A 92,009-nucleotide genomic window follows, 5' to 3' on the forward strand; every position below is an offset into this window, starting at 1 on the left:
TCAAGCTGCTTGCATCCGAACTGGCCCAGCCTGACGGCGTCAGGGCCCTGCCTGGCACAGTCCTTGACGAGCCCTTGGGTATAGCCTGCGGTGTGGGTGCCGTTCGGCTTGTCCGCTTGCAGAAGGCTGGCGGCAAGCCACTGTCAGTCGAGGATTTCCTGCGCGGAACACCACTGCCGCCGGGTACGGTGATCGCCTGATGCCGCGCTTTCGCTTGTGTGTCGAATATGACGGCACCCCCTATGTCGGCTGGCAGCGCCAGGACAACGGTGCGTCGGTCCAGAGCGCCCTCGAAAAGGCCATCCTCGCCCTCAGCGGCGAGACGGTGGTGATCCGCGGCGCCGGCCGCACCGATTCCGGCGTTCATGCCTTGGGTCAGGTGGTTCATGCCGATCTGTCGCGCGATTGGGTCCCGGACAAACTGCGCAACGCGTTAAACGCCCATTTGGGACTGGCGGGCGAGCGCGTCGCTGTCATTGAAGTCAGGGCTGTTCCGGATGACTTCGATGCCCGCTTCTCGGCCCTGCGCCGTCATTATCTCTACCGCATCATTTCGCGGCCCGCACGATTGGCTTTGGAAGCGCAGCGCGCCTGGTGGGTGCCCAAGCCACTGGATCATCTGGCCATGCACGAGGCGGCGCAGCAGTTGGTCGGCCATCACGACTTCACCACGTTCCGCTCGGTGCATTGTCAGGCCAAAAGCCCGATGCGCACGCTGGATCGTCTTGATGTCAGCCGCACGGGCGACCTGATCGAGATCCGGGCAACAGCCCAGAGTTTCCTGCACAATCAGATCCGTTCCTTTGCCGGCACGCTGAAGCTGGCAGGCGAAGGCAAGATGACGCCCGAGGATGTGCGCGCCGCCCTTGAATCCCGAAATCGTGCTGCATGCGGCCCCGTCGCCCCGCCCGAGGGCCTGTTTTTCATGAAAGTCGATTATCCGGGCGACGAGTGATGCAGGCCTTTGACAGCTGACATGTCACTCGTACAAAGGTTTCGCCATCAGCCGGGATAGACCCCGAGATAACGTTCCAGCATCTCGGCAATCAGCATGGATGGAACCAGCAACACCATGGTCACAGTGGCCACGGTCAGAATATGATCGCCGATGATCATCCACAGGATGCGGAACAGCACGGCGATCAAGGTCAGCATCAGCAGGAACCAGAGCAGCGCAATAAGCCCGCTGAGTGCCGGGATCAGCATCATCACCAGCACCAGCACGGCATAGGAATAGGACACTGGCAGGGAAAGCCAGTTGGCGGCCACCACGATCGATGCGAACTTCTCTCCGATCCCGATCATCCAGCAGAGAATGCCGACGAGGATGACGGGCAGGACCCAGTTCATCGCCTCGACCATCACCAGCCGGAAATAGAAGAGGCCACCGACGCCGACGCCCTCCGGCAAAGTGCCGACAAACAGCATCTGCCACCAGATGAACGACACCAGGATGGCGGGCAGTGCCCAAGCAATGGCCCAGAACGAACGCAGGGCGCCACGGTCCGAGAGATCGAGATAGGTGAAGCCGGCTGCATCCTTCCTGAACAGCAACCAGAGCCCCATCAGATAGAACTCGACCTCTTTAAGCGTCGGCATGAGCGAACCATTGTTCGATGAAGGTCTTGTAGATCACTGTCAGCGTCTCGAGATCGCTGACCGCCACGCGTTCGTCGACCATATGCATGGTCTGCCCGACAAGCCCGAATTCCACCACCGGGCAATAATCCTTGATGAAGCGGGCATCCGACGTGCCGCCTGTCGTCGACAGCGACGGCGTGCGACCGGTGACGGTTTCGATCGAGCTGGACAGCGAGGCGATCAGACTGTTGCTGCGCGTCAGGAAGACATGGCTCGGCCGCTCTGACCACGCCATTTCATAGGTCATGGGGCCACGGCCTGGCCGCAGGCTTTCGTCGGTTGCCGCCGCATCGAGCCGACGCAGGATCTCCGCCTGCACCGTCTCCGCGGTCCAGCGATCGTTGAAGCGGATATTGAACTTGAAGCTCGCCGAAGCCGGAATCACATTGGTTGCCGGATTGCCGACATCGATCGTGGTCACCTCAAGATTGGACGGCTGGAAATTGTCCGAGCCTTCGTCGAAGGCCGGGGTCATCAGGCTCTCGGCAAAGCGCAGGGCGCCGCGCACGGGATTGTCGGCGAGATGCGGATAGGCTGCATGGCCCTGCACGCCGCGCACAGTGACTGTGCCGGAAACCGAACCGCGTCGGCCGATCTTGATCATGTCGCCAAGCTGGTTCGGATTGGTCGGTTCGCCGACCAGGCAGGCATCCCAGCGCTCGCCGCGGCCGGCCGCCCATTGCAGCAGCTTGATCGTCCCGTTCACCGCAGGACCTTCCTCGTCACCGGTGATCAGCAGCGAGACGGAACCCTGTGGTGCGCCTTTTTCTTCGAGCAGGCGGGCATAGGCGGCGATGAAGCAGGCTATGCCACCCTTCATGTCGACAGCTCCACGGCCATAGAGCATGCCTTCGGCAATCTCGCCGGCAAACGGACCATGCGACCAGTCGGCGGCTTGGCCGACTGGCACGACGTCGCTATGGCCGGCAAACATCAGATGCGGTCCGCTTGCGCCGGTCCGGGCATAGAGATTTTCGATGTCGGGCGTGCCGGTATCAGAATGCATCATGCGATCCACATGAAAACCGAGCGGCCGCAGCAGTGTCTCGATGACGCCGAGCGCGCCACCCTCTGCAGGCGTGACAGACGGGCAGCGGATGAGGGCCTGCAGGACATCGACGGGATTTGTAGCGATCATGACGACCAATGAATAGTGATGGCGCATCGGCGCGGGAAGAGCATGGCCTAGACTTAGCCCATGCACGAAACGCTGTCATCCGCCGCAGCGACGCGTAAGTGTCGCGGGCCGCCTCACGGAAGACGCCGGGGTCTGGTGTCCCGGCGGGTTGGGGCGCTCAGTCGCGCAACAATTCGTTGATGCCGGTCTTGGAGCGTGTCTTGGCATCGACGCGCTTGACGATCACGGCGCAGTAGAGGTTCGGCGCGACTAAGCCATTGGGCATGACATTGCCGCTGCCCATCGAACCCGCGACCACGACAGAATAGGGTGGTACTTCGCCATAGGTCACTTCACCGGTGGCGCGGTCGACGATCTTGGTCGACTTGCCGATGAACACGCCCATGCCGAGCACGGAACCTTCGCGCACGATGCAGCCTTCGACCACTTCCGAGCGGGCGCCGATGAAACAATTGTCCTCGATGATCGTCGGGCCGGCCTGCATCGGCTCCAGCACGCCGCCGATGCCGACGCCGCCGGAGAGATGCACATGGCTGCCGATCTGGGCGCAGGAGCCGACGGTGGCCCAGGTGTCGACCATCGTGCCTTCGCCGACATAGGCGCCGAGGTTGACGAAGGACGGCATCAGGATGGCATTCGGCGCGATATAGGCCGAACGGCGCACAACCGCATTCGGCACGGCGCGGAAGCCGGCAGCGCGGAATTCGCTTTCGCCCCAGCCTTCGAACTTCGAAGGTACCTTGTCCCACCAGGTCGACGCACCCGGACCACCCTTGACCACGTCCATGTCGTTGAGGCGGAAGGACAGGAGCACGGCCTTCTTCAGCCACTGGTGAACCGTCCAGTTGCCGTCGTCGCCACGGGTGGCGACCCGCGCCTTGCCGCTGTCGAGCAGGTTCAGCGCCTCGTCCACGGCGTCACGGATCTCGCCTTTTGTACCGGTCGATACGGTGTCACGGTTGTCGAAAGCCGCGTCGATGACATGTTCGAGACTGGTGAGATCGAGTGCGCTCATCTGAATTCCTTAAACTTCCTTGGCTAATCTTGGCGATGGAAACGATCGGGATCGATCGGAAACTGGCGAATTGCTCTACCGCATTCAACGGCGGTTGGAAACAGCCAGGGACGCCCTACGTTTCTGCATGGAAGGATACGGAATGGCAAAGCTTAAAAATGGCCGGCATCGGCGCAATGACGGGGTCTGGGACCCGCTCAAGGACAGCAAGGCGGATCGCCGCAGCGCAGAGGTCGTACCTCGCACCCCGCAATCGGAATCTCCCTCATATCGGCTTGCCTATGCCGACAATGATTTCCTCTGCCGCGAGGAACTCCGGCCGATACGCCTGCAGTTGGAACTTCTGAAGACGGAGATGATCCTCACAGAGCGAAACATCAAGTCGACGGTCGTCATGTTCGGCGGCGCCCGGATCCCGGCGCCGGGACAAAGCGCCTGGGCTGCGCGCAATGCGCTGCAGAAGCAAAATCTCGAAGCAGCCTCCGTCTATTACGAGGAGGCGCGCAAATTCGCCCGTCTTTGCTCGGAATTTTCCGCCCGCAGCACCTATCAGGAATATGTGGTGGTGACTGGCGGAGGGCCGGGCGTCATGGAAGCCGGTAATCGCGGCGCATCCGAGGTCGGCGCTCCTTCCGTGGGTCTCAACATCGTGCTTCCACACGAGCAGGCTCCCAATCCCTATGTCACGCCGGAACTCAGCTTCAACTTCCACTATTTTGCCATTCGCAAGATGCATTTCCTCATGCGGGCCAAGGCGATTGCAATCTTCCCCGGTGGTTTCGGCACGCTGGACGAGTTTTTTGAGGCTGTAACGCTGATCCAGACGAAGCGCATGGCGCCGATCCCGCTGATCCTGTTTTCCAAGAGCTTCTGGCACGGCATGATCAATTTCGATGGGCTGGCGGAATTCGGCACCATTGCCCCGGAGGATCTGAACCTCCTGCAATTTGCCGAGACGGCGGAAGACGCCTGGCGCATCGTCGCCGATTTTTACGACCTGAACGAAGAAGCGGCCCCGTAAGGGGCCGCCGGCATTTTTATGTCTGTGTGGTTTAGCGCATCATCCACATCGGACGCTTGGGCATGTCGTCGACCGAAATGACGCCGTCCTTGTTGCGGTCCGCCCGCTCGAACATCTTGTCGATCATCGCCATGGCTTCCGCCTGATTGATCTGACCGTTCTCGTCGGTATCGGCAACGCGGATCATCCTGCCCGGACCGCGTTCGCCGTGGCCGCGGTGTCCGTCACGGTCGGCCATGTCACGTCCGCCGTGGCGTTTGCCATCATGATGCTTGCCGTGATGCGGCTTGCCATCAGGTCCGCGACTATCATCCTGGGCCTGTTCGTCTCCGGGTCCACCTGGCGGCGGCGGCGCGACTTCGTCGGCATCCTCTTCATCCGACGCGGCATTTGCCTTCAGATCGGCCTTGAATTGTTCGCGCATCGCGTCGCGGTGCTTGCGGAATTCGCCCGGAGTGATCGCGCCGTCCTTGTCGGCATCGATCGAGACAAACAGGGTTTCGCCCGCAGCCTTTGCCTCGTCCTTGGCAATCTTGCCGTCCTTGTTGGTGTCGAACTGCTGCAACATCCGGACGAACATCACTTCACGGCCGCCCGGAGGTCCGCGACGACCATCGCGATCCTGTGCAAGTACGGCGCTGGCCGAGGTTCCGATCAGCAATGAGCCTGCAACGGCTGCCAAAGTGAAGAACTTACTTGTCATCTTATGGTCCTTTCGGGGGCCTGTTTCAGTCAGGAAACCCTACCGGTGCCATGTTGCCCATCCTACTTAAACATCGGTAAGCTGGATGAAACTTTGGTAAGCTTTGACTTTCTTCAACCGGCAATCGGCAAAAGCCGCTCCAGGAAGCCGGCCAGATCGTCGGTGATGTAGTCGACGCTGTCGGGATCGATATGGTCGACCCGTTCCCAGGTCTCCAGGATGGCCGTGCCGAGATTGCGTGGCACCAGAAGCACAGTCTTCATGCCCAGTGCCTTCGGGACGAGAAGATTGCGCGGCAGATCCTCGAACATCGCTGCCTTTTCCGTGTCGATCCGGTTCAGGCTGGCAAACTTGTCATAGGTCGCACCCGCCGGCTTCGGCTGGTAGTCCGCCGCGACGATGTCGAAAATGTCGTCGAAATGGTCGAGAATGCCAAGCGCCCTGGCCGCGGCCTGCGCATGCGCCACTGTGCCGTTGGTGAAGATGAACTTGCGACCCGGCAATTGCTTGATCGCCTCACCGAGCGCAACATCCGGCAGCAGTGCCGAATAGTCGATCGCATGCGCCCGCTCCAGAAATGCGTTCGGATCCACATTGTGATGCAGCATCAGGCCAGCCAGTGTCGTGCCATGCTCCTGATAGTATCGCTTCTGCAGCAGCTTGGCCTCGGCCGGCTCCAGTTGCAGAAGTTCAGCGACAAATGCCGCCATGTTCCTGTCGATCTGCGCGAAGAGATCGACGTGGTGCGGATAGAGCGTGTTGTCGAGGTCGAAGACCCAGTCGCGAACATGGGCGAAATCAGCGGGCGAGGGGAGCTTTGCAGGTGTGTTCATGGGATCTATCTCTGCCATGCAACGGGCTGAAAGGGAACTGCCGTTGAAGCACTCGCTGCCAGCCCTTGGCGTACCGTGCAGGACTGTGTTAACGCCGCATCATGGAATTCTGGGCAATCATCACCTTCGGCAGCGCCTTCCTGCAGAACATGCGGTCGGCACTCCAGAAACATCTCAAGGGCAGGATGGGGACGACGGGCGCAACCTTCGTGCGCTTCGGCTTCGGCCTGCCATTTGCGTTTGTCTATCTCGGCCTGCTGCATTTTGCCTTCGGCCGTCCACTACCGGTGCCGGATGGCCATTTCGCCGTCTGGGCCATGCTCGGAGCCTTGGCCCAGATCGCCGCGACCTTTCTGCTCGTCCACCTGTTTTCGTTCCGCAATTTCGCGGTCGGCACTGCCTACTCGCGAACGGAGCCAGCCCAGGCCGCATTGATCGCGCTTATCCTGTTCGGTGAGACGGTCAGGCTTTCGGTGGTCGGCGCGATTGGCGTGTCGATCCTCGGCGTGATGTTGATCTCCGTCGCTCGGACCGAATTCACCCTGAAGTCGCTGGTCACCTCGCTCGGCAGCCGCACCGCGATCATCGGTCTGACCTCCGGCTTCTTTTTCGGCATGTCAGGCATTTCCTACCGTGCCGCATCGCTCTCGCTGGAACCCAGCCTGCCGGCTCCCGATTCAATCATGCAGGCGAGCTTCACGCTGGCGGTCGTCATCGTCATCCAGACACTGGCCATGCTGGTGTGGATGCTCTGGCGCGAGCCGCAGGAATTGTCGCGCATCCGCGCTGCCTGGAAAACCAGTGTTCTGGTCGGATTTGTCGGGGCAACCGCATCGTTCGGCTGGTTCATCGCCATGACCCTGCAGCAGGTCGCTGTCGTCAAGGCGGTCGCGCAGGTGGAAATGCTCTTCACCTTCGCGTCTTCGGTTCTCGTCTTCAAGGAGAAGATCAACCGTCTGGAGATCGCCGGCTGCATTCTGATCGTCGCCGGCGTTCTCCTGCTTCTGGTTGCCTGACGTTTAGGGAACGAGCAGCGTGCCGGCACCGGCTTCGGTGAACAGTTCGAGCAGCACGGAATGCGCCGTCTTGCCGTTCAGGATGACCACGCCCTGCACGCCGGCCTTGATAGCATCAATGCAGGTCTCGACCTTGGGGATCATGCCGCCGGAAATCGTGCCGTCCTTGATCAACTCATGTGCCTGGGCGACCGACAGTTCCTTGATCAGGTTGCCGTCCTTGTCGAGCACGCCCGGAACGTCGGTGAGGAACAGCAGGCGCGAAGCATTCAGCGCACCGGCGATCGCACCGGCAAAGGTGTCGGCATTGATGTTGTAGGTCGCGCCGTCACGACCCGGTGCCACCGGCGCGATGACCGGGATCATTTCCGAGCGCGCGAGCAGGTCGAGAAGTGTGCGGTCGACCTCGACCACCTCGCCGACAAAGCCAAGATCGAGAACCCGTTCGATGTTGCTGTCGGGATCGCGAACCTTTTTCTGCGCCTTTTCGGCAAACACCATGTTGCCGTCCTTGCCGCACAGGCCGATCGCCCATTCGCCGGTCTGGTTGATCAGCGCGACGATTTCCTTGTTGATCGAGCCGGCCAGAACCATTTCGACGATCTCGACGGTTTTCTGGTCCGTGACGCGAAGGCCGTTCTCGAAGCGTGATTCGATGCCCATCTTGGCAAGCATCGCGCCGATCTGCGGGCCGCCGCCATGCACGACGATCGGGTTGACGCCCGACTGCTTCAAAAGCGCGATATCGGCGGCAAATGCCTTGCCCAGTTCCGGATTGCCCATGGCATGGCCGCCGTATTTCACGACGATTGTCTTGTTTTCATATCGCTGCATGAAGGGAAGAGCCTGCACCAGCAGTCTTGCCTGGATTTCGCTTTCGGAAGCCGTCATCGGGAAAACCTCTTTTGGGATCGCGGCCTTTTAGCGCAAGTCCGGCCGGGATGGAATGATTGCCCTGCAATATAAGAGTGTGATGACACGCTTCTTTTTCCCGATGCATTGCCGAGCTCGGCCGCCACCCTATATGGCGCTTCGGCATTAAATGGGGAATTCATGGAACGCGAAGACATTGCCGATTTGCTGGGCCGTGTGTCGCTCCGCGACCGGGCTGCATTTTCCCTGATCTATCAACGCTGCTCGGCGAAACTTTTTGCGATCTGTATTCGTATCCTGAAAGACAGGAACGATGCAGAAGAGGCATTGCAGGACATCTTCGTGAAGATTTGGCAGAAGGCCGGCAGCTATGCCGGCAATGGCGATGGCGCAAACGCCTTTGCCTGGATTGCAGCGATTGCCAGGTATCATTGCATCGATCGGTTGCGCCAGCGAAAGCCTCCGACCGTAGAGCTGGATGTCGCCACCGAATTGCCGGATCTCGGGCCAGATCCCGAACACCACGCAATCTTGCGTTCGGAAGGTGCGCGCATTGACAGCTGTCTGGAAGCATTGGATCCTGACCGCGCGCAAGCTGTTCGCCAGGCCTATGTCGAGGGAATGTCCTATCAGGAGCTTGCCGAGCGCTTCGCCGTTCCGTTGAATACGATGCGCACCTGGCTGCGACGCAGTCTGTTGAAACTGAGAGAGTGCATGGATGGCAACGCCCGACCAGAGCAAGGGTGACCGATCACGCGACGAAGTGCTCGCGGGTGAATATGTCCTGGGCGTCCTGAACCTGTCAGAACGCCAGCAGGTCGAGGCGCGCCTGCGTCATGATTGGCAATTCGCTGCCATTGTCCGCCGGTGGGAGGCCAATCTTGCGCATTTCAACGTCGATTACGATGAAGAAGCACCGCCGGCAGCGATATTTGCGGAGATCGAAAGACGGATCTTCGGGCCTAGTCTGGTGCTTCCATCGAACGGACCATTGGCGGCGATATGGAATTCCTTGCCTCTCTGGCGAGGTGTGAGCGTTGCGGCAATTGGCATGCTCGCCCTTCTTCTCGGGTTGCAATGGGCAAGTGAGCTGCGTCCGAAGCCGGATCAGCAATTGACGGCCGAACTCGCCGGCAAGGACAGCGCCATCAGCCTCGTCGCCCAGTATGACGGGGCATCGGGACGTCTGGCCATTACGCCGGTCGCCAATGGCGGTGCCGAGGAAAGATCTCTAGAACTCTGGCTGGTGGAGGGCGAGCAGCCCCCCACATCGCTGGGTGTGCTGCCACAGACCGGCCAGGGCGAGATCCTGATCCCGGACGAGATGCGCGCCCGGTTGACGGGCGGTGTCACGCTTGCTGTCAGCGTCGAGCCCTTCGGCGGTTCGCCGACCGGCAAGGCGACAGGCCCGATCGTGGCTGCTGGCGAAATTCTTCGCTAGGATAAAAATGGCGAGCCAATTGAATGGCTTGCGCTTGGCAATGAGATTTTTTCAGGACCCCTGAAACTTAGATCTACTCCCCTCCGTCCTTTGTTGTGTTCCCCAAGAGGGAAACCAACGCCATCCGGTGGCAAAAGCTGCCCGGATCGAGAACACCAGGACAGAGGAAACCGAAATGTTCAAGACCACGCTTCGCCCGCTCGCTTTCACCGTTGCGCTGCTCGCCGGCACAGCTGCCGCCTATGCAGCCAACCCGATGGTTGGCGGTGCTGCCATGTTTGAAGACAAGAACATCGTCGAGAATGCCGTCAACTCCAAGGACCACACCACGCTCGTCGCTGCGGTCAAGGCCGCAGGCCTGGTCGAGACGCTCTCGGGCGCCGGCCCGTTCACCGTGTTTGCCCCGACCAACGACGCCTTCGCCAAGCTGCCGGCGGGCACGGTTGACACACTTCTGAAGCCGGAGAACAAGGCGCAACTGACAAAAGTCCTGACCTGCCACGTCGTGGCAGCGAGTGCGATGTCGGATGCCATCGGCAAGATGATTGCCGATGATGGCGGCACCCATGACGTCAAGACGGTTGGCGGCTGCGTGCTCAAGGCCAAGGCAACCGATGGCAAGATCACGCTGACCGATGAAAACGGTGGCGTCTCGACCGTGACCATCGCCGACGTCAAGCAGTCGAACGGCGTGATTCACGTCGTCGACGCGGTCATCCTGCCGAAGATGTAACAAAAAGGAGCCGTTACCGGCCCCTTCTTACCTTTTGCCGGGATCTTTGCGTCAGGATTTCCGGCCGACGGTCTCGGCGATTGCCGCGCGCAATTCGTCGAGACCGTTGCCTTTTTCCGATGAGGTCGACAGCACTTCCGGAAATGCGGCCGGATGTTTCTTGATTTTCTCGAGCGTCTCGGCAATCAGCCGCGGAACGCCGGCTTCCTTGATCTTGTCCGTCTTTGTCAGAACGATCTGATAGGATATCGCGGCCTTATCCAGCAGAGACAGAACCTCGTCGTCGTTCTTCTTGATGCCGTGGCGGGAATCGATCAGCACATAGACGCGTTTCAGCGTCGCGCGTCCGCGCAGGTAGTCGAAGACCAGCTTGGTCCAGGCATCCACCTGCTCCTTCGGCGCCTGTGCATAGCCATAGCCCGGCATGTCGACCAGCGCCATCGGCGGCATGTCGTCGGCAGCGCCGGAATAACCGTCCGGAACGAAATAGTTCAGCTCCTGCGTACGGCCCGGGGTATTGGACGTGCGTGCCAGTGCCTTCTGTCCCACCAGCGCGTTGATCAGCGATGACTTGCCGACATTCGAGCGGCCGGCAAAGGCCACTTCCAGCGGGCCTTCCGGAGGGAGGAATTTCATTGCCGGAACGCCACGGATGAAGATCCACGGGCGGCCGAACAGAGGCTGATCGGCCTTTTGATTGTTGTTTGTCATGGGATCGCCTTTCGTATGCCCTGTGAAATCCGGGTTTTGACCGGCAAAGTCAAGACGCAGAGGGCACGCGCGGCCCCGGTTCGCGGCGCATATGGCCGATTAGATAGGTGAACAGTGCCGCAAGCACGATGCTTCCGCCGATCATCGTCCTGGCCGAGGGCACTTCATCGTGCAGCAGAACCATCCACACCGGGGCAAGGATCATCTCTGCTGTGCCGAGAAGAGCGGCAAGAGCCGACGGGATCATCCGGGCGCCGGTCACATACATCGCCATGCCCAGGCCAAGGTTCAACGCGCCGAAGGCAAACAGCAGCGCCAGATCCGGCAGGCCCACGGCAAAGCCGCCGACCATGGGCGCGGCAATGGCCGAGGCGACGAAACAGCCCAGACAGGCTGCGGGCGTCATGCGAATTCCCGGATGACGCCGCGTCAGCACGGTCATGCACGCGAAGATCACCGGGATCAAGGCCGCTAGGCCAAGGCCGAGCAGAGAGCCGCCTTCGCCGATCGATGCCGAGACCATGATCGCCACGCCGACAAGCACGGCGCCGATCGCACCCCAGGTGATCGCGGTAATGGGTTCGCCGAGCAGCACCCGCGCGAGCAGGGCTGCAAACAGCGGAATGGCCGCCATGAACAGCACGACATTGGCAACCGGCGTCATGCTGACGGCCAGGACGAAGCAGGTCGACACAGCCGCAAAGCCGGTTGCGATCATCAGTCCCGGCCATCCCATTGCCCGGAAGAGCTTTGCGGTTCCCGAAGCCTTGTCGCGGATCAGCATGAAGCTCAGCAGGAACAGGCCGCCAAACAGGCATCGCCAGAAGACGATCGCCCAGCTGTCTGTCATGCCGATGAAGCGCTGGATCGCGCCGCCATAGCTCCAAGCGGTGGCGGAGCCCAGAACCAGGGCAATGCCGAGCCAGGGGCGGACGGCAGATAGAGACGAAGAGCTTGAGGCAGTCATCACGGGCTCACAGGGGGAGGTCACAAAAGAAAGCCCCGGTTGTTACCGGGGCTATCTTTCATCATTTGGTTTCGGCTGGCTTTCGCCGAAACACATTTCGGATGGTCTTGAACAACTCGATCTCGACGCCGTGGCGCTTCATGATGATCGACTGCTGCAGGACTGAAAGTGTGTTGTTCCAGGCCCAGTAGATCACCAGACCGGCCGGGAAGCTGCCAAGCATGAAGGTGAAGATCAGCGGCATCCAGTTGAACAGCATCGCCTGGGTCGGATCCGGAGGCGTCGGGTTCATGCGCATCTGTGCCCACATGGTCACGCCCATGATGATCGGCCAGATACCGAGATGCAGGAAGGTCGGCGCCTCGAAGGGCAGCAGGCCGAACAGGTTGACGAAACTCGTCGGGTCCGGCGCGGACAGATCCTGGATCCAGCCGAAGAACGGCGCATGGCGCATCTCGATGGTGACGTAGATGACCTTGTAGAGCGCGAAGAACACCGGGATCTGCAGCAGCACGGGCCAGCAGCCCGCGACCGGATTGATCTTTTCGGTCTTGTAGAGCTGCATCATCGCCTGCTGCAGCGCCATCTTGTCATCGGCATGCTTGACCTTCAGCTCTTCGAGCTTCGGTTGCACGCGCTTCATGTTGGCCATCGAAGCATACTGCTTGTTGGCCAGCGGGAAGAACAGGAGCTTGACGACGATGGTCGTCAGCAGGATGGCCACGCCGAAATTGCCGACATGACGGTAGAAGAAGTCCATCAGTTTGAACATCGGCTTGGTGATGAAGTAGAACCAGCCCCAGTCGATCATCAGGTTGAACTTGGGGATGTTGAGGTTCTGCTCGTAGCTCTCGATCACCGGAACCTGCTTGGCGCCGGCAAAGACCATCTGCTTGACCGTCGTGCTCTGGCCCGCCGGGACGCTGATCGCATCGCCCTTGTAGTCGGCCTGGAAGCGCGGCTGGCCATCGGTGAAGTGCGAGAAGCGCGATTCATAAGGGATGGACTGCGTCGGGATCAGCGAAGAGGCCCAGTACTTGTCGGTGATGCCGAGCCAGCCGCCGGTCGCCTTAGCATTGGTGACGGCTTCCTCTTCGATATCACTGTATTTGTGCTCCGAGAGGCTGCTTTCAGCACCCAGAACGCCAAGGAAGCCTTCATGCAGAACGAAGACCGAAGGTGTGGTCGGCTTGTTGTAGCGGGTCAGGCGGCCGTAGGGCGCCACGCTTGCTGCAGTCGTACCCGCATTGGCCACGGTGTCCTCGATCGTGAACATGTAATGTTCGTCAACCGAGATCGTCCGGGTGAAGGTCAGGCCGGCTTCGTTGGTATAGGTAAGCGTGACCGGCGTCGCCTGGGTCAGCTTCGCACCTTCAGGCGCGGTCCAGACAGTGGTCGGTCCAGGCGCGCTGCCGGCATTTTCGCCGGCGATGTAGCCGAGTTCGGCAAAATAGGCATCGGTCGTCTCAGCCGGGCTGAGCAGCGTGACGATCGGGCTGCTGTTGTCGACGGTCTCGTGATACTGCTTCAGGCGCAGGTCGTCGAGGCGGGCGCCGGTCAGGTTGATCGAGCCGATCAGGTCCTGCGTATCGATGGCAACGCGCGCAGATTTGGCGATTGCGGCTTCCCGGCTGGCTTCTGGCGATACAGCGGCAGCACCTGCGGGCAGGGCGCCATTGACCGAACCGGCGGCCGTTGTCGTTGCTGGTGATTGGGTCGCGGCCTGGCTTTGCTCAGCGGCGATACGCACTTCCTCGGCCTGGCGCTGGGCCTCGATCCGGGGGTTCATGTAGAAGAACTGCCAGGCAAGCACGATCACGACGGATAAGGCAATCGCGACAAAATAATTGCGGTTGTTTTGCATCATTCTTTCCTGGAACCGGCCTTCTGAGACCGTAGGTTAGTCGTCTGGCTGTTGGCTATGCGGTTGGTCAGTTGCGCTGCGAGCTGATCAAACGGCGCGTTCAGCACCTCGCGCCGGGCGACAATGACATAGTCGTGTCCCGGCTGCATTGCAAACGCTGCCTTCAGTCGCACGGCCTCTTTTAGCCGGCGGCGCATACGGTTGCGCTCGACTGCATTGCCATGTTTCTTGGTTACGGTGAAGCCGACGCGGGCTGGTGCGCTGTCTTTTCGGTCGAGAACCTCGAGAAGAATGAGGCGACCCTTGCGCTTTTCGCCGTTTCTGGCGGCGAGGAACTGGGGGCGGCTTTTCAGCCGCCCGACAGTGTTCTTCTGTTCTGTGTCTGTCATGAGCCCGTCATCTCGTCGGGCGCCTGGCCGTTAGGCCGACAGCTTGGCGCGACCGCGACCGCGGCGAGCGTTCAGAACTTTGCGGCCGCCAGTGGTGGCCATACGCGCACGGAAACCGTGGCGGCGCTTGCGAACAAGCTTGGAAGGCTGGTAAGTACGCTTCATTTATTTAATACCGCGGTGTGCGGCCCTTCTTGGATTTTGCATGTCTGCAAAAGCGTTGGTGCTATCGCACGGCTACCCGCCGCCGGGGCGGGTTTCCGAACGTGCGCGGCTTATAGTGTCGAAGGGCCTCAGAGTCAATCGGGCGTAAAGACAGGCACGCCGGCGGCCCAGACGCCATGAAGACCACATTTTATTGGGAGCCGCAGCGCCAAGCCTCCAGACAAAGGGTGCGCCACATGGGCCTTTTCGCAGCCAAGTCTTTCGCGCTGCACTAAAATGGCTTAAATCAGGACTGGAAACCCCGACGGCGCCAAGCTGGCGTGCGACAGGAGATGATACGGATGCTTGATCGGCAGGACAGCGAAACGCAGTCCGACCTTGGCGAGGTCTATCCCATGCCGCGCCGCATTCGAGGTCTGTCGGGCAAGCTGCTCTGGCTGACCATCGCCTTCGTCATGCTGGCGGAAATCCTGATCTTTGCCCCCTCCGTCGCCACCATGCGCCTGCGCTGGCTGCAGGACAGGCTGAACACGGCGGCTGCCGCCGGCGTCGTCATCGACGGCCTCCAGCCGCTTGAACTGCCGCGCCAGGTGCAGGACGATACCCTGATGACCACGGGCACCAAGGCGATCGTCCTGCGCAAGGACGGCACGTCGCGGCTGCTGGCCGTGACCGAGATGCCCAAGGAGGTCGACGCACAGTTCGATCTTGCCAACTACGGTGAGCTGCAATCCATCCGCGACGCCTTCTATACGCTTTTGTTCGGCGGCGACCGTTTGCTGCGTGTCTACGGTCCGGTCGGCGAAAGCGACATGGTCATCGAACTGGTGATGGAGGAAAAGGCGCTGCGCAAGGCGATGCTCGCCTATGCGCACAACATCCTGATCGTCTCGCTGTTCATTTCGGTGATCACTGCCATCCTGATGTATCTGGCCATCAATCGCATGATGATCGTGCCGATCCGCCGCCTGACCAGCAACATGCAGTCCTTTGCCGAAAATCCGGAAGATCCGACACGCATTTGGTTTGCCGGAGATGGCAATGACGAGATCGCGGTTGCCGGCCGTCACCTTGCCCGCATGCAGGGCCAGCTGCAAAAGACCCTGAAACAGCAAAAAAACCTCGCAGACCTAGGGCTCGCCGTATCGAAGATCAATCACGACATGCGCAATATCCTGGCCTCCGCCCAGCTGATGTCCGACCGACTCGTCGATGTCGAAGACCCGCTGGTCAAGAGTTTTGCACCGAAGCTGCTGCGCACCATCGATCGCGCCGTTGGTTACACCAACGAAGTTCTGTCCTATGGCCAGACCTCGGAGGCCGATCCGCGCCGGCGCCTCTTCCGCCTCGCCGACCTGTGTCAGGAAGTTCGTGATCTTCTCAACATCGGACCAGACAGTGGCATCGAGTTCATCGAAGCCATCGCACCCGATATCGAGGTCGATGCCGACAGCGAGCAACTGTTCCGCGTCATCCACAATATCTGCCGCAATGCATTCCAGGCGCTTGCAACCTATGTTCCGGAAGATCCGGACTATCCCCGCCGAATCACCGTCTCTGCCCAGCGCATGGGGGCCGTGGTGTCCATCACCGTTGACGACACGGGGCCGGGCATGCCGAGAAAGGCGCGCGAAAACCTCTTTGCCGCCTTTCGCGGCTCGGCGCGCTCCGGTGGCACGGGGCTCGGCCTTGCCATTGCCCGCGAGCTGGTCATTGCCCATGGCGGAACAATCGCACTTGTGGAAAAGCCTGGCCCCGGAACCCTGTTTCGCGTCGAGATCCCAGACAGGCCAGTGTCTCTGAATGACTGGCGGGCACGCGCCTGAGGGCTCCGGATTTCGTTCGTGACGGCAAAATGACTCTTTTTTTGCAAAGGCGCTTGCAATCCTCCGCGGTCCGCTTTAGAGGATCGCCAACGCCGACAAACACAGTCGGTTGGCAAGCACCCGTAGCTCAGCTGGATAGAGCACCAGACTACGAATCTGGGGGTCAGGAGTTCGAATCTCTTCGGGTGCGCCATTTTTCTTCTTAAAATCATAGTCTTGTAAAGTTGCCTCTTGCTGGAGGCGATTTTCGATACGGACAAGTAATGTCCCGGCTCGCGTTACTCGCCCATGCTGGAAAGCAGTTCGTCGAGCTGCTCCAACTGCTCCGGCAATGCTGCCGCCGAGCCCTCTAGGGCTTCTTCAAGCGCCTGCTTCGACGGGTAGATTTCCTGGAAACTCAACAGCGTCTTCCCGTCCTGATCCTTGAAGGTCACGGTCGTGACTGCGCCCTCTTCGTCCTCGTCGTTGGTCCAGACGATGCGCTCGTTCGGCACCACCTCGAGATACTTGCCGAAAAAGGCCATGGTATCCGAACCGCCGGCGGCGATTTCCAACCGATATTTGCCGCCGGTCCGGACATCCATGTCGCACGACACGAGCGAAATGCCGGTTACCGATTTAGGCATCCACCACCGCTGGAACAACTCGGGCTGGCTCCACGCCCTGTACACTGTGCTCGGCGGCGCATTGAATATCCGCACGGCAACGAGTTCGCGATCCCCTCTGCGCTCGACGGAGGTGCGGTTCTCTCCATCACCTCCACTGTCAACTTCCTGATTCATCACGACCCTCCCGTTTCATCTCACCGAAGTTTTCCTCCCGTGCTTCCTATCGGGCCTCGCAGAACTCGCAATGCGCCTCCGTGCGCCCGGCCTTCATCCTGAGCCTATCCGCGAGACTGATATCGACGCAACCTATCGTACAAGCTGTTCCGGCGCCAATCAGGTGATCGGCCCACGGCTAGCATATCGATACAGTGGTTTGATCGTTGTGGGCGGACGCATTCCAAAGTCCGCATTGCTCCATGCCGGCAGAGGCGGTATCTTTGGCAATGGTCGGCATCGATCGCGATAGGCGCGCTTGGCCAGCCCGTGGAAAGACCGACCGAGGACCAATGGCCCGCAAGAACAGAGACGAAGTGCCTTCATCGGATGTGGTACTAGAGCCGGTGTTTTGCCCGCTATGCGAGCGCGTGATCCCGGATGATCAGATGGACCACCACCATCTCGTGCCAAAGAGCAAGGGTGGCAAGAAAACCGTTGGTCTGCATCGCATATGCCACGACCAGATCCATGCAATTTTCACCGATGCCCAACTCGCAAAGAAGTTCAGCACGATCGAGGCCCTCCTTGAGGATCCTGCCGTGCAGAAATTCGTCGCCTGGGTAAAAAGCAAGCCACCGGGTTTTTCCGACTCGGCAAGGGAGCAGCGGCAAACCTTCGGTTCGGGCCGTGGGCGAAAGTAATCGCGCGGATCGTCAGCAATCGGCTGGCAAGCAGACCGCGCAGTCGTCTTGGTCAACCGCATCGCGTCAACGGTGACGTGCGTTAAATCTCATCCGACTTCTGGCTGCCGACCGCGGTGCAGGCAAGGCTATCGCGGATTTGATGCCGCAGCCAGTCATTCGCAGGGTCGCTGTCAGCGTGCTTTGCCCAGACCATTTTCACCGGCGGAAAGGTCAGATTAACGGGCAACGGGCTGACCTCAAGCCCGAGAAGCGCCGCATAGCGACCGGCAATCCGGCTCGGCACCGTGGCAATCACCGGTGCGACCTGTGCCGCCGAGAGCACCGACATATAGCCGGGTGCGGCCGTGATCACGTTCAAATCCACGCCGGCGATTTCCAAGGCATCCTTGATGCAGCCCTGCAATGTCTCGTTCTGGGAGATGGTCGCATGTTCGGCGGAAAGATAGTCCGAGAGTTCCACTGGGTTCGACAGAGCCACAAGCGCCGGATTGTAGCAGCATGCCATTTCCGGTTCGTACAGTGTCTCGAAGGACCGGCGGCTCGTCTTCGAATAGGTGCAGCCGACCGCGATGTCGATACTGCCATCCTCCAGCGAAGGCTCCATCGCCTCGTAAGGAAACACCCTGGCTAAAACCTTGAGGCCGGGTGCATCGCGTCGCAAGCGCATTGTCAGTTCGGGGATCAGCAACAGCTCGATTTCCGGCGACATGGCGATGCGGAACGTCCGCTCTTCAGTGGCGGGGTCAAAAGCCAGGCTACCGGTCAGTGCCATCTGCGCCTGGCGCAGGGCATGGCGCACCGGGATGGCCAAACTGCGCGCCCGCGCTGTCGGCTGCATCACCTGGCCGACCCGTATGAACAAATCGTCCTGAAGCAGGACCCGAAGCGTTGAAAGGGAATGGCTCATCGCAGGTTGCTGGATCTTCAGCCGTCGAGCCGCCCTGGTGACATTCCCCTCCGAGATCAGGGCGTCGAACGCAACGAGCAGGTTGAGGTCAAATGATCGCAAATTGAAATGATCGATAGTTGTCATGAGCCACATCGATTTGATTGCTGGTGTAGCGCTACATACGTGCTCTGCAGGTCAGTTCCAAGACCCTCTGATCAACACGCCGCACAACACTCAGGAGTTTACCATGCAGACCCGCCGTTCCCTTCTTATCAGCACAGCCGGTGCAGCCCTCGCCGCCGGTGCCATAACCACCTTGCCGGCCGTTGCCTTCGCCAAGGCGCCGATGGTCGGCAAGCAGGCCGCCAGCTTCTACCGTTTGAAACTCGGTGACTACGAGATCACCGCGGTCTCGGACGGCACGGTGAAACTGCCGATGTCGAAAATATACAGGCACATCACCGAAAAGGACGCAGAGACCTATCTCGCAGGTCATTTTCAGGCCGATTCCGAAGTTTCGGTCAACGCCTTTCTGGTCAACACCGGCGAGAGGCTCGTTCTGATCGACGCCGGCACGGGCGACCTTTTGGGGCCGGCGCTTGGCAAACTTGTCTCCAACATCGAGGCAGCGGGGTACAGGGCGGACCAGATCGACGATGTCATCCTCACGCACATCCATGCCGACCATTCCGGCGGCCTTGTTGCCAATGGCAAGCGCGTGTTCGAAAACGCGATCCTGCGCGTCAACCACCGCGAGGCCGAGTTCTGGCTGAAAGCCGATGCCACGGCCAAGGCCGATAAGGTCCTGGGTCCGCAGATCGCCCAGGCCGAGAAATGCGTTGGCCCCTATGTCGACGCGAAGAGGTTCGAAACCTTTGCAGATGATGCCGCGCCTTTGCCCGGCTTTGGTTCGGTTCTGAGGGCCGGCCACACCCCCGGCCACAGTGGTATCATTGTGGAAAGCCAGGGGGAGAAGATCGTGTTCTGGGGTGACATCGCCCATGGCGACGTGTTGCAATATGACCATCCGGAGGTCACGGTCGATTTCGATGTGGACCAGACGATGGCTGCAGCCTCACGTTCGGTTGCTTTCGCCGAGGCCGCCGATCAGAAATATCTGGTCGCGGGCGCCCATCACGCCTTCCCGGGCATCGGCCATGTCAGGCGCGATGAGACAAACTACGACTGGGTGCCGCTGGTCTACAGTGCCAATTACTGAGTTCGGACCAGGCCTCGTCTCCGCGACGGGGCCTGATATCGCTTGCTCCATTGCAAATGGCAGCAGCGCTTTGCCCGCCTGGCAATCAATGCCCAGCATCGTAGTAAGTCGCTCAATGTTCGGGCCGCATTGACCGACAAGCTTTAAATCAGTGATCGCGCCTGCTCCGCGGCATATGACATCCGCCAGTCTGGCATGATGCTCAGCGCCGTCACCGATTGCCCCAGCCGGATTTTGGTCGTCCTTGCCATCGGTCTTGGCTTGCCTTCACGGGTCAAAAATTGTCATGGTCTGATCACCCCATCTAATATATCAGTTCATGGAAACGTTGCAGTGCGAGATTCGCCGCGCCTCACGGCGTGAAAGGCTCGACGACTGCAACGCGTGACGGTTTGGGCTGCCAATATATTCGGCAGCGTGCGGCGGGCTTGGGTAATGCCGCTTCGATACGGGGAAATTACAGATGAGATGGAAGCGGACGATACAGCTGCTCGACGTTCACGCCGAGGGTGAGATCGGCAAGGTCGCGATCGGTGGCGTGCCGAAGATCCCGGGCGACACCGTGGCGGATCAGTTGGCTTGGCTGAACACCGACCCAAAGGGCGAGGAACTGCGCCGGATGCTGGTATTGGAGCCGCGTGGTGCGCCGATCGGCTCGGTCAATTTGCTCCTGCCTCCGAAAAATCCTGCCGCAGATGCCGCCTTTGTCATCCTGCAACCGGATCAGGCGCATGCAAGCTCCGGTTCGAATTCGATCTGCGTCACCACGGCATTGCTGGAGGCCGGCATTGTCGAGATGCAGGAGCCGGAAACCATCGTCATGCTGGAAACGGCGGCCGGCCTCGTCAAGGCGACCGCGACCTGTCGCGATGGCCGCTGCGAGCGCGTCAAGCTGACCATGGTGCCCTCCTTTGTCCACGAGCTCGACGTTGCGCTCGAGACCGAGCATTGGGGCCGGATTACCTTTGATCTGAGCTATGGCGGCATCTTCTACGCCCTGGTCGATGTCGGCCAGGTCGGCCTGACGATCGAAAAGGCCAATGCCCGCGCGCTGGTCGAGGCAGGCATGATCTTGAAGCAGGAAATCAATCGGCACATTCCTGTTGTGCATCCGGAGATCCCCGCCATTTCCGGCGTCGCCTATGTCATGTTCCGGGATGTCGACCCCGATGGTGCCGTGCGCACCTGCACGACCATGTGGCCGGGCCGGGTGGATCGTTCGCCCTGCGGCACCGGCAATTCGGCCAACCTGGCAACGCTGCATGCGCGTGGCCGGGTCAAGGTGGGTGATGTCATGCTGTCGCGCTCGATCATCGGCTCGGAGTTCGAGGTCGGCCTTGCAGGCGTCACAGAAGTTGCTGGGCGTCCGGCTGTCATTCCGACGATCAGCGGCCGCGGCTTCACCTTCGGCCTGCATCAGGTTGCGCTCGATCCGTTCGATCCCTTCGAGCATGGCTTTGCGCTGACCGACGTCTGGGGTCCATCATCCGGCTCGATCGGCTGAGGCAGCGATCCTGCAGGATGGGGCGATCACCATGGCATTGCGAAATTCGTTAAACTGCAATGCAAGTTGGTAGGCTAATCGTAAGGGTCTTGTTTTTCCCCATCTTGCTATCTGCCGACGCCACCGAATATGTAGGATCGATATGTGTAAATCTCAGATTGGCAAGTAATTTCTAAATGAAAGAACTCATTGCGATAGGATCAACCCTGCTGCCGTTTCCGGCAATGCCTTCCACACTTCGCGGAAGTGCGGTGTTTTCCGGTTTAACTCTTGAAGAGGACCGGGATTGGCTGTCCCGATGTCATACACGTGCTCTTTGTGCCGGTGAAAGCCTCGTCGACTTCGAAGATGCGTCGAAGGATGTCTTCATCGTCCAGACGGGCGAGGTTCGGGCGGTTCTTCGCTTTTCGGTGGGCAAGGAAGCGATCCTCGGCACTTTCAAGCGCGGCGATATTCTCGGTGAACTGGCGGCCATCGACGATCTGAGCCGTTCGGCGAGCCTGATGGCGGTCAGCGAAGCACTTGTCACCGTTATCCCCTATGCGGTGTTCCATGACATCTTGAGGCAACGCCCGGATGTTGCCCTGTCGCTGCTGCAGCTGTTGTCGAAGCGCGTTCGCGCGATGAACGAGCGCCTGTCGGAACTGTCGTTCCTCGACACCAAGCATCGCCTCTACAACACCCTGCTGCGGCTGTCGCGCCTTCGCTCTGATGGCGGGCGTGAGCGCATCATCTCGCCGCCGCTGGTCCATGCCGAGCTGGCCGAGCATATCGGTGCCAGCCGGGAAACCGTGTCGCGGGAAATGTCGCGCCTTGCGCGCGAACAGCTCGTCGAGCGCACCAGCCGTGCCATCGTGCTGAAGAACCCGGTCGAACTGTCGAAGCGCATCTCCCGTGCGCTTGAGGGCTAAAGCCCCGATCAGGGATAGATCACGCCCTTGCGCAGGATGACATTGGCATAGAGCCGCGGTTCGCCGGTCTGGACAATTGTATGGGCCGCCTTAACCCGATTGTAGAAGTCGGCGCCGATCAGCGGCGTGACGGCGATTTTGGGTTCGTGGCGGGCGCAGCAGGCGATGATTTCCTCATGCACCGGATCGATCTGCTCGGGCTTGCCGCCAACTGTCGATCGGAAAATGGCTTCCGGCACGAAATCGTCGATCGGCATGACGCTCAACACCGCATTCAGCACCGGGACGAGATGATGGCCGTCAAGCCGCACCAGCCGGCGCCCGTGTTCCAGCGCCGGATAGTTGCCGTCGACAATGGCAATCTCGTCGCCATGGCCCATCGCGCGCAACGTCGCCAGGAGTTCGGGACTCAGGAGCGGATCAATTCCCTTCAGCATTTTCTATTTCCTTGAACAACACGGTTTGGTCGATGAGGTAGCGGGCAAAGATCGGCAGGCTGGCGCCGCCGATGGCGCGCGCCTGGGCGCCGACCGCCCCTTCGATGATCTCCGGAATGACGACGCCCTGCAGGTCGAGGCGGTTGACCGCTTCGACGGTGGCCGTCACCAGGCGGCTGCGCACCCAGTCGGGAAAGCCTCCGTCGATGATCGCGGCAGAAAAATCGATGATTGACACGGCAGCGATGACCGCTTGCGCGAGGGCTGCGGCCGTATCCTGGATCCAGATCTCCAGCGGTTCGCCGAAATCAATCCATTCCTCGGCCGCATACCAGAGCGGCTGCGGATCGATCCCGCGCTCGCGCAGCAGGTTTTCCAGAACGAAGATCGAGGCAATGTCGAGCAACTGCCGCGTTTGTCCATGCTTGTCGCGCACAGGCAGGGGGCCGATCGCACCGGCGGTTCCGGTTCGCCCGACAAACAGCGAGGAATTGACCACGATGCCGCCGCCGATGAACGAGCCGATATAGAAATAGACGAAGTCCGGATGCTGGGAGCCGGCCCCGAACACCAGTTCCGCCCCGCAGGCACTGGTTGCGTCGTTGCGCAGATAGACCGGATGGCTCATCCGGCTCGCCACCTCGGCCTGCAGGTCGACCGTGCGCCAGATCTCCATCGCACCGTCCGGCGCGCCGACCTCTTCCGCCCAGTTCCAGAGCTCGAAGGGTGCCGCGATGCCAATGCCGGCAATGCGCGCCTGGTGCTCCTCGCTCATCTGCGCTTCCATCTCGGCAATGCCCTCGCAAATGAAGGGCAGAAGATGGTCGGGATGCGGATAGCGATAGGTCCGGTGCTTCTGCATGCGGATCTGCCCTACGAAATCCATCAGCACCAGGTCCGCGCTGCGTCGGCCGATTTTCACACCGAACGAAAACACCGCTTCCGGATTGAGATACATCGGGATGGAGGGTTGCCCCACGCGGCCACGCACCGGTTCGCCGCGCAGAAGCAGCTTGTCGCTTTCCAGCGAGCGCATAATCACCGACACGGTCTGGGCGGACAATCCGGTCATCCGGGCGATATCCGCCTTCGAGTAACCGCGGTTCTGCCGGACCAGCGAAAGCACCAGCCGCTCATTGTAGGCGCGCACGCGCACCTGGTTCGAGCCGCCGCCGGCACTCACCCTGGGCGTCTGTTCCACCAGCTGTGCTTGATCATTCTGTGACACTTGAGGCCGCTCCTCCCGACCGCTCCGTCGTAACGGAGCCTTAGCAGAATGTCACAGCGATTTAATAATTCAATTGGATTTATTTATTGACAGCGAAAATGTTCTGATGTTCTAAATAGTGGCGTGGAGGAGCGGTGCCGGGTGGCGCCGAACCGGGCTGATATTGATCGGCCCGGCCGACATGCGACGGCCAGAGGAACTGGCTGAACACTTTCGGGAGGAAATTATGAAGAAATCACTGCTTACCGCTGCCCTGTCGACCCTGGCTCTCGGCGTTGTCTTCGCCGCGCCGGTACAGGCCGCAGATGTATCGGCATGCCTGATCACCAAGACCGACACCAACCCCTTTTTCGTCAAGATGAAGGAAGGTGCGACGGCCAAGGCGGCCGAACTCGGCGTCACCTTGAAGGCCTATGCCGGCAAGGTCGATGGTGACTCGGAAAGCCAGGTCGCCGCCATCGAAACCTGCATCGCTGACGGCGCCAAGGGCATTCTGCTGACCGCCTCGGACACCAAGGGCATCGTCCCCGCCGTCCAGAAGGCACGCGACGCCGGCCTGCTCGTCATCGCCCTCGACACCCCGCTGGAGCCGATCGATTCAGCCGACATGACCTTCGCGACCGACAATCTTCTTGCCGGCGAACTGATCGGCAAATGGGCGGCAGCCACCCTCGGCGACGCTGCCAAGGACGCCCGCATTGCCTTCCTCAACCTGACCCCGTCGCAGCCGTCGGTTGACGTCCTGCGCAACCAGGGCTTCATGAAGGGCTTCGGCATTGATGTCGTTGACATCAACAAGATCGGCGACGAAACCGATCCGCGCATCGTCGGTCACGACGTCACCAACGGCAATGAAGAAGGCGGTCGTACCGCGATGGAAAACCTTCTCCAGAAGGATCCGACCATCAACGTCGTGCATACCATCAACGAACCGGCAGCCGCTGGTGCCTATGAGGCGCTGAAGGCGGTCGGCAAGGAAGGCGACGTCCTGATCGTCTCCGTTGACGGCGGTTGCCCGGGTGTAAAGAACGTCGCGGAAGGCGTTATCGGTGCCACATCGCAGCAGTATCCGCTGCTCATGGCATCGCTCGGCATCGAAGCGATCAAGAAGTTTGCCGATAGCGGCGAAAAGCCGGCTGCGACCGAAGGTAAGAACTTCTTCGACACCGGCGTGGCACTCGTCACCGACAAGCCGGCTGCCGGCGTCGAATCGATCGACACCAAGGCAGGCCTGGACAAGTGCTGGGGCTGATCCCCAGCCCGGTCTGACGACGAAGTTCTGGCGGGAGACATCCCGCCAGCCAAGGTGCGAAGCGCCCGGCCCCGGCGGCGGCCCAATCCAGGCGGCTGCCCAACCCAATCAGCGGTAGGCCGGGCGTGTCCTTCGTGTAGAAAGAATTCCATAACGGCAGGGAGGATAACCCATGCAGCCGGCCAATCCCGAAACGCGGACTGCGCAGGACTTCGAAAAGGTCCTGACCCAGAGTTCGACCCAGATCGCCTCGTTTGATCGCCATGAGCGAAGCGCTCTGGAGCATTTCCAGCACTTTCTACATTCGAGCCCTGCGGCAGTTGCCTTGATCGTTCTGGTCCTGTCACTTGCGGCCTTCGGCACCATTCTCGGCGGCAAGTTCTTCTCGGCCTTCACCCTGACGCTGATCCTGCAGCAGGTGGCGATTGTCGGCATCGTTGGGGCGGCCCAGACGCTGGTGATCCTGACAGCCGGCATCGATCTCTCTGTCGGCGCGATCATGGTCCTGTCTTCGGTGGTCATGGGCCAGTTCGCCTTCCGCTACGGTCTTCCGCCTTCGCTGGCCGTACTTTGCGGTTTTGCTGTCGGTGCGGCCTGCGGCTTCATCAACGGCGTGCTTGTGGCACGCATGAAACTGCCGCCCTTTATCGTCACGCTCGGCATGTGGCAGATCGTTCTGGCGACCAATTTCTTGTATTCCGCCAATGAAACGATCCGTGCCCAGGATATCGAGGCCAATGCGCCGATCCTGAAATTCTTCGGCGAGAACGTCCGTATGGGTGGCGCAGTTCTAACCTATGGCGTCATCGCCATGGTGCTGCTCGTCGCCCTGCTGTGGTATGTCCTCAACTACACAGCCTGGGGACGCCATGTCTACGCGGTCGGTGACGATCCGGAAGCCGCAGAACTTGCAGGCGTCAACGTGAAGCGCATGCTGGTTTCGGTCTACACCTTGTCCGGCCTGATCTGCGCGCTCGCAGGCTGGGCCCTGATCGGCCGCATCGGCTCGGTCTCGCCAACAGCCGGTCAGTTCGCCAACATCGAATCCATCACCGCCGTGGTGATCGGCGGCATCTCGTTGTTCGGCGGGCGTGGATCCATTCTTGGAATGCTGTTTGGCGCATTGATCGTCGGCGTCTTCCAGCTCGGTCTGCGCCTGATCGGCACCGACCCGCAATGGACCTATCTCCTGATCGGCGTCCTGATTATCTCCGCCGTTGCAATCGACCAATGGATCAGAAAGGTAGCAGGCTGATGACCCGGGAACCAATCCTCACCGCCCGCGGACTTGTGAAACGCTATGGTCGCGTTACCGCGCTCGACAATGCCGACTTCGATCTCTATCCGGGCGAAATCCTCGCCGTCATCGGAGACAACGGTGCCGGAAAGTCTTCGCTGATCAAGGCGATTTCCGGTGCGGTCATCCCCGACGATGGCGAGATCCGCCTCGATGGGACGCCGGTGCAGTTCCGGTCGCCGATCGAGGCCCGCAAGGCCGGCATCGAGACGGTCTACCAGAACCTTGCATTGTCGCCCGCACTCTCGATTGCCGACAACATGTTCCTCGGCCGCGAGATCCGCAAACCGGGCATCATGGGCTCGGTTTTCCGTTCGCTTGATCGCACTGCGATGGAAAAGATCGCCCGCGACAAGCTGTCGGAGCTTGGCCTGATGACGATCCAGAATATCAACCAGGCGGTGGAGACCCTCTCGGGTGGCCAGCGTCAGGGGGTTGCCGTCGCGCGTGCGGCCGCCTTCGGCTCAAAGGTTATCATCCTCGATGAGCCGACGGCCGCCTTGGGCGTCAAGGAGAGCCGCAAGGTTCTGGAACTGATCCTCGATGTGCGCTCGCGCGGCATGCCGATCGTTCTGATTTCGCACAACATGCCACATGTGTTCGAGGTGGCGGACCGCATCCATGTCCATCGTCTCGGCAAGCGCCTTTGCGTCATCAATCCGAAGGACTACACCATGTCGGATGCGGTCGCCTTCATGACCGGTGCCCGCGAGGCCCCGCAGGAGGACCTTGCCGCATGAGCGGGCAGCTCGAAGCCCTGGTTGCTGAAATCGAGAAACGGGCGCAATCCAGCGCCCGTTTCATCGTCGCCATTGCCGGTCCGCCCGGAGCCGGAAAGTCGACGCTTGCGGACCGCCTCTACGAAAGGCTGCTCGCCCACGGACAGGCCGCCACGGTCCTGCCGATGGACGGCTTTCACCTCGACAATGGTATCTTGCAGGATCGTGGCCTGCTGGCGCGGAAAGGCGCACCCGAGACCTTCGATGTGCGCGGCCTTGGCGATATCCTGCGTGCCGTGCGCGCCGGCGGCGAGGTTCTCGTTCCGGTCTTCGACCGCAGCCGGGAACTGGCCATTGCCGCTGCTCGCTGTATCTCGGCGGACGATCGCATCATTCTGGCCGAGGGCAACTATCTCCTGCTGGATGACAAGCCCTGGAGCCTGCTCGCACCGCTGTTTGATTTCACCGTCTTGGTGTCACCACCCGTTAACGAATTGGAGCGGCGGCTGGTCGAGCGCTGGCAAAGTTTCGGCATGACACCCGACGAAATCGCCGAAAAGGTCGGCGGAAACGATCTTCCCAATGGTCGGCTGGTGTTACAGCACAGCCGTCAGGCCGATATGAAAATTGATATTTTCTAGATATTACAAATGCTTGGGCGATTTACACCTGTGTAAATCCTTAAGTTCTAATTAAATCGCCGGTCGCTAAAATTGTATCTATTTGCTTCAGCGAATTTCAGCCTCCTCTTGATACAACTCCTCCTTGAAAGATTAACGCTGACACCCATGTCGTGGCGGTAAAAGCCAACGGGATGGCTCGCTTTGGATCGGTGTCGGAAAGGGGAGTGTGAAATGACAATTCTGATCGTTGAAGACAACCCGACCAATGCGATGATCCTCAAGCATCTGGCGAAGAAGGTCACCGACGAGGAAATCCGCGTCGAACCGGATGGCGCATCCGCACTGGCCCTCTGCCACAGCCATGCCTTTTCCATGCTGATCGTCGATCATATGCTGCCGGGCATCTCTGGTCTGCAATTCGTCAAGGCCGTTCGCCTGATGGATCGTTATGCCGATGTGCCCGTGATCATGGTGACGGCCGATACCGAGCCGCGCCTGCGCGAAAGCGCCGAGGCCAGTGGCGTGACGGACTTCCTGACCAAGCCTGTGGAAGCAGTGGCCTTCCGCCAGCTCCTTGCCGACCATCTTGGCGCCAATACAGAACTCTCGAAATCTGCGTGAGCCGAGTTCGGGCCTGAGGAAAGAGCCATGAAGCGCATTCTCATTGCATTGCTGGCGGCAGCCATGTCGGGTGTTTCCGCATTCGCGCTGGAAGCGCCCACCGGCCTGGTCATCTTGACCGTCAAAGGCGCTGTAACCAACACCAATGTCGGCGATACCGCCGCTTTTGATTTTGCCATGCTGGAAAAGCTCGAGAGCCGCCAGGCGGTGGTGGAAACCCCGTGGACGACAGGCAAGACGACCTTCGAAGGGCCGCTTCTGCGCGCCGTGCTCCAGGAAGCCGGTGCATCTGGCAAAACACTCACTGTGCGCGCCCTCAATGATTATTCTGCAGAGATTCCCATTGTCGACGCGGAAATCGCCACCATCCTGGCAATCCGTCAGGATGGGCAACGCATGTCGGTCCGCGAAAAAGGCCCAATGATGCTGGTCTATCCCTTTGACCTTGAGCCGGGCCTGTACAACGAAAAATACTTCTCGCGTTCGGTCTGGCAGATCAAGGAAATCGAGGTCGCCAAGTGATGAACCAGCGGGCAACAGTCAAGCAGGCAGCGGGTGAGGGCAGCGTTGCCCTGATCCTGCAGATCCTGTGCGCTGTGCTCCTCTTTGTCCTGATCCTGCTGTTTGTCGATATCGCCCGCCAATACCGGATCATGGAAGACGGCGTGCGCGAAAATGCCCTGTGGTCGGTCTATCAGCTGGACCGCGAGGTCAGCACACTCGAGGACAGCCTGGCAGATCTTCGCGTCCAGCCCGCGTCCGCAAAGCTCCATGATGAACTCGCCCTGCGCTATGACATCTTGTATTCGCGCGTGGATATCGTCGAGCAAGGCAAGTTCGGCAGCTATTTTGCCGACGATCAGCAGATCCGCGGCCTGATCGCAGACATGGCTGCTGTCGTCCGTGCCCAGCAGCCGTTGTTCGATCGCTATGCTGCCGGGCGCTTGCCCACCGCTGCAGAGCTTGATGAACTCGATACGGCTCTGGCCTCTCTGGCTCTGACGTCGCAAGATCTGTTGATCCACACCAATGCCCGCCTCAGCCATGAGCGTGCCGATAGCCGCGACCTGATCCTCGGCCTGGAGCGGACCTCGTTCGTGATGCTCGGCCTGCTGATGGCTTCCGTCGTTTTCCTCGTGGTCACGCTGAACCGTCAGTTGAGATCGGTTCGCGAAACCAGCCGTGAGCTGGAGGTCATGGCCAGCCAGTTGTCGGAGGCCTATGAGGCTGCCGATGCCGGAAACCGGGCGAAGTCGCAGTTCATGGCGACCATGGGCCATGAAATCCGCACCCCCCTCAATGCCATTCTCGGCATGTCGGAATTGCTGGAGCTTTCGGAGCTGCCCGAAGACACGCTCTATAGCGTCAAGACCATTCGCTCGTCCGGCGAAGCCCTGCTCGAAGTGATCAACGAGATCCTCGATTTCTCCAAGATCGAGCACGGTAAGCTTGAGCTTGAGCAGCGGGCATTCGATGTCTGCGGGCTCGCCGAAAGCACCGTCAGCATCATCCGCGGTCGTGCCGAAGATCACAAGAACACGGTCATCCTCGACCTGCCGGAATCGCTGAACACGCTGTTCGTCAGGACTGATCCGACCCGTTTGCGCCAGGTTCTGCTCAACCTCCTGTCCAATGCGGCGAAGTTCACCCATGACGGCACGGTCACGCTGCGCCTGCGCGAGTTCTATCGCGAAGGCAAACTGATGATCCGCTTCGAGGTCGAAGATACCGGTATCGGCATTGATGAAGCCGGCCTCGACAAGCTGTTCAAGCCTTTCTCGCAGGTCGATGCATCGATCAGCCGTCGTTATGGTGGCACCGGCCTTGGTCTGACCATCTGCAAGCAGATTGTCGAAAAGCTGGGCGGCGAGCTCGGCATGAGCAGCACTGTCGGCGTCGGCAGCATATTCTGGTTCGAACTGGCGGTCGTGCCTGTCAGCCGCGAAGACATCAAGAAACTGACGGCCACACGCGACAGCGAAGAGGATCTGCCACGGCTGAAAATTCTGCTGGTGGAAGACAATCGTGTCAATCAGATCGTCGCGACGCGCTTTCTGGCAAGGCTCGGCCAGGACGTGGAAATCGCCAATGACGGCACGGAAGCCGTGGTCCTTGCCCGCCAGCAGAAGTTCGATCTCGTGCTGATGGACATGCAGATGCCGGTGATGGACGGTATCGAGGCGACGCGCCGGATCATCGCCGAGCGCGGCCCGTCGGCCGAAACGCCGATCATCGCGATGACCGCCAATGCCTCGGATGACGACCGCCGTCGCTGCCTGGATGCCGGCATGTCCGGCTTCGAATCCAAACCGGTAACCCTGGAAAGGTTGCGCAAGATGATTGCCGACGCAACAAACCCTGTCGACGAAACGGTGCTTCCGGCCACGGCCGACATCAGTGAAGAGGCCCCGGGCCTTCCACAGCCGGACTTGAGCGACGTCATGCCGCTCCAGGTTCTGCCGGGTCTCGGGATCGAGGGCCTTGATGAGGCTCGCCATGCCGAACTTGTCGATGCGCTCGGCGAGGAGGTTTTCCAGGAACTGGTCGAATCGTTCTTCGACGACGCGACATCCCTGATGGTCGATCTCAACCAGGCTGTGCAGAAGCCGGACCCGGAAAAGATCGATCGTGTTCTGCACACGATCAAGGGCGCGGCGGTAAACGTCGGGCTGAACGAAATTGCGGTAAAGGCGAATGCACTGCGGGGGCATCCGCCATCGCCTGCACAAGTCGAATTGCTGGGCGAAGAAATCCTCGCCCTTAAATTTAAATTGGTAGCCTGAGAGGCACGGAGGCGTTCATGCGTATTTTGTTGGTAGACGACAACAGTACTAATCTGAAGCTTCTGACGAAGCTCGTCGGCAAGCTCGATAATTGCGAGGCTTTGACCTATTCCAGCCCCGATGCCGTCCTGTCGGCCCTTCCGGAACTGGATTTCGACATTGCGATCATCGATTACCAGATGCCGGTGTACAATGGCGTCGAGCTCTACACCGAGATCGTGCGCTTCGAAAAATATGCCCAGGTGCCGGTCATCTTCATCACCGGTGACAAGGACATGACCACGCGCATGGCGGCGCTCAATGCCGGTGCGATCGATTTTCTCACCAAGCCGGTCAATCCAGTCGAGTTCAACGCCCGTGTGCAGAACATCGTCAGCCTGGCTCGCGCCCGCCGCCAGCTTGCCGATCAGGCCGAATGGTTGCGTCGCGAGGTGGAGCGTGCCGTGGGAGAATTGCGCGAGCGCGAGCAGGAGATCATCCATCGCCTGACGCTGGCGGCCGGTTACAAGGATCCCGACACGGCCCGCCACACCCTGCGCGTTGCCGCCTATTCCGAGGCGATCGCTGTCGAGCTTGGTCTTCCGCCACAGGTCTGCCACGACATCCGCCTGGCGGCCCCGATGCATGACATCGGCAAGGTGGCAATGCCGGATACCGTGCTGCTGAAGCAGGGGCGGTTGACCGAGTCGGAATACCGCCAGATGCAGGCGCATGCCCAGATCGGCAGCGACATTCTCGGCCAGGCACATTCCTCGCTTCTGCAGCTGGCCTCGGAAATTGCCGCCAGCCACCATGAGCGCTGGGACGGCCAGGGTTATCCGAACCGGATCACGGGCGCGGCCATTCCGATCTCCGGCCGCATCGTCTGCATCGCCGACAATTTCGATGCGCTGACGACGGAGCGCCCCTATAAGCCGGCCTGGAGCTTCGAGCGCACTGCCGAGCATATTCTCGGCCGCGCCGGCACCCAGTTCGATCCGGATTGCGTTGCAGCCTTCGAGAGGGCATTGCCGCGCATCCAGGCCATCATGGAGCAGGACAGGCGCGAGCAGGCCGAGGAAGCCGAGCGCTTGGCAATCGCATCCGGCGACCACCGGGTGGCCTGAGAACCTTTGATCGTGTCTTCGAACGTGCTAAGGGCGGCAAGCTCTGCTAGCCCAAACTCGGCTGGCCCAAGTTCTGCAAGCCGGAGGCACGTTCATGCGCTCACTGACTATCCGCCGCCCTGACGATTGGCACCTGCATCTGCGCGACGGCGCCATGATGGAAGGCGTGATCGGCGATACCAGCCGTCATTTCGCCCGCGCCATCATCATGCCAAACCTCGTGCCGCCGGTGGTCACCACCGCGGATGCCCGCGCCTATCGCGAGCGCATCGTCAAGGCGATCCCGGCCGGCGACACGTTCGAACCGCTGATGACGCTCTATCTCACCGAAGGCACGAGCCCGGATGATCTGGAAGAGGGCAAAAACAGCGGGTTGATCACGGCGGTCAAGCTTTATCCCGCCGGTGCCACGACCAACTCCCATGGCGGCGTGCGCGATTTCGAAAAGGCGATGCCGGCGCTTGAGCGCATGGCGAAGATCGGCCTGCCGCTTTGCGTGCATGGTGAGGTGACCACACCCGAAGTCGACATCTTCGACCGCGAAAAGGTCTTCATCGACACTGTGCTGGATCCGCTGCGCAAGCGTCTGCCGGAACTCAAGGTGACGATGGAGCATGTGACGACCTCAGACGGCATCGACTACATCAAGTCGGCCGAGAGCAACCTGGCCGGTTCGATCACCACCCATCACCTGATCATCAATCGCAATGCCATCCTCGTCGGCGGCATCCGCCCGCACTATTACTGCCTTCCGGTCGCCAAGCGCGAGAGCCATCGTCTGGCCCTGCGCGCAGCCGCAACCTCCGGCGATCGCCGCTTCTTCCTCGGAACGGATTCCGCCCCGCATATCGACCCGCTGAAGGAATGCGGCTGCGGCTGCGCCGGCATCTATACCTCGGTCAACACGATGAGTTGCCTCGCCCATGTCTTCGAGCAGGACAATGCGCTCGACAGGCTGGAAGCCTTCGCCTCGCTCAACGGCCCCGCCTGGTATGGCCTGCCTGCCAATGACGAGACGATCACGCTGATGCGTCGCGACGAGCCGGTCGATTTCCCGGCAAAGATCGAAACCGGTGCCGGCACGGTGACTGTGTTCGACCCGATGTTCCCGCTGCATTGGGACGTCGCCTAGGCACAATCCACAGCCGCATCGCTTGTCAGCGGCGCGACGCCCGGCTAGTTTGCGGTCAGGCCGGATGCAGCCTGCCGCCCGCAGCGGAAACGCCATGGTGAATGCATCCCAACCTGTCTCATCCACCGGGTCCCGGTAGCCAGATGACGAAGGGGTCAGCAACGCGGGCGCTGATAGCTCCATTCGTCTCTTGCAGAGGATGAAACATGCGTGATTTTCGCGATGCCAAGACAATGGCCAAGTCGCTCCGACAACGTTTGACGGAACGCGGCCTGACAATCTCCCACAGTGAAGCGCTCGAACTCGTGGCCGAACAGTTTGGCTTCGAAAACTGGAATATTCTGGCGGCAAAACTGGCTGCGGACGTTGATCGTCCAACCCCTGTCGCTCCCCAATTTGCGCCGCCCATTCCGATATTCAGGATTTTCGATGTCGCAAAGGCCCGAGAATTCTATTGTGACTATCTTGGGATGACGGTCGATTGGGAGCATCGTTTCGGCGAAGACTTTCCGCTCTATCTTCAGGTGTCGCGGGAAAACCTTGTACTGCATCTGAGCGAGCATTCGGGCGATGCCAGTCCCGGTGCCCGTATCTTCGTCTGGGTGACGGATGTCGTGGTTATCCACAAGCAGATCACGGCGCGCGCCTATCGCTTTCTCAAGCCCGGTCTGAAAGACGCAGCTTGGGGTCGCGAACTGCACCTGACCGACCCGTTCAGCAACCGTATCACCCTGTGCCAAAAGGCCGAGGGTACCACGGACGGCCTGTAACGTTGCCTGTCTGCGTTAGAATGCCCCCGCCATCCCCCGGATGGCGGGGAATGACACATCAAAGGGTTACGAGTTGTGGCCACAGTCCGGTGATGCCGACAAGGATCAGATAGATCGCCACGACATAGTTGAGCAGTCGTGGCATGACCAGGATCAGGATGCCTGCGATCAAGGCGATAATCGGCTGGATGGCGAGTGTGGCGTTCATTATGTCTTCGTCTCCTGGTTTTGAAGGTCTCGAACATTCGCTCCGAGACAATGTCGGCGGCATTCTTGACCGCGACAAGCGCCCGCCGAATAGTGCGGGTGCCGCGCCAAAAAAAGCCTGCGGCGGATTAACCCGACCGAGGCCGAATTGTTCCATGGGCGGAACGCTCTCGACCGCTTTGTAGCACGTGAGGCAAGGCAACCATCTGGTTTCGCCGTCCTCTTCCTGCTATGGGCGCATGAACCGCATATCAAGGAGCGCCGGATGACCCAGACCACATTCACCGATCCTGCCGTCATGGCTGAACTCGTCGCGAAGATGCTTTGGGAAATCAAGGCGGTGCACTTCAATGCGGCCGAGCCCTACAAGCTTTCCTCCGGCATGAAGAGCCCCGTCTATATCGATTGCCGCAAGCTCCTGTCCTATCCCCGCGTCCGGTCCGCGGTGATGGATTTTGCCGCCGCCACCCTGATGCGCAATGCCGGTTTCGAGCAGTTCGACTGCATCGCGGGTGGCGAGACGGCCGGTATCCCGTTTGCGGCACTGCTTGCCGATCGCCTCGGCCTGCCGATGATCTATGTCCGCAAGGCCCCCAAGGGCCATGGCCGCAATGCCCAGATCGAAGGCCATATGCCGGAAAACTCGCGCGTGCTCGTCATCGAGGACCTGACGACCGCCGGCGGCAGCATGTTCAAGTTCATCGAGGCTGTGCGCGCGGCAGGCGGTATCGTCGACCACGGCATTGCGCTGTTCTTCTACGGCATCTTCCCGGAGGCAGAGCAGCGCTTCGAAGACGGCAAGGTCAAGCTCCACTACATCGCCACCTGGCGCAACGTTCTCTCCGTCGCCCGCGAGCAGAAGCTTTTCGACGAACAGACCCTGTCGGAAGTCGAGGCCTTCCTCGATGCGCCGCTCGACTGGTCGGGACGCAATGGTGGGGTTTCGTCGCTCGGCTGAGCAATTGCCCAAAGTCGCGCTGGAAAAACGGAACGCTTTCGTTTAAATCGATTGAAACATCTATCGGGAGGTCGAGATGATCCTGTGTTGCGGCGAAGCGCTGATCGACATGTTGCCACGCGAAACCACGCTCGGCGAGCGGGCCTTTTCGCCCTATGCCGGCGGCGCGATCTTCAACACGGCAATCGCGCTCGGCCGTCTCGGCATCGAGACGGGCTTCTTCACCGGCCTGTCCGATGACATGCTCGGCGACATCCTGCGCGAAACACTGAAATCCTCCGGCGTCGATTTCAGCTATTGCGCCACGCTGTCGCGTCCGTGCACGATCGCACTCGTCAAGCTCACAAACGGCCAGGCATCCTACGCCTTCTATGACGAAAACACCGCCGGGCGCATGATCACCGAGGCCGATCTGCCCACCCTCGACGAGACCTGTGAGGCCCTGCATTCCGGCGCGATCAGCCTGATCCCGGAACCCTGCGGCTCGACCTATGAGGCGCTGATGACGCGCGAGCACAAGACCCGCGTCATCTCGCTCGACCCCAACATCCGCCCCGGCTTCATCAAGGACAAGCAAGCCCACCAGGCCCGCATCGCCCGCATGGCGGACATGTCCGACATCCTGAAATTCTCAGACGAAGACCTGGACTGGTTCGATCTTCCGGGCACCCAGGACGAACGCGCCGCCTACTGGCTGACGCGCGGCGCCAAACTCGTGGTGCTGACCAGGGGCGCGGAAGGTGCCACCGGCTATACCGCCAACTTCAAGGTCTCGGTTCCGTCCAACAAGGTCGAGGTGGTCGACACCGTCGGTGCCGGCGACACGTTTGACGCCGGCATTCTGGCTTCGCTGAAGCGTCAGGGACTGCTGACCAAGGACAAGGTCGCGACGCTGTCGGAAGAGGCGGTGCGCCAGGCGCTGACGGTTGGAGCGAAGGCTGCCGCCGTGACGGTGTCGAGGGCAGGGGCCAACCCGCCGACGGCGGCGGAGATCGGGTTCTGAGGTAGATCCTTTACCGCTGTTCACCGAAAGGTTTGGATATCCGTAACTTGTCTGCAGCCTATTGTGGTGTCGATCCGACTGCGATGTATCGTGTGGCGATATAGAAGCAAGTGGATCTCCGCGTGTTTGGACATGAATTTTTGCCGTCCCCAGAGTGGGCGTTGGGCAGCAAATACTACGCAATCTGGTTGGGCATCTTCATTGCTGCTTGTGCGTCCTGGGGTGCGTGGAAACTTTCGAAAACCCCGCCCGACACAAGGCTTTATAAGTTCGCGGATTTTTATTTGTCCCGGCCAGGGTACCTTTCAAGAGAAGTACGCAAGAAGATTGGGTTAGGACTTATTCCAATAGCGGGTTTCTTGACAGGTTATGCCTTGATTACCGACCTGGTGCCCTTGTCGATCACAGTGGCGCTTGGCGCGAAGACCGAGCATTTCTACACGGTAGACCGCACCGGAGTGGAGGCGGGATGCCGATCTGCGGTCTATCTTCGGGATATGCCGTTCGCCAACGATCGCATATGCGGGCTACCTGATTGGTTTCGTATCTCGCTGAAACCCGGGAACGTCCTAGCGGTCAAGGGAGTTGGAACAGGTTTGGGTATCTTTGTTGATGTAGTTCGCGTGGTTGGCGATGGCGCCGCACAATCAGGCAATTGAAGCCGCCACGAACTCCACCTTGATCCGGTCTGGATCCTCGACGAAAAGCGCATAGTACTCTGTTCCGCCATTGGCAAAGGGATGGCGGTCCTCATAGAGAATAGTCACGCCATTGGCGCGGCAGAAGTCGTAGAGGGTATCGACCGTTTTCCGATCGGGCACGCGGAAGGCGAGATGGTTTAGACCGATACCGCTCCGGTGATAGTCCCGATGGGCATGCTTCGCTGCCACTTGCACGAAAGTAAGATAGGTCCCGCTCTCGTGATCGAGTGAAAAACCATCCTCCCAACGACCGACTTCCTCATAGCCAATCTGCGTGAGCAAGGAAGTCCAGAACGCGTGCGACCCGTCCAGGTTTGAAACGTAGATTTCGACATGATGAAGCATGCTAAGTCCTTTCGGTATAAGGACGATGCGGGGCGCTCACCCCATCTTCCGCTCCGCCAGCACCCCGACCAGCCCCGCCGTAGAGCTGTCGTGCCCGGTCGCCGCCACCTTGCCCTGCACCACCGGTAAAAGCCCTGTCGCCAGTTCCTTGCCGAGCTCTACGCCCCACTGGTCGAACGAGTTGATCCTGAACAGCACGCCTTCGACAAAGACGCGGTGTTCGTAGAGCGCGATCAGGCGGCCAAGCGCAAAGGGTGTCAGCTGGTCATAGACGAAGGTGATCGACGGACGATTGCCGGAGAAGACGCGGTGCGGGGCGAGGAAGTCGGCTTCTTCGTCGGGAACACCCTTGGCGGTCAACTGACCCTTGGCCTCTGCGAGCGTGCGGCCCTTCATCAGCGCTTCAGACTGCGCCAGGCAATTGGCGATCAGCAGCTCGTGCTGGTGGCGCAGCTTCGCCTCGAAGCCGTTGGCGGCGATCATGAACTCGGCCGGGATGACGCTCGTGCCCTGGTGGATCAGCTGGTAGAAGGCGTGCTGGCCATTGGTGCCGGGTTCCCCCCAGACGACCGGGCCGGAGGCGCCTGAAACCGGCTTGCCGTCGATGGTCACGCTCTTGCCGTTCGATTCCATGTCGAGCTGCTGCAGATAGGCCGGAAAGCGCGATAGCCGCTGGTCATAGGGCAGGATCGCGCGGGTCTGGTAGCCCAGCACGTTGCGATGAAACACGCCGATTGCGCCGAGCAGCATCGGCAGGTTTTCCCGGAACGGTGCGGTGCGGAAATGCTCGTCCATCGCATGGGCGCCGTCGAGGAAGCGGCCGAAATTCTCAGCCCCGATCGCGATCATCAACGGCAGGCCGATCGCCGACCAGATCGAATAGCGTCCGCCGACCCAGTCCCAGAAGCCGAAGACACGGGTCGGATCGATGCCGAAGGCGGCGACCTTGTCGAGCGCGGTCGACACGGCGCAGAAGTGGTGCCCGACCGATGCCTCGCCGAGCGCTTCGGCGATGAAGGCGCGCGCCGTCTGCGCATTGGTCATGGTCTCGATCGTCGTGAAGGTCTTGGAGGCGACGATGAACAGGGTGGTTTCCGCCGAAAGCTGCTTCAGCGTGTCGGCGACATGCGCGCCGTCGATATTGGAGACAAAATGCAGTTTGGGGCCGTCATGGAATGGCGAAAGCGCCAGCGTCGCCATCACCGGGCCGAGATCCGAACCGCCGATGCCGATATTGACCACATCCGTGATCGCCTTGCCGGTCGCGCCTTTGATGCTGCCCGAGCGAACACCCTCGGCAAACCGACCCATGGCCTCCAGCACCCCGTTGACGTCAGGCATGACATCCCGGCCGTCGACCAGCACCGGGCGGTTGGATCGGTTGCGCAGCGCCGTGTGCAGCACCGCGCGTCCTTCGGTGAAGTTGATCGCCTCGCCGGAGAACATAGCCTCGCGCTTGGCTGCCACGCCGCCATCCGTACACAGCTGCTCGAGCAGCGCCATGACCTCGTCATTCACCGCGCATTTGGAATAGTCCATCAGCAGGTCGCCGGCTGCGGCGCTGAAGCGGCTGAATCGTGTGCCGTCGGCGGCGAAGGCGGCCCTGAGGTCGTCGGCATGTGTGGCCGCGACAGTGCTGGTCAGCTGATCGATGATGGCTTGCATGGACGGGTCCCCGTTTCGAAAACGATGGCGGGACATTATGCGGAGCACACGGCGGGATCAAGTCGGTGAAGAGCCCGATCCCGCCGCATTTCAATCGATTTATTTTTGATCGCGCAATTCACGCCGGAGGATCTTGCCGACATTGGTCTTCGGCAGCTCGGTGCGGAATTCGATGAAGCGCGGCCGCTTGTAGTTGGTCAGGTTTGCGGCGCAATGGGCCTTCAGTTCGTCGATCGTCAGGGCCGGATCCTTCTTCACCACGAAGAGCTTCACCGCCTCGCCGGAATGTTCGTCCGGCACGCCGACGGCGGCGCATTCCAGCACGCCCGCATGCATGGCCGCCACTTCCTCGATCTCGTTCGGATAGACGTTGAAGCCGGAGACCAGGATCATGTCCTTCTTCCGGTCGACGATCTTCGAGTAGCCGCGTTCGTCCATGTAGCCCATGTCGCCGGAGCGAAAGAAGCCATCCTCGGTCATCACTTTGGCGGTCTCTTCCGGGCGCTGCCAGTAGCCGGCCATCACCTGTGGTCCGCGGATGCAGATCTCGCCGACCTCGCCGATCGGCAATGTCTGGCCCTCCTCGTCGCGGATCTCGATATCCGTCGAGGGCAGGGGCAGGCCGATCATGCCGGAAAATTCATTGCTGTCGAGCCGGTTGACCGTTGCCACCGGCGATGTCTCGGACAGGCCGTAACCCTCGGTAATCGGGCGCCCGGTCATCTGCAGCCATCGTTCGGCGACCGGCCGCTGCACCGCCATGCCGCCACCCAGAACCAGCATCAGGGATGAGAAGTCGAGGTTCTTGAAGTCGGGATTGTTCATCATCGCGTTGAACAGCGTGTTGAGCCCAGGAAACACATGCGCCTTGAACCCCTGCAATTCCTTGACGAAGCCTGGAATGTCGCGCGGATTGGCGATCAGGAGGTTGTGGCCGCCAAGTGCGACGCCCATCAGCGAATTCACTGTCAGCGCGAAGATATGATAAAGCGGCAGCGCGCAAACGAAATTGAGCACGTCCGGTCGGCCCTTGTCGGCAAAGGCCGCCTCCAGCCACAATGCGATCTGCTGCTTGTTTGCCAGAAGATTGGCATGGGTCAGCGTCGCGCCCTTGGAAACCCCTGTCGTGCCACCGGTATATTGCAGGAAGGCCACGTCGCTGGACACCACGTCCACCGGTTTTAATGTCTGGCGCGCGCCCTCAGCGAGCATAGACTTGAAGCCGATATGGCCGGGGATCGACCAGGCCGGCACGAGCTTCTTCACCTTGCGCACGACGAGATTGACGATATGGCCCTTCAGGCCAAGCATGTCGCCCATGGCGCAGACGATCACATGTTTGACATCGGTGCGCGCCAGCACCTGCTCGACCGTATGGGCGAAATTCTCCAGCACCAGGATCGCCTTGGCGCCGCTGTCCTTCAACTGGTGTTCCAGCTCGCGCGGTGTATAGAGCGGATTGACGTTCACCACGATCATGCCGGCGCGCAGGATGCCATAGACCATCACCGGGTTCTGCAGGATGTTCGGCGTCATCACGGCAACGCGGTCGCTCTTTTGAAGCCCCTTGGACTGCAGCCAGGCACCGACCTTGCGCGATTGTGCCTCGAGTTCGCGAAACGTCATGCCGCGACCCATGCTCGAAAATGCCAGCCGGTCGCTGTACTTGGCGCAGCTCGCCTCGAAAAGCGCGCCAAGCGAGGGATGGGCATGCGGGGCAATGTCGGCAGGCACCGACGACGGATAAGAGTCGAGCCAGATTTTCTCGGCGGCGCGACCGCTGTGGCGGCTCAAGGTTTCCGACATGTATTCCTCCCGAATGTCATTTTTGCCTGCGCGCCTGTCCCGGCACGAACTCCTCCTCAGGGCCCGTAAAGCTTATGCTTTCGCCGGATCAGTGCAAGCCCCGCGACCTTATATAACCTTGACGTAAACGTCAATAATTCACGTGTGCGTCGGTCGCCACCAGACAAAAACCGGAACCATAGAGGCTTGAAGCCGTTCTCTATCCATCGACAACAACAAAGGAGGCAACCCGATGTTGCATCAGAATCAGTCCACGCAAGGTCGCGACCCTTACGTCAAGGATACGCCGACGCTGATCGCCAGCGACAAGGTTGAAGGCACCGCAGTCTATGGCGCCGACGGCAAGCGCATCGGCTCGATCCAGCGCATTATCCTCGAGAAACGCGGCGGTCGCGTTGCCTATGCCGTGCTCAGCTTCGGCGGCTTCTGGGGTATCGGCGATGATTATTATCCGCTGCCGTGGGAAAAGCTACGTTACGACGAGGAGCTGGATGGCTACCGTCTGGACATGACCAAGGACCAGATCGAAGGCGCGCCGCGCTACCGTGACGATGACGGCGACTGGTACAAGAACAACGGTCGCTCAGTCTACGACTACTACGGCGTCCCACCATACTGGATGTAATCCACATTCGGAAACAGGCCCCGTTCGCGGGGCCTTTTTTCTGGCCGGTCATTGCTGGTTACGTGGGTGAGAATGAACGGCAGCGTAATCTCGCTGCAGCGGGAGAGACGTCAATCAACCCACCCGAGCCCGTACTAGAATTACGGCACTCGCGCTCGCGGCGTCCACTGACACAAAATTTAGCGCGCGGCCAGAACTTTTAAGTCAGCGGGTAGTTTTGGATGTAGCGATTCTGGAAAAATGGTGCCGCTTGCAGGACTCGAACCTGCGACCCCATCATTACGAATGATGTGCTCTACCACCTGAGCTAAAGCGGCACGCGGCGAAAGGGCAGGGCCCGTCCGCGTTTGGTGATGCGGCTGATACAGGCATTGCCCCATGATTTCAAGCCGGATTTCTGTCAGCTGGGCAAAAAAAGGGGACAAAAAAGGACAAAGGCAGAGGTGTAGTGCGTGTCGATGTTTGCATGCCCAGGGCTCACGTCAGCCGCCCTTGCGCCGGTTGGTTCTGCGGTCCGCCGAGATCGCAGCTGTCGCAGTCCTTCGATGTCGCAAGTGTATGAGCGCGTCGGCGCCGTGGCATGGATGTCCTCCCGCAACGGTCTGCGGGAGGCACGCCAGCAGTGTTTGTGTCAGCTGCAAATGGTCTTTTTTGCCCCTAGATATTCACGTTCCAGCCGATCGACGACCATGGCCACCGGCTCGATCGCCTTGACCGCGCCGATCCCCTGGCCACAGCCCCAGATATCCTTCCAGGCTTTGGCGCCCGTCGTCGCGTTGTCGAAATCCATTTTTGATGGATCGGCCTCCGGCAGGTTGTCCGGGTCCATGCCGGCCGCAGCAATGGACGATTTCAGATAGTTGCCGTGAATGCCGGTGAAATAATTGGAATAGACGATGTCATTGGCCTTGGCGTCGACGATTGCCTGTTTGTAGGCGTCGGAAGCGCGTGCCTCCGTGGTCGCAATGAAGGGCGAGCCGATATAGGCCATGTCCGCGCCCATCGCCTGAGCGGCAAGGACTGCTCCGCCATTGGCGATCGCGCCGGCCAGCAGCAGCGGCCCGTCGAACCATTCGCGGATTTCCTGGACAAGTGCAAACGGCGAAAGCGTACCGGCATGGCCGCCGGCCCCCGTCGCCACCGCGATCAGCCCGTCCGCACCCTTGCGGATGGCCGAATTGGCGTGCCGGTTGTTGATCACGTCATGAAGGACGATGCCGCCATAGCTGTGCACGGCGGCATTCACTTCCGGCACCGCGCCGAGCGAGGAAATAACGATCGGCACCTTGTATTTCACGCACATCATTAGATCATGCTCGAGCCGCTTGTTCGACGTGTGCACGATCTGGTTTACGGCAAACGGGGCTGCCTTGGCGTCGGGATTTCGCGCATCATGTGCCGCCAATTCCTCGGTGATCTCGGCCAGCCATTCGTCGAGTTGTGCCTCGGGGCGCGCATTCAGCGCCGGAAAGGCGCCGACAATGCCGGCCTTGCACTGGGCAAGCGTCAACTGGGGGTTTGATATGATGAACAGCGGCGAGGCGACGACGGGAAGCCTCAGGTTGTCTTTCAGGATCGACGGCAGTGCCATCACTTCACCTCCCATGAAGTTACGTTTACGAAAACGTCAATTGATTATCAGAAGCCCGGTGTCGAGGGAAGGCAGGATCGGTATGATCGTCGCCGCATCCGGCAGCCACGCCGTTTTGGGTCTTGAGGTGCGCCCGGATGCCGGCCGGATCACCGGGCGGGAGACCGGAAAGTCTCGCATCGGTCGCATTCCTGTGTTTATTGTTGCCCAGTTCGGCTTTCTGGGCTTGCAGATAAAAAAGTCAGCGGTTACCGAATCGTTACCAGTTTGACGATGTGCAGGGGCGACCCCAGAGGAGTATGGCGGCCAGTGAACGGATTGGAGACAGCCATCAGGAACGCGCTTGAGCGTTCGGATCGATCTAACGCCGAGACGCGCGCGCGCATCTACCAGTCTGCACGCCAGGCCCTGGAAAGCGGCTTGCGCAAGCAGAACATCAATGATGTCGAGACCGTCAACTACCAGCGGCGCAAGCTCGAAACACTGATCCATGAGGTCGAGCTTGAGGAGCGTGCACGCCTCGACATGGCCGTCTCGCCACCCGATGTGGCACCAAGCTCTACGCCGGCGCAGGCTGGCGATGCCGCACCAACTGTCTCGACGCATATGCATACACCGGCACCGGCTCCGACCCAGGCACGGACCCCGGTCTCAGCGCAGGGCTCCCGCGCGGAACCTGCATTTGCCACGTCTCCCGCCTCCGCCGGGAGTGCCGGCGCGACCGATCGTGATGTCGATCGTGATGTCGACCGTGATCCGGTCTTCGACGACGACGACCTCTATGCCTCGTCGCGCGACGAGCGTGAACAATCCTCGGATGCCGATGGACCCATGCCGGACATGCGGTCCGAAGCGCCGCTGCGCAAGCCGCGCCGGCGTCGCGGCTTTTTTTCACGCCTGTTTATTCTGGCCATTCTCCTGGCGGGCGCCGGAACGGCGGCCTGGTGGGTTTATTCCTCGGATCTGCTGCTCACCGATGCCGAGCGCGATACCAGCGTCCCCAATCCGCCACCGCGCGCCGAGGAAGAGGATTTCAACGGACCCGAAAGCGCGCCGCAGGCACCACAGGGGCCCCAGGCCCTCGACAGCCGCGGCGGGTTTTCCGATGACTGGATCGATGTGTTCGAGCCTCAGCAGATCGCGGCCATCCGTCCGCGTGCCAATGGCATGGTCGATGTCGTGACGGCGAGCGACGGAACGGCGGTTCGCCTTGGTTCGCGCAGCGGTGACGCCGATGGCGCGATCGAAATCACGGTGCCCGCCGACGTATTGCGCGAGCTGGCCGGTCGCACGTCGACGATCGCGTTAACCTTGCAATCGGCCGATGACAAGCCGGTGCAGATTTCTGTCGATTGCGATTTTTCCCGCCTTGGTGCTTGCCCCCGCCACCGCTTCACCATCAATCCGCAAAAGCTGGACGCCCTGTTCCGGGTCAGTTTCGACAGCGGGATGGCACCCGCCAGCGCTGGCCGCCTGGTCGTCAATGCCGATCTGTCGGGCGGCGGGCGCGGCGTCAACTTGTATTCGGTGCGTATCCTGCCCGGCCAGTGACCTGGCCAGGTCGCGGGATCTGACCGCTCAAACACCTGCAGGCCCGTGCGGTCATTTAAGGAAATCCGGCCCCTTGCCGATGATCTTCTTGTCCATCTTGCCGATCTTGTCCTCGTCCTTGCCCTCATAGTCGATCGACAGCAGCATGTGGCGTATGATGTTCAGGCGCGCGCGTCGCTTGTCGTTGGCATGCACGACCGTCCAGGGCGCGTGGTCTGAATGTGTCTCCTTCAGCATGCGGTCGCGCTTCGCCGTATAGTCGTCCCACTTGTTCAGGGCCGCGATATCCATCGGCGACAGTTTCCACACCTTTAGCGGATCGTGCCGGCGGTCATGGAAACGCTTCAGCTGCATTTCCCGGCCGATATCCAGCCAGAACTTGAAAAAGAATATGCCTTCCTGGACGATCAGCTTCTCGAACCGGGTCGCCTGCTTGAAGAAGTCCTCGTATTGCTCCGGTGTGCAAAAGCCCATGACCGGTTCAACGCCTGCACGGTTGTACCAGGAACGGTCGAACAGCACGGATTCCCCGGCTGTCGGGAAGTGATAGACATAGCGCTGGAAATACCACTGGCCGCGCTCCGTCTCGGTCGGCTTGGTCAGCGCCACAACCCGTGCAGAACGTGGGTTCATATAGGCCAGGGTCGAATGAATGGCGCCGCCCTTTCCCGCCGCATCGCGCCCTTCGAACAGCGCCATCACCCGCTTGCCGGTCTTCTGCATCCAGAACTGCACCTTGACGAGTTCGATCTGCAGCCGTTCCAGTTCCTTGTCGAAGGTCTGCTGATCCAGCTTCTTGTCATAGGGGAAGCTGCCGGATTGCAGGGCATTGTCATCGATCCACTTCGGCAGCTCAACCGCGTCGATGTCGAACACCCGCTCCGCGCCGCCGATTTTCAACGTGGTCGCGCGGCTCTCTGTCTGCTTGTCCATGGGGTTCCTCTCCGGCTTGCCTGCGTCAATCCGCAGTTGTTCGCTCATAGTGAGCGTATGGAGGCCATGATTTCAAGCCTTTGCTGATAGGCGACGGAGTCTCGGCCGCCGGGATAAATCGAAAGCGCCGATAGCGAGTCGCTGAAACTTCTGTCATGAATCATGGCTATCAGGGTTGTGACACATGATTGGCGAGGCCTTCTGCGCGTGACTGAAGACGATGATACCGGCGGCTGGCGCCGCGCGACGCGGCATGTTTTGTCCGGCTGGCCGTATATTGTCGCAGCACTTGCCGTTTCGCTTTCGGCCTATGGCGCCGGCGCAAAGCCCGGGTTCGCAGCGGCACTGTTCATCATGTTTTTCGCGCTCATCCTGCTGCGCCGTTCGCCGCCGGTCGAAGGCCGGATCGCGACCACGGGTTCGTCCGAGGTCGAGCCGCTGGCGTCCGATCCGTCTCCCCAGATCGCGGCCGTGATCGATGCTCTGGACTTGCCGATCTTTGTCATGGGACGTGAGGCCGACCTGCTGGCGCAGAACCGGGCGGCGGAAAAGGCCTTCGGTGCTTTGGCTGTGGGCGCGCATATTTCCGCCCGCTGGCGCTCGCCGGGCATTCTCGACATGGTCCGGGAAACCATCGCGACCGGTGAACCCAACCAGATCGAACATTCCGAGCGCTTGCCGTCCGAGCGCGTCTATGTTGTGCGCATCGCCCCCGTTTCGCTCCGGGATCCGCCGGCCCAACCTGTCACGGTCCAGACTGGCGCCACTCAGACTGGTGAAGCAATGGACATGGCAGGCTATGCCCGGTTCTTCCTGCTGTCCTTCAAGGATATTTCCGACCTTCGGCGTCTTGATCAGATGCGCAGCGACTTCGTCGCCAATGCCAGCCACGAACTGCGCACGCCGCTTGCCTCCCTGCGCGGCTTCATCGAGACGATGCAGGGGCCGGCCAAAGACGACCTCAAGGCGAAGGAACGTTTCCTCTCGATCATGCTCGACCAGGCCAATCGTATGAGCCGTCTCGTCGATGATCTGCTGTCTTTGTCGCGGCTCGAACTGAAGGCCCATCTTGCGCCCGATCGCATGGTCGATCTCGTGCCGGTGCTCGGCCATGTCCGGGATTCGCTGGCGCCGCTGGCAAGCGACTTGAATGTGGACATCCGGCTCCAGGTGCCCGACGGCAAAGTCGAGGTGCTGGGCGATCGGGACGAGCTGGTACAGGTGTTCGAAAACCTGATTGAGAATGCGTGCAAATATGGTCAGGACGGCCAGTTCATCGAAGTCACGGTTCGCCACGAAGCGGGAGGCTCCGCGGAAGTCAGTGTCCGGGACCATGGACCGGGCATCCCGGCAGAGCATGTTCCGCGACTGACCGAACGTTTCTACCGTGTCAGTGTCGAGGACAGTCGCTCGAAAAAGGGCACCGGCCTGGGTCTGGCTATCGTCAAGCATATCCTGACGCGCCACCGCGCCCGGCTGATCGTGAAGTCGGAATTGGGCAAGGGGACCGACTTTACCGTCCGCTTTTGACATAAATCATCGGACTTTCAGCGATGCTCTGAGAAATATCAAGCAATTTCAATTGCTTGATATGTCACAAATGTTTCATCGAACTGACATAAAAGCAGTGGGCAAGAGCCGCTAAGACCGTCTTGCCGATCCTCGGAGAACGACGGTACGGCCGCAAAGACACACAAGCCCACCCTTGGGAGATTATGATGAACACTCTGAAACTTTCCGTCGCGGCGCTGGTCGCCTCCGTTGCCTTCGCTGGCGCGGCTGCTGCTCGTGATCAGGTACAGGTTGCCGGCTCGTCGACTGTTCTGCCCTATGCAAAGATCGTTGCCGAAACCTTCGGCGAAACCTTCCCCAACTTCAAAACCCCGGTTGTTGAATCCGGCGGTTCTTCGGCTGGCCTCAAGGAATTCTGCAAGGGCGTAGGCCCTGAGACCATCGACATTGCCAATTCCTCGCGCAAGATCAAGGATTCGGAAGTCGAGGCCTGCAAGGCTGCCGGCGTCACCGAAATCCAGGAAGTTCAGTTCGGTTACGACGGTATCGTCTTCGCAACCGACGCCGGCAATGCCGACCTGAAGCTCGTTCCGGCCGACCTCTACCAGGCTCTCGCCGCAGAAATCGTCGTTGACGGCAAGCTCGTTGCCAACCCTTACAAGAAGTGGTCGGAAGTCAACAAGGACCTGCCGGACGTCGCTATCGCTGCCTACATCCCGGGCGAAAAGCACGGCACCCGCGAAGTCTTTGAAGAAAAGGTCATGGCACACGGCTGCAAGGACACCGGCGCCCAGGACATCATCAAGACCCTGGTTGACGAAAAGACCGCTCCGAAGAAGTGCATCGCAGTTCGCAAGGACGGCCTGGCTGTCGACATCGACGGCGACTACACCGAGACCCTCGCTCGTATCTCGGCCAACAAGGACGGCATCGGCGTATTCGGCCTCTCCTTCTACGAAAACAATGCTGACAAGCTGAAGGTTGCGACCGTCAATGGTATCGCTCCGTCGGTTGAAACCGTCGCCAGCGGCGAGTATCCGGTTTCCCGTCCGCTGTTCTTCTACGTCAAGAAGGCTCACATGGGCGTTATCCCGGGCCTGAAGGAATACGTGGAGTTCTTCGTGTCCGACCAGATGGTTGGCCCGGACAGCCCGCTGGCTGCCTACGGCCTCGTTCCGGCTCCAGACGCCGAGCGCGAAGAGACCCGCACCAAGTTTGCCGGTGGCATGTAATCAACACGTTTGGCGCGGCAGCAATGCCGCGCCAAATTTCTGTTGGAGAGGCGGAAGCCTCTGTAACCCTCGCTGGCCTTTTCCGCCACCGTGCGACAAATACCGCCAGCTGTGACTTTGTGCAGCGCAGTTCATTTTGCTTGACTGGCTGTTCATGCCGGTCATGTCGGGGGAAGTTCCGATGAGTACATCCATTCTTCTGCTGCTTGTTTTCGCCATTGGCGTCGTCGCCTATGTTCTGGCGTCTGCGCGAGCCAATGCGCTGGCAGGGGGCAAGCCATCCAATTTGCATTCCCGCTACGGGTATCACGGTGCTTTTGCTGCAATCTGCGCCATCTTGCCGGCCATCCTGCTGATGGCGGTTTGGTCGCTGGCAACGCCGGCCTTTGTTGAAAATCGCGTGCGTGCGTCCTTCCCCGAAGAGGTGAAGGCAATGCCGGATGCAACGATCAACCTCAACTACGGCATGGTCTCGGCAATTGCCCGCGGCATGAGCGGTCTTGATGCTGAAGAGCGCAGCCGCCTCGTCGCCATGCCAGGTGCCGATGCCCGTGCGCTGCTCGCCGATCGCGGCGTTCCGCTGGCCGATGATCCGCAGCCCTACATGGTCAAGGCCGCCGTCGAGGTACTCGATCTGTCCGCAACCAACCGGCTGATCCTGACGATCGCGGCACTTGTGATTTCTGTGGCTGGTGCCTTTTTCGGCCTGCGCTCCGTTGCGCCGCGCTTTCGCGCCCGCAACCGCGTCGAAAGCATCATCCTGGCCTCGCTCGTCATGGCCTCGTCGATCGCCATCCTGACCACGGTCGGCATCGTTCTGTCGATGCTGACGGAGGCGACCCACTTCTTCCGCATGGTTCCGGCCTGGGAGTTCTTCTTCGGCACGGTTTGGGATCCGCGCTTTGCCTCCGCCGGCACGTCGGATTCGTCCGGTCAGTTCGGCTTGATCCCGCTGCTGCTCGGCACGCTTTATATCGGCTTCGTCGCCATGCTTTTTGCCGTGCCGATTGGCCTGTTCTCGGCCATCTACATGGCCGAATATGCTTCGCCACGGTTGCGCTCGATCGCCAAGCCGCTGCTCGAGGTCCTGGCCGGTATTCCGACCATCGTCTACGGCTTCTTTGCCTTGACCTCGGTCGGTCCGTTCCTGCGAGACATTTCGGCCCAGATCAACGGCATCGCGACGGGCGATTTCGTCAATTTCATCCAGGCGCAGTCCGTGCTTACCGCCGGCTTCGTCATGGGCATCATGCTGATCCCCTATGTATCGTCTCTGTCGGACGACATCATCACGGCTGTGCCGCGCTCGCTGCGTGACGGCTCGCTCGGCCTTGGCGCCACGCGCTCCGAAACCGTCAAGCGCGTCATCCTGCCGGCAGCACTTCCGGGCATTGTCGGCGCGCTGCTGATGACTGCCTCGCGCGCCATCGGTGAAACCATGATCGTCGTGCTGGCCGCCGGTGTTGCCGCCCGCATGCAGCTCAACCCTTTCGAGCCGATGACCACCGTGACCGTCAAGATCGTCAACCAGCTGACCGGCGACCTTGAGTTTACCTCGCCGCAGACGCTCGTTGCCTTCGCGCTTGGCATCACTCTGTTTGCCATCACGCTTTGCCTCAACATCTATGCACTCTACATAGTGCGCAAATACCGGGAGCAGTACGAATGAGCCAGGTCGTTTCTGCCACAACGACGGCCCCAGCCGGTGCCGCCACGCGCCGCGACATCGGGGTCAAGCGCCGCTACGCCGCTGAACGACGCTTCCGTGCCTATGGCATTGCCGCGATCTCCTTCGGCCTGCTTTTCCTCTTTGTTTTGCTGAATTCCGTTGTGTCCAAGGGCTACACGGCCTTCCAGCAGACCATGATCACTGTTCCGATCGAGTTCAGCGAAAAGGTCATCGATCCGACCGGCAAGCGCGCTGAAAACCCGAATATCCTCGTGATGGCCAATTATCCGGTCCTCGCACGCGATGCGGTGGCCAAGGTCCTAGGCGTCGATGTCAAGAATCGTGCCGCGGCCCGTCAGGTCAGCGAACTGCTGTCAGACAGCATCCGCGTCCAGCTGCGCGATATCGTCCAGGCCAATCCTTCGGTGATCGGCAATACGGTGAATGTCACCCTCTTGGCACACGGCAATGTCGACAGCGCCTTCAAGGGCCAGATCGATCTGTCGGTTGCAGAGAGCAACCGCAAGATCTCCGACCAGCAACTGACCTGGATCAACACGCTGGCCGATAGTGGCGCCCTGTCGAAGCACTTCAACACGGGTATCTTCATCAACGGTGCTTCGAGCAGGCCGGAAGCTGCCGGCGTCGGTGTCGCCCTGATCGGCTCGGCCTACATGATGCTCATCGTGCTGGTTCTGTCGCTGCCGATCGGTGTCGCCGCCTCGATCTATCTCGAGGAGTTTGCCCCGAAGAACCGCTTCACGGACCTTATCGAGGTAAACATCAACAACCTCGCCGCGGTTCCGTCGATCGTCTACGGTCTGCTGGGTCTGGCCGTGTTCATCAATTTCGGCGGCTTCCCGCGCTCGGCCTCGATTGTCGGCGGCCTGGTGCTCACCCTGATGACTCTGCCGACGATCATCATCGCGACCCGTGCGGCGCTGAAAGCCGTGCCGCCATCGATCCGTGCGGCCGCGCTCGGGCTGGGGGCATCGAAGATGCAGACCGTGTTCCACCACGTCCTGCCGCTTGCCATGCCTGGCATCCTGACTGGCACGATCATCGGTCTGGCCCATGCGCTGGGCGAAACTGCCCCACTGCTGCTGATCGGCATGGTCGCCTTCGTCGCCGATTATCCGACCACGCCGATGGATCCGGCAACGGCACTTCCGGTGCAGATCTACATGTGGGCCAATGAAGCCGAGCGGGCTTTTGTCGAGCGGACATCGGGAGCTATCATGATCCTGTTGATGTTCCTTCTCGTCATGAATGTGGGTGCAATTCTGTTGCGACGTCGTTTCGAGCGGCGCTGGTAGAGGGAGTAGGGACATGAACATGATGTCGGAAGCAGCTGTTGAGAAAGCGCTGGAACAGAAGATGACTGAAGCGAACTACAAGATGATGGGCAAGGACGTGTCGGTTTACTACGGCGAGAAGCGCGCGCTTTTCGACGTGAACCTGAACGTCCGAGAAAACACGGTGACCGCGCTGATCGGCCCTTCGGGTTGCGGCAAGTCGACCTTCCTTCGCACGCTTAACCGCATGAACGATACGATCGACGGTTGCCGCGTTACGGGCAAGATCACACTCGACAGCACGGATATCTACGATCCGTCGATCGACGTTGTCGAACTGCGTGCGCGCGTCGGCATGGTATTCCAGAAGCCGAACCCGTTCCCGAAGTCGATCTATGAAAACGTCTCCTATGGTCCGCGCATTCACGGCCTCGCCAAGAACAAGGCCGATCTCGATGTCATCGTCGAACAGAGCCTTCAGAAAGCTGGTTTGTGGAATGAAGTGAAGGATCGCTTGCTTGAATCCGGCACGGGTCTGTCCGGTGGCCAGCAGCAGCGCCTGTGCATTGCCCGCGCGATCGCGGTCAGTCCGGAAGTGATCCTGATGGACGAGCCCTGTTCTGCGCTCGATCCGATCGCGACCGCAAAGATCGAGGAATTGATCCACGAACTGCGCACCAATTTCACCATCGTCATCGTCACCCACTCGATGCAGCAGGCCGCCCGCGTTTCCCAGCGCACGGCCATGTTCCATCTCGGCCTGCTGGTCGAGGAAAACGACACGGACAAGATGTTCACCAATCCGGATGACCAGCGCACCCAGGACTACATCATGGGTCGCTTCGGCTGAGGCGCCCCGCGCACGCTTCGTCTCAATCCAATTCAAGGAATGCGTTTATGGCTTCTTCCCACATCTACTCGGCCTTTGACGAGGAACTGAAATACCTGATGCGCCGCATCTCGGAAATGGGTGGTATGGCAGAACAGATGGTCGCTGAAAGCGTCCGCGCTCTGGTCAACACCGACGGCGCTCTGGCCCAGAAGGTCATCTCCGACGACGTCGTCATGGATGCGACCGAGCGCGAAATCGGCGACAAGGCGATAGTCATGATCGCGCGTCGCCAGCCGATGGCAGCCGATCTTCGCGAAATCATCGGCGCGTTGCGCATCGCCAGCGATCTGGAACGCGTCGGCGACCTCGGCAAGAGCAATTGCAAGCGCGTCATGGCGGTCCAGAGCTCGGGCATCCCGCGCAAGCTCGCCCGTGGCATCGAGCATCTGTCGGATCTTGCACTTGCCCAGCTCAAGGAAGTGCTCGACGTCTACACCACCCGTTCGGCGGAAAAGGCGAAATCCATTCGCGATCGCGATGAAGAGATCGACTCCATGTACACCTCGCTGTTCCGCGAGCTGCTGACCTACATGATGGAGGATCCGCGCAACATCACCAGCTGCACGCATCTGCTCTTCTGCGCCAAGAACATCGAGCGCATCGGCGACCACGCGACCAATATCGCCGAAACGATCTACTACATGACGACCGGTGCCCAGCCCGAGGGCGAGCGTCCAAAGGAAGACCTCACGTCCTCCGTCGGCGCGATCAATGAGTAAGCCGTCACTAACGGGGTTTTGCCTTTCATGTTGCCGAAAATAGCTGTCGTAGAGGATGAGGAGGCGCTCAGCGTCCTCCTCCGCTACAATCTCGAGGCCGAAGGCTACGAGGTCGAGACGATCCTGCGTGGGGATGAAGCCGAGCTTCGCCTGCAGGAGCGTGTGCCGGATCTGTTGATCCTGGACTGGATGCTGCCGGGCGTTTCCGGCATCGAGCTCTGCCGTCGCCTGCGGGTGCGCCCGGAAACCGAGCGTCTGCCGATCATCATGCTGACGGCCAGGGGTGAAGAAAGCGAACGCGTTCGAGGGCTCGCTACCGGCGCTGACGATTATGTCGTCAAGCCGTTTTCGACGCCCGAACTGATGGCGCGCGTTAAGGCCATGCTGCGCCGTGCCAAGCCCGAGGTTCTGTCCAGTGTGCTGCGCTGCGGCGATATCGAGCTGGATCGCGAGACCCATCGGGTCCATCGCAAGAGCCGCGAAGTGCGTCTCGGCCCGACGGAATTCCGGTTGCTGGAATTCCTGATGGCCTCGCCCAGCCGCGTCTTTTCCCGCTCGCAATTGCTGGACGGCGTCTGGGGCCATGACATCTATGTCGACGAACGCACGGTCGATGTGCATGTCGGTCGCCTGCGCAAGGCACTGAACTTCTCCAACATGCAGGATGTCATCCGCACCGTCCGCGGCGCGGGTTATTCAATGGAAGTCTGAGCATTTCGCCACCGGTATCCAGGCAATAAAAAACGGGCTCGAAAGCCCGTTTTTTTATGTCTGGTCTTTGGGTTCGGCGCTCCGCCGTCAGCCGTTTGCCCTCAGCGGGCTGCCCTGCGACGTTCGCTTACCGGCTGGTAGGCCATCTTGGCATGATAGCCGCAATACGGCGACGCATCGTTGATTTCGCAACCGCAGAAGTGGAAGTCATCCTTCATCGGGTCGCCGATCGGCCACTTGCATGTGCGCTCGGTCAGTTCGGTCAATGCCAGGCGACGCGAAATGGGGACCACGACATTCGACGGACGCGAAACTTCGGCTTCCTCGAAGATATCGACTTCGATCTCTTCCTTCAGCATGTTGCCGCCGGCCGCGCGGGTCACGGTACGGGTGGTTGTCGCGGTACGGCCCTGGAACGTGGTCGGGCGCTGTGTAGCCGGTGCCGGGCGCTTGGCCGGGCGGGCTGCCGAGGTGCTGCCGCCTGCCTTGGCGCGGCCCGGCAGGTTCAGCCGGTGTACCTTGCCGATGACGGCATTGCGGCTGACGCCGCCCAATTGCGCTGCGATCTGGCTCGCGCTCAGGCCTTCGGCCCAGAGGCGCTTTAGTCTCTCGACGCGTTCATCAGTCCAATTCATGCCGTATTTCTCCGCCGCTCGCGTGTATGATGGCAGAATCCCTCACCGTTGCTTCGAACGAATTCGAAACAAAAACCGCCTCGTTACTGTCGGTGACTATTTCCGCCGCATTGCTCAATTTATTGAATGTTAACCTACTGGTCGGGTGACTCTGTGACAAGAGTCGCGGGAATCATCTCGAATCGATTTCGCGGTTTTCCCCAACTTGCTTCCCGAGTGAGTCAAGTCTGCAACACTCCCAAACCGCGTCTGCGGCATGACGTCCGGTGCTCGCCGCAATCACTTGCAGACCCTCATTTTCCTGTAAGTTTCGTTGACATTGCAGGGTTAAATGGGGATAGTGCGTCCGCCGCCGCAAGGCGGCATTTTTAATTTTTGACCTGCCCACAGGCGTCTCCGCTGCCGCTGGACGCCGCCAATCAAGGATGACCAACGCCATGGCCGAAGCGACGCCGCTTTATCAGACCTACAATCGAGCGCCTCTGCGTTTCGAGCGAGGCGAGGGCGTCTGGCTCATCACCGAGGGCGGCGATCGCTATCTCGATTTCGCCGCCGGCGTCGCCGTTAATTCGCTGGGGCACGCCCATCCGCATCTGGTCGAGGCGCTGAAGGCGCAGGCGGACAAGCTCTGGCATGTCTCCAATCTCTATGATGTGCCGGGCCAGGAAGCACTTGCCAAGCGCCTGACGGAGGCGACGTTTGCCGATCGGGTCTTCTTCACCAATTCCGGTGCCGAAGCGCTGGAATGCGCGATCAAGACCGCGCGCCGCTATCATTTCACCAAGGGCCATCCGGAGAAATTCCACATCATCACGATGGAAGGCGCCTTCCACGGCCGTACCATCGCGACGATCGCCGCCGGTGGCCAGGAAAAATATCTCGAAGGCTTCGGCCCCAAGGCCCCGGGCTTCGATCAGGTTCCGTTTGGCGATATCGACGCCGTCAAGGCGACCATCTCCGATGCGACGGCGGCCATTCTTGTCGAGCCGGTTCAGGGCGAGGGCGGCATCCGCGCCATTGCCGTCGAGATGCTGCGCGAACTGCGCGCCATCTGCGACGAACATGATCTGCTGTTGATCCTCGACGAAGTGCAGTCAGGCGTCGGCCGCACCGGCAAGTTCTTCGCCCATGAATGGTCGGGCATTACGCCGGACATCATGGCGGTGGCCAAGGGCATCGGCGGCGGCTTCCCACTCGGCGCCTGCCTCGCCACCGAAGAGGCCTCCATCGGCATGAAGGCCGGCACCCACGGCTCGACCTATGGCGGCAATCCGCTCGCCATGGCGGTCGGCAATGCCGTGCTCGATGTCGTGCTGGCCGATGGTTTCCTCGACCAGGTCCGCGATGTAGCACTCGTCTTCCGCCAGGGGCTGGCCTCGCTGCAGGATCGTTTCCCCGATGTCATCGCGGAAATCCGCGGCGAAGGCCTGATGCTGGGCATTAAGGCCAAGGGACCGAATACCGAACTGCTGATGGCCATGCGCGACCAGCACCTTCTCGGAGTGCCGGCAGGCGACAACGTCATCCGGCTCCTTCCGCCGCTCGTGACGACGGCGGAAGAGGCGCGCGACGGCCTGCGTCGCATCGAGCTTGCCGCAGAGCAGGTTCGTCACAAGGCCGCAGCAATCGCTTGAAACGCGCAGGACAGGTAGACATTCATGGCATCTCCGAAGCACTTCCTCGATCTCTCCGCCGTATCCTCCATGGACCTTCGCTCCATGATGGACGATGCGCGCAGCCGCAAGCAGGCGACCAAGGCCGGCACGGCTGACAAGCCGCTGGCCGGCAAGATGCTGGCGATGATCTTCGAGAAGCCGTCCACCCGCACCCGCGTTTCCTTCGATGTCGGCATGCGCCAGCTCGGCGGCGAGACGCTGTTCCTGTCGGGCACCGAAATGCAGCTCGGCCGTGCCGAGACCATCGGCGACACCGCCAAGGTCCTGTCGCGTTATGTCGATGCGATCATGATCCGCACCACCGACCATTCCCGCCTGCTGGAAATGGCCGAACATGCGACGGTTCCGGTGATCAACGCCCTGACCGACCTCACGCATCCCTGCCAGATCATGGCCGATATCCTGACCATCGAGGAACATCGTGGCCCGATCGCCGGCAAGACGCTCGCCTGGACCGGCGACGGCAACAATGTGCTGCATTCGCTCGTCGAAGGTGCTGCCCGTTTCGGCTACAAGATGAACATGGCCGTGCCGCTCGGCTCGGAGCCGGATGACAAGATCCTCAACTGGGCCCGCAACAATGGCGGCGAGATCATGCTGTGCCATGATGCCGAGCGCGCCGTCGAAGGTGTCGATGCGGTCATCACGGACACCTGGATCTCGATGAACCAGGAACACAAGGCGCGCGGCCACAATGTCTTCCAGCCCTTCCAGGTCAATGCGGCGCTGATGAAGAAGGCCAGTAGCGAGGCCCTGTTCCTGCATTGCCTTCCCGCCCATCGCGGCGAGGAAGTGACGGATGAGGTCATCGATGGTCCGCAGTCGGTCGTCTTCGACGAGGCGGAAAACCGCCTGCATGCACAAAAGTCCATTCTCGCTTGGTGCCTCGGCGCCATCTGAAGGCCATGGATGCGGGGTCTTGTCGCCCCGCTTGACCTTTGACGGCGGCGATACCATCTGAGCGCTTTCTCATGGGGCTGCTTTTGCGGCTCTGCTTTTCGCGCCGCCGGCGCACGGAGTACATTCATGTCGAACAAACAAGCCGAGCTCGGCGAATTCGGTTTCGCCGGTGATGATCGTGTTGTGCCCTTCCAGGTCGAAGGCCTCGACGTGCGCGGTCGCGCCGTCCAGGTCGGCCCGCTGGTCAACACCATCCTCGATCGCCATGCCTATCCGCAGCCCGTCGCCCGCCTGCTGGCGGAAGCGATCGTGCTGACGGTGCTAATCGGCACCTCACTGAAATTCGACGGCAAATTCACCGTCCAGACCAAGGGCGATGGCCCGGTCGATCTGCTGGTTGCCGATTTTTCGACGCCGGAAAGCGTCCGCGCCTATGCACGCTTCAACGAGGACGCGCTGGCCGAGGCGGTGGCAGAAGGTCGGACCTCGCCGGAACAACTGCTCGGCAATGGCGTGCTCGCCTTCACCATCGACCAGGGCGCGTTCATGCAGCCATATCAGGGCATCGTGCCGCTCGACGGCTCGTCGCTCGAGGATATCGCTGGCGTCTACTTCCGTCAGTCGGAACAGATCCCGACGCGGGTGCGCCTCGGTGCCGCCGAACTCTTCGACCGCGACGAGAACGGCAAGCCGCGCCGTACCTGGCGGGCAGGCGGCCTGATCGCCCAGTTCCTGCCGGAAGCACCCGACCGCATGCGCCTGCCGGATCTGCATGGCGGTGATGGCGACGAACGCGATTTTGAGGTTTCGCATGACGACGCCTGGGAAGAAGCGCGCATGCTGGTCGACACCATCGATGCCGACGAACTCACCGACCCGCAGGTCGGCATCGAGCGCCTGCTGTTTCGCCTGTTCCACGAGCGCGGCGTTCGTGCCTACGCCCCGCAGGCCGTCTACGACCGCTGCAGCTGCTCGCGCGACAAGATCAAGGGTGTGCTTCAGGGCTTCTCGGCAGAAGAGATCGAGTCCAGCACCGAGGACGGCAAGATCACCGTCACCTGCGAGTTCTGCTCGACCAGCTATGACTACGAGCCTGCGGAAGTCGTCGCAGCGTAGTGATCGCCACTGACATGCAGAAAGGCCGGGGTGATCCGGCCTTTCGCGTGACTGTGATCCAGAGATAACCGGGGCCAGCTTGCGCATGACCCCGGGGTTCCGAACAACGATGGGCGGGTGATCAGCGCCCGCTCTCCTGAAACGAACGCACCATGGTGATCGTGGCAGAGGGGTTTTCCTCCATGATCCAGTGGCCCGAGTCCGGGATAACGCCCTCGGCCACATCGGTTGCCGCCGACCGCATGACGGTCGCCATCATCGGGCCAAAGGACTTTTCGCCACCGATCGCCAGGACCGGCATGGCAAGCTTGCCATTCTTTGCCAGAATGGCCTTGTTGTCGATCGCATCCTGGTCGAAGGCGGCAAACTGGGCGAAGCCGGAATGCATGGCGCCCGGCAAGGCATAGAGCTTCGCATAATGCGCACGGGATTCTTCGGTAAAGCGATCCGGCGTTGCCGAAAACTCGTTCCAGAAACGGTCGAGATAAATGCGTTCGCGTCCGGCCACGAGCCTTTCCATGTCCGGACCACCGAAGCGGAAATGCCACAGCAGCGGGTTCTTCAGGACCTCTTCCCACGGGCCAACCCCCGGGACGGGAGCGTCAATCAGGACGAAACGGGTCACGCGGTCCGGATGCCGGGCGGCAAACGCAAATCCAACCATATTGCCGATGTCATGCGTGACCAGGTCGGCACGGTCGATATCGAGCGCATCCAGCACGCCCGCGACGTCTGCGGCCTGGGTCATCTTGTCGAAGCCGGCATCGGGTTTCGACGAGAGGCCGAGCCCGCGCAGATCCGGAACGATCACCGTATGGTCGCGCGCAAGATCGGCGGCCATCGGCGCCCACATGTCGCCGGTTTCACCGTAACCGTGCAGCAGCACGGCGGCAGGTCCCTTGCCGCCGACCCGGACGTGGATCGTGGCACCATTCGTTGTAATGTCCTGGGTCTTGAACGATGCCGGAAAGTCCGGCATCTCGGCCAAAGAAGGCGTTGCAGACAGTATGGCTGCAAAGGCGGCAATCAATTTCAGCATGGCACTTCTCCTGTTTGTTGGGAGGACGGTCGTCTGGCCGTCGCTTTCGCCCCTGGTAATTTCGGTATAGCATCGGCTCGGCGTTCGGATTAGCCGCCCGAAGGTGGAGCTACATTCCGGAAATGCCGAACAATCATCGTCCACCCGGCAGGCTGTCGTGCCTGAGCTTTGACGCGCACTCAGCCGGATGATCGAACGTGCAAAGGGCGACGGGTTCGATCGTCGCCCCTGATGCTGCTCAGGTGCGTGTGATCGATGCACCGCCATCGACGAGCGAAGCCGTGCCGGTGACAAAGCTTGAATCGTCCGAGGCAAGATAAAGAACCGAGCGGGCCAGTTCCTCGGGCGTGGCAACCCGCTTCAATGCATGCAATCCGGTAATAAAGGCCTGCTTTTCAGCCGTGTCATTCATGTCGCGATACATGTCCGTATCGACGGCACCGGGCAGGATCGCATTGATCCGCACATTCTTCGGGCCATATTCGGCGGCCAGCGCCTGGGTCAGGCCGATCAGCCCCGACTTGCTGGCAGCATAGGCTGCAACGCCGGGGAAGGCAAAGCTGTAGCCAACGAAGGTCGAGGTGAAGATGATCGAACCGCCGCCGTTGTTTTCCATCGCGCCGACCTGGTGCTTGGCGGCCAGGAAAGAAGCCGTAAGGTTGATCGCCAGCGTATCGGTAAATCCGGCTTCCGAGACACCGGTGCTCGGTCCGGCTTCGCCCAGCGTGCCGGCGTTGTTGAAGGCGATGTCGAGTTTGCCGAAGCGTTCGACGGCTGTGGCAACGAGAAGCTTGTGATAGTCCTCCGAGCGCACATCGCCGGCAATGGCGACCGCCGTTCCGCCGAGCGCCTCGATTTCGGCCACGAGGCTGTCAAGCTCGGCCTGTCGGCGCGCGCCGACCACGACCTTTGCACCCTCGGCGGCAAAAAGCCGGGCGGTTGCGCGGCCAATGCCGGAGCTTGCGCCGGTAACGATTGCGACTTTGTTGTTCAAGCGTGTCATCTCAGTTCTCCTGGATATGTGGCGACGTTTTGCCGCCGGTTTCGATGACCAGAAGATGGCATTTCCGCATCGTTCGGATTAGTCTCCAGGTGTTGGAACTGGAATCCGGAAATACCGAACAATGATCAAGACGGAATGCATCCTGGCCTTTGTCGCGATTGTCGAGGAGGGGTCGATCAGCGAAGCCGCAAGACGACTCCGCCTATCGAAATCGGTGGTCAGCGACAGGCTTTCCGAACTGGAAAAGACCTTGGGTGGTGTGCTTCTGCATCGCACGACGCGCAAGCTCTCGCTGACTGAGGACGGAACGTCGTTTCTGGAGCGCGCCCGTCGCATCAGTCGCGAGATCGAAGAGGCGACCGCCGACATGTCGGAGCGACGGGGCACGCTTGCCGGACCGGTGCGCATCGCAGCACCCGTCACCTTCGGCCGCATGCACCTGGGGCCCGCACTCTATCCATTCCTCGCCCAGCACCCGGAACTCGAATTGACGCTGGATATCGACGATCGCCGCGTCGATGCCTTCTCCGCCGGCTATGATGCGATCATCCGCCATGGCCCCATCATGGATTCACGCCTCGTCGCCTGGAAGCTCGCGCCCAGCCGGCGCATGCTGTGTGCATCCTCGGCCTATCTGGAAAGCCATGGCACGCCGAAAACCCTGCGCGATCTGGAAAGCCACAGGGGGCTTTTCTACACCAATCGCGGCATCGCAGACTGGCGCTTCCAGACAGAGGCCGGCGTCGAGATCGTGCGCGCCACGCTGGCGCTGGGCATGAACAATGGTGACATGTTGCGCGATGCCGCCATCGCCGGTCTCGGCATTGCCATGCTCCCACCCTTCATCGCGGCCCCGGCGATCCGGGATGGCCTGCTGCAGGAGATCAAGATCGACCATACCCCGGAACCGGAATTCATCTATCTCGCCTATCCGCAGGGCAAGAAGCCTTCCGCCAAGGTCACGGCGATCGTCAACCATCTCCGGCAGGCCTTCGGCAGTCCGCCTTATTGGGAAGTCGATTGAGGCTTGCTGCGGCGATGCCGCAGTCGGCTGTTTGTCAGCGCAGGAAGCTATGGCTGAACCCGAATGACCCGGCGCAGGGTCTGCCATTGCCAATCTTGTCATCTCGCCGTTCCCGCGCTACAAGCCTTGCATTCGCAAGGACCCGGTGAAACTCCGGGTGGCTCTTCTGGCCGCCAATCCGCCAGACAACACAGCAACGCAACCCTCCCCCTTGGCTGATATCCCTCGGCCAGTTGCCTTTACCTGTGGAATCCCATGTCAAATCTGTCTTCCTACCGCCGCGAGTGGTCCGCCAATCCCATGCGCGAAATGCTCGCCGGCGCCGTCGCCACCTTCGCGCTGATTCCCGAAGTCATCGCCTTTTCCTTCGTTGCGGGCGTCGATCCGCAAGTCGGCCTGTTTGCCTCCTTCGTCATCGGCATCGTCATTGCCTTTACCGGCGGCCGCCCGGCGATGATTTCGGCCGCTGCCGGTTCGGTCGCGCTTGTCGTCGCGCCGCTGGTGCATACGCATGGGCTGCAATATCTGCTTGCCGCCGGGCTTTTGGCCGGTCTCTTCCAGATCCTGTTCGGCGTGCTGCGTCTCGGCGTCTTGATGCGCTTTGTGTCGAAATCGGTGCGCACCGGTTTCGTCAACGCACTCGCCATCCTGATCTTTGCAGCACAACTGCCGCATATCGTCCACGGCGACTGGATCGCCTATGCCATGCTGGCAGCAGGCCTTGCCATCATCTATCTCGTGCCACGCATCACGACGGCCATTCCCTCGCCACTGATCTGCATTCTTGTGCTGACAGCGGCAGCCGTTGCCTTCGATCTGCCGGTGATGACCATCGCCGATCTCGGCAAGCTGCCGGATTCGCTCCCGGTCTTTGGCTGGCCCTCGGTGCCGTTGACGCTGGAAACATTGTCGATCATCGCCGGCCCGGCGCTCGCCATCGCCATGGTCGGCCTGCTGGAATCGATGATGACGGCGAGCGTCGTCGACGACCTCACCGACACGCCAAGCTCGAAGAACCGCGAATGCACAGGCCTCGGTATTGCCAACACGGCAGCCAGCCTGTTTGGCGGTATCGCCGGTTGCGGCATGATCGGTCAGACGGTCAGCAATGTGAAATACGGCGGACGCGGTCGCCTGTCGACACTGTTTGCCGGCGCCTTTTTGCTGGTTCTGATGGTGCTGCTGAAGCCCTGGGTGTCGCAAGTGCCGGTGGCGGCATTGGTTGCCATCATGGTCATGGTCTCGATCGATACGTTCGACTGGTCGTCGCTGCGCGCCGTCGTCATCCATCCGAAGATGTCGAGCACCGTCATGGTCGCGACCGTCGTCGTCACGGTGTTCACCGCGAACCTAGCGCTTGGTGTCTTCGTCGGCGTGCTCTTGAGCGGCGTCTTCTTCACCTTCAAGGTCGCGCGCCTGCTGAAAGTCGAAGAGCAAGCTGATACCGCGGCCAACCGTTTGACCTACCGCGTCTCCGGTCAGATCTTCTTCGCCTCCGCCGATGTCTTCATCGACGCCTTCGACATCGAGGACGCCACCGGCATGACCGCTGTCATCGACGTGTCGGACGCGCATTTCTGGGACATCACCGCAGTGGCCGCTCTCGATCGTGTCGTCCAGCGCTTCCGGGCGCATGACATAACCGTCGACGTCGTCGGCCTCAATCAGGCCAGCGCGACCCTGATCGGCAGCCTCGACGGCGGCGAACGTCTGAAGGAAGTGTAGGCAATCGGCGGCCGTCGTTGCCAAACATGGCGCGGCGGACGAGCGCTCAGTTGAGCGTACGGCTCATGCCGGGACTGTCGAGCGAAAAGGCAGGGATGTCCACGTCAAAGGCTTCCCCGTCGTCGGTTTCCATACGGTAGGTGCCATGCATCATGCCCGACGGTGTGTCGAGCGGACAGCCGGAGGAATATTCATAGGTATCGCCCGGGCTGAGGCGGGGTTGTTCGCCCACGACTCCGGGGCCGCTGACTTCATCCACCTGGCCATTCTGGTCGGTGATATGCCAGTAGCGATGGGTCAGCCGCACGGACTTTCCGGAGTGATTGGCAATGACGATGCGGTAGCCCCAAACATAACGGCTGTCATCCGGATCGGACTGCTCCTCCAGATAATAAGGCTCGACGCTGACTTCGATGTCCCGTGTCAGAGCGCGATACATGCCTGAACCTTCTGAATGCTTCATTACCAACATTAAACTAGTCTTCGTGGAAGGCAGCGCAAGGTCCTGCTGTCCGGAGCGAATTAATAAGCCGATTGCATATTAGCCTATATCACCGCGTCAAGGGCAAGTGCCCGGTCACGCGCGCGCGCGTGGCCGGACTTTTTTTGGTTTCGGTTATCGCGGCAGGCCTCAAATCCCCTTAAGGGCCTGAGCGAAATCCTCGAGCAGATCGGTGGTGTCCTCGATACCGCAGGAGAGCCGCACCGTACCGCCCGACATGCCGAGTTCAGCGCGGGCCTCATCGCTCAGGTTCTTGTGTGTCGTCGTTGCCGGATGGGTGATCAGGCTCTTGGCGTCGCCGAGATTGTTGGAGATCTTGACGATATCCAGCGCGTTCTGCAGCTTGAAGGCCGCGTCCTTGCCACCCTTCATCTCGAAGCATACCAGCGTCGAGCCGCCGCTCATCTGCTTGGCGACAAGGTCGGCCTGCGGATGGTCGGCGCGACCCGGATAGATCACCTTGGCAACAGCGCCCTGTTCGGCGAGGAAATCGGCAATTGCCGCAGCATTCGCCGTCTGCTGCTTGACGCGCAGCGGCAGAGTCTCGATGCCCTTCAGAAGCGTCCAGGCGTTGAACGGCGACATCGCCGGGCCGGTATGGCGGAAATAGTCCTGCAGGTTCTCGGTGATCCATTCCTTGTCGGACAGAACCACGCCACCGAGGCAGCGTCCCTGGCCGTCGATATGCTTGGTCGCCGAGTAGACGACGATATGCGCGCCGAGTTCGAGCGGCTTCTGGAACAGCGGCGTGGCAAACACATTGTCGACGATCAGCTTGGCGCCGATCTGATTGGCCAGCTTGGCAACGCCGGCAATGTCGACCACTTCCAGCGTCGGATTGGTCGGACTTTCGAGGAACATCACCTTGGTATTGGGGCGGATCGCCGCTTCCCAATTGGCGAGATCGCGGCCATCGACCAGCGTGAACTCGACGCCGTAGCGCGGCGCCAGAGTCTCGATGATGTAGCGGCAGGAGCCGAACAGGGCGCGCGCGGCAACGATATGGTCGCCGGCCTTGACCTGGCAGAGAATGGCCGCGGAAACGGCCGCCATGCCCGATGCCGTGGCGCGCGCATCTTCGGCGCCTTCCAGCATGCACATGCGCTTTTCGAACATGTCATTGGTCGGGCTGCCATAGCGGGCATAGATGAAACCGTCGGTCTCGCCCTTGAAGCGGGCTTCGGCCGCTTCCGAGCTGTCGTAGACGAAGCCCTGGGTCAGATAGATCGCTTCCGAGGTTTCGCCATACTGCGAGCGCAGTGTGCCACCATGGACGAGTTGGGTTGCCGGGCGCCAGTTCTTGCTCATGTCAGTGCCTTTTCAAACACAAAAAAACCGGTCGCGAAGACGGACCGGTTTACAAGTAACCCGGTCTATTTAGCCATTTGTTTAACGTGGCTGCAAGCCGACCGGCCAAATCACCACGGGATAAGCTTGCCATACGCCGAAGCTGGACTTGCGTCAATTCCTCGGGTTTGGTTTTGTCGGCCCCAAACAGGATAGAGAAAATGAGCAGTAAACCCGGGATATTGTCGGATCGCGCCATCGGCACGCTGTTTGGCACCGATCGGCTGAAAAGCGAGGTCATGCTGGATCATGATCAGATCCAGCCGGCAAGCCTGGACCTGCGCCTCGGCGGCAAGGCGATCCGTGTGCGCGCCAGCTTCATGCCGGGCCGGGGCCATACCGTGGCCGACAAGCTCGAGCGCCTGACCCTGCACGAGATCGATCTGGAAAACGGTGCCGTGCTCGAGACCGGCTGCGTCTACATCGTGCCTTTGATGGAAAGCCTCGATCTGCCGGCCGAGATCTCGGCCTCGGCCAATCCGAAAAGTTCGACCGGCCGTCTCGATATCTTCACCCGCGTCATGGTCGATTACGCCCAGGAATTCGACAAGGTGCCGGCCGGCTACAAGGGGCCGCTCTATCTCGAAATCTCGCCGCGCACCTTCCCGATCATCGTCCGTCGCGGTTCGCGCCTGTCGCAGATCCGTTTCCGCGTCGGCCATGCCCTCCTCGGCGAAAGCGAACTGCTCGACCTGCACAGAGCCGACACGCTGGTCGCCAGCGACATGCCGAATGTCTCGGGCGGCGGTATCGCCCTGTCGATCGATCTCAAGGGGTCCGGCCCGCAAGGTCTGATCGGCTATCGCGGCAAGCACCATACCTCGGTCATCGATGTCGATCTGAAGGGCGCCCATGAAGTCCTCGATTTCTGGGAACCGCTTTATAGCCGCGGCGCCGACGAACTGATCCTCGATCCGGACGAATTCTATATCCTCGTCTCCAACGAAGCCGTCCACGTGCCGCCGCTCTATGCGGCCGAGATGACGCCCTACGATCCACTGGTCGGCGAGTTCCGCGTCCACTATGCCGGCTTCTTCGATCCCGGCTTCGGCCATGCACCGGCCGGCGGCTCCGGCAGCCGCGCGGTTCTCGAAGTGCGCAGCCACGAAGTGCCTTTCATCCTCGAGCACGGTCAGGTCATCGGTCGCCTCGTCTATGAGCGCATGCAGGAGCGCCCCGAAGGCCTCTACGGCACCGGCCTCGGTTCCAACTACCAGGCGCAGGGCCTCAAGCTGTCGAAACACTTCCGCCTGCCATAAGTGACACCGTTTCTGCGAGACCGGCGCTTGACAGCGCCGGTGAACTGTTGGATTCCTCCCCCTGTCGCGGGTGTAGCTCAATGGTAGAGCAGCAGCTTCCCAAGCTGAATACGAGGGTTCGATTCCCTTCACCCGCTCCAGCCTGCTCTCACGAATATTCCTGATCGACACTGTGTCACCCTTTGGCCGTGGCATCAGTGCGTTCCACTGTCTGCAATTTGCTGTATGCAACGTCATGGAGACACAAAGAGAGAAACCATGACCAGCGGCCTGCACCACATCACCGCCATCACCCGCAAGATCCAGGCGAATGTCGATTTTTATCTCGGCTTTCTGGGACTTCGGCTGGTCAAGCGTACCGGCGGTTTCGAGGATGCCGCCCAGCTTCATCTGTTCTATGGCGATGCGACCGCCAGTGCCGGTTCGCTGGTGTCTTTCCTCGCCTGGGAAGACGGCGCACCTGGACGGGTCGGCCATGGTGCGCCCAGCGAGATTTCCTTTGCCATCGAAGCGTCGGCCATCGGCTTCTGGCTGACACGGGCCCTGCAGTTCGGCATCAAGGCGTCCGGCCCGTCGCTCGAGTTCGGCGAGCCGGTGCTGCGCCTGACCGATCCCGATGGCATCATCGTCAAGCTGGTCGGTGTGGCCGGCCTGATCCCCGGCAAGCCCTGGCTTGCCCCCGGCATTGCCGCGAAAGACGCCATCATCGGCCTGCGTGGAGCGACGCTTCTCTCCGAGCATCCGGCCGAAACCGCAGGTTTTCTGATCCGCTATGGCGATTTTGCCGAAAGCGCTAGCGAAGGTGCCGTGACGCGGCTTGCCTCCGGCGCCGGCCAGATCATCGATATCCGCGATGTCACGGGTTTTTGGCCCGCTATCCCCGGCACGGGCATGATCGACCATATCGCGCTGCGTCTGCCCGATCAGGCCGGTGTCGACCGGCAGGCTTTGAGCTTGGTCGCCGAAGGCCACGGCAATATCAATGTGCATGACCGGAAATATTTCTATTCGCTCTATGTGCGCGAGCCCGCTGGCAGCCTGATCGAACTGGCCAGCGACGGCCCGGGCTTCGATGTCGATGAGCCGATGGACCGTCTCGGCGAACAGCTGTTCATCCCCGAACATTTCAAGCTGGCCAATGAAGACATTACGCCCATGCTGCCGCAATTCGGCCTGCCCGGCGAGCCGCGCATCATCTATCGCGATCTGCCCTTTGTTCACCGCCTGCATGAGCCGGAGATGGCCGATGGATCGACCCTGATCCTCCTGCATGGCACGGGTGGCAACGAAGCCGACCTGCTGCCCTTCGGCCGCAAGCTTGGCCCGGATGCGCTTTTGATCGGCCTGCGCGGCCGCTCCACCGAGGAGGGCGTCGCTCGTTTCTTCCGGCGTTTCTCCGAGCTCACCTTCGACCAGAAGGACATCCGCTCGGAGGCCGAAGCCCTGTCCGCCTTTGTTGACGACGCCGTGCCCGCCTATGATCTCGACAGGCAGGACCTGACCTTAATCGGCTATTCGAACGGTGCCAATATGCTGGCCGCCGCCATGCTGCTCCATCCGGGTATTGCGACCACTTCCGTGCTTCTGCGCCCGATGCGGGTGCTGGAGGAAACCCCGGACGTGCGGCTGCCCGGCAGTCGCGTTCTGATCGTGTCCGGAAAGGAAGACCCTTATGCCGAACATGCGCTGGCGCTCGCAGACCAGCTGCGCTCGGTTGGCGCCAAGGTCAGCCACCGCGTCATTCCGGCCGGCCACGCCCTCGTGGCTGCGGACATCGACGTCGCCCAGGAATGGCTTGCGGACGGTGCGCAGGCCTGAATGTATCCGCAACGGTCAGCCCGCGGCGCCAGTGTCTGACGCGATCCGATCACGCCGCAAATACTGCGCCCTGTCCGTCGATCCTGGCGTTTGGCGCCAAGCTGCGCGACGGCAGATGCGGTGTCTTGCTCCAGTAGAACGGCCTGAGGCGAAGCTCGATCACGGCCTTCCACGCCGCAATCGAAATCGCCATCCAGTAGACCGGGATATACAGCCAGCAGCGGCCCAGACTGCTTTTTTCGCGCGGGCTCATCGGCATCGAGCCGGAGACATAAAACACGGCATAACTGCCGAGAATGTTGACCATGTCGATCGCCAGCATCACCTTGGTAAAGGCAGAGCTGTCGCTTGCCGGTGATTGCAGCATCGACAGCACCGACAGGGTGATGAAGCTGAGAAGTGCAGGGTGACTGAGCGCCGAGATCAGCATGCCACCGATCAGCAACTGGAAGACGAAGAAGGGCATGGGGCGCATCTCCCGCATCGTCCGGCGCGGATTGCGCATCAACACAAGCCAGGTCTGCAGCCAACCCTTGTACCAGCGTGTCCGTTGCCCGAGCCAGACCGGAAACCGTGTCGGCGCATCCTCCAGTGTCGGCAGCGTTAGGGTGGCTACCTCGTAGCCCATGCGATTGAGCCGCATGCCGAGATCGGCGTCTTCTGTGACGTTGAACGGATCCTATCCGCCGCAGCCGGTGAGGGCTGCGGTGCGAAAATGGTTGGAGGTGCCGCCCAGCGGGAGTGGCATGCGATAGAAGCCCAGCGCCGGCAACAGACGTCGAAACAGTGCCGCATATTCCAGCGCAAAGACCGCGCTCAGCCAGCTTTCCCCGCCATTGGCGATCACCAGCGGCGACTGCAGGCAGGCGAGCTTGTCCGAACTCAGGCGGAACCGGTGATAGGCCTCGCGCAACTGCTGCGGATGCGGCCTGTCCTCGGCGTCGTAGATGGTGATGAACTCGCCGCGTGCACCCGCCAGCGCATAGGTCAGCGCTTTGGGCTTGGTGCGCGGCTGCATTGCCGGGACTTCCACCACTTCGAAATGCGGTCCCGGACGAACCTTTGCGATTGCGGCCAGCGTCTCCAGGTCGTCAGCCTCGCAAACGAGCTTGATATCGAGCCGGCTGCGCGGCCAGTCGATCTCGTCCAGTGCCGCGATCAGCTGTGGCACAACCGCCGCCTCGCGGTAGATCGCCACCATCACGCTATAGATCGGCAGGGCCATGTCGGCGCTTTGCAGCATGGTCTCGTGCTCCGAGCCGTGGCGACGGGTATGCGCCAGGACGGCAAGCCGCAACATCAATCCACCGAGATGGAAAAGCGACAGGATCAGATGCAGGATAATCATGAGTAGTTGCGGCGCCAGCGCCAGCAGCATCAGCAGCCCGCTGATCAGCAGCCCGGCGGAAAAGCCCTGGTCGCCGGTCACCACCGTGCGCGCCGAAAGCGGCTGTGTCGCCTGGAACAGCCCGTGCACGGCGACCCGACCGCGTCGTTCGCCGCCGGCCTTCCACACCGCCCGTCGGATCGCGGAGGGAGTGGTGATCACGATCGTCTCGCCAAGGCAGGCGCTACGCTTCACCCGCGACGCCAGGCCTTCGATATGGGTAATTTTCGGCACAAGCGCGATCACCGGTGCCCGGCCGTTGCAATGCAACCGTACCAGGGTCGGTTCCTTCAGCTGGCAGTCCAGCGCCGGGCCGTCATTGATCATTCCGTCGGGAATCTCCGCGACAAACGGCAATCCAGCCATGCGTGCCAGCCCGCCGTAATAGGCTTCCTCGTCGATGGCCCCCGATGCGAGCACCTCGGTTTCGATACTGGTCCCAGTTACCGCAGCGCGCTGCGCCATGCAGGCGATCAACGGCTTGGAGATGCCGAGTGCCTTCAGCAGAAGGGCCTCATGGCGAAACCTGGCAAAGTCTCGCGTCCGCGCCGCGCTGACTGCGCCTCGCTCTGAACGGCCCGTGTCTGGCAATCGGTGCGCGACAAGCCGCGCGAACCCATATTCCCTCGTCCACATGAACCTGATACACGTCACCGACCACAGATGACGTCCCCAATGACCCCGGTATGTGATGATACGGATACGCGCAGAAGTTACATCCCTAGATTTATATGGGTTGTGTTCCTGGCTTTGTCGATTTTCCCTGCTTATGCTCGTCATGCTTGGAGCACCCGTTCATGCGCAGGCCCCTGCCACGCAGGCTCAAAGTGAATCGACGGGCGATCTGCCGGTGCTCTTCGATGCCCGCGAACGACTGGCGCGGCCGGACGTCAACGAGATCCTGCGCCTGCGCTTCCTGACCACGACGGATTTTCCGCCCTTCAATTTCACCGATCAGACCGGCCGGCTGGCTGGTTTCCACATCGATCTCGCCCGCGCATTGTGCGCCGAACTCGGCCTGGAGGCGAAATGCCAGATCCAGGCGCTTCCCTATGCGCAGTTGCAGGAGGCGCTGGAAGCCGGTCAGGGTGATGCGGTTCTGGCCGGTGTGGCGGTCACGGCGGCCCTCCGCCAGCGTTTCGTCTTCAGCCGGCCCTATATGCTCCTGCCGGCGCGGTTCATCCGCCATCGCGATACGCAATTGCCCCGCCAGGACGCCGCCTCCCTGTTCGGTCGTCCCGTCGGCGTGCTGACCGGTACGGCGCATGAGGCGATGCTGAAAGCCTTCTTCCCCGACATCAAGCCTGTGACATTTGAAACCCGCGAGACGCTGCTGTCGGCGCTGAAGGATAAGAAGATCGACGCCGCCTTTGCCGATGCCCTGCAACTGTCCTTCTGGACGCAGAGCCCGGCGGCCGGCAATTGCTGTATGCTGTTTGACGGCCCTTACCTGTCGGAAAGGTTTCTCGGCGAGGGCATGACCATCATGCTCGGCCCGCAGGGCGGCACGCTGGCCGCAGCCCTCGACAGCGCACTTGCGGCCCTGTCGCGTGATGGCCGGCTGGAAGAGATCTATCTGCGCTACTTCCCCTCCGGCCTCTATTGAGGCCGGCCGGCTGACATCAGGCCGGGCGATAGCGCGCCGCCGCACTCCGCTCGATCGCCGCGCATACCAGCTTGTCGAGCTTCAGGCGGCTGCGCAGCAGTTCCAGCAGCCGCAATTCCTCGGAGCGGATCGCAAGATCCACCGCCGTGATCTCGACGGCAAGCGCATAGGCGGTCTCGTACAGCCGCTCCGGCAAGGCGTCGCGAACGGTTTCAAGCGCGACATCCAGCCCCTCCGGCCCGTTGAGGATCTCCGCACATCGCTGTGATACCGCGATCAGTCGATCCTTGTCGAAATCGCCAAAGACCGGAAGGATGTCGATCAACTGGCCGATCCTGCGCAGCTCCTTTTCCGCCATGGCATTGTCGACGGCCGAAGCCATCACCATGACAAAGACGAGCGCTTCTTCGGAGGAGACGTGGTTTTGCATGAAGTCTGTGTCCTGTTGGTTTTGGCCAAGAGTAGGGACTGCATCGGCCGCTTTCAAGGCGCAGCACCCGTCTCGCGTGACTGCGCGCATGACAGACTGCGGTTCTGCGAGCCCCGTAGAGCCGTACAGGCGAGGCTCAGCGGGCGGCGCTGGCGAACAGCCCGATGCCGTCGGTACGCGCCTTTTCGGTCAGCATTGCCAGGCCCGAACCCGCGCGCGCCTCCGCCCAGCCATGCTGGGCAAGCCAGGTCGAGACATCCAGCGGGCCGACCCAGCAGCGGGTCTCGATCTCGCCCACCCAATGTTTTTCTGTCGTTTCACAGGCGAGCGACCGGTTGCGCAGCAAAAGCCTTTGCTGCGTGCGCGCCACCATGCCGCATGGCCATTCGCCGGCATCGCTCGCCGGACAGTTGCGCTCGAGCGCGGTCGCCTGGATATCGACGAGCCGTATGCGCTGATCGTCGCCAAATGCCACGATCCCGGCCTGCAGCGAGATCGGCCGCGGCAAAAGCACCACGTCCGGCTTGGCCGCCACCCGTCTTTCGCTGAACGGTTCGCGGGGCGCCACGCGTTCGAGGTTTTCGGCATTGGCAACGGCTGGCGAGGCAAACACCTCCGGCGCGATCGGCCTGACGCTGCGACCCTCGATCTGCGGCGCGACGATGGTCTCGGTTTCCGGCAGCTCCAACTCCGACGGATCCGGCACATCCATGTCTTCGAGATCGTACTCGACCGGTTCGTCACGCAGGGAATGGCCGGCAGATGCGACGAGAAGGCCCCAGATCAGGAGGCCGGAGAGTCCGATGGCGAGCGTGATGCCGTTCCGTCGCATAGGTGCGTTTTCCTACTGGCTGGCCCAGATGATCCGCGCCACCCATTCGACATCGTTCATGTCGAGGCTGCGTGGCGGGTGTTCCGGGTTGAGCGATTGCAAGTCGATGGTCTTGGCGCTTTGCCGGGCCATGATCTTGGCCATGACCTCGCCCTCGCGGGTCTTGACCACCACACGGTCGCCCCGACGCACCTGTGCGCCCGGCTCGACGATCAGGATGTCGCCGTCGCGGTAGAGCGGCTTCATGCTGTCGCCCTGCACCTCGAGCGCATAGACGCCGGCGCCGCGACCGGGCGGCGAGGGGAATTCCACCAGGTCCCAGCCCTGGCCGGCGGGAAAGCCGCCATCGTCGAAAAAGCCGCCGGCACCCGCCTGCGCCATGCCGAGCAACGGAATCGAACTGGCCTGGGCCGGAAAGGACCCTTGCGGAATCTGGTAACGGCCGGCATCCGGCGAGACATAGCTCATGAACTGGTCGAGGCTTGCGCCGGTCGCATCCAGCACCTTGGAAATCGATTCCGTCGATGGCCAGCGCATCCGGCCGTCAGCGGCCACGCGTTTGGATTTGTTGAACGAGGTCGGGTCCAGTCCCGCCTTGCGTGCAAGTCCTGACGGCGTCAGCGAATGCCGCTCGGCAAGGCGGTCAATCGCGGCCCATATGCTGTCGTGCGAAAGCATGATCGCGCCTGCTCCAGGACCGGATAGGCGGCACACTGCCTGCCCCGGCCAATTCGGCTGGAACAATAAGACAGAGCGTCATCGTAGTAAAGCAAAAAGGAATAAAATCCTTGCGCCCGAAGGCCGCCCGTCAAGCGACCATGGCCATGTTGATCTTGCCGAGCTGGATCACCGCCTGGGTCCGGCTATCCACCTTGAGCTTCAGTAGGATCGCCGAGACATGTGCCTTGATGGTCGCTTCCGATACGCCGAGCTCATAGGCGATCTGCTTGTTCAGCAGCCCTTCGCCGAGCATGCCGAGCACCCGGCTCTGCTGCGGCGTCAGCGTCCTCAGCCGGCTGATCAGGTCGGCAACGTCCGGATCGGTCTCTTGTCCGCCCTGATAGCTTTTCGGCGTCCAGATATCGCCTTCCAGCACACATTGGATCGCCGCGCGGATATCGTCGATGCCGGAGGATTTGGAAATGAAACCGGAGGCGCCCAGTTCCAGCGCCCGGCGGATGGTCACCGGGTCGTCGCTGGCCGAGACGATCACCAGCGGCAGGCTGGCGAATTCGGCGCGCATCGCCATCAGGCCGGAAAAGCCGCTGACACCCGGCATGGCAAGATCCAGCAGCATCAGGTCGGCATCGGGATGGGCAGTTGCCGCAGCCCGCGCCGCTTCGAAATCGCCGGCCTCGATGATCGTCTGGGTGCCGTCGATGCCGGTCACGGCCTGGCGCAGGGCGCCGCGAAACAGTGGGTGGTCATCGGCAATAATTAAAGTGGATGCAGCCATGTCAAAGCTCCCTCCCAAGAGCTGTGTCAGCTATTGCGCAACGCGCCTGTCTTCTTTTAGCGCTTGCTGCGCCACTAGACAATGCCAATAGGCGAGGCAGCGGCGCTATCGGTGTGTATGCACTGCGTCAGGTCTTGCTCGGCGGTACCTGCTCTTCTTCACGTCTGAATTCCTGCACCAGTCCGAAGAAGGCCCGCATGAAGCGCTCCATGATCCCGATCGAGCGGTCGATCTCGGCATCGCTTGGCAATTCGCCCTTGGCCGCTGCCGCAGGCATGCCGGACGCCAGCTGTTTTTCCAAGAGATCGACGCGTTTTTCCAGCCGCGCCAGATCCTCGTCATAAGCCGCCCGCTCGTCTGCCGCCATGCGGCAGGTCAAGCTGCCGTCGATTTCCTTGCACAGCGTTACGGTTCCCGTCTGCCGATCGAGACGGACAAAGCCGGTCTCGGATTTTTCCAGGCTGTAACGATCGGCCGATGCATTCTGGGCGACAGCCGGCAGGCTCGACAGCGCCAGCATCGCGGCAACAAGGCTATTGGACAGCATTTCCACCATGTCTTTACTCCTCCTCTTGTCGTGCAATTGGCCACAGGCGTGGACAAGGACACCGCTTTGCGGCAAACCGCTGCCAAAGATCGCATCGGAACACAGGAACCCCAGGAGCGACCATGGATCAGATCATATACAAGATCGTCCCGCAGGAATTATGGCAGGCGGCGCGTCCCGACGGCCAGTTCAGGGGAGCGGCAATCGATCTCGCCGATGGCTATATCCATTTCTCCACGGCCGCCCAGGCGGTCGAGACCGCAAAGCTGCATTTCGCCGGCCAATCGGGCCTTTTGCTGGTCGCCGTCGAAACGGCGGCTCTGGCAGACGCCCTGAAATGGGAGCCGTCCCGCAACGGCGCACTCTTCCCCCATCTTTACGCCGCTTTGCCGTTCGATGCTGTCGCCTGGGAAAAGCCGCTGCCGCTTGGGCCGGACGGTGACCATCTTTTCCCTGAAGCCTTCAAGAACGCCTCTTCCAGGGATACCCAGTGATGTTCGATTTCGCCTCTCTCGCCCGCCGTGGCCTCTTCCTTTTTGATGCCGAAACCGCCCATGGCATGTCGGTCGCCGCGCTGAAATCCGGCCTCCTGCCGTCCTGCAGCATCCGTCCCGATCCGCGCCTCGCCCAGACGGTCGCTGGCCTCTCCTTCGCCAATCCGCTCGGCATGGCCGCCGGTTATGACAAGAATGCCGAAGTGCCGGATGCGTTGCTGTCGCTCGGCTTTGGTTTCGCCGAAATCGGCACGCTGACCCCGAAGCCGCAAGCGGGCAATCCCAAGCCGCGCATCTTCCGGCTGGTCGACGACATGGCGGTGATCAACCGTCTGGGTTTCAACAATGAAGGTCACGATGCGGCCTATGCGCGTCTGTCCGCCCGGTCCGGCAAGCCCGGCCTTGTCGGCGTCAACATCGGCGCCAACAAGGATGCCGAAGACCGGATCGCCGACTATGTCGCCGGCATCCGCCGCTTTTATCCGGTCGCCAGCTATTTTACCGCCAACATTTCCTCGCCCAACACGCCGGGCCTGCGTGATCTTCAGGCGCGCGAAAGCCTGGCCGCCCTGTTGTCGGCCGTGCTTGCCGCGCGCCAGGAAGAGGCGCTGCGCGCCGGCCGCCGAATTCCGGTCTTCCTCAAGATCGCTCCGGACCTGACCGAGGAAGGCATGGACGACATCGCCGAAGTGGCGCTTGCCCATGACCTCGATGGCCTGATCGTCTCCAACACCACGCTCGCCCGGGATGGCCTCTCCGATCCGGCCGTCGCCAAGGAGGCTGGCGGCCTGTCCGGCAAGCCGCTGTTCGACAAGTCCACCGCGGTGCTTGCCCGCATGCGCAAGCGCGTCGGCCGCGATCTGGCAATCATCGGCGTTGGCGGTGTGTCGTCAGCCGAGACCGCGCTGGAAAAGATCCGCGCCGGTGCCGATCTCGTTCAGCTCTATTCCTGCATGGTCTATGAAGGCCCCGGCCTGCCGGCAAGGATCGTCCGTGGCCTGTCGAGCCTCATCGACCGCGAAGAGGTTGGCAATATCCGCGAACTGCGCGACAGCCGCCTCGATTACTGGCTCTCGGCAAAGGTCTGATCGATCTTCATCTTCAGCCGTGACAGCAGCAAAAGGCCACGCAGCGCCAGAAATGCGTTGAGCGCGACCCAGAGCCCGTGATTGCCGGCCATTGGCACCAGGATCGCCACCGTCAGCAGATAGCCTGCGAGCGCGACGATCATCATGTTGCGCATCTCGCTCGACCATGTAGCGCCGATGAAGACGCCGTCCATCTGGAAGGCGAGCGCTCCGGTCAGGGCCGTCAGCGCAGCGTAGGGCAGGTAGGTCGAGGCCATGGCCCGCACGTCTTCTGCCGTGGTGATGAAGCCGATGATCGCCGCGCCGAAGATCAGGAAGAAGGCGAGGCTGGCGAGCGCCAGCCCCAGCGACCAGATCCCGGTCAGCTTGACCGCCTTTTCGAAGCCTGCGCGAGATCTGGCGCCGACCGCCTGGCCGGTGATCTGCTCGGCGGCCGTGGCAATGCCGTCGAGATAGAAGCTGGCGATCATGAAGAAATTCATCAGAACGGCATTGGCCGCCAGCGCCACCGGCCCGAAGCTCACGCCCACCCGTGTCATCACGGTAAAGGCGGTGATCAGCGAGACGGTCCGGATCAGGATGTCGCGGTTCAGCTGGAAGAGATGCGAAAGCCGGGCCCTGTCGGTCAGCATCGCCAGCCGGGGCATGGCTGCGCCGCGATAACGCCAAAAGACGAAACAGAGGCCGGCAAGAGCTGCAACCGCCTCGCCGATCACCGTGCCCCAGGCAACGCCGGCAATGCCCCATCCGAATGTGATGCCGAGCATGATCGACATGACGATGTTGACGCCGTTCAGCAGGATCTGCAGCGCCAGTCCCACCGAGCCCATGCCGCGCCCCAGCACGAAGCCAAGCAGGGTGAAGTTCGACAGTGTCAGCGGCCCGGCCAGGATGCGGATAGTGATATAGGTGGACGCTGCCAGTGCCACCTCGCCCTCTGCTCCCATCAGCGCCAGCCCGCCAGCCGCGATCACTGGCGACAATGCCAGGACGAGCAGCCCGAAGCCGACCGACAGCGCCATCGATCGCCAGAAGACGGCAAAAACCTCGGTGTCGTCCCGGCGGCCCTCTGCCTGTGCAACGAGCGCTGTGGTCGAGGTGCGCAGAAAATTGAGACTGGCAAACAGCAGATCGAATAGGGCGGCTGCAATGGCAAGGCCGGCCAGGCTTGCTGCCGTTCCAGTGCGGCCGATCACGGCGGTGTCGGTCAGGCCGAGCAGCGGCGTGGTCAGGAAGCCCAGCGTCATCGGCACGGCAATCGCCAGCACGGAGCGATGCGTGACTTCTATGATCCGCAAGGGTTCTGCGACCCGATCTCGATCCATGCCCTGGTCCATACCCCGAAGCCCTCTGGTGGCAAGGCGGGAATCGCTCAGGCCGACAGCACCATGGCCCAATATGGTCGGTTTGCGGAAGAGGCATCGAAGGCAACGGCAACGCCCAGGCCGCGATAGGAGCCGAGCATGTTTTCCAGGTGCTTCTTGGAATCGATCCACGCCTGTACCGCGCGCCCGACCGTATCCTGGCCGGTCGCGATGTTTTCCGCTGCCGGAAGCGGCACATTGCTGCCTTTCATCCGCTCCAGGAAGCTGTCATTGAAGCCGATCAGATGGGTCATCTTGCCGGCATGCGCCATGCGCTTGGCCTGGATGATGGCCGCCGTCTCCGCTTCCTTGGCCCGCACCAGCGGCGTACGCCCTTTTGCGTCACGTAGATCGTTGACCAGTTTCAGCGCGCCCTCGGTCTCGGCCCGCGCCTGGGCGTCGTCCGGGGTCAGCACGTCAGTGGTGCGGCAGCCGGCGATCGAAAGCGCCAGGCCGCTGCCGGCCAAGAGGAGTAGCCGGCGGCGCGGCAGATGCAGGTTGCGTTCGTTCATGTCACTTCCGCGAGGCAAACAGGCGCAGGATGATGAATACCGGAATGACGATGGTCGCGCCGATCAGCAGGTAGTCGCCGACCCGGCCAAGGGCGGCAAAACCGGTATGCCAGAGGTCGAGGATGAAATACTTCACGCCATGGATCAGGTCGAGCGGATCGAGCCCGAACACGGCCATGACGAAGCCGACGATCAGTGACACCACGATCAGCTTGACGATCGTGCGGCCTGGCGTATCGCCGAGAAATCTGTTGACGCTATCCGACATAGGGCGCTCCTGTTTGCTCTGATATGGGAGGACCACCGGCCCTCGCAAGCATGCCTTGAGGCGAAGACCTGTTTCGCTTTCCATTTAGCACTTGAGTTTTTTCCGGCCGTCGGTCAAGACCGCGCGCCTTCCTCATCCTGAAAGGCCTTGAGGGACAGCCATGCATCCGACCCAGTTTTCCTCCGGCGACGTGATTGCCGACCGTCGTGCCGACTATGCCCGCATGCTGGCAGAAAGTGGCGATCCTGCGGCGGCCGTCGAATTGATGGAGCAAGCGCTGGAACTGGCCCCCGTCTGGCCGGCCGGTTTGGTGCGTCTTGCCGATTATGCCGAAAAATCCGGCCTGCCGGACAAGGCAATCACTGCCCTGCGCGCCGCTCTGTCGCTCGACCCCGAGGATATTTTCGGTGCGCAGTTGAAGCTCGCTTTGCTCGGTGCGGAAAAAATGCCCGACACGCCGCCCAGCCGCTATGTCGAGGCTCTGTTCGACGATTATGCCGACCGCTTCGACACGGCCCTGGTCGAACGGCTGGATTATTCGGTCCCGGGCAAGCTCGCGGCGCTGGTCGCCTCCAGGCCACGGGCCGAGCCCTTCGCCTGCGTCGTCGATCTCGGCTGCGGCACAGGCCTGTTCGGCGCCGAGATCCGCCAGCATGTGACCCGTCTCGAAGGCTTCGACCTATCCGCCAACATGCTGGCGCGGGCCCAGGAGAAAAATCTCTATGACCTGCTGGCGAGAGCCGATCTCTCTCTCGATCCGGAACCCTCCGGCCTTCTCGCCGGCGGATTGGCCAGCCACCGTGCCGATCTGGTCTCGGCAGCCGATGTGCTGATGTATCTGGGCGATCTCGCCAACGCATTTGCGCTTGCCGCAAACCTGTCGCAACCCGGTGCGCTGTTTGCCTTTTCCGTCGAGGACGCAGCCACGGACGAGGGCTTCGCGCTTCAGCCGTCGCTGCGTTATGCCCATTCCGAAGCCCATGTGCGCCAGCGTCTCGCGGAAAACGGCTTCGAAGTCGTCAAGCTTGAGCGCACCACCATTCGCATGGATGGCGGAAAACCGGTCTTCGGCATTCTGTTTCTTGCGGTGAGAAAGCCCTGATCAGTCGTTTTCTTGCGATCTTTTCGATAGGTCAGCATTCCTGACCCATCACCCTTGTGAACAAGCGTTTCTCAGGGCATCTTGGCGCTTGGGAGGCCCCTTTTCGCGGAGATGGTTGATGGCGCAGATCACGAGCATGCTGGGTATCTGGAATTCCAATCCGACGCGTCACACCGTGGCCGAAGATCTGCAGGGTCTGATCGCCGGCAGCATGATCGCGGCGCTGGGTCTCTATCTTCTTGCCAAGGTCGGCTTGCTCACCGGCGGCATGGCCGGCCTTGCCTTCGTCCTGCATTACTGGACCGGCATGAGCTTCGGCCTGCTGTTCTTCGTCCTCAACCTGCCGTTCTACATCCTGTCGCTGCGCCGCGTCGGCGTTGATTTCACCGTCAAGACCTTCCTTGCGGTCGGCTTTACCTCGTTCCTCGTCGAAATCGAGAGCCGCTTCCTGGTCATCGAAAGCATCGCCCCGGTCTGGGCCGCGATCCTGGGTGGCCTTCTCCTCGGCTTCGGCCTCCTGGCGCTTTATCGCCACCGCGCCAGCCTTGGCGGCCTCGGCATCCTCGCCATCTATATCCAGGACCGCTTCGGCATCCGCGCCGGCCTCGTCCAGCTTGCCTTCGACCTCTGCGTCATGGCGACAGCCTTTGCCGTGGTCAGCCCGATGGTTGTCGCCTATTCGGTTCTCGGCGCCGTTGTCCTAAACCTTTTCCTCGCCATCAACCACCGCTCGGACCGCTACATCGCGCTGCGGTGACCACCAGGCGCAGATAAGAACTGCACTGCATCGTTGGATCGATATGCAGCGGTGCAGTGGTGCACTGCTCTGTCGCGCATCTGAGGTGCTTGGTCGCGGTCGCCAGAAAAATAGTCAAAACTCTATATGGCCGCTCTTGTGACGTGCGTCACATAAAGCTACGTTTACGTAAATGGAAGTCGGGAGGCGTCCATTGCGGGTGGCATGAGCGAGGCCGCCTTGTCCTCTGGGAGGAGGTGGCTTCATGTTTGACTATGTCATCGTCATCGTCATCGTCGGCGGCGGTTCGGCGGGGGCCGTTCTGGCTGCGCGGCTGAGCGAAGATCCGGATATCCGTGTCTGCCTGCTGGAGGCCGGCGGCCTAGGTCGCGATCTGCTGATGCGGGTGCCGTCCGGCGCGGCCGCCATCGTGCCCGGCTATCTGAAAGGTGGCAACTGGGCCTTTTCCACCACGCCGCAAAAAGAGCTGAACGGACGGGTCGGCTATCAGCCGCGCGGGCGCGGGCTGGGCGGATCGAGCCTGATCAATGCCATGCTCTACAACCGCGGCCATCGCGGTGACTACGACGAATGGGCAGCGCTTGGTGCAAAAGGCTGGTCCTTTGCCGACGTCCTGCCGTGGTTCCTGAAAGCCGAGGACAATGTCCGGGGCGCCGATCCCTGGCATGGCCGTGGTGGTCCCTTGCAGGTCAGCGACGCCAACTGGGCTCGTCCGATCAATCAGGCCTTCATCAAGGCCGGCGAACAATGCGGCTTTCGACCCAACGAGGATTTCAACGGTCCGCTGCAGGAGGGGCTGGGTCTCTATCAGGCAACGCAATTCTGGCGTGGCCCGAAAAAGGGCGAACGCTGCTCGTCTGCCGCCGCCTATCTGCATGATCATCTGGATCGTCCCAACCTGAAGATCATTCGGGGCGTCCGGGCAAGCCGGATCGTCATCGAGCGGGGCAGGGCCGTGGGTGTCGCATATCGCCGCGGGCGCAGCGAGATCGTGGTCGGCGCCCGGCGCGAGGTGTTGCTGTCGGCCGGGGCCTTGCAATCGCCGCAGTTGCTCATGCTGTCGGGCATCGGCCCCGCCGAGCACCTGCGCGACCACGGCATCGCGGTCGTACACGACCTTCCGGAGGTCGGTGCCAACCTGCAGGACCACCTGGACTACACTCAGATCTTCAGGTCTGCCGACAAGGACATGATCGGCCTCGGCTTTGCCGGCGCGCGTGACATCGTCTCGGCAGCGTGCGAATGGAACCGCGACGGCACGGGCCATCTGCGCTCCACCTTTGCCGAATCCGGTGGCTTCCTGAAGACGGACCCGACATTGCATCGTCCCGATATCCAGTTGCATTTTGTCGTTGCCATGGTCGATGATCACGCCCGTAAGATGCATTGGGGGTATGGCTATTCCTGCCATGTCTGCGTGCTCCGGCCGCATTCGCGCGGCACGGTCCGTCTGGCAAGCGGCGATCCTTTGGCGGCACCACAGATCGATCCGGCCTTTCTCTCCGACGCCAGAGACATGCAGACGCTCAAAGCCGGTGCGCGGCTGATGCGGCAGATCATGGAATCCCCGGCGCTGGCCCGCTATCGGGGTCGCGAGCTCTATCCGGCGTGCAGTGCCGATCACGAACTGGAAGCCGCCATCCGCACCCGCGCCGACACCATCTACCATCCCGTCGGTACCTGCCGCATGGGATCGGATGCCGCCGCGGTCGCTGATCCCTCGCTCAGGGTGAATGGGGTGGAAGGGCTGCGGGTCATCGACGCCTCGATCATGCCGCGTCTGATCGGCGGCAACACCAATGCGCCGGTGATCATGATCGCCGAGAAGATTGCCGCAAGCATGCGCGCCGAGCGCAAAAGAGAGATCGAACCCGCTTCGGGATTGCATTTCGCCTGAGCCTGCCTATCGTCCGGCGCACAATTCGGGCGAGGCATCGGGGAGGACAAATGACGGACAAATCCGGATCGGCGCAACAGGCCATTATAGTAATGGGCGTCAGCGGCTGCGGCAAATCCTCGGTCGGCGCGCTGCTCGCAAAACGCCTCGGCCTGAGTTTCGTTGAAGGAGATGCGCTGCATCCACCGGCAAACGTCGAAAAGATGGCCAAGGGCACGCCATTGACCGACGACGACCGCTGGCCGTGGCTGACCAGGATCGGCCACGATATCGCGGCAGCGCAAAGCGCGGGCGAGGGCATCGTCGTGTCCTGCTCCGCCCTGAAACAGAGCTACCGCGATCTCCTGCGTCGGGAAGCGGGCGGTCCTCTGCATTTCGTCTATCTCGAAGGCAGTCACGCACTCTTGCTGTCGCGCATGGGCGCCCGCACAGGCCATTTCATGCCTGTCGCCTTGCTCGACAGCCAGTTGGCGACGCTGGAAGTGCCGACCGGAGAACCCGGTGTGGTCACCGTCAGCATCGACCAGAGCGTCGAGGACATCGTCGAGGGTGCGATTCGCGGGCTTACGCCCTCTTTCTGATGAAAGAGGGCGGGTCGCTTTGTAGCCTCAGCCGTTCAGCGCTGCGATATGGTCCTTGGCATAGGTCTCAACCGAGCGCGGCGCCTTGCCGGTCAGTGTCTCGACATCGGTGGTCACCGCTGCTGTCCAGCCTTCACGCACCGGATAGAAGATCGATGCGAGGAAGCCGGCATAGTCGGCAGGCACGCCGACGCCGGTCAGCATGGCGATGAAGGCCTCGTCGCTGATCGCGCTGTAGCCGACCGGCTTGCCGATCGTCTTGGCGATGATCGTGGCGGCTTCACCGTAGCTCAGCGCCTGCGGGCCGGTCAGGTTGAAGGCGCGGCCGTTGAAGGCGTCGGTCGTCAGGGCTGCAGCCGCACTGGCAGCGATGTCGCGGGCATCGATGAAGCTCGACTTGCCGTCGCCGGCCGGAACCGCGATTTGGCCATGGTCGATACCGGCCTTCCAGTAGGTGTGGAAATTGTCGGAGAACCAGTTCGGCCGCAGGATAACATAAGGCACGCCGGACTTTTCGATGGCGATCTCGATCTGGCGGTACGGGATGCTGTCATCGGCATCAACGCCGAAAACGCTTTGGAACACCACCTTCACTTTTTTCGCAAAGGCAGCCTCAAGCACCGGCGTCAGCAGGCCGATCGCATCGACGCTGCCCGACGCGAGCATGACATAGGCGCGATCGACGCCATCGAGCGCCGGGCCGAAGGTGTCAGGATCGGTGTAGTTGAACACCACGCCTTCCGCGCCTTCGACGGCTTTGCCTGTGCGCGAGGCGGCCTTGACGTTTTCGCCCTTGGCAACGAGCGCCTTCACCAGCGGCGTGCCCACATTGCCGGTCGCACCGAGAACCAGGATCTTGTTCGACATGTCGTTAATTCCTCGAATGATTGAATAGGTATCTATTGGAAACCAGCTTCCGATTGGATATATACTCACTAATAAAAATCGCGAAAGAAGGCACTTTCGGGTGACATGGTTTCCTTGAGGAAACCGCCCGCAACCGAGCAGGACCAATCATGCAGCATGACTACGACGTCTATGAAGAGAACTGCCCGACCCGTCAGGTGCTCGCCCGCGTGGCGGACAAATGGGCCTTGCTGATCCTTGATCGTCTGGATGGCGAGGCGGTGCGTTTCAATCACTTGAGGCGCGATATCAAGGGTGTGTCGCAGAAAGTCCTGTCGCAGACGCTCAAGCGGCTGGAGCGCGACGGCATGGTCTCGCGAACCGCCTTCGCGACAGTGCCGGTGACGGTGGAATATGCACTGACGCCGCTGGGCAGGACTCTGACGGAAACCGTCGCTGCCATGGCCCATTGGGCTGAAAAGCACATGGATGCCGTGCTTGTCGCCCAGCAGGCCTACGACGCCCAGCCACGATAGGGCAGGCCGCCGTACGGTGATCCGTGCGATGGCTTGGTCATATATCCGTTATCTGTCTGCCGGGAATGTGATGATGGCTCAGGCGTTGCCGTCGAGCGTCAGCCCCCCTCCATAGAGATCCGGCCGGCGATCACGGAACAGGCCCCAGGAGGCGCGCTGCTTGGCAATGCCGTCGAGATCGAAGCTGGCCGTCAGCACGGTCTCTTCCAGGCGTCCGGCTTCCGCGACCTTGCCACCGGTCTGGTCGGCAATGAAGGACGAACCATAGAAGGTCAGTTCCGTGCCCTTGCGGCCGGGCTCGACGCCGATACGGTTCGAGGCGATCACCGGCATCAGGTTGGCGCCTGCATGACCCTGCATCACGCGCTGCCAATGGGCGGCACTGTCGATGGTCGGATCCTGCGGCTCCGAGCCGATCGCTGTCGGATAAAACAGCAGTTCGGCGCCCATCAGCGCCATGGATCGCGCCGCTTCCGGGAACCATTGATCCCAGCATATGCCGACGCCGATCTTGGCGTAACGGGTCTGCCAGACCTTGAAACCGGTATCGCCGGGCGAGAAGTAGAATTTCTCCGTGTAGCCCGGACCATCCGGGATATGGCTCTTGCGATAGAGACCAAGTACGCAGCCATCCGCATCGATGATCGCGATACTGTTGAAGAAGGTTGGGCCGGCCTTTTCGAAAAAGCTGATCGGCAGCACGACGCCAAGCTCGGCAGCGAGCTTGGAGAAATGCGCGATCAGCGGATTGCCCTCGAGCGGCTTTGCCAGATCGAAGAATTCGGCAATCTGGTCCTGGCAGAAATAGGGAGCCTCGAACAGTTCCTGTATCAGGATGATCTGCGCGCCCTTGCCGGCAGCCTCCCGGATCAGTTTTTCGGCCCGCGCGATATTGCCGGCGAGATCCCAGCTGCAGGCCATCTGGGTTGCGGCGACGGTTACGATGCGTGTCATGCTGTGCTCCTCAGACGCCGAGTTTGTCGCGCAAGCCGTACCACCAGGCACCGAGCGCCGTCAGCGGAACGCGGAACATCCGCCCGCCGGGGAAAGGATAGGCCTGCAGCGACGACCAGACATCGAAGCGGCTGGCCTGGCCATGCACGGCCTCGCCGAGGATCTTGCCGAGCAGATGCGTGGTGGTCACGCCATGGCCGGAGTCGCCATGCGAGAAATAGACCGTGTCCGACAGCTTGCCCATATGCGGAATGCGGGTCAGCGTCAGCGCGAAGTTGCCGCTCCAGGCATAGTCGATCTTCACGTCCTTCAACTGCGGAAAGGTTTTCAGCATATTCGGCCGAATGACGCCGGTCAGGTTTGCCGGATCCTGGCCGCCATAACCGATGCCGCCGCCATAGAGCAGCCGGTTATCGGCCGTGCGGCGATAGTAGTCGAGCACGTAATTGGCATCCTCGACGCAGTAATTGGCCGGCAGCAATTCCTCGATCAGCTTGGCATCGAGCGGTTCCGTCGCCATCACCTGGGAGGACACCGGCATCATCTTCTCGGTGATCTTCGGCGCCAGCCCGCTCATATAGGCATTGCCGCAGACCAGCACGAATTTCGCCCGCACCATGCCGCGCTCGGTGCGCACATAGGGCTGCGCGCCGGTGTCGATTTCGATAACCTTGGAGTTTTCAAAGATCTTGCCGCCAAGACTTTCCACTGCGGCTGCCTCGCCGAGCACCAGGTCGAGCGGATGGATATGGCCGCCATGCCGGTCGATCATGCCGCCGACATAGCGATCGGCCTTCACGTATTTCGACACCTCGGACTTGGACACCATTTCCAGACCGTCATGGCCGTGCTTCTGCCAGGTGGCGCGGACCTCGCCCATTTCGCGCACCTGCTTGTCGGTAAAAGCGGCAAAGAAGCCGCCATCGATCAGATCGCAGTCTATGCCGTATTTCGCCACCCGCTCGCGAATGATCCTGCCACCCTCGAGCGACATCTCGCCGAGCCGGGCGGCACGGTCCGGGCCGTAGCGTTTGGCAATCGTGTCGAGATCGCGGCTGTAGCCGTTGACGATCTGCCCGCCATTGCGGCCGGACGCGCCAAAGCCGATGCGGTCGGCCTCGACAACGATCACCGAATAGCCGGTCTCCGCCAGTTGCAGGGCCGCCGAGATCCCGGTGAACCCGGCGCCGATCACGCAGATATCGGCGTTCAGTTCGCCTTCCAGGCTGGGACGAATACGCTTGTCGCGGGCAGAGGCTGCGTAGTAGGTGGCCGCATGGCCGGGATTGGCTCCGATAGACTTGGTCATGGCATGCACCTCACACGGTCCGGATATAGGCGTCATATTCGACGTCTGTCACACGCTGGGAAAACTCCGACAGTTCCTGCTGCTTGCAGGCGGTATAGAGCCCGCGATATTTCGGCCCGAGCGCCGCATAGGCAAAACTCGACTTGGCAAAACGCTGGATCGCATAATCCCAATTGGTCGGCAGCGGCTCGTGGCTGACGGCATGGTCGTCGCCGGAGATCGCACCGCCCGGCGGTGTCTTCTCCTTCATGCCGGCCAACGCCGCCGACAGGATCATCGCCAGAACCAGATAGGGATTGGTGTCGGAGCCCGCGACACGGTGCTCGATGCGGGTCGCCGGCTTGGATGCGGTGATCACGCGCACGGCCGCCGAGCGGTTGTCGAAACCCCAGGACGCATAGGTCGGCGCATGTTCGGAAGGGCGCAGGCGGCGATAGGAATTCTGGTGCGGCGCAAACACAGCCATGCTCTCGCCCATTGCTTCCAGCAGCCCGCCGACCGAATGCAACAGCGTGTCGGCCGGGCCGTTCTCGCCGACATAGATATTGCGGCCGCTTTCATCCAGCACCGAAAAATGCACATGCATGCCGCTGCCGGCCTGCATGCCATAGGGCTTGGCCATGAAGGTCGCGTCGAGATCGTTGGCGCGCGCCACGCCCTTGACGATGCGCTTCAAAAGGACCGCGTAGTCGGCGGCGGCCAGCGCATCCGGCACATGGTTGAGATTGATCTCATACTGGCCGGGACCGTTTTCCCTGAGCGTCGTATCGGCCGGCACGTTCTGCGCCTTGGCGGCGCTGGAAATGCCGTGGAACACCTCTTCGAAATCCTGCAGTTCGGAAATCGACAGCACCTGCGTCTGCCCGGTATGCCAGCGTCCGTCGCGGGTATTGGGCGGGCGAACCGGATCAAGCGCCGAACGCACCGGGTCGATCAGGTAGAATTCGAGTTCGGTGGCAACGACGGGCGTCAGCTTCTCGCGCTTGTAGCGCTCCAGCACATTGGCCAGCACCTGGCGCGGATCGGCATAGAAGGCATCGCCCTCGGTTGTGCGCATCTGCAGCAGAACCTGGGCCGTCGGGCGCGACAGCCAGGTGACGCGCGACAGCGTGCCGGGCACCGGAAAGCAGATCCCGTCCGGGTCGCCGGTGCCTTCGGCAAGGCCGGCGGCATTGACGTCGCGGCCCCAGACATCAAGTGCATAAACCGAGCGCGGCATGGCCATGCCGTTGGTCAGCACATCGATCGCCCGTTCGCGCGGGATCCATTTGCCGCGCGGCACGCCGTTTACGTCGATGACAAAGGCTTCAAGAACTTCAATATCGGGGTTTTGCGCAAAAAATTCTCGCGCCTGCTCGGCAATGTCCATAGGGCACCGTTTGGGTAGATGGTCTGCTTGATCTTTAAACACGTGTCGCCACGCCAGCGGGACATGCCGCTAACGATAGACGCTTTTCACGTTATAGATCAGAAACCGGACCATGCCTCGGCAACCTCTAGATTTCCCCTCGACCGGTGGCCTCTTTTTTGAGGCCGGTTTTTATCCGATCAGCCACCCTTTCGAGCGACAATTTGGTCATATGACCAAATCTCGTTTAGCATTCCGACGCGACAAAGGCTAGCCCGCACCGACCGCGCTGGCCTTTTGTCGCGGCTGATCTCATCTTGGCCTCCTGCACGACCCTAAGGATTGAACCGCTCAGGGCGCCAGGCCGTGGTGTCGAGGAACGGCTTTTCGCCGTCCATCATCTCCGCGATCAGACGGCCCGTGACAGGTCCAAGCGTCAGGCCGTGATGTGCGTGCCCGAAGGCAAACCACAGTCCTTCATGGCGCGGCGCCTTGCCGATCACCGGCATCATGTCCGGTGTGCAGGGGCGGGCGCCCATCCACGGTTCGGCATCCAGCCGTTCGCCGAGCGGAAAGATTTCCCGCGCCACCTTTTCGGCCCGCTCCAGCTGGACCGGCGATTTCGGCGCATCGCGATCGGCAAATTCCGCACCGGTCGTCAGGCGGATGCCCTTTTCCATCGGCGCGAGGAAATAGCCGCGCTCGCCATCCATCGCCCAGTTGTTCAAAACCGCATTGCCGGCCGGCGCATAATGCATGTGATAGCCGCGCTTGACCCCGAGCGGGAAGCGGTAGCCGAGTTTGGCGGTCATCTCCTGCGCCCAGGGACCGACGGCCAGCACCACCTCTTCGCCCTCGATCATGCCGTCGTCGGTCTTGACCCTCCAGCCGCGGCCGTTGGCACCCGGCTCGAGCGTGCTCGCGTCACCCTTGACGAAGCGGCCACCGAGCGACTGGAAATAGGCGAGATAGGCCGCCGTCAATCCATGTGGATTGGTCACCGACCACGGATCGTTCCATTTCAGCGCGCCGACGAAATCGTCCGAAAGATGCGGCTCTTCCCTGGCCAGTTCCTCGCGCGTCAGGCTCTTGAAGCTGATGCCGTATTCGCGGCCGAGCCGCTCGGCCTCCGCCACTTCGCCGTCACGCTTGGCCGTCGTGCGGAACAACTCCATCCAGCCATCCTTGCGGATGAACTGACCGGCATTGGCAGCCTCGATCAGCACCTGGTGCTCGGAGATCGAATTTTCGATCAGCGGCGCATAGGCGCGCGCAATCACCTCATGCCGCGGCTTGTTGGAATGCCACCAGTAGCGCGCCAGAAACGGAACGAGTTTCGCCAGCGCACTGACATGATAATGCGCGTCGATCCGGTTGTTCAGGCCGTAGCGCAGCAGCAGTCCGAGATCCTGCGGGAAGGCATAGGGAACAACCCCCTCGCGCTGGATAAGGCCAGCATTGCCGAACGAGGTTTCTTCGCCCGGATCGCGCCGGTCCACCAAAACCACAGTGCGTCCGCGACGCGCCAGATGAATTGCGGTGGACACGCCGATGATGCCGGCGCCAAGCACGATAGTAACCTTGGACATGGTATTTTCAGTTCCCTGAGGGCAAGATGTATACAAGGATGCAATTGCCACGGTTGCGGCGCAAACGAAAAATGGTCGCATCCGCGGAAATCCGCAAAATCCTTGGCGAAGCGGCGATCGTTCACTATCTCCGACACTGCTGCTGCAGGTATATGACTGCATCAGTCAGCTTTTAGGAAAGGTCCCTGATGCGTCTTCTGACACTCGCCGCAGCCTGGCTGCTGGTTGCGATCGGCATCATTGGTGTCTTCCTGCCGGTTCTGCCGACCACCCCGTTCATGATCCTGGCCGCCGCCCTGTTCGCCCGCTCGTCGCCGCGCTTCGAGCGTTGGCTGCTGGAGCATCCGCGTTATGGCCAGCCGCTGACCGACTGGCGTCGCCAGGGCGCGATTTCAAAGCCGGCGAAAATCGCCTCGGTCTCGCTGATGAGCGCGAGCTATCTGGTCGTCTGGTTCGTCGGTCCGCCGCAGATTTGGCTGAAACTGGCGATCGGCGCGATCCTGATCGCCTGCGCCGCCTTCGTGCTGAGCCGGCCGCTGCCCAATCCATAACGGGAAGCGGTTCGACTGATTGCCGCTGTGGGCGCAATCGCAGCGCTCAGGCCCTCCGGGTGGAGGGCCTAATCCGGTTCCCGGCCGCTCGATCAGGCCTTGTACTTGGCCACGGCGCCGGAAAGCTTGCTCCATTCGCCATACCAGCTGTTGAACAGCTTGAACTGCGCTTCGACATAGCCGCGCTGGCTTGCCGTCAGGGCGTCGCTCTCGTTGAAATGCAGCGTGTATTCCGCGTCACCCTTCAGCACCATCATGTGTTTGAAGTAGAGAACGAGGTCGGCACCTTCGTCGAAGGACGACAGCACGGCCAGCGCCTGTTCCAGTTCCAGCGCCCGCTGGCGCGCATCGGCATCGCCGGCAGCCGCAGCCTGCGCCAGGTTGCACAGATGCAGCACTTCCTTGGGCAGCACGTTGCCGATGCCGGTGATCGCGCCGGTCGCACCGCAATTGACATAGCCGTGGAACACAGCCGTATCGACGCCGATCATCAGTGAAACGCTGTCGTCGTGATTGGTGATGTGCTCAGCCGCATAACGCATGTCGGCCGGGCCGCCGAATTCCTTGAAGCCGACGAGGTTCGGATGTTCGGCGCGCAGTGCGAAGAACAGGTCGGCGCGTGTGGCAAAGCCGTAATACGGGCTGTTGTAGATGACCGCTGCAAGATCGGGTGCCGCCGCGAGGATTGCCTTGAAATGCGCTTTCTGCGCCGTCACCGACGAGCCGCGCGACAACACGCGCGGAATGACCATCAGGCCCTGTGCGCCGACTTTCTGGGCGTGTGCCGCATGCGCAACGGCCGTGGCCGTGTTGACCGCGCCGGTGCCGACGATCACCGGAATGCCGGCCTGAACAAGGCGCTCGACACCTTCCATGCGCTGTGCATCGGTCAGAAGCGGCCAGTCGCCCATCGACCCGCAATAGACGACAGCCGACATGCCGTCAGCGATCAGCTGCTTTGCCTTGCGCACCAGCTGGTCGAAATCCGGGCTGCGATCAGCTTTGCAGGGTGTCATCAGCGCGGGAACTACACCCGAAAAAATCGTTGCCTTCATTGTCGAATTCCTCCTTGCGACGAAGCGATATTTGGCCCGCAGACTGTCGCGGCGTGACCTTGAGGGCTGATATACATCTTTGTATTCTTTTTGTCGACAGAGAAATGTGTGGGATCGCAACAACTCCCCGCAACGCATCACCACGCGCATCGCCGACGTCACGGCTGAAAAACGATGCACGTTCGCGGATCGCCTGAGCCTGCCGACGTTGAGCCTGCTGATGATGGTCGCGCGGATCTTGGTCGCGCTAATGGCGCGCGCCGATCAAGATCACAGTCTGGGACAGCGAGCCCCTCCCGCCGCGGCAATTGCCCCGCCATCCTCGGCCGTCGTAAGGTGTTGGTCGTAAGCTGATGATGATGATTGTGATGAAGGAGGGCACCCATGCACCGGTTTGTCGGCGGTTGTTTATGCGGCAATGTCAAAATCGTCGCCTCGGGACAGCCCTTCCGGGTGGGGCTGTGTCATTGTCTCGATTGCCGCAAGCATCACGGTGCCTTGTTTCACGCCTCGGCGATCTTCCCCGAAGATGCGGTCAGGATCGAGGGTGAAACAGGCGAATACGCCGGACGGCATTTCTGCCCGCGCTGCGGCTCCTCCGTCTTTTCCCGCTCGGCCGATGAAATCGAAGTCAACCTCGGCTCTCTCGATGCCCCTGACCAGTTGCTGCCGACCTACGAATTATGGACCGTCCGCCGCGAATCCTGGCTGCCGCCGTTTCCACGGATGAGACGATACGCCCATGACCGCGAGGCCATCGGTCGCAGCGAGGAGTAGCATGTATGCGCCATAACGACGACACGAAGTCGATCTCAGCGACTGCCGTACCGCGTTAACGAATTCAAATTGCAGGGAGAAAAGAGAGATTGGCTGGGGAACCTGGATTCGAACCAAGATTAACGGAGTCAGAGTCCGTCGTTCTACCGTTGAACTATTCCCCAGCAGGGTTCGGGTGCGAAGATCGTGCGCCCGTCGGTGAGGCGGGCTTATAACCAAAAGGTGGACGATTGCAAATACCTGCTGCGAAAAAAAATCGCGAATGATGTCGATTGTTTACGGGTGACACTTTGCCGGCCGGATCATGTGTCCCGGGCGGCAAAGCGGCAGCTCCGGACTTGGCGAGAAAAACCGTTTGGCTTGAGGGTCTTGCGCTGGTATGCTGGCGCCAACGAAAATGGATATGACACCAGCGGCATGCGTCAATCTTGATGCCTTGCGCGGTGCAGTGGAAAACTCAGTGACAGACCCCGACCGCGGCGGAAAGCCGAAAAGCGAGGGGGCGTCGACGGGCAAGCGCAAGGGCGGGAATTCTCGCCGGCGCGGCAAGGGAAGAAAGACAGCGGCGGCGCAAGCCGGTGCGGAACTTTCGACTTTGGCAGGATCGGCTGGTGAGCAGGTTCTGGTTCGACGTTCCGAAACAGTCGTTGCGGATGGCCCCATCCGCAAGCGAAAGCGCCGTCGTCGCAGCAAGGCGGCTTCAGGTGCACCCGTGACGTCGGGTGCATCCGCTGCATCAAAACAGACGTCATTTCAGAATGTTGCGCCTCAAGATGTAAAGTCTGAGGGTTACTCATTGTCAGGTCAGGGTTCCAGTCCAGGGTCGGCGCCGGCTGGCAACGCAGCCGTGCAGGCGCAGGATGTCTCGTCCGTCGGCGGGCGCGAGGCGGCCCCGCAGTATGGTCGGGACGCGGCCCGTGACCCCGGCCAGGCCGCCGGCGAGCCGCGTTCCGGCCGCAAGCGCCGGCG

The 92,009-nt window shown here is 61.2% G+C and carries 92 protein-coding genes, 4 tRNA genes, 2 pseudogenes, 1 riboswitch and 1 other annotated feature; of the genes and pseudogenes, 54 read left to right on the forward strand and 44 right to left on the reverse strand.

Going from position 1 to position 92,009, the window contains the following annotated elements; all coding sequences use genetic code 11:
- Positions 1 to 200 (forward strand): annotated as a pseudogene (locus PDO_RS23445) (methionyl-tRNA formyltransferase); the annotation flags it as partial.
- Complete coding sequence (gene truA, locus PDO_RS23450; protein WP_007607707.1) at positions 200 to 955, forward strand: tRNA pseudouridine(38-40) synthase TruA; 756 nt, start codon at positions 200 to 202, stop codon at positions 953 to 955. The pseudogene PDO_RS23445 and the gene truA, both read left to right, overlap by 1 nt.
- Positions 956 to 1,002: 47 nt before the next feature.
- Here truA and PDO_RS23455 read toward each other — a convergent pair whose 3' ends face one another.
- The 3 genes from PDO_RS23455 to dapD form a co-directional block, all read right to left on the reverse strand.
- Positions 1,003 to 1,599 carry a hypothetical protein gene (locus PDO_RS23455; protein ID WP_007607711.1) on the reverse strand — a complete coding sequence of 199 codons (597 nt, stop codon included), beginning with the start codon at positions 1,597 to 1,599 and terminating at the stop codon, positions 1,003 to 1,005.
- Positions 1,586 to 2,779, reverse strand: a complete 1,194-nt coding sequence (gene dapE / locus PDO_RS23460; protein ID WP_037075282.1) for a succinyl-diaminopimelate desuccinylase — start codon at positions 2,777 to 2,779, stop codon at positions 1,586 to 1,588. The genes PDO_RS23455 and dapE overlap by 14 nt, the downstream gene beginning before the upstream one ends.
- A gap of 157 nt (positions 2,780 to 2,936) precedes the next feature.
- Positions 2,937 to 3,794, reverse strand: a complete 858-nt coding sequence (gene dapD / locus PDO_RS23465) for a 2,3,4,5-tetrahydropyridine-2,6-dicarboxylate N-succinyltransferase (protein WP_007607714.1) — start codon at positions 3,792 to 3,794, stop codon at positions 2,937 to 2,939.
- Between the two features lie 142 nt (positions 3,795 to 3,936).
- Between dapD and PDO_RS23470 the strand changes: the two genes are divergently transcribed.
- The gene (locus tag PDO_RS23470) at positions 3,937 to 4,815 is read left to right on the forward strand and encodes an LOG family protein (RefSeq protein WP_007607716.1); all 879 of its coding nucleotides are present in this window, start codon (positions 3,937 to 3,939) and stop codon (positions 4,813 to 4,815) included.
- A 31-nt stretch (positions 4,816 to 4,846) separates the two neighbouring features.
- On the opposite strand, the gene PDO_RS23475 is transcribed toward PDO_RS23470, so the two are convergent.
- Entirely contained in the window at positions 4,847 to 5,518 is a 672-nt protein-coding gene (locus PDO_RS23475) for an EF-hand domain-containing protein (RefSeq protein WP_007607718.1), read from the reverse strand.
- A 113-nt stretch (positions 5,519 to 5,631) separates the two neighbouring features.
- The gene (locus PDO_RS23480) at positions 5,632 to 6,351 is read right to left on the reverse strand and encodes a pyrimidine 5'-nucleotidase (protein ID WP_007607720.1); all 720 of its coding nucleotides are present in this window, start codon (positions 6,349 to 6,351) and stop codon (positions 5,632 to 5,634) included.
- Positions 6,352 to 6,452: 101 nt separating this feature from the next.
- Here PDO_RS23480 and PDO_RS23485 point away from each other — a divergent pair, with 101 nt between their 5' ends.
- A complete protein-coding gene (locus PDO_RS23485) occupies positions 6,453 to 7,367 on the forward strand; it encodes a DMT family transporter (RefSeq protein ID WP_007607723.1) in 915 nt (304 codons plus the stop codon).
- Positions 7,368 to 7,370: 3 nt separating this feature from the next.
- Here the strand turns inward: PDO_RS23485 and argB are convergent, their stop codons facing one another.
- A complete protein-coding gene (argB, locus tag PDO_RS23490; RefSeq protein ID WP_007607726.1) occupies positions 7,371 to 8,258 on the reverse strand; it encodes an acetylglutamate kinase in 888 nt (295 codons plus the stop codon).
- A 162-nt stretch (positions 8,259 to 8,420) separates the two neighbouring features.
- Between argB and PDO_RS23495 the strand changes: the two genes are divergently transcribed.
- The 3 genes from PDO_RS23495 (at position 8,421) to PDO_RS23505 (ending at position 10,414) form a co-directional block, all read left to right on the forward strand.
- On the forward strand, positions 8,421 to 8,987 hold the full coding sequence (locus tag PDO_RS23495) for a sigma-70 family RNA polymerase sigma factor (RefSeq protein WP_007607729.1): 567 nt from the start codon (positions 8,421 to 8,423) through the stop codon (positions 8,985 to 8,987).
- Positions 8,959 to 9,681: an anti-sigma factor gene (locus tag PDO_RS23500; protein WP_007607731.1), complete on the forward strand. Its 723-nt coding sequence runs from the start codon at positions 8,959 to 8,961 to the stop codon at positions 9,679 to 9,681. The genes PDO_RS23495 and PDO_RS23500 overlap by 29 nt, the downstream gene beginning before the upstream one ends.
- A gap of 175 nt (positions 9,682 to 9,856) precedes the next feature.
- A complete protein-coding gene (locus tag PDO_RS23505) occupies positions 9,857 to 10,414 on the forward strand; it encodes a fasciclin domain-containing protein (protein ID WP_007607733.1) in 558 nt (185 codons plus the stop codon).
- A gap of 51 nt (positions 10,415 to 10,465) precedes the next feature.
- Here PDO_RS23505 and yihA read toward each other — a convergent pair whose 3' ends face one another.
- The 5 genes from yihA to rpmH all read right to left on the reverse strand — a co-directional run bounded on the left by yihA (position 10,466) and on the right by rpmH (position 14,510).
- Positions 10,466 to 11,125: a ribosome biogenesis GTP-binding protein YihA/YsxC gene (gene yihA / locus PDO_RS23510; RefSeq protein WP_007607734.1), complete on the reverse strand. Its 660-nt coding sequence runs from the start codon at positions 11,123 to 11,125 to the stop codon at positions 10,466 to 10,468.
- 49 nt (positions 11,126 to 11,174) lie between these two features.
- Positions 11,175 to 12,092 (reverse strand): DMT family transporter, encoded by a 918-nt coding sequence (locus PDO_RS23515; protein ID WP_007607735.1) that lies wholly within the window; start codon positions 12,090 to 12,092, stop codon positions 11,175 to 11,177.
- A 61-nt stretch (positions 12,093 to 12,153) separates the two neighbouring features.
- Positions 12,154 to 13,956 (reverse strand): membrane protein insertase YidC, encoded by a 1,803-nt coding sequence (gene yidC, locus PDO_RS23520; RefSeq protein ID WP_007607736.1) that lies wholly within the window; start codon positions 13,954 to 13,956, stop codon positions 12,154 to 12,156.
- Entirely contained in the window at positions 13,956 to 14,345 is a 390-nt protein-coding gene (gene rnpA / locus PDO_RS23525) for a ribonuclease P protein component (RefSeq protein ID WP_007607737.1), read from the reverse strand. Before rnpA ends, yidC begins: the two co-directional genes overlap by 1 nt.
- Positions 14,346 to 14,375: 30 nt before the next feature.
- Entirely contained in the window at positions 14,376 to 14,510 is a 135-nt protein-coding gene (gene rpmH / locus PDO_RS23530; protein WP_037075269.1) for a 50S ribosomal protein L34, read from the reverse strand.
- Positions 14,511 to 14,905: 395 nt separating this feature from the next.
- Here rpmH and PDO_RS23535 point away from each other — a divergent pair, with 395 nt between their 5' ends.
- Positions 14,906 to 16,336, forward strand: coding sequence for a sensor histidine kinase (locus tag PDO_RS23535; RefSeq protein ID WP_244426518.1), 1,431 nt, complete (start codon positions 14,906 to 14,908; stop codon positions 16,334 to 16,336).
- A gap of 116 nt (positions 16,337 to 16,452) precedes the next feature.
- Positions 16,453 to 16,529 (forward strand) — tRNA-Arg (locus tag PDO_RS23540).
- An 85-nt stretch (positions 16,530 to 16,614) separates the two neighbouring features.
- Here PDO_RS23540 and PDO_RS23545 read toward each other — a convergent pair.
- Complete coding sequence (locus PDO_RS23545; protein WP_007607739.1) at positions 16,615 to 17,118, reverse strand: SRPBCC family protein; 504 nt, start codon at positions 17,116 to 17,118, stop codon at positions 16,615 to 16,617.
- 332 nt (positions 17,119 to 17,450) lie between these two features.
- On the opposite strand from PDO_RS23545, the gene PDO_RS23550 reads away from it, so the two are divergent.
- Entirely contained in the window at positions 17,451 to 17,801 is a 351-nt protein-coding gene (locus tag PDO_RS23550) for an HNH endonuclease (protein WP_007607741.1), read from the forward strand.
- A gap of 82 nt (positions 17,802 to 17,883) precedes the next feature.
- Here PDO_RS23550 and PDO_RS23555 read toward each other — a convergent pair whose 3' ends face one another.
- Positions 17,884 to 18,837, reverse strand: a complete 954-nt coding sequence (locus tag PDO_RS23555) for a LysR family transcriptional regulator (protein WP_007607742.1) — start codon at positions 18,835 to 18,837, stop codon at positions 17,884 to 17,886.
- 103 nt (positions 18,838 to 18,940) lie between these two features.
- Between PDO_RS23555 and PDO_RS23560 the strand changes: the two genes are divergently transcribed.
- The 3 genes from PDO_RS23560 (at position 18,941) to PDO_RS23570 (ending at position 22,327) form a co-directional block, all read left to right on the forward strand.
- Complete coding sequence (locus PDO_RS23560; RefSeq protein WP_007607743.1) at positions 18,941 to 19,912, forward strand: MBL fold metallo-hydrolase; 972 nt, start codon at positions 18,941 to 18,943, stop codon at positions 19,910 to 19,912.
- Between the two features lie 463 nt (positions 19,913 to 20,375).
- A complete protein-coding gene (locus tag PDO_RS23565) occupies positions 20,376 to 21,416 on the forward strand; it encodes a 4-hydroxyproline epimerase (RefSeq protein ID WP_007607744.1) in 1,041 nt (346 codons plus the stop codon).
- Between the two features lie 176 nt (positions 21,417 to 21,592).
- Positions 21,593 to 22,327: a Crp/Fnr family transcriptional regulator gene (locus tag PDO_RS23570; RefSeq protein ID WP_007607746.1), complete on the forward strand. Its 735-nt coding sequence runs from the start codon at positions 21,593 to 21,595 to the stop codon at positions 22,325 to 22,327.
- Positions 22,328 to 22,335: 8 nt separating this feature from the next.
- On the opposite strand, the gene PDO_RS23575 is transcribed toward PDO_RS23570, so the two are convergent.
- Positions 22,336 to 22,764 (reverse strand): RbsD/FucU family protein, encoded by a 429-nt coding sequence (locus tag PDO_RS23575; protein WP_007607747.1) that lies wholly within the window; start codon positions 22,762 to 22,764, stop codon positions 22,336 to 22,338.
- The gene (locus PDO_RS23580; RefSeq protein ID WP_007607748.1) at positions 22,748 to 23,992 is read right to left on the reverse strand and encodes an ROK family transcriptional regulator; all 1,245 of its coding nucleotides are present in this window, start codon (positions 23,990 to 23,992) and stop codon (positions 22,748 to 22,750) included. Before PDO_RS23580 ends, PDO_RS23575 begins: the two co-directional genes overlap by 17 nt.
- Before the next feature lie 226 nt (positions 23,993 to 24,218).
- On the opposite strand from PDO_RS23580, the gene PDO_RS23585 reads away from it, so the two are divergent.
- The 10 genes from PDO_RS23585 (at position 24,219) to PDO_RS23630 (ending at position 34,295) form a co-directional block, all read left to right on the forward strand.
- Entirely contained in the window at positions 24,219 to 25,244 is a 1,026-nt protein-coding gene (locus PDO_RS23585; RefSeq protein ID WP_007607749.1) for a sugar ABC transporter substrate-binding protein, read from the forward strand.
- Between the two features lie 172 nt (positions 25,245 to 25,416).
- Positions 25,417 to 26,499 carry an ABC transporter permease gene (locus PDO_RS23590; protein WP_007607750.1) on the forward strand — a complete coding sequence of 361 codons (1,083 nt, stop codon included), beginning with the start codon at positions 25,417 to 25,419 and terminating at the stop codon, positions 26,497 to 26,499.
- Positions 26,499 to 27,281: an ATP-binding cassette domain-containing protein gene (locus PDO_RS23595; protein ID WP_007607751.1), complete on the forward strand. Its 783-nt coding sequence runs from the start codon at positions 26,499 to 26,501 to the stop codon at positions 27,279 to 27,281. Before PDO_RS23590 ends, PDO_RS23595 begins: the two co-directional genes overlap by 1 nt.
- Positions 27,278 to 27,901, forward strand: a complete 624-nt coding sequence (locus PDO_RS23600) for a nucleoside triphosphate hydrolase (RefSeq protein WP_007607753.1) — start codon at positions 27,278 to 27,280, stop codon at positions 27,899 to 27,901. Before PDO_RS23595 ends, PDO_RS23600 begins: the two co-directional genes overlap by 4 nt.
- A gap of 213 nt (positions 27,902 to 28,114) precedes the next feature.
- On the forward strand, positions 28,115 to 28,504 hold the full coding sequence (locus PDO_RS23605) for a response regulator (protein WP_007607754.1): 390 nt from the start codon (positions 28,115 to 28,117) through the stop codon (positions 28,502 to 28,504).
- A 27-nt stretch (positions 28,505 to 28,531) separates the two neighbouring features.
- Positions 28,532 to 29,026, forward strand: a complete 495-nt coding sequence (locus PDO_RS23610) for a putative pterin-binding protein (RefSeq protein ID WP_007607759.1) — start codon at positions 28,532 to 28,534, stop codon at positions 29,024 to 29,026.
- Positions 29,026 to 31,287 (forward strand): ATP-binding protein, encoded by a 2,262-nt coding sequence (locus PDO_RS23615; protein WP_007607761.1) that lies wholly within the window; start codon positions 29,026 to 29,028, stop codon positions 31,285 to 31,287. The genes PDO_RS23610 and PDO_RS23615 overlap by 1 nt, the downstream gene beginning before the upstream one ends.
- 17 nt (positions 31,288 to 31,304) lie before the next feature.
- On the forward strand, positions 31,305 to 32,393 hold the full coding sequence (locus PDO_RS23620; protein WP_007607763.1) for a response regulator: 1,089 nt from the start codon (positions 31,305 to 31,307) through the stop codon (positions 32,391 to 32,393).
- 94 nt (positions 32,394 to 32,487) lie between these two features.
- Positions 32,488 to 33,525, forward strand: a complete 1,038-nt coding sequence (gene pyrC, locus PDO_RS23625) for a dihydroorotase (protein ID WP_007607765.1) — start codon at positions 32,488 to 32,490, stop codon at positions 33,523 to 33,525.
- A gap of 206 nt (positions 33,526 to 33,731) precedes the next feature.
- Positions 33,732 to 34,295 (forward strand): glyoxalase superfamily protein, encoded by a 564-nt coding sequence (locus PDO_RS23630; protein ID WP_007607767.1) that lies wholly within the window; start codon positions 33,732 to 33,734, stop codon positions 34,293 to 34,295.
- Positions 34,296 to 34,353: 58 nt separating this feature from the next.
- Here PDO_RS23630 and PDO_RS27475 read toward each other — a convergent pair whose 3' ends face one another.
- Positions 34,354 to 34,503, reverse strand: coding sequence for a DUF3096 domain-containing protein (locus PDO_RS27475; protein ID WP_007607769.1), 150 nt, complete (start codon positions 34,501 to 34,503; stop codon positions 34,354 to 34,356).
- A gap of 264 nt (positions 34,504 to 34,767) precedes the next feature.
- On the opposite strand from PDO_RS27475, the gene PDO_RS23635 reads away from it, so the two are divergent.
- The 3 genes from PDO_RS23635 to PDO_RS23645 all read left to right on the forward strand — a co-directional run bounded on the left by PDO_RS23635 (position 34,768) and on the right by PDO_RS23645 (position 37,122).
- Positions 34,768 to 35,460: an orotate phosphoribosyltransferase gene (locus PDO_RS23635; protein ID WP_007607771.1), complete on the forward strand. Its 693-nt coding sequence runs from the start codon at positions 34,768 to 34,770 to the stop codon at positions 35,458 to 35,460.
- Positions 35,461 to 35,536: 76 nt separating this feature from the next.
- A complete protein-coding gene (locus PDO_RS23640) occupies positions 35,537 to 36,463 on the forward strand; it encodes a carbohydrate kinase family protein (protein ID WP_007607773.1) in 927 nt (308 codons plus the stop codon).
- A 122-nt stretch (positions 36,464 to 36,585) separates the two neighbouring features.
- Positions 36,586 to 37,122: a hypothetical protein gene (locus PDO_RS23645; RefSeq protein ID WP_007607775.1), complete on the forward strand. Its 537-nt coding sequence runs from the start codon at positions 36,586 to 36,588 to the stop codon at positions 37,120 to 37,122.
- Here PDO_RS23645 and PDO_RS23650 read toward each other — a convergent pair.
- From PDO_RS23650 to PDO_RS23660, 3 genes are all read right to left on the reverse strand, one after another.
- Positions 37,111 to 37,509, reverse strand: coding sequence for a VOC family protein (locus PDO_RS23650; RefSeq protein ID WP_007607779.1), 399 nt, complete (start codon positions 37,507 to 37,509; stop codon positions 37,111 to 37,113). The two genes, PDO_RS23645 and PDO_RS23650, sit on opposite strands and share 12 nt — an antisense overlap.
- A gap of 36 nt (positions 37,510 to 37,545) precedes the next feature.
- Entirely contained in the window at positions 37,546 to 39,174 is a 1,629-nt protein-coding gene (gene pgi, locus PDO_RS23655) for a glucose-6-phosphate isomerase (protein WP_007607781.1), read from the reverse strand.
- A 99-nt stretch (positions 39,175 to 39,273) separates the two neighbouring features.
- Positions 39,274 to 40,980, reverse strand: a complete 1,707-nt coding sequence (locus tag PDO_RS23660) for a long-chain fatty acid--CoA ligase (protein WP_007607782.1) — start codon at positions 40,978 to 40,980, stop codon at positions 39,274 to 39,276.
- A 232-nt stretch (positions 40,981 to 41,212) separates the two neighbouring features.
- Between PDO_RS23660 and PDO_RS23665 the strand changes: the two genes are divergently transcribed.
- On the forward strand, positions 41,213 to 41,605 hold the full coding sequence (locus tag PDO_RS23665) for a PRC-barrel domain-containing protein (RefSeq protein ID WP_007607783.1): 393 nt from the start codon (positions 41,213 to 41,215) through the stop codon (positions 41,603 to 41,605).
- Between the two features lie 241 nt (positions 41,606 to 41,846).
- On the opposite strand, the gene PDO_RS23670 is transcribed toward PDO_RS23665, so the two are convergent.
- Positions 41,847 to 41,922 (reverse strand) — tRNA-Thr (locus tag PDO_RS23670).
- Positions 41,923 to 42,236: 314 nt separating this feature from the next.
- Positions 42,237 to 43,196: an NAD(P)H-dependent flavin oxidoreductase gene (locus PDO_RS23675; protein WP_007607784.1), complete on the reverse strand. Its 960-nt coding sequence runs from the start codon at positions 43,194 to 43,196 to the stop codon at positions 42,237 to 42,239.
- A gap of 82 nt (positions 43,197 to 43,278) precedes the next feature.
- Between PDO_RS23675 and PDO_RS23680 the strand changes: the two genes are divergently transcribed.
- Positions 43,279 to 43,467 (forward strand): hypothetical protein, encoded by a 189-nt coding sequence (locus PDO_RS23680; protein WP_007607786.1) that lies wholly within the window; start codon positions 43,279 to 43,281, stop codon positions 43,465 to 43,467.
- 38 nt (positions 43,468 to 43,505) lie between these two features.
- Positions 43,506 to 44,747 carry a hypothetical protein gene (locus PDO_RS23685; protein WP_007607788.1) on the forward strand — a complete coding sequence of 414 codons (1,242 nt, stop codon included), beginning with the start codon at positions 43,506 to 43,508 and terminating at the stop codon, positions 44,745 to 44,747.
- Between the two features lie 51 nt (positions 44,748 to 44,798).
- Here the strand turns inward: PDO_RS23685 and ppk2 are convergent, their stop codons facing one another.
- On the reverse strand, positions 44,799 to 45,680 hold the full coding sequence (gene ppk2 / locus PDO_RS23690) for a polyphosphate kinase 2 (RefSeq protein WP_007607790.1): 882 nt from the start codon (positions 45,678 to 45,680) through the stop codon (positions 44,799 to 44,801).
- Between the two features lie 162 nt (positions 45,681 to 45,842).
- Between ppk2 and phoR the strand changes: the two genes are divergently transcribed.
- From phoR to phoB, 7 genes are all read left to right on the forward strand, one after another.
- Positions 45,843 to 47,210, forward strand: a complete 1,368-nt coding sequence (gene phoR, locus PDO_RS23695) for a phosphate regulon sensor histidine kinase PhoR (protein WP_081593228.1) — start codon at positions 45,843 to 45,845, stop codon at positions 47,208 to 47,210.
- Between the two features lie 188 nt (positions 47,211 to 47,398).
- Entirely contained in the window at positions 47,399 to 48,424 is a 1,026-nt protein-coding gene (locus tag PDO_RS23700; protein WP_007607794.1) for a PstS family phosphate ABC transporter substrate-binding protein, read from the forward strand.
- A 181-nt stretch (positions 48,425 to 48,605) separates the two neighbouring features.
- Complete coding sequence (pstC, locus tag PDO_RS23705; protein ID WP_007607796.1) at positions 48,606 to 50,093, forward strand: phosphate ABC transporter permease subunit PstC; 1,488 nt, start codon at positions 48,606 to 48,608, stop codon at positions 50,091 to 50,093.
- The gene (gene pstA, locus PDO_RS23710) at positions 50,090 to 51,409 is read left to right on the forward strand and encodes a phosphate ABC transporter permease PstA (protein WP_007607799.1); all 1,320 of its coding nucleotides are present in this window, start codon (positions 50,090 to 50,092) and stop codon (positions 51,407 to 51,409) included. Before pstC ends, pstA begins: the two co-directional genes overlap by 4 nt.
- 13 nt (positions 51,410 to 51,422) lie before the next feature.
- Positions 51,423 to 52,238 carry a phosphate ABC transporter ATP-binding protein PstB gene (pstB, locus tag PDO_RS23715; protein WP_007607800.1) on the forward strand — a complete coding sequence of 272 codons (816 nt, stop codon included), beginning with the start codon at positions 51,423 to 51,425 and terminating at the stop codon, positions 52,236 to 52,238.
- 47 nt (positions 52,239 to 52,285) lie between these two features.
- The gene (phoU, locus tag PDO_RS23720; protein ID WP_007607801.1) at positions 52,286 to 52,999 is read left to right on the forward strand and encodes a phosphate signaling complex protein PhoU; all 714 of its coding nucleotides are present in this window, start codon (positions 52,286 to 52,288) and stop codon (positions 52,997 to 52,999) included.
- Between the two features lie 27 nt (positions 53,000 to 53,026).
- Positions 53,027 to 53,710: a phosphate regulon transcriptional regulator PhoB gene (gene phoB, locus PDO_RS23725; protein WP_007607803.1), complete on the forward strand. Its 684-nt coding sequence runs from the start codon at positions 53,027 to 53,029 to the stop codon at positions 53,708 to 53,710.
- 101 nt (positions 53,711 to 53,811) lie between these two features.
- On the opposite strand, the gene PDO_RS23730 is transcribed toward phoB, so the two are convergent.
- The gene (locus tag PDO_RS23730) at positions 53,812 to 54,345 is read right to left on the reverse strand and encodes a GcrA family cell cycle regulator (protein ID WP_007607805.1); all 534 of its coding nucleotides are present in this window, start codon (positions 54,343 to 54,345) and stop codon (positions 53,812 to 53,814) included.
- A gap of 437 nt (positions 54,346 to 54,782) precedes the next feature.
- On the opposite strand from PDO_RS23730, the gene PDO_RS23735 reads away from it, so the two are divergent.
- The 3 genes from PDO_RS23735 to PDO_RS23745 all read left to right on the forward strand — a co-directional run bounded on the left by PDO_RS23735 (position 54,783) and on the right by PDO_RS23745 (position 58,037).
- On the forward strand, positions 54,783 to 55,979 hold the full coding sequence (locus tag PDO_RS23735; RefSeq protein WP_007607807.1) for an aspartate aminotransferase family protein: 1,197 nt from the start codon (positions 54,783 to 54,785) through the stop codon (positions 55,977 to 55,979).
- 24 nt (positions 55,980 to 56,003) lie between these two features.
- A complete protein-coding gene (argF, locus tag PDO_RS23740; RefSeq protein ID WP_007607809.1) occupies positions 56,004 to 56,921 on the forward strand; it encodes an ornithine carbamoyltransferase in 918 nt (305 codons plus the stop codon).
- 126 nt (positions 56,922 to 57,047) lie between these two features.
- Positions 57,048 to 58,037, forward strand: a complete 990-nt coding sequence (locus tag PDO_RS23745; protein WP_007607811.1) for an Hsp33 family molecular chaperone — start codon at positions 57,048 to 57,050, stop codon at positions 58,035 to 58,037.
- 121 nt (positions 58,038 to 58,158) lie between these two features.
- On the opposite strand, the gene PDO_RS23750 is transcribed toward PDO_RS23745, so the two are convergent.
- Together PDO_RS23750 and PDO_RS23755 are read right to left on the reverse strand one after the other, a co-directional pair.
- Positions 58,159 to 59,076, reverse strand: coding sequence for an alpha/beta fold hydrolase (locus tag PDO_RS23750; RefSeq protein WP_007607812.1), 918 nt, complete (start codon positions 59,074 to 59,076; stop codon positions 58,159 to 58,161).
- Between the two features lie 238 nt (positions 59,077 to 59,314).
- Positions 59,315 to 60,079 carry an SDR family oxidoreductase gene (locus tag PDO_RS23755; protein ID WP_007607813.1) on the reverse strand — a complete coding sequence of 255 codons (765 nt, stop codon included), beginning with the start codon at positions 60,077 to 60,079 and terminating at the stop codon, positions 59,315 to 59,317.
- A gap of 121 nt (positions 60,080 to 60,200) precedes the next feature.
- On the opposite strand from PDO_RS23755, the gene PDO_RS23760 reads away from it, so the two are divergent.
- Both PDO_RS23760 and PDO_RS23765 read left to right on the forward strand, forming a co-directional pair.
- The gene (locus PDO_RS23760; RefSeq protein ID WP_007607814.1) at positions 60,201 to 61,103 is read left to right on the forward strand and encodes a LysR family transcriptional regulator; all 903 of its coding nucleotides are present in this window, start codon (positions 60,201 to 60,203) and stop codon (positions 61,101 to 61,103) included.
- 135 nt (positions 61,104 to 61,238) lie between these two features.
- Positions 61,239 to 61,294: a sequence feature (sul1 is cis-regulatory element that is thought to sense ions involved in sulfur or methionine metabolism; They are found in Alphaproteobacteria), on the forward strand.
- A 64-nt stretch (positions 61,295 to 61,358) separates the two neighbouring features.
- Positions 61,359 to 62,828, forward strand: coding sequence for a SulP family inorganic anion transporter (locus PDO_RS23765; protein ID WP_007607815.1), 1,470 nt, complete (start codon positions 61,359 to 61,361; stop codon positions 62,826 to 62,828).
- 46 nt (positions 62,829 to 62,874) lie between these two features.
- Here the strand turns inward: PDO_RS23765 and apaG are convergent, their stop codons facing one another.
- Together apaG and PDO_RS23775 are read right to left on the reverse strand one after the other, a co-directional pair.
- A complete protein-coding gene (apaG, locus tag PDO_RS23770) occupies positions 62,875 to 63,267 on the reverse strand; it encodes a Co2+/Mg2+ efflux protein ApaG (RefSeq protein WP_007607817.1) in 393 nt (130 codons plus the stop codon).
- A gap of 192 nt (positions 63,268 to 63,459) precedes the next feature.
- Positions 63,460 to 64,638, reverse strand: a complete 1,179-nt coding sequence (locus PDO_RS23775) for an O-succinylhomoserine sulfhydrylase (RefSeq protein WP_007607819.1) — start codon at positions 64,636 to 64,638, stop codon at positions 63,460 to 63,462.
- A 48-nt stretch (positions 64,639 to 64,686) separates the two neighbouring features.
- Positions 64,687 to 64,765: riboswitch (SAM riboswitch) on the reverse strand.
- A gap of 73 nt (positions 64,766 to 64,838) precedes the next feature.
- On the opposite strand from PDO_RS23775, the gene PDO_RS23780 reads away from it, so the two are divergent.
- The 3 genes from PDO_RS23780 (at position 64,839) to PDO_RS23790 (ending at position 67,754) form a co-directional block, all read left to right on the forward strand.
- Complete coding sequence (locus PDO_RS23780) at positions 64,839 to 65,936, forward strand: 2'-deoxycytidine 5'-triphosphate deaminase (protein ID WP_007607820.1); 1,098 nt, start codon at positions 64,839 to 64,841, stop codon at positions 65,934 to 65,936.
- Between the two features lie 66 nt (positions 65,937 to 66,002).
- Positions 66,003 to 66,076: transfer RNA gene (locus PDO_RS23785), tRNA-Gly, on the forward strand.
- Positions 66,077 to 66,194: 118 nt separating this feature from the next.
- Positions 66,195 to 67,754, forward strand: a complete 1,560-nt coding sequence (locus tag PDO_RS23790) for a VOC family protein (RefSeq protein ID WP_007607821.1) — start codon at positions 66,195 to 66,197, stop codon at positions 67,752 to 67,754.
- A 49-nt stretch (positions 67,755 to 67,803) separates the two neighbouring features.
- On the opposite strand, the pseudogene PDO_RS29220 reads toward PDO_RS23790, so the two are convergent.
- Both PDO_RS29220 and PDO_RS23795 read right to left on the reverse strand, forming a co-directional pair.
- Positions 67,804 to 68,418 (reverse strand): annotated as a pseudogene (locus tag PDO_RS29220) (glycosyltransferase family 2 protein); the annotation flags it as partial.
- A 15-nt stretch (positions 68,419 to 68,433) separates the two neighbouring features.
- Complete coding sequence (locus PDO_RS23795) at positions 68,434 to 69,732, reverse strand: glycosyltransferase (protein WP_244426516.1); 1,299 nt, start codon at positions 69,730 to 69,732, stop codon at positions 68,434 to 68,436.
- A 178-nt stretch (positions 69,733 to 69,910) separates the two neighbouring features.
- Here PDO_RS23795 and PDO_RS23800 point away from each other — a divergent pair, with 178 nt between their 5' ends.
- On the forward strand, positions 69,911 to 70,747 hold the full coding sequence (locus tag PDO_RS23800; protein ID WP_007607831.1) for a transporter substrate-binding domain-containing protein: 837 nt from the start codon (positions 69,911 to 69,913) through the stop codon (positions 70,745 to 70,747).
- Between the two features lie 16 nt (positions 70,748 to 70,763).
- On the opposite strand, the gene PDO_RS23805 is transcribed toward PDO_RS23800, so the two are convergent.
- From PDO_RS23805 to PDO_RS23825, 5 genes are all read right to left on the reverse strand, one after another.
- Positions 70,764 to 71,177 carry a tellurite resistance TerB family protein gene (locus tag PDO_RS23805; RefSeq protein WP_007607832.1) on the reverse strand — a complete coding sequence of 138 codons (414 nt, stop codon included), beginning with the start codon at positions 71,175 to 71,177 and terminating at the stop codon, positions 70,764 to 70,766.
- A gap of 136 nt (positions 71,178 to 71,313) precedes the next feature.
- Positions 71,314 to 72,009: a thermonuclease family protein gene (locus PDO_RS23810; RefSeq protein WP_007607833.1), complete on the reverse strand. Its 696-nt coding sequence runs from the start codon at positions 72,007 to 72,009 to the stop codon at positions 71,314 to 71,316.
- A gap of 12 nt (positions 72,010 to 72,021) precedes the next feature.
- Positions 72,022 to 72,687: a S24 family peptidase gene (locus tag PDO_RS23815; protein ID WP_007607834.1), complete on the reverse strand. Its 666-nt coding sequence runs from the start codon at positions 72,685 to 72,687 to the stop codon at positions 72,022 to 72,024.
- 130 nt (positions 72,688 to 72,817) lie between these two features.
- Positions 72,818 to 73,465, reverse strand: coding sequence for a response regulator (locus PDO_RS23820; RefSeq protein ID WP_007607836.1), 648 nt, complete (start codon positions 73,463 to 73,465; stop codon positions 72,818 to 72,820).
- A gap of 127 nt (positions 73,466 to 73,592) precedes the next feature.
- Complete coding sequence (locus tag PDO_RS23825; RefSeq protein ID WP_007607837.1) at positions 73,593 to 74,021, reverse strand: hypothetical protein; 429 nt, start codon at positions 74,019 to 74,021, stop codon at positions 73,593 to 73,595.
- A gap of 113 nt (positions 74,022 to 74,134) precedes the next feature.
- On the opposite strand from PDO_RS23825, the gene PDO_RS23830 reads away from it, so the two are divergent.
- The gene (locus PDO_RS23830) at positions 74,135 to 74,506 is read left to right on the forward strand and encodes a DUF952 domain-containing protein (RefSeq protein WP_007607838.1); all 372 of its coding nucleotides are present in this window, start codon (positions 74,135 to 74,137) and stop codon (positions 74,504 to 74,506) included.
- Positions 74,506 to 75,594: a quinone-dependent dihydroorotate dehydrogenase gene (locus PDO_RS23835; RefSeq protein ID WP_007607839.1), complete on the forward strand. Its 1,089-nt coding sequence runs from the start codon at positions 74,506 to 74,508 to the stop codon at positions 75,592 to 75,594. Before PDO_RS23830 ends, PDO_RS23835 begins: the two co-directional genes overlap by 1 nt.
- Here PDO_RS23835 and PDO_RS23840 read toward each other — a convergent pair.
- The 3 genes from PDO_RS23840 to PDO_RS23850 are packed head-to-tail and all read right to left on the reverse strand — an operon-like array spanning position 75,570 to position 77,738.
- Positions 75,570 to 76,919: an MATE family efflux transporter gene (locus PDO_RS23840; protein WP_244426517.1), complete on the reverse strand. Its 1,350-nt coding sequence runs from the start codon at positions 76,917 to 76,919 to the stop codon at positions 75,570 to 75,572. The two genes, PDO_RS23835 and PDO_RS23840, sit on opposite strands and share 25 nt — an antisense overlap.
- A 47-nt stretch (positions 76,920 to 76,966) precedes the next feature.
- Complete coding sequence (locus PDO_RS23845) at positions 76,967 to 77,470, reverse strand: CAP domain-containing protein (RefSeq protein ID WP_007607842.1); 504 nt, start codon at positions 77,468 to 77,470, stop codon at positions 76,967 to 76,969.
- Between the two features lies 1 nt (position 77,471).
- Entirely contained in the window at positions 77,472 to 77,738 is a 267-nt protein-coding gene (locus tag PDO_RS23850) for a DUF6460 domain-containing protein (RefSeq protein WP_007607845.1), read from the reverse strand.
- Positions 77,739 to 77,898: 160 nt separating this feature from the next.
- On the opposite strand from PDO_RS23850, the gene PDO_RS23855 reads away from it, so the two are divergent.
- The 4 genes from PDO_RS23855 to PDO_RS23870 all read left to right on the forward strand — a co-directional run bounded on the left by PDO_RS23855 (position 77,899) and on the right by PDO_RS23870 (position 82,075).
- The gene (locus tag PDO_RS23855) at positions 77,899 to 78,840 is read left to right on the forward strand and encodes a methyltransferase domain-containing protein (protein ID WP_007607846.1); all 942 of its coding nucleotides are present in this window, start codon (positions 77,899 to 77,901) and stop codon (positions 78,838 to 78,840) included.
- Between the two features lie 118 nt (positions 78,841 to 78,958).
- Positions 78,959 to 79,597 carry a YitT family protein gene (locus PDO_RS23860; RefSeq protein WP_007607848.1) on the forward strand — a complete coding sequence of 213 codons (639 nt, stop codon included), beginning with the start codon at positions 78,959 to 78,961 and terminating at the stop codon, positions 79,595 to 79,597.
- 244 nt (positions 79,598 to 79,841) lie between these two features.
- Positions 79,842 to 81,494 carry a GMC family oxidoreductase gene (locus tag PDO_RS23865; RefSeq protein WP_007607850.1) on the forward strand — a complete coding sequence of 551 codons (1,653 nt, stop codon included), beginning with the start codon at positions 79,842 to 79,844 and terminating at the stop codon, positions 81,492 to 81,494.
- Positions 81,495 to 81,544: 50 nt separating this feature from the next.
- Positions 81,545 to 82,075: a gluconokinase gene (locus PDO_RS23870; protein WP_007607852.1), complete on the forward strand. Its 531-nt coding sequence runs from the start codon at positions 81,545 to 81,547 to the stop codon at positions 82,073 to 82,075.
- 27 nt (positions 82,076 to 82,102) lie between these two features.
- Here the strand turns inward: PDO_RS23870 and PDO_RS23875 are convergent, their stop codons facing one another.
- Positions 82,103 to 82,942, reverse strand: coding sequence for an SDR family oxidoreductase (locus PDO_RS23875; RefSeq protein WP_007607853.1), 840 nt, complete (start codon positions 82,940 to 82,942; stop codon positions 82,103 to 82,105).
- Between the two features lie 149 nt (positions 82,943 to 83,091).
- Here PDO_RS23875 and PDO_RS23880 point away from each other — a divergent pair, with 149 nt between their 5' ends.
- The gene (locus PDO_RS23880; RefSeq protein WP_007607854.1) at positions 83,092 to 83,457 is read left to right on the forward strand and encodes a winged helix-turn-helix transcriptional regulator; all 366 of its coding nucleotides are present in this window, start codon (positions 83,092 to 83,094) and stop codon (positions 83,455 to 83,457) included.
- A 78-nt stretch (positions 83,458 to 83,535) separates the two neighbouring features.
- Here PDO_RS23880 and aguB read toward each other — a convergent pair whose 3' ends face one another.
- From aguB to PDO_RS23900, 4 genes are all read right to left on the reverse strand, one after another.
- Positions 83,536 to 84,411, reverse strand: a complete 876-nt coding sequence (gene aguB, locus PDO_RS23885; protein ID WP_007607855.1) for an N-carbamoylputrescine amidase — start codon at positions 84,409 to 84,411, stop codon at positions 83,536 to 83,538.
- 10 nt (positions 84,412 to 84,421) lie between these two features.
- Positions 84,422 to 85,720, reverse strand: coding sequence for an NAD(P)/FAD-dependent oxidoreductase (locus PDO_RS23890; RefSeq protein ID WP_007607858.1), 1,299 nt, complete (start codon positions 85,718 to 85,720; stop codon positions 84,422 to 84,424).
- A 10-nt stretch (positions 85,721 to 85,730) separates the two neighbouring features.
- Entirely contained in the window at positions 85,731 to 87,089 is a 1,359-nt protein-coding gene (locus PDO_RS23895; RefSeq protein WP_007607861.1) for a glutamine synthetase family protein, read from the reverse strand.
- Between the two features lie 314 nt (positions 87,090 to 87,403).
- Positions 87,404 to 88,657: an NAD(P)/FAD-dependent oxidoreductase gene (locus tag PDO_RS23900; protein ID WP_007607864.1), complete on the reverse strand. Its 1,254-nt coding sequence runs from the start codon at positions 88,655 to 88,657 to the stop codon at positions 87,404 to 87,406.
- Between the two features lie 188 nt (positions 88,658 to 88,845).
- On the opposite strand from PDO_RS23900, the gene PDO_RS23905 reads away from it, so the two are divergent.
- A complete protein-coding gene (locus PDO_RS23905; protein ID WP_007607865.1) occupies positions 88,846 to 89,208 on the forward strand; it encodes a YbaN family protein in 363 nt (120 codons plus the stop codon).
- A gap of 92 nt (positions 89,209 to 89,300) precedes the next feature.
- Here PDO_RS23905 and PDO_RS23910 read toward each other — a convergent pair whose 3' ends face one another.
- The gene (locus tag PDO_RS23910; protein ID WP_007607868.1) at positions 89,301 to 90,263 is read right to left on the reverse strand and encodes a dihydrodipicolinate synthase family protein; all 963 of its coding nucleotides are present in this window, start codon (positions 90,261 to 90,263) and stop codon (positions 89,301 to 89,303) included.
- Between the two features lie 384 nt (positions 90,264 to 90,647).
- On the opposite strand from PDO_RS23910, the gene PDO_RS23915 reads away from it, so the two are divergent.
- Positions 90,648 to 91,040 carry a GFA family protein gene (locus PDO_RS23915; RefSeq protein WP_007607869.1) on the forward strand — a complete coding sequence of 131 codons (393 nt, stop codon included), beginning with the start codon at positions 90,648 to 90,650 and terminating at the stop codon, positions 91,038 to 91,040.
- A gap of 90 nt (positions 91,041 to 91,130) precedes the next feature.
- Here PDO_RS23915 and PDO_RS23920 read toward each other — a convergent pair.
- A tRNA-Gln gene (locus PDO_RS23920) sits at positions 91,131 to 91,204 on the reverse strand.
- Between the last annotated feature and the right edge of the window lie 805 nt (positions 91,205 to 92,009).

It is taken from the genome of Rhizobium sp. PDO1-076 (genome assembly GCF_000247475.1).
Lineage (GTDB): Bacteria > Pseudomonadota > Alphaproteobacteria > Rhizobiales > Rhizobiaceae > Allorhizobium.

Excerpts from the sequence above, each read along its gene's own strand:
- truA (WP_007607707.1), top strand. The coding sequence starts at position 200 with ATGCCGCGCTTTCGCTTGTGTGTCGAATATGACGGCACCCCCTATGTC.
- PDO_RS23455 (WP_007607711.1), bottom strand. The coding sequence starts at position 1,599 with ATGCCGACGCTTAAAGAGGTCGAGTTCTATCTGATGGGGCTCTGGTTG.
- dapE (WP_037075282.1), bottom strand. The coding sequence starts at position 2,779 with ATGATCGCTACAAATCCCGTCGATGTCCTGCAGGCCCTCATCCGCTGC.
- dapD (WP_007607714.1), bottom strand. The coding sequence starts at position 3,794 with ATGAGCGCACTCGATCTCACCAGTCTCGAACATGTCATCGACGCGGCT.
- PDO_RS23470 (WP_007607716.1), top strand. The coding sequence starts at position 3,937 with ATGGCAAAGCTTAAAAATGGCCGGCATCGGCGCAATGACGGGGTCTGG.
- PDO_RS23475 (WP_007607718.1), bottom strand. The coding sequence starts at position 5,518 with ATGACAAGTAAGTTCTTCACTTTGGCAGCCGTTGCAGGCTCATTGCTG.
- PDO_RS23480 (WP_007607720.1), bottom strand. The coding sequence starts at position 6,351 with ATGAACACACCTGCAAAGCTCCCCTCGCCCGCTGATTTCGCCCATGTT.
- PDO_RS23485 (WP_007607723.1), top strand. The coding sequence starts at position 6,453 with ATGGAATTCTGGGCAATCATCACCTTCGGCAGCGCCTTCCTGCAGAAC.
- argB (WP_007607726.1), bottom strand. The coding sequence starts at position 8,258 with ATGACGGCTTCCGAAAGCGAAATCCAGGCAAGACTGCTGGTGCAGGCT.
- PDO_RS23495 (WP_007607729.1), top strand. The coding sequence starts at position 8,421 with ATGGAACGCGAAGACATTGCCGATTTGCTGGGCCGTGTGTCGCTCCGC.
- PDO_RS23500 (WP_007607731.1), top strand. The coding sequence starts at position 8,959 with ATGGCAACGCCCGACCAGAGCAAGGGTGACCGATCACGCGACGAAGTG.
- PDO_RS23505 (WP_007607733.1), top strand. The coding sequence starts at position 9,857 with ATGTTCAAGACCACGCTTCGCCCGCTCGCTTTCACCGTTGCGCTGCTC.
- yihA (WP_007607734.1), bottom strand. The coding sequence starts at position 11,125 with ATGACAAACAACAATCAAAAGGCCGATCAGCCTCTGTTCGGCCGCCCG.
- PDO_RS23515 (WP_007607735.1), bottom strand. The coding sequence starts at position 12,092 with ATGACTGCCTCAAGCTCTTCGTCTCTATCTGCCGTCCGCCCCTGGCTC.
- yidC (WP_007607736.1), bottom strand. The coding sequence starts at position 13,956 with ATGCAAAACAACCGCAATTATTTTGTCGCGATTGCCTTATCCGTCGTG.
- rnpA (WP_007607737.1), bottom strand. The coding sequence starts at position 14,345 with ATGACAGACACAGAACAGAAGAACACTGTCGGGCGGCTGAAAAGCCGC.
- rpmH (WP_037075269.1), bottom strand. The coding sequence starts at position 14,510 with ATGAAGCGTACTTACCAGCCTTCCAAGCTTGTTCGCAAGCGCCGCCAC.
- PDO_RS23535 (WP_244426518.1), top strand. The coding sequence starts at position 14,906 with ATGCCGCGCCGCATTCGAGGTCTGTCGGGCAAGCTGCTCTGGCTGACC.
- PDO_RS23545 (WP_007607739.1), bottom strand. The coding sequence starts at position 17,118 with ATGAATCAGGAAGTTGACAGTGGAGGTGATGGAGAGAACCGCACCTCC.
- PDO_RS23550 (WP_007607741.1), top strand. The coding sequence starts at position 17,451 with ATGGCCCGCAAGAACAGAGACGAAGTGCCTTCATCGGATGTGGTACTA.
- PDO_RS23555 (WP_007607742.1), bottom strand. The coding sequence starts at position 18,837 with ATGACAACTATCGATCATTTCAATTTGCGATCATTTGACCTCAACCTG.
- PDO_RS23560 (WP_007607743.1), top strand. The coding sequence starts at position 18,941 with ATGCAGACCCGCCGTTCCCTTCTTATCAGCACAGCCGGTGCAGCCCTC.
- PDO_RS23565 (WP_007607744.1), top strand. The coding sequence starts at position 20,376 with ATGAGATGGAAGCGGACGATACAGCTGCTCGACGTTCACGCCGAGGGT.
- PDO_RS23570 (WP_007607746.1), top strand. The coding sequence starts at position 21,593 with ATGAAAGAACTCATTGCGATAGGATCAACCCTGCTGCCGTTTCCGGCA.
- PDO_RS23575 (WP_007607747.1), bottom strand. The coding sequence starts at position 22,764 with ATGCTGAAGGGAATTGATCCGCTCCTGAGTCCCGAACTCCTGGCGACG.
- PDO_RS23585 (WP_007607749.1), top strand. The coding sequence starts at position 24,219 with ATGAAGAAATCACTGCTTACCGCTGCCCTGTCGACCCTGGCTCTCGGC.
- PDO_RS23590 (WP_007607750.1), top strand. The coding sequence starts at position 25,417 with ATGCAGCCGGCCAATCCCGAAACGCGGACTGCGCAGGACTTCGAAAAG.
- PDO_RS23595 (WP_007607751.1), top strand. The coding sequence starts at position 26,499 with ATGACCCGGGAACCAATCCTCACCGCCCGCGGACTTGTGAAACGCTAT.
- PDO_RS23600 (WP_007607753.1), top strand. The coding sequence starts at position 27,278 with ATGAGCGGGCAGCTCGAAGCCCTGGTTGCTGAAATCGAGAAACGGGCG.
- PDO_RS23605 (WP_007607754.1), top strand. The coding sequence starts at position 28,115 with ATGACAATTCTGATCGTTGAAGACAACCCGACCAATGCGATGATCCTC.
- PDO_RS23610 (WP_007607759.1), top strand. The coding sequence starts at position 28,532 with ATGAAGCGCATTCTCATTGCATTGCTGGCGGCAGCCATGTCGGGTGTT.
- PDO_RS23615 (WP_007607761.1), top strand. The coding sequence starts at position 29,026 with ATGAACCAGCGGGCAACAGTCAAGCAGGCAGCGGGTGAGGGCAGCGTT.
- PDO_RS23620 (WP_007607763.1), top strand. The coding sequence starts at position 31,305 with ATGCGTATTTTGTTGGTAGACGACAACAGTACTAATCTGAAGCTTCTG.
- pyrC (WP_007607765.1), top strand. The coding sequence starts at position 32,488 with ATGCGCTCACTGACTATCCGCCGCCCTGACGATTGGCACCTGCATCTG.
- PDO_RS23630 (WP_007607767.1), top strand. The coding sequence starts at position 33,732 with ATGCGTGATTTTCGCGATGCCAAGACAATGGCCAAGTCGCTCCGACAA.
- PDO_RS27475 (WP_007607769.1), bottom strand. The coding sequence starts at position 34,503 with ATGAACGCCACACTCGCCATCCAGCCGATTATCGCCTTGATCGCAGGC.
- PDO_RS23635 (WP_007607771.1), top strand. The coding sequence starts at position 34,768 with ATGACCCAGACCACATTCACCGATCCTGCCGTCATGGCTGAACTCGTC.
- PDO_RS23640 (WP_007607773.1), top strand. The coding sequence starts at position 35,537 with ATGATCCTGTGTTGCGGCGAAGCGCTGATCGACATGTTGCCACGCGAA.
- PDO_RS23650 (WP_007607779.1), bottom strand. The coding sequence starts at position 37,509 with ATGCTTCATCATGTCGAAATCTACGTTTCAAACCTGGACGGGTCGCAC.
- pgi (WP_007607781.1), bottom strand. The coding sequence starts at position 39,174 with ATGCAAGCCATCATCGATCAGCTGACCAGCACTGTCGCGGCCACACAT.
- PDO_RS23660 (WP_007607782.1), bottom strand. The coding sequence starts at position 40,980 with ATGTCGGAAACCTTGAGCCGCCACAGCGGTCGCGCCGCCGAGAAAATC.
- PDO_RS23665 (WP_007607783.1), top strand. The coding sequence starts at position 41,213 with ATGTTGCATCAGAATCAGTCCACGCAAGGTCGCGACCCTTACGTCAAG.
- PDO_RS23675 (WP_007607784.1), bottom strand. The coding sequence starts at position 43,196 with ATGGCACTGCCGTCGATCCTGAAAGACAACCTGAGGCTTCCCGTCGTC.
- PDO_RS23680 (WP_007607786.1), top strand. The coding sequence starts at position 43,279 with ATGATCGTCGCCGCATCCGGCAGCCACGCCGTTTTGGGTCTTGAGGTG.
- ppk2 (WP_007607790.1), bottom strand. The coding sequence starts at position 45,680 with ATGGACAAGCAGACAGAGAGCCGCGCGACCACGTTGAAAATCGGCGGC.
- phoR (WP_081593228.1), top strand. The coding sequence starts at position 45,843 with ATGGCTATCAGGGTTGTGACACATGATTGGCGAGGCCTTCTGCGCGTG.
- PDO_RS23700 (WP_007607794.1), top strand. The coding sequence starts at position 47,399 with ATGAACACTCTGAAACTTTCCGTCGCGGCGCTGGTCGCCTCCGTTGCC.
- pstC (WP_007607796.1), top strand. The coding sequence starts at position 48,606 with ATGAGTACATCCATTCTTCTGCTGCTTGTTTTCGCCATTGGCGTCGTC.
- pstA (WP_007607799.1), top strand. The coding sequence starts at position 50,090 with ATGAGCCAGGTCGTTTCTGCCACAACGACGGCCCCAGCCGGTGCCGCC.
- pstB (WP_007607800.1), top strand. The coding sequence starts at position 51,423 with ATGAACATGATGTCGGAAGCAGCTGTTGAGAAAGCGCTGGAACAGAAG.
- phoU (WP_007607801.1), top strand. The coding sequence starts at position 52,286 with ATGGCTTCTTCCCACATCTACTCGGCCTTTGACGAGGAACTGAAATAC.
- phoB (WP_007607803.1), top strand. The coding sequence starts at position 53,027 with ATGTTGCCGAAAATAGCTGTCGTAGAGGATGAGGAGGCGCTCAGCGTC.
- PDO_RS23730 (WP_007607805.1), bottom strand. The coding sequence starts at position 54,345 with ATGAATTGGACTGATGAACGCGTCGAGAGACTAAAGCGCCTCTGGGCC.
- PDO_RS23735 (WP_007607807.1), top strand. The coding sequence starts at position 54,783 with ATGGCCGAAGCGACGCCGCTTTATCAGACCTACAATCGAGCGCCTCTG.
- argF (WP_007607809.1), top strand. The coding sequence starts at position 56,004 with ATGGCATCTCCGAAGCACTTCCTCGATCTCTCCGCCGTATCCTCCATG.
- PDO_RS23745 (WP_007607811.1), top strand. The coding sequence starts at position 57,048 with ATGTCGAACAAACAAGCCGAGCTCGGCGAATTCGGTTTCGCCGGTGAT.
- PDO_RS23750 (WP_007607812.1), bottom strand. The coding sequence starts at position 59,076 with ATGCTGAAATTGATTGCCGCCTTTGCAGCCATACTGTCTGCAACGCCT.
- PDO_RS23755 (WP_007607813.1), bottom strand. The coding sequence starts at position 60,079 with ATGACACGCTTGAACAACAAAGTCGCAATCGTTACCGGCGCAAGCTCC.
- PDO_RS23760 (WP_007607814.1), top strand. The coding sequence starts at position 60,201 with ATGATCAAGACGGAATGCATCCTGGCCTTTGTCGCGATTGTCGAGGAG.
- PDO_RS23765 (WP_007607815.1), top strand. The coding sequence starts at position 61,359 with ATGTCAAATCTGTCTTCCTACCGCCGCGAGTGGTCCGCCAATCCCATG.
- apaG (WP_007607817.1), bottom strand. The coding sequence starts at position 63,267 with ATGTATCGCGCTCTGACACGGGACATCGAAGTCAGCGTCGAGCCTTAT.
- PDO_RS23775 (WP_007607819.1), bottom strand. The coding sequence starts at position 64,638 with ATGAGCAAGAACTGGCGCCCGGCAACCCAACTCGTCCATGGTGGCACA.
- PDO_RS23780 (WP_007607820.1), top strand. The coding sequence starts at position 64,839 with ATGAGCAGTAAACCCGGGATATTGTCGGATCGCGCCATCGGCACGCTG.
- PDO_RS23790 (WP_007607821.1), top strand. The coding sequence starts at position 66,195 with ATGACCAGCGGCCTGCACCACATCACCGCCATCACCCGCAAGATCCAG.
- PDO_RS23800 (WP_007607831.1), top strand. The coding sequence starts at position 69,911 with ATGCTCGTCATGCTTGGAGCACCCGTTCATGCGCAGGCCCCTGCCACG.
- PDO_RS23805 (WP_007607832.1), bottom strand. The coding sequence starts at position 71,177 with ATGCAAAACCACGTCTCCTCCGAAGAAGCGCTCGTCTTTGTCATGGTG.
- PDO_RS23810 (WP_007607833.1), bottom strand. The coding sequence starts at position 72,009 with ATGCGACGGAACGGCATCACGCTCGCCATCGGACTCTCCGGCCTCCTG.
- PDO_RS23815 (WP_007607834.1), bottom strand. The coding sequence starts at position 72,687 with ATGCTTTCGCACGACAGCATATGGGCCGCGATTGACCGCCTTGCCGAG.
- PDO_RS23820 (WP_007607836.1), bottom strand. The coding sequence starts at position 73,465 with ATGGCTGCATCCACTTTAATTATTGCCGATGACCACCCACTGTTTCGC.
- PDO_RS23825 (WP_007607837.1), bottom strand. The coding sequence starts at position 74,021 with ATGGTGGAAATGCTGTCCAATAGCCTTGTTGCCGCGATGCTGGCGCTG.
- PDO_RS23830 (WP_007607838.1), top strand. The coding sequence starts at position 74,135 with ATGGATCAGATCATATACAAGATCGTCCCGCAGGAATTATGGCAGGCG.
- PDO_RS23835 (WP_007607839.1), top strand. The coding sequence starts at position 74,506 with ATGTTCGATTTCGCCTCTCTCGCCCGCCGTGGCCTCTTCCTTTTTGAT.
- PDO_RS23840 (WP_244426517.1), bottom strand. The coding sequence starts at position 76,919 with ATGGATCGAGATCGGGTCGCAGAACCCTTGCGGATCATAGAAGTCACG.
- PDO_RS23845 (WP_007607842.1), bottom strand. The coding sequence starts at position 77,470 with ATGAACGAACGCAACCTGCATCTGCCGCGCCGCCGGCTACTCCTCTTG.
- PDO_RS23850 (WP_007607845.1), bottom strand. The coding sequence starts at position 77,738 with ATGTCGGATAGCGTCAACAGATTTCTCGGCGATACGCCAGGCCGCACG.
- PDO_RS23855 (WP_007607846.1), top strand. The coding sequence starts at position 77,899 with ATGCATCCGACCCAGTTTTCCTCCGGCGACGTGATTGCCGACCGTCGT.
- PDO_RS23860 (WP_007607848.1), top strand. The coding sequence starts at position 78,959 with ATGGCGCAGATCACGAGCATGCTGGGTATCTGGAATTCCAATCCGACG.
- PDO_RS23865 (WP_007607850.1), top strand. The coding sequence starts at position 79,842 with ATGTTTGACTATGTCATCGTCATCGTCATCGTCGGCGGCGGTTCGGCG.
- PDO_RS23870 (WP_007607852.1), top strand. The coding sequence starts at position 81,545 with ATGACGGACAAATCCGGATCGGCGCAACAGGCCATTATAGTAATGGGC.
- PDO_RS23875 (WP_007607853.1), bottom strand. The coding sequence starts at position 82,942 with ATGTCGAACAAGATCCTGGTTCTCGGTGCGACCGGCAATGTGGGCACG.
- PDO_RS23880 (WP_007607854.1), top strand. The coding sequence starts at position 83,092 with ATGCAGCATGACTACGACGTCTATGAAGAGAACTGCCCGACCCGTCAG.
- aguB (WP_007607855.1), bottom strand. The coding sequence starts at position 84,411 with ATGACACGCATCGTAACCGTCGCCGCAACCCAGATGGCCTGCAGCTGG.
- PDO_RS23890 (WP_007607858.1), bottom strand. The coding sequence starts at position 85,720 with ATGACCAAGTCTATCGGAGCCAATCCCGGCCATGCGGCCACCTACTAC.
- PDO_RS23895 (WP_007607861.1), bottom strand. The coding sequence starts at position 87,089 with ATGGACATTGCCGAGCAGGCGCGAGAATTTTTTGCGCAAAACCCCGAT.
- PDO_RS23900 (WP_007607864.1), bottom strand. The coding sequence starts at position 88,657 with ATGTCCAAGGTTACTATCGTGCTTGGCGCCGGCATCATCGGCGTGTCC.
- PDO_RS23905 (WP_007607865.1), top strand. The coding sequence starts at position 88,846 with ATGCGTCTTCTGACACTCGCCGCAGCCTGGCTGCTGGTTGCGATCGGC.
- PDO_RS23910 (WP_007607868.1), bottom strand. The coding sequence starts at position 90,263 with ATGAAGGCAACGATTTTTTCGGGTGTAGTTCCCGCGCTGATGACACCC.
- PDO_RS23915 (WP_007607869.1), top strand. The coding sequence starts at position 90,648 with ATGCACCGGTTTGTCGGCGGTTGTTTATGCGGCAATGTCAAAATCGTC.